This is a genomic window from Lactobacillus sp. PV012 (assembly GCF_014522325.1).
Lineage (GTDB): Bacteria > Bacillota > Bacilli > Lactobacillales > Lactobacillaceae > Lactobacillus.
Window position 1 is genome coordinate 115343 of sequence record NZ_CP041983.1, and the last position, 115343, is coordinate 230685.

102 protein-coding genes, 2 tRNA genes and 1 riboswitch (2 of these 105 running past the window's edge) are annotated in these 115343 nt (G+C 34.3%); of the genes, 65 read left to right on the forward strand and 39 right to left on the reverse strand.

What is annotated here, in order from left to right; all coding sequences use genetic code 11:
• On the forward strand, positions 1-170 hold the 3' portion of the coding sequence (locus tag FP433_RS00560) for an NADP-dependent oxidoreductase (protein ID WP_265483719.1). The gene continues 844 nt to the left of window position 1, outside the view; only the last 170 of its 1014 coding nucleotides appear in the window; its start codon lies off the left edge, out of view; it ends in the stop codon at positions 168-170.
• Positions 171-211: 41 nt separating this feature from the next.
• Here FP433_RS00560 and FP433_RS00565 read toward each other — a convergent pair whose 3' ends face one another.
• Positions 212-568: a helix-turn-helix domain-containing protein gene (locus FP433_RS00565; RefSeq protein ID WP_265483718.1), complete on the reverse strand. Its 357-nt coding sequence runs from the start codon at positions 566-568 to the stop codon at positions 212-214.
• 156 nt (positions 569-724) lie between these two features.
• Between FP433_RS00565 and FP433_RS00570 the strand changes: the two genes are divergently transcribed.
• From FP433_RS00570 to FP433_RS00580, 3 genes are all read left to right on the forward strand, one after another.
• Positions 725-886, forward strand: coding sequence for a hypothetical protein (locus FP433_RS00570; protein WP_265483717.1), 162 nt, complete (start codon positions 725-727; stop codon positions 884-886).
• A 175-nt stretch (positions 887-1061) separates the two neighbouring features.
• A complete protein-coding gene (locus FP433_RS00575) occupies positions 1062-2087 on the forward strand; it encodes a helveticin J family class III bacteriocin (protein WP_265483716.1) in 1026 nt (341 codons plus the stop codon).
• Between the two features lie 83 nt (positions 2088-2170).
• Positions 2171-3121, forward strand: a complete 951-nt coding sequence (locus FP433_RS00580; RefSeq protein ID WP_265483715.1) for an SLAP domain-containing protein — start codon at positions 2171-2173, stop codon at positions 3119-3121.
• Between the two features lie 199 nt (positions 3122-3320).
• On the opposite strand, the gene FP433_RS00585 is transcribed toward FP433_RS00580, so the two are convergent.
• Positions 3321-3497 (reverse strand): hypothetical protein, encoded by a 177-nt coding sequence (locus tag FP433_RS00585; protein WP_265483714.1) that lies wholly within the window; start codon positions 3495-3497, stop codon positions 3321-3323.
• Positions 3498-4000: 503 nt separating this feature from the next.
• On the opposite strand from FP433_RS00585, the gene FP433_RS00590 reads away from it, so the two are divergent.
• The 3 genes from FP433_RS00590 (at position 4001) to FP433_RS00600 (ending at position 6299) form a co-directional block, all read left to right on the forward strand.
• On the forward strand, positions 4001-4195 hold the full coding sequence (locus tag FP433_RS00590) for a helveticin J family class III bacteriocin (protein WP_265483713.1): 195 nt from the start codon (positions 4001-4003) through the stop codon (positions 4193-4195).
• Between the two features lie 82 nt (positions 4196-4277).
• A complete protein-coding gene (locus FP433_RS00595) occupies positions 4278-5243 on the forward strand; it encodes an SLAP domain-containing protein (RefSeq protein WP_265483712.1) in 966 nt (321 codons plus the stop codon).
• Between the two features lie 90 nt (positions 5244-5333).
• Positions 5334-6299, forward strand: coding sequence for an SLAP domain-containing protein (locus FP433_RS00600; RefSeq protein ID WP_265483711.1), 966 nt, complete (start codon positions 5334-5336; stop codon positions 6297-6299).
• A 29-nt stretch (positions 6300-6328) separates the two neighbouring features.
• Here FP433_RS00600 and FP433_RS00605 read toward each other — a convergent pair whose 3' ends face one another.
• The gene (locus FP433_RS00605; protein ID WP_265483710.1) at positions 6329-6820 is read right to left on the reverse strand and encodes an ImmA/IrrE family metallo-endopeptidase; all 492 of its coding nucleotides are present in this window, start codon (positions 6818-6820) and stop codon (positions 6329-6331) included.
• A 429-nt stretch (positions 6821-7249) separates the two neighbouring features.
• Between FP433_RS00605 and FP433_RS00610 the strand changes: the two genes are divergently transcribed.
• The 4 genes from FP433_RS00610 to FP433_RS00625 all read left to right on the forward strand — a co-directional run bounded on the left by FP433_RS00610 (position 7250) and on the right by FP433_RS00625 (position 10852).
• A complete protein-coding gene (locus FP433_RS00610; protein ID WP_265483709.1) occupies positions 7250-7564 on the forward strand; it encodes a phage holin, LLH family in 315 nt (104 codons plus the stop codon).
• A 5-nt stretch (positions 7565-7569) separates the two neighbouring features.
• On the forward strand, positions 7570-8547 hold the full coding sequence (locus FP433_RS00615; protein WP_265483708.1) for a helveticin J family class III bacteriocin: 978 nt from the start codon (positions 7570-7572) through the stop codon (positions 8545-8547).
• 247 nt (positions 8548-8794) lie between these two features.
• Positions 8795-10459 (forward strand): SLAP domain-containing protein, encoded by a 1665-nt coding sequence (locus FP433_RS00620; RefSeq protein ID WP_265483707.1) that lies wholly within the window; start codon positions 8795-8797, stop codon positions 10457-10459.
• Positions 10460-10579: 120 nt separating this feature from the next.
• Positions 10580-10852 carry a hypothetical protein gene (locus FP433_RS00625; RefSeq protein ID WP_265483706.1) on the forward strand — a complete coding sequence of 91 codons (273 nt, stop codon included), beginning with the start codon at positions 10580-10582 and terminating at the stop codon, positions 10850-10852.
• Between the two features lie 201 nt (positions 10853-11053).
• Here FP433_RS00625 and FP433_RS00630 read toward each other — a convergent pair whose 3' ends face one another.
• On the reverse strand, positions 11054-12178 hold the full coding sequence (locus FP433_RS00630; protein ID WP_265483705.1) for a low temperature requirement protein A: 1125 nt from the start codon (positions 12176-12178) through the stop codon (positions 11054-11056).
• A 131-nt stretch (positions 12179-12309) separates the two neighbouring features.
• Here FP433_RS00630 and FP433_RS00635 point away from each other — a divergent pair, with 131 nt between their 5' ends.
• Both FP433_RS00635 and cysK read left to right on the forward strand, forming a co-directional pair.
• On the forward strand, positions 12310-13137 hold the full coding sequence (locus FP433_RS00635; RefSeq protein ID WP_265483704.1) for a homoserine O-acetyltransferase/O-succinyltransferase family protein: 828 nt from the start codon (positions 12310-12312) through the stop codon (positions 13135-13137).
• Positions 13109-14041 carry a cysteine synthase A gene (gene cysK, locus FP433_RS00640; protein WP_265483703.1) on the forward strand — a complete coding sequence of 311 codons (933 nt, stop codon included), beginning with the start codon at positions 13109-13111 and terminating at the stop codon, positions 14039-14041. The genes FP433_RS00635 and cysK overlap by 29 nt, the downstream gene beginning before the upstream one ends.
• Before the next feature lie 41 nt (positions 14042-14082).
• Here cysK and FP433_RS00645 read toward each other — a convergent pair whose 3' ends face one another.
• Complete coding sequence (locus tag FP433_RS00645) at positions 14083-14406, reverse strand: toxin-antitoxin system (RefSeq protein WP_265483702.1); 324 nt, start codon at positions 14404-14406, stop codon at positions 14083-14085.
• Positions 14407-14593: 187 nt separating this feature from the next.
• Between FP433_RS00645 and FP433_RS00650 the strand changes: the two genes are divergently transcribed.
• Entirely contained in the window at positions 14594-15469 is an 876-nt protein-coding gene (locus FP433_RS00650) for an alpha/beta hydrolase (RefSeq protein ID WP_265483701.1), read from the forward strand.
• Between the two features lie 93 nt (positions 15470-15562).
• Here the strand turns inward: FP433_RS00650 and FP433_RS00655 are convergent, their stop codons facing one another.
• From FP433_RS00655 to FP433_RS00665, 3 genes are all read right to left on the reverse strand, one after another.
• Positions 15563-16699, reverse strand: a complete 1137-nt coding sequence (locus FP433_RS00655) for a serine hydrolase domain-containing protein (RefSeq protein WP_265483700.1) — start codon at positions 16697-16699, stop codon at positions 15563-15565.
• 105 nt (positions 16700-16804) lie between these two features.
• Positions 16805-17938 carry a serine hydrolase domain-containing protein gene (locus FP433_RS00660; RefSeq protein WP_416202974.1) on the reverse strand — a complete coding sequence of 378 codons (1134 nt, stop codon included), beginning with the start codon at positions 17936-17938 and terminating at the stop codon, positions 16805-16807.
• A 104-nt stretch (positions 17939-18042) separates the two neighbouring features.
• Positions 18043-18618 (reverse strand): GDSL-type esterase/lipase family protein, encoded by a 576-nt coding sequence (locus FP433_RS00665; protein WP_265483699.1) that lies wholly within the window; start codon positions 18616-18618, stop codon positions 18043-18045.
• A 236-nt stretch (positions 18619-18854) separates the two neighbouring features.
• Here FP433_RS00665 and FP433_RS00670 point away from each other — a divergent pair, with 236 nt between their 5' ends.
• The 5 genes from FP433_RS00670 (at position 18855) to FP433_RS00690 (ending at position 30829) form a co-directional block, all read left to right on the forward strand.
• Entirely contained in the window at positions 18855-20288 is a 1434-nt protein-coding gene (locus FP433_RS00670; RefSeq protein WP_265486779.1) for an amino acid permease, read from the forward strand.
• Positions 20289-20932: 644 nt separating this feature from the next.
• Positions 20933-27322, forward strand: a complete 6390-nt coding sequence (locus tag FP433_RS00675) for a Rib/alpha-like domain-containing protein (protein ID WP_265486780.1) — start codon at positions 20933-20935, stop codon at positions 27320-27322.
• A 193-nt stretch (positions 27323-27515) separates the two neighbouring features.
• Entirely contained in the window at positions 27516-28874 is a 1359-nt protein-coding gene (gene brnQ / locus FP433_RS00680) for a branched-chain amino acid transport system II carrier protein (RefSeq protein WP_265483696.1), read from the forward strand.
• Positions 28875-28952: 78 nt separating this feature from the next.
• The gene (locus tag FP433_RS00685; RefSeq protein ID WP_265483695.1) at positions 28953-29600 is read left to right on the forward strand and encodes a nitroreductase; all 648 of its coding nucleotides are present in this window, start codon (positions 28953-28955) and stop codon (positions 29598-29600) included.
• Positions 29601-29914: 314 nt separating this feature from the next.
• Positions 29915-30829 carry a proline-specific peptidase family protein gene (locus tag FP433_RS00690; protein WP_265483694.1) on the forward strand — a complete coding sequence of 305 codons (915 nt, stop codon included), beginning with the start codon at positions 29915-29917 and terminating at the stop codon, positions 30827-30829.
• A 419-nt stretch (positions 30830-31248) separates the two neighbouring features.
• Here FP433_RS00690 and FP433_RS00695 read toward each other — a convergent pair whose 3' ends face one another.
• Positions 31249-31584 (reverse strand): hypothetical protein, encoded by a 336-nt coding sequence (locus FP433_RS00695; protein WP_265483693.1) that lies wholly within the window; start codon positions 31582-31584, stop codon positions 31249-31251.
• Between the two features lie 174 nt (positions 31585-31758).
• On the opposite strand from FP433_RS00695, the gene FP433_RS00700 reads away from it, so the two are divergent.
• A complete protein-coding gene (locus FP433_RS00700) occupies positions 31759-32370 on the forward strand; it encodes a PepSY domain-containing protein (RefSeq protein WP_265486781.1) in 612 nt (203 codons plus the stop codon).
• An 84-nt stretch (positions 32371-32454) separates the two neighbouring features.
• On the opposite strand, the gene FP433_RS00705 is transcribed toward FP433_RS00700, so the two are convergent.
• The 7 genes from FP433_RS00705 to FP433_RS00735 all read right to left on the reverse strand — a co-directional run bounded on the left by FP433_RS00705 (position 32455) and on the right by FP433_RS00735 (position 37768).
• Positions 32455-33312 (reverse strand): lysophospholipid acyltransferase family protein, encoded by an 858-nt coding sequence (locus FP433_RS00705; protein WP_265486782.1) that lies wholly within the window; start codon positions 33310-33312, stop codon positions 32455-32457.
• Positions 33309-34262 (reverse strand): glycosyltransferase family 8 protein, encoded by a 954-nt coding sequence (locus tag FP433_RS00710; protein ID WP_265486783.1) that lies wholly within the window; start codon positions 34260-34262, stop codon positions 33309-33311. The genes FP433_RS00705 and FP433_RS00710 overlap by 4 nt, the downstream gene beginning before the upstream one ends.
• A 90-nt stretch (positions 34263-34352) precedes the next feature.
• Positions 34353-35180, reverse strand: coding sequence for a glycosyltransferase (locus FP433_RS00715; protein WP_265486784.1), 828 nt, complete (start codon positions 35178-35180; stop codon positions 34353-34355).
• 13 nt (positions 35181-35193) lie between these two features.
• A complete protein-coding gene (locus tag FP433_RS00720) occupies positions 35194-35940 on the reverse strand; it encodes a 1-acyl-sn-glycerol-3-phosphate acyltransferase (protein WP_265486785.1) in 747 nt (248 codons plus the stop codon).
• 114 nt (positions 35941-36054) lie between these two features.
• A complete protein-coding gene (locus FP433_RS00725; protein WP_265486786.1) occupies positions 36055-37395 on the reverse strand; it encodes an FAD-dependent oxidoreductase in 1341 nt (446 codons plus the stop codon).
• A gap of 119 nt (positions 37396-37514) precedes the next feature.
• Positions 37515-37587, reverse strand: a tRNA-Lys gene (locus FP433_RS00730).
• A 108-nt stretch (positions 37588-37695) separates the two neighbouring features.
• Positions 37696-37768 (reverse strand) — tRNA-Lys (locus FP433_RS00735).
• 134 nt (positions 37769-37902) lie between these two features.
• Here FP433_RS00735 and yycF point away from each other — a divergent pair.
• The 7 genes from yycF (at position 37903) to rlmH (ending at position 45252) form a co-directional block, all read left to right on the forward strand.
• Positions 37903-38610 (forward strand): response regulator YycF, encoded by a 708-nt coding sequence (yycF, locus tag FP433_RS00740; protein ID WP_265486787.1) that lies wholly within the window; start codon positions 37903-37905, stop codon positions 38608-38610.
• A gap of 45 nt (positions 38611-38655) precedes the next feature.
• On the forward strand, positions 38656-40506 hold the full coding sequence (walK, locus tag FP433_RS00745; protein WP_265486788.1) for a cell wall metabolism sensor histidine kinase WalK: 1851 nt from the start codon (positions 38656-38658) through the stop codon (positions 40504-40506).
• Positions 40496-41791 carry a YycH family regulatory protein gene (locus FP433_RS00750; protein WP_265486789.1) on the forward strand — a complete coding sequence of 432 codons (1296 nt, stop codon included), beginning with the start codon at positions 40496-40498 and terminating at the stop codon, positions 41789-41791. The genes walK and FP433_RS00750 overlap by 11 nt, the downstream gene beginning before the upstream one ends.
• A 6-nt stretch (positions 41792-41797) precedes the next feature.
• On the forward strand, positions 41798-42622 hold the full coding sequence (locus tag FP433_RS00755; protein WP_265483683.1) for a two-component system regulatory protein YycI: 825 nt from the start codon (positions 41798-41800) through the stop codon (positions 42620-42622).
• 2 nt (positions 42623-42624) lie between these two features.
• Positions 42625-43422 carry an MBL fold metallo-hydrolase gene (locus FP433_RS00760; RefSeq protein ID WP_265483682.1) on the forward strand — a complete coding sequence of 266 codons (798 nt, stop codon included), beginning with the start codon at positions 42625-42627 and terminating at the stop codon, positions 43420-43422.
• An 82-nt stretch (positions 43423-43504) separates the two neighbouring features.
• Positions 43505-44701, forward strand: coding sequence for a S1C family serine protease (locus FP433_RS00765; protein WP_265486790.1), 1197 nt, complete (start codon positions 43505-43507; stop codon positions 44699-44701).
• A 71-nt stretch (positions 44702-44772) separates the two neighbouring features.
• Positions 44773-45252 (forward strand): 23S rRNA (pseudouridine(1915)-N(3))-methyltransferase RlmH, encoded by a 480-nt coding sequence (gene rlmH, locus FP433_RS00770; protein WP_265486791.1) that lies wholly within the window; start codon positions 44773-44775, stop codon positions 45250-45252.
• Here rlmH and FP433_RS00775 read toward each other — a convergent pair.
• The 3 genes from FP433_RS00775 to FP433_RS00785 are packed head-to-tail and all read right to left on the reverse strand — an operon-like array spanning position 45243 to position 47770.
• Positions 45243-45908, reverse strand: coding sequence for an energy-coupling factor transporter transmembrane component T family protein (locus FP433_RS00775; protein ID WP_265486792.1), 666 nt, complete (start codon positions 45906-45908; stop codon positions 45243-45245). The two genes, rlmH and FP433_RS00775, sit on opposite strands and share 10 nt — an antisense overlap.
• Entirely contained in the window at positions 45898-47217 is a 1320-nt protein-coding gene (locus FP433_RS00780) for an ABC transporter ATP-binding protein (RefSeq protein WP_265486793.1), read from the reverse strand. Before FP433_RS00780 ends, FP433_RS00775 begins: the two co-directional genes overlap by 11 nt.
• Entirely contained in the window at positions 47207-47770 is a 564-nt protein-coding gene (locus tag FP433_RS00785) for an ECF transporter S component (protein WP_265486794.1), read from the reverse strand. The genes FP433_RS00780 and FP433_RS00785 overlap by 11 nt, the downstream gene beginning before the upstream one ends.
• 387 nt (positions 47771-48157) lie before the next feature.
• Here FP433_RS00785 and FP433_RS00790 point away from each other — a divergent pair, with 387 nt between their 5' ends.
• The 4 genes from FP433_RS00790 (at position 48158) to FP433_RS00805 (ending at position 61873) form a co-directional block, all read left to right on the forward strand.
• Positions 48158-57955 carry a Rib/alpha-like domain-containing protein gene (locus tag FP433_RS00790; RefSeq protein WP_265486795.1) on the forward strand — a complete coding sequence of 3266 codons (9798 nt, stop codon included), beginning with the start codon at positions 48158-48160 and terminating at the stop codon, positions 57953-57955.
• 119 nt (positions 57956-58074) lie between these two features.
• The gene (locus FP433_RS00795; RefSeq protein WP_265486796.1) at positions 58075-58962 is read left to right on the forward strand and encodes a helix-turn-helix domain-containing protein; all 888 of its coding nucleotides are present in this window, start codon (positions 58075-58077) and stop codon (positions 58960-58962) included.
• Between the two features lie 237 nt (positions 58963-59199).
• A complete protein-coding gene (locus tag FP433_RS00800) occupies positions 59200-61347 on the forward strand; it encodes a pectate lyase-like adhesive domain-containing protein (RefSeq protein WP_265486797.1) in 2148 nt (715 codons plus the stop codon).
• A gap of 265 nt (positions 61348-61612) precedes the next feature.
• On the forward strand, positions 61613-61873 hold the full coding sequence (locus FP433_RS00805) for a hypothetical protein (protein WP_265486798.1): 261 nt from the start codon (positions 61613-61615) through the stop codon (positions 61871-61873).
• A gap of 108 nt (positions 61874-61981) precedes the next feature.
• Here FP433_RS00805 and htpX read toward each other — a convergent pair whose 3' ends face one another.
• The 3 genes from htpX to FP433_RS00820 all read right to left on the reverse strand — a co-directional run bounded on the left by htpX (position 61982) and on the right by FP433_RS00820 (position 64658).
• Positions 61982-62866, reverse strand: coding sequence for a zinc metalloprotease HtpX (htpX, locus tag FP433_RS00810; RefSeq protein WP_265486799.1), 885 nt, complete (start codon positions 62864-62866; stop codon positions 61982-61984).
• Positions 62866-63423, reverse strand: coding sequence for a LemA family protein (locus tag FP433_RS00815; RefSeq protein WP_265483670.1), 558 nt, complete (start codon positions 63421-63423; stop codon positions 62866-62868). Before FP433_RS00815 ends, htpX begins: the two co-directional genes overlap by 1 nt.
• 128 nt (positions 63424-63551) lie before the next feature.
• Positions 63552-64658, reverse strand: coding sequence for an SLC13 family permease (locus FP433_RS00820; protein ID WP_265483669.1), 1107 nt, complete (start codon positions 64656-64658; stop codon positions 63552-63554).
• A gap of 184 nt (positions 64659-64842) precedes the next feature.
• Here FP433_RS00820 and FP433_RS00825 point away from each other — a divergent pair, with 184 nt between their 5' ends.
• The 4 genes from FP433_RS00825 (at position 64843) to FP433_RS00840 (ending at position 67158) form a co-directional block, all read left to right on the forward strand.
• A complete protein-coding gene (locus tag FP433_RS00825) occupies positions 64843-65253 on the forward strand; it encodes an iron-sulfur cluster biosynthesis family protein (RefSeq protein WP_265483668.1) in 411 nt (136 codons plus the stop codon).
• Between the two features lie 86 nt (positions 65254-65339).
• The gene (locus FP433_RS00830; RefSeq protein ID WP_265486800.1) at positions 65340-65474 is read left to right on the forward strand and encodes a hypothetical protein; all 135 of its coding nucleotides are present in this window, start codon (positions 65340-65342) and stop codon (positions 65472-65474) included.
• 116 nt (positions 65475-65590) lie between these two features.
• Positions 65591-66241: a YfbR-like 5'-deoxynucleotidase gene (locus tag FP433_RS00835; RefSeq protein WP_265483666.1), complete on the forward strand. Its 651-nt coding sequence runs from the start codon at positions 65591-65593 to the stop codon at positions 66239-66241.
• A complete protein-coding gene (locus FP433_RS00840) occupies positions 66238-67158 on the forward strand; it encodes an HNH endonuclease (RefSeq protein WP_265486801.1) in 921 nt (306 codons plus the stop codon). The genes FP433_RS00835 and FP433_RS00840 overlap by 4 nt, the downstream gene beginning before the upstream one ends.
• A 77-nt stretch (positions 67159-67235) precedes the next feature.
• On the opposite strand, the gene FP433_RS00845 is transcribed toward FP433_RS00840, so the two are convergent.
• From FP433_RS00845 to FP433_RS00860, 4 genes are all read right to left on the reverse strand, one after another.
• Complete coding sequence (locus tag FP433_RS00845; RefSeq protein ID WP_265483664.1) at positions 67236-67493, reverse strand: hypothetical protein; 258 nt, start codon at positions 67491-67493, stop codon at positions 67236-67238.
• A gap of 135 nt (positions 67494-67628) precedes the next feature.
• On the reverse strand, positions 67629-68384 hold the full coding sequence (locus tag FP433_RS00850; RefSeq protein WP_265483663.1) for an amino acid ABC transporter ATP-binding protein: 756 nt from the start codon (positions 68382-68384) through the stop codon (positions 67629-67631).
• On the reverse strand, positions 68374-69978 hold the full coding sequence (locus FP433_RS00855; RefSeq protein ID WP_265483662.1) for an ABC transporter permease subunit: 1605 nt from the start codon (positions 69976-69978) through the stop codon (positions 68374-68376). The genes FP433_RS00850 and FP433_RS00855 overlap by 11 nt, the downstream gene beginning before the upstream one ends.
• A gap of 97 nt (positions 69979-70075) precedes the next feature.
• Positions 70076-70252, reverse strand: a riboswitch (Lysine riboswitch).
• A 36-nt stretch (positions 70253-70288) separates the two neighbouring features.
• The gene (locus tag FP433_RS00860) at positions 70289-70921 is read right to left on the reverse strand and encodes a DNA-3-methyladenine glycosylase (protein ID WP_265486802.1); all 633 of its coding nucleotides are present in this window, start codon (positions 70919-70921) and stop codon (positions 70289-70291) included.
• 53 nt (positions 70922-70974) lie between these two features.
• Here FP433_RS00860 and FP433_RS00865 point away from each other — a divergent pair, with 53 nt between their 5' ends.
• On the forward strand, positions 70975-71349 hold the full coding sequence (locus tag FP433_RS00865; RefSeq protein ID WP_265483660.1) for a DUF488 domain-containing protein: 375 nt from the start codon (positions 70975-70977) through the stop codon (positions 71347-71349).
• Here FP433_RS00865 and FP433_RS00870 read toward each other — a convergent pair.
• Positions 71333-72112, reverse strand: coding sequence for a TerC family protein (locus FP433_RS00870; protein ID WP_265483659.1), 780 nt, complete (start codon positions 72110-72112; stop codon positions 71333-71335). The genes FP433_RS00865 and FP433_RS00870 overlap by 17 nt on opposite strands.
• A 164-nt stretch (positions 72113-72276) precedes the next feature.
• Between FP433_RS00870 and FP433_RS00875 the strand changes: the two genes are divergently transcribed.
• Complete coding sequence (locus tag FP433_RS00875; protein WP_265483658.1) at positions 72277-72753, forward strand: hypothetical protein; 477 nt, start codon at positions 72277-72279, stop codon at positions 72751-72753.
• 30 nt (positions 72754-72783) lie between these two features.
• On the opposite strand, the gene cls is transcribed toward FP433_RS00875, so the two are convergent.
• Positions 72784-74241, reverse strand: a complete 1458-nt coding sequence (gene cls / locus FP433_RS00880) for a cardiolipin synthase (RefSeq protein ID WP_265486803.1) — start codon at positions 74239-74241, stop codon at positions 72784-72786.
• Between the two features lie 3 nt (positions 74242-74244).
• Positions 74245-75198: an alpha/beta hydrolase gene (locus FP433_RS00885; protein ID WP_265486804.1), complete on the reverse strand. Its 954-nt coding sequence runs from the start codon at positions 75196-75198 to the stop codon at positions 74245-74247.
• Positions 75199-75299: 101 nt separating this feature from the next.
• On the opposite strand from FP433_RS00885, the gene FP433_RS00890 reads away from it, so the two are divergent.
• A complete protein-coding gene (locus tag FP433_RS00890; RefSeq protein WP_265486805.1) occupies positions 75300-75959 on the forward strand; it encodes a ribonuclease H family protein in 660 nt (219 codons plus the stop codon).
• Positions 75960-75977: 18 nt separating this feature from the next.
• Here the strand turns inward: FP433_RS00890 and FP433_RS00895 are convergent, their stop codons facing one another.
• Positions 75978-76949, reverse strand: coding sequence for a DUF1002 domain-containing protein (locus tag FP433_RS00895; RefSeq protein WP_265483656.1), 972 nt, complete (start codon positions 76947-76949; stop codon positions 75978-75980).
• Between the two features lie 123 nt (positions 76950-77072).
• Here FP433_RS00895 and FP433_RS00900 point away from each other — a divergent pair, with 123 nt between their 5' ends.
• Positions 77073-77909 (forward strand): glycosyltransferase family 2 protein, encoded by an 837-nt coding sequence (locus tag FP433_RS00900; RefSeq protein WP_265486806.1) that lies wholly within the window; start codon positions 77073-77075, stop codon positions 77907-77909.
• Here the strand turns inward: FP433_RS00900 and FP433_RS00905 are convergent.
• A complete protein-coding gene (locus FP433_RS00905) occupies positions 77906-78124 on the reverse strand; it encodes a hypothetical protein (RefSeq protein WP_265483654.1) in 219 nt (72 codons plus the stop codon). The genes FP433_RS00900 and FP433_RS00905 overlap by 4 nt on opposite strands.
• Positions 78125-78221: 97 nt before the next feature.
• Here FP433_RS00905 and FP433_RS00910 point away from each other — a divergent pair, with 97 nt between their 5' ends.
• The 5 genes from FP433_RS00910 (at position 78222) to FP433_RS00930 (ending at position 83031) form a co-directional block, all read left to right on the forward strand.
• Positions 78222-78878, forward strand: coding sequence for an alpha/beta fold hydrolase (locus tag FP433_RS00910; protein WP_265486807.1), 657 nt, complete (start codon positions 78222-78224; stop codon positions 78876-78878).
• Between the two features lie 82 nt (positions 78879-78960).
• A complete protein-coding gene (locus FP433_RS00915) occupies positions 78961-79950 on the forward strand; it encodes a ribose-phosphate diphosphokinase (protein WP_265483652.1) in 990 nt (329 codons plus the stop codon).
• A 123-nt stretch (positions 79951-80073) separates the two neighbouring features.
• Positions 80074-81435, forward strand: coding sequence for an amino acid permease (locus tag FP433_RS00920; protein ID WP_265486808.1), 1362 nt, complete (start codon positions 80074-80076; stop codon positions 81433-81435).
• An 80-nt stretch (positions 81436-81515) separates the two neighbouring features.
• Positions 81516-82178: a TetR/AcrR family transcriptional regulator gene (locus tag FP433_RS00925; protein WP_265483650.1), complete on the forward strand. Its 663-nt coding sequence runs from the start codon at positions 81516-81518 to the stop codon at positions 82176-82178.
• 19 nt (positions 82179-82197) lie between these two features.
• Positions 82198-83031 (forward strand): hypothetical protein, encoded by an 834-nt coding sequence (locus FP433_RS00930; protein WP_265483649.1) that lies wholly within the window; start codon positions 82198-82200, stop codon positions 83029-83031.
• 38 nt (positions 83032-83069) lie between these two features.
• Here the strand turns inward: FP433_RS00930 and FP433_RS00935 are convergent, their stop codons facing one another.
• Positions 83070-84725: a CAP domain-containing protein gene (locus tag FP433_RS00935; protein ID WP_265486809.1), complete on the reverse strand. Its 1656-nt coding sequence runs from the start codon at positions 84723-84725 to the stop codon at positions 83070-83072.
• 154 nt (positions 84726-84879) lie between these two features.
• Here FP433_RS00935 and FP433_RS00940 point away from each other — a divergent pair, with 154 nt between their 5' ends.
• Positions 84880-85965: a D-alanine--D-alanine ligase family protein gene (locus tag FP433_RS00940; RefSeq protein ID WP_265483647.1), complete on the forward strand. Its 1086-nt coding sequence runs from the start codon at positions 84880-84882 to the stop codon at positions 85963-85965.
• A gap of 17 nt (positions 85966-85982) precedes the next feature.
• A complete protein-coding gene (locus FP433_RS00945) occupies positions 85983-86666 on the forward strand; it encodes a MerR family transcriptional regulator (RefSeq protein ID WP_265483646.1) in 684 nt (227 codons plus the stop codon).
• A gap of 31 nt (positions 86667-86697) precedes the next feature.
• Here the strand turns inward: FP433_RS00945 and FP433_RS00950 are convergent, their stop codons facing one another.
• Positions 86698-88272 (reverse strand): cation:proton antiporter, encoded by a 1575-nt coding sequence (locus FP433_RS00950; protein WP_265486810.1) that lies wholly within the window; start codon positions 88270-88272, stop codon positions 86698-86700.
• Between the two features lie 84 nt (positions 88273-88356).
• On the opposite strand from FP433_RS00950, the gene FP433_RS00955 reads away from it, so the two are divergent.
• Genes FP433_RS00955 through FP433_RS00965 form a run of 3 tightly spaced genes read left to right on the forward strand, consistent with a single transcriptional unit; the run spans position 88357 to position 91029 of the window.
• Positions 88357-89439 (forward strand): YibE/F family protein, encoded by a 1083-nt coding sequence (locus tag FP433_RS00955; RefSeq protein ID WP_265486811.1) that lies wholly within the window; start codon positions 88357-88359, stop codon positions 89437-89439.
• Positions 89440-89441: 2 nt separating this feature from the next.
• Complete coding sequence (locus FP433_RS00960; RefSeq protein ID WP_265483643.1) at positions 89442-90200, forward strand: YibE/F family protein; 759 nt, start codon at positions 89442-89444, stop codon at positions 90198-90200.
• A gap of 7 nt (positions 90201-90207) precedes the next feature.
• Positions 90208-91029, forward strand: coding sequence for an alpha/beta hydrolase (locus FP433_RS00965; protein WP_265486812.1), 822 nt, complete (start codon positions 90208-90210; stop codon positions 91027-91029).
• 43 nt (positions 91030-91072) lie between these two features.
• On the opposite strand, the gene FP433_RS00970 is transcribed toward FP433_RS00965, so the two are convergent.
• The gene (locus tag FP433_RS00970; RefSeq protein WP_265486813.1) at positions 91073-94132 is read right to left on the reverse strand and encodes a TIM-barrel domain-containing protein; all 3060 of its coding nucleotides are present in this window, start codon (positions 94130-94132) and stop codon (positions 91073-91075) included.
• 163 nt (positions 94133-94295) lie between these two features.
• Between FP433_RS00970 and nagA the strand changes: the two genes are divergently transcribed.
• Entirely contained in the window at positions 94296-95453 is a 1158-nt protein-coding gene (gene nagA, locus FP433_RS00975; protein ID WP_265486814.1) for an N-acetylglucosamine-6-phosphate deacetylase, read from the forward strand.
• 46 nt (positions 95454-95499) lie between these two features.
• Here nagA and FP433_RS00980 read toward each other — a convergent pair whose 3' ends face one another.
• A complete protein-coding gene (locus tag FP433_RS00980) occupies positions 95500-95976 on the reverse strand; it encodes a nucleoside 2-deoxyribosyltransferase (protein WP_265483639.1) in 477 nt (158 codons plus the stop codon).
• Between the two features lie 187 nt (positions 95977-96163).
• Between FP433_RS00980 and FP433_RS00985 the strand changes: the two genes are divergently transcribed.
• Both FP433_RS00985 and FP433_RS00990 read left to right on the forward strand, forming a co-directional pair.
• The gene (locus tag FP433_RS00985; protein WP_265486815.1) at positions 96164-96670 is read left to right on the forward strand and encodes a PTS sugar transporter subunit IIA; all 507 of its coding nucleotides are present in this window, start codon (positions 96164-96166) and stop codon (positions 96668-96670) included.
• Positions 96663-96977: a hypothetical protein gene (locus FP433_RS00990; RefSeq protein WP_265483637.1), complete on the forward strand. Its 315-nt coding sequence runs from the start codon at positions 96663-96665 to the stop codon at positions 96975-96977. Before FP433_RS00985 ends, FP433_RS00990 begins: the two co-directional genes overlap by 8 nt.
• A 13-nt stretch (positions 96978-96990) precedes the next feature.
• Here FP433_RS00990 and FP433_RS00995 read toward each other — a convergent pair whose 3' ends face one another.
• The gene (locus FP433_RS00995) at positions 96991-97725 is read right to left on the reverse strand and encodes a GntR family transcriptional regulator (RefSeq protein WP_265486816.1); all 735 of its coding nucleotides are present in this window, start codon (positions 97723-97725) and stop codon (positions 96991-96993) included.
• Positions 97726-97734: 9 nt separating this feature from the next.
• The gene (locus tag FP433_RS01000; protein ID WP_265486817.1) at positions 97735-98541 is read right to left on the reverse strand and encodes a tyrosine-protein phosphatase; all 807 of its coding nucleotides are present in this window, start codon (positions 98539-98541) and stop codon (positions 97735-97737) included.
• Between the two features lie 164 nt (positions 98542-98705).
• Between FP433_RS01000 and FP433_RS01005 the strand changes: the two genes are divergently transcribed.
• Together FP433_RS01005 and FP433_RS01010 are read left to right on the forward strand one after the other, a co-directional pair.
• Positions 98706-99200, forward strand: coding sequence for a universal stress protein (locus FP433_RS01005; RefSeq protein WP_265486818.1), 495 nt, complete (start codon positions 98706-98708; stop codon positions 99198-99200).
• A gap of 71 nt (positions 99201-99271) precedes the next feature.
• Positions 99272-100255: a class III bacteriocin gene (locus tag FP433_RS01010; protein WP_265486819.1), complete on the forward strand. Its 984-nt coding sequence runs from the start codon at positions 99272-99274 to the stop codon at positions 100253-100255.
• A 202-nt stretch (positions 100256-100457) separates the two neighbouring features.
• Here the strand turns inward: FP433_RS01010 and FP433_RS01015 are convergent, their stop codons facing one another.
• The gene (locus FP433_RS01015; RefSeq protein ID WP_265486820.1) at positions 100458-100646 is read right to left on the reverse strand and encodes a hypothetical protein; all 189 of its coding nucleotides are present in this window, start codon (positions 100644-100646) and stop codon (positions 100458-100460) included.
• A 594-nt stretch (positions 100647-101240) separates the two neighbouring features.
• On the opposite strand from FP433_RS01015, the gene FP433_RS01020 reads away from it, so the two are divergent.
• The 9 genes from FP433_RS01020 to FP433_RS01060 all read left to right on the forward strand — a co-directional run bounded on the left by FP433_RS01020 (position 101241) and on the right by FP433_RS01060 (position 111886).
• Positions 101241-101780, forward strand: a complete 540-nt coding sequence (locus tag FP433_RS01020; RefSeq protein ID WP_265487231.1) for a phenolic acid decarboxylase — start codon at positions 101241-101243, stop codon at positions 101778-101780.
• A 43-nt stretch (positions 101781-101823) separates the two neighbouring features.
• On the forward strand, positions 101824-102351 hold the full coding sequence (locus FP433_RS01025; protein WP_265486821.1) for a helix-turn-helix transcriptional regulator: 528 nt from the start codon (positions 101824-101826) through the stop codon (positions 102349-102351).
• Between the two features lie 134 nt (positions 102352-102485).
• Positions 102486-102968, forward strand: a complete 483-nt coding sequence (locus FP433_RS01030; RefSeq protein WP_265486822.1) for a hypothetical protein — start codon at positions 102486-102488, stop codon at positions 102966-102968.
• Between the two features lie 42 nt (positions 102969-103010).
• Positions 103011-104405, forward strand: a complete 1395-nt coding sequence (locus FP433_RS01035) for a metallophosphoesterase family protein (protein ID WP_265486823.1) — start codon at positions 103011-103013, stop codon at positions 104403-104405.
• A gap of 34 nt (positions 104406-104439) precedes the next feature.
• Positions 104440-106389: an asparagine synthase (glutamine-hydrolyzing) gene (gene asnB / locus FP433_RS01040; RefSeq protein ID WP_265486824.1), complete on the forward strand. Its 1950-nt coding sequence runs from the start codon at positions 104440-104442 to the stop codon at positions 106387-106389.
• A gap of 25 nt (positions 106390-106414) precedes the next feature.
• A complete protein-coding gene (locus FP433_RS01045; RefSeq protein WP_322555908.1) occupies positions 106415-107704 on the forward strand; it encodes a carboxylate--amine ligase in 1290 nt (429 codons plus the stop codon).
• 96 nt (positions 107705-107800) lie between these two features.
• Positions 107801-109018 (forward strand): MDR family MFS transporter, encoded by a 1218-nt coding sequence (locus FP433_RS01050; protein ID WP_265483626.1) that lies wholly within the window; start codon positions 107801-107803, stop codon positions 109016-109018.
• Between the two features lie 78 nt (positions 109019-109096).
• Positions 109097-111028: a M13 family metallopeptidase gene (locus FP433_RS01055; RefSeq protein ID WP_265486825.1), complete on the forward strand. Its 1932-nt coding sequence runs from the start codon at positions 109097-109099 to the stop codon at positions 111026-111028.
• Between the two features lie 45 nt (positions 111029-111073).
• Positions 111074-111886, forward strand: coding sequence for an aldo/keto reductase (locus FP433_RS01060; protein WP_265486826.1), 813 nt, complete (start codon positions 111074-111076; stop codon positions 111884-111886).
• A 39-nt stretch (positions 111887-111925) separates the two neighbouring features.
• Here the strand turns inward: FP433_RS01060 and FP433_RS01065 are convergent, their stop codons facing one another.
• The gene (locus FP433_RS01065) at positions 111926-113968 is read right to left on the reverse strand and encodes a KUP/HAK/KT family potassium transporter (RefSeq protein WP_265486827.1); all 2043 of its coding nucleotides are present in this window, start codon (positions 113966-113968) and stop codon (positions 111926-111928) included.
• A gap of 553 nt (positions 113969-114521) precedes the next feature.
• On the opposite strand from FP433_RS01065, the gene FP433_RS01070 reads away from it, so the two are divergent.
• The gene (locus FP433_RS01070; RefSeq protein ID WP_265483622.1) at positions 114522-114998 is read left to right on the forward strand and encodes an S-ribosylhomocysteine lyase; all 477 of its coding nucleotides are present in this window, start codon (positions 114522-114524) and stop codon (positions 114996-114998) included.
• Between the two features lie 128 nt (positions 114999-115126).
• Positions 115127-115343: the beginning of a MetQ/NlpA family ABC transporter substrate-binding protein gene (locus FP433_RS01075; protein WP_265483621.1), read on the forward strand. The gene runs 638 nt beyond the window's last position; the window shows 217 of its 855 coding nt (coding positions 1-217); the start codon lies at positions 115127-115129; the stop codon falls past the right edge of the window.

A 115343-nucleotide genomic window follows, 5' to 3' on the forward strand; every position in this document is an offset into this window, starting at 1 on the left:
TAGTGCGTGCCAATGGTAAGCAACTACAAGAAGCAGCAGAAATTCTTGCGCAAAAGCAGATTCGTCCGGCTTTGGGTGATCATTATCCTTTAGATCAAGCTCAACAAGCTATGCAAAGAGTAGCGCAGGGCCACAATAAGGGAAAAGTAATTTTAGATATTAATGAGTAAATTTAGTAAATAGAAAAAAGTCTGGAAAATTCCAGACTTTTTTAGTTTAATTTTTTCTTTTTCAATTCGGGATGCTCTTCTAAGTAGACTTTAGCGAAGGTTTGCATAGTATTTTTGAAATCATCGGGAATTATTCCACCATATGGCATACCAAAATCTGCCCAAGTTAGGTCTTTGTTAGAGTTCATTCCACTAGGACGTGGATCATCAGTAGCACCTGTTAAGTAATCAAGGGAAGTATTTAATATTTTGGCAACTGCCGCTAAGGCATGAGAACCAGGCTTTTTGGTTTTCCAGTTGTAGATAGAGTTGGTTCCAAATCCTGCGCGAGTGTTTAATTCTCTAAGAGTAATATTTCTTAATTTTGCTAATTCTTTTGTGCGTTCAAATTCAATCATATCAATCTTTCTAAAAAATAACTAAAAAAACTAAAATAATTGTTGACAATTTAGTCTAAAGATATAATAATAGATGATGTCAACGGGATAAATAAAAGTTCTCTTTAATAAAGTACGCAATAAATGTCTAAAAATTACAGTGAGCTTAGATAATTTATGCTTATTTATTATACTTTTATTGTAGTTTTTTTACTTAATAAAGTCAATGCTTTAGTTTATTGCGTTGAAGAAATGATGCATCAAAATTTAGAAAAAGAAGGTAATAAAACTGTAATGAAAATTAAGGATTACATTGAGTTGGTTTCAGCAATTCTATGAATTTAAGTTTAGTAGAGTGGGAACTTTAAGTGGGTGACACTTTAAACATAAGAAGTTGTAGATAAGATTTCTCTTCAATTGCAAAGGATAGGAATGAGATTACAAGTGAAGAGATTAAAGAAATTTTCTTAAAGTAGAAAAAGTAGTTAATTTAAAGAAAGAATGAGGTAATTAAATGAGAACAATTACTAATGCAACAGCAACAAAATTATATGATTTGAATGGGGTTAATCAAGTTGTAGTGCAAAAAGGTAATGTCGGCAGTAAGTACATTTATGCTTTGCAACTTTTGCATAATCAAATTGATACTGTAGTATATCGAGCAAGACCTGGTCAGAATTTCGTAAAATTGTCAGGTAGTAATCCAAGTGCAACAGATGTAGCAAGAGTTGGTTGTCTATACTTAAAAGGAATAACAAATTCTAATGGAAAACAAGCCGCAGGAGGTCATACCCAAACTTGGGAATATGCGGGAACTTCAAACGAAAATAATAACGGTGGCTGGTTTATTGGAACAAAGCCTAAAGTAACTGATGGTATTAAATGGGATACGCAGATTGCACGTGTGCCTTTTCATGCAGCGTATTATACACGTAATACTGAGTTGCCAAGAATTTCAAATTTGAACGCTGCAGGTAGAAATTGGGATATTAATTATTCTGGTGATAACTTAGTACGTGCAGAAGCAGCAGTAGCTCCAGGAATGTCAGGCAAGGAATACCAATGGCTATTAATAGCAACAGTAGATAAAGCTGGTACAGGATACTTTTCATTATATGATTTAGCTGAAATGAATGCGGCTATAAATACAGCGGGAACGTCAGATGTAAATCTTGCTAAAGATGCAATTGGTGGAAGAGCAAAAAAAGCCTTTAAAATTCCAGGATTTGTAGACAAGGTAGGATCAATTCAGGGGTATGATATTGATAAGAATCTAAATATTTATGTGTCAAGTCAGTATGCTCCTAAGGGTAGTGCGACTGCTAGAAGTATTGTTAAAATTCCATGGGGGTCAATCGATAGTGATTCTTGGACTAAGATAGATCTTCGGGATAATAATAGCCTTGATATTAACGGCTTTTACACTGAGTTTGAAGGAATTCAAGTAATTAGTGAAAATAGCCTATATTTAACTGTTGCGTATCATGATGCCAATAGTGGTACTACTAAAAAGAATAGAATCTATCGAGTAAATTGGTAGAACTAAAAGGGATTAAGTGATTAAAAATATCACCTAACCCTTTTTTTGCTATAATGCTAGTAGTAGAAAAAGGAGATAGAAAAATGAAAAGTAAAAAAATAACTTTGGTATTTTTAATAGGCTTATTTTTCTTATTAGTAAGTCCTAAAAAAGTTAATGCTGCCAGCAATACTCTAAAGCTAAATCATAATTCTTATATATACAATAGTAAGGGGAAGCGAGTAGGAAAAACGGTAATAAAGAAAAATAAAAAGATTAATCCAGTAAAAAAAGTTGAAAAAGTAAATAAAGAAAAAAGATACTTTATTTTTATAAATAAAATAGGTGTTGGAGTCTTTGATAAACAATCTTTATATTGGTTACCATATAAAAAAATCAAAAATAATTATTACTACCAAATTGGTGAAAATAAGTATATTAAGTGTGCTAATGTTGAAACGATTGGTAAGTCCTATGTTTATACTAGCGAAGCAAGGATAAAAATAAAATTGTCTAATTATGCCTATAATGATAAAGATAAAAAGACTAATTATAAGGTAAAAGAAAATAAAACGTATATAGTTGATAGAAAAAGGATATTCTCTCATGATATTCTAAGTTCATATCGTATTAAAGGAACAAATTATTGGATTAATCAAGGATTTGTTGAAGATAATCCACGTCAGTTATTACTAAGCGCTGATATATCAAAGACTCCTTACGCAAAATTTTCTGTTTCTAAAACAACTCCAATATATGATATACAAGGAAAACCTGAACAAGGATTAATGGTATCCCCCGGTCCTAGTCCGGTGTATACAACAAAAAAACAACTATATATTTGGAATCCAATTGATAATCAGGGAGAACTATATTATCAAGTTTTGAATGAAGAAATTTATGTTAAGAAGAGTAATGGAGACACTGATTACCTCTTAATTAAAGAAGGATATATTAAAGCATCAAGTGGAAAAATAGTAGCTGGTAGTGAATTATCACCGTCCAACACACCGGAACAAGCTAAAGCAGCTTATGAAGCATCCCTAGCAAAATAGAAAGAGTCTGGGAAAAACTCTTAAATAAAGAAAGTGCTGATAATCTTCGTTTTTTAAACGTTGATATATCAGCACTTTTGTTTTATCTATTTATATAATTTAGGCTAAAAGATTAGTTTTTTACCAGACACTTTTTGTTCAAAATTAACATAAGGTAGAATCGAGATTATACCTTGAAAAAAGTTTTCAAGTCAATGATTTAGCTCTGTTTTCTTTGTCTAATATAATTTTCGATTTTTGCAATATCTTCTGCTGTTGCATCTTTTAGAATGAAATTTTTGGTAACTGATCTTCTATTTAGATATTGCTTTCTACTTTTATTATTATTATCCCACTTTTTATTTGCTTTAATTCTAGCTTCACTTAAACTATTCAATTTATTTTATCCACCTCACTACAAACAATATTAGTGCAATTAACGCTATAACTAATGCTACTGTATTAATATTATTAGTAACTCTATTATATTTTTTTTCTTCATCCATTTTTATAGACCTTCTTAGATAATTTATAGTATAATAAAACACACAAGGAAGTTAAGCCTTGTGTGTTGGATTTAGTGGATTAATCCAACTAGTGAAGCAATAAACATAATTACCGCTGTTATCAAATTGATAATGGCGGTTTTTCTGTTATAACGAGCTTCTCTTGAAACTCGTTTGTACTGCTTTTTCACTTGGCATCACCACCTTGTAAGAATTATGAGTAAAATCTCATTACTTCTTACAATGCATATAATACACTAATATGAGTACAAATACAACAAAAATTATTTGAAATCTATTTTTACTTAGTAGATTTTGTGATTTTAAACATTTATGTGTCAAGTCAGTATGCTCCTAAAGGTAGTGCGACTGCTAGAAGTATTGTTAAAATTCCATGGGGTCAATCGATAGTAATTCTTGGACTAAGATAAATCTTCATGATACTAATAGCCTTGATATTAATGGCTTTTATACTGAACTTGAAGGAATTCAAGTAATTAGTGAAAATAGCCTATATTTAACTATTGCATATCATGATGTAAAGAGTGGCACCACTAAAAAGAATAGAATCTATCGAGTAAATTGGTAGAACTAAAAAGGATTAAGTGATTAAAAATATCACCTAACCCTTTTTTTGCTACAATACTAGTGGTATAAAAAGGAGATACAAAATGAAAAGTAAAAAAATAACTTTGATATTTTTAATAGGCTTATTTTTCTTATTAGTAAGTCCTAAAAAAGTTAATGCTGCCAGCAATACTCTAAAGTTAAATCATAATAGTTATGTATATAATAACAAGGGCAAGCGAGTTGGAAAGACAGTAATAAAAAGAAATAAAAAGGTTAATCCAGTAAAAAAAGTTGAAAAAGTAAATAAAGAAAAAAGATACTTTATTTTTAGAAGTGAAGTAGGAAAAGAGCCTGTGAGAAATATTCCCTCATTGTATTGGCTACCATATAAAAAAATAAAAAATAATTATTATTATGAGATTGGAAAAAATAAATATATCAAATGTGCTAATGTGGAGCGTATTGGGTCGTCATACTTATTTGTAAGCGAAGTAAAGATAAAAATAGATTTAAGTTATGCTGCTGGATCTCCCTATGCTATTACTTCTAATGGAGCAACAACAAATTATAAGTTAATAAATGGAAAAGACTATATTGTTGATTATTTTAGACATTTACCTTACGGAAATTTAGTCTCATACCATATTAAGGGAACAAAATATTGGATTTATAGTACATCTACTGCAGCTAATCCAGGACAATTTCGCCAATCTTTATTAAATGAAAAGTTAGTAAGATATCCTTTTTGCTTTATTAAAACTATAATAGATGAAGTTCCTGTATATAATCGAAGCGGTCAAATAACAAATAATAAACCGCTTGATAAAAACTGGTCCTATAAATCTAAAAAAATATTATATATTTGGAATAACAAAGAAAATAAAGCAGAATTATACTATCAATTGTTAAATCAGAATGTTTATTCTAATTTTACTGATACTGGGAGCTATATTTTAAAGGAGGGGTATGTGAAAGCAAGTGATGTACTAGTTAATGGTAATAAATTAATCCCTTCCAACACACCGGAACAAGCTAAAGCAGCTTATGAAGCATCCCTAGCAAAGTAGAAAAGATGTAGTCGTTCGACTACATCTTTTTAAGTATACTAATAGTAAGGAATTCAGAAATCATAGTATGGGAGAAAAAGGAGATACAAAATGAAAAGTAAAAAAATAACTTTGGTATTTTTAATAGGCTTATTTTTCTTATTAGTAAGTCCTAAAAAAGTTAATGCTGCCAGCAATACTCTAAAGTTAAATCATAATAGTTATGTATATAATAACAAGGGCAAGCGAATTGGAAAGACAGTAATAAAAAGAAATAAAAAGGTTAAATCGGTTAAAAAATTAGAAAAGATAAGTAAGGAAAAAAGATATTTTATTTTTTTAAATAAAATAGGTAGTGGAGTCTTTGATAAACAATCTTTATATTGGTTACCATATAAAAAAATCAAAAATAATTATTACTACCAAATTGGTGAAAATAAGTATATTAAGTGTGCTAATGTTAAAACTATTGGTGAGTCTTATGTTTACACTAGTGAAACAAGAATAAAAATAAAAAAAGGGTGGTCTATTTATACCGATGATAGCAAAGGCAAAGAAATTAACTATAAAGTAAAAGAGAACGAAGAATATACAGTCGATAGAGAAAAGGTTTTGCCTCATCAAATTTTAAGTTCATATCGTATTAAAGGAACAAATTACTGGATAAATGTAGCTTATATTGAAAGTAAGCCACGACAATGGTTATTACCTTTTAGCATAAGCAAATCTCCCTATGCCTTCATTACAATTTCAAAAGATAATACTTTGATATATGATGCATCTAGAAATCCACAACTAAATATTATTTTACCAAGTGATCCGCTGGTAGATTATAGGACACAAAAGAAGGTATATATTTGGAATTCAGTAAGTAATAAGGCAGAATTATATTATCAATTATTGAATACAAAAGTTGAAGGAAGAGATAATATAAATAAGGATAACAGTAAAAATGTTTTTGTTAAAGAAGGATATATTAAGGTCTCGAATGTAAAAATAGAAGCTGGTAGTGAATTATCACCGTCCAACACACCAGAACAAGCCAAAGCAGCTTATGAAGCATCCCTAGCAAAATAGAAAAGATGTAGTCGTTCGACTACATCTTTTTAGTATATTGAGTTAAAATGCTTAACTTCTGTTAATAAATAATAGTATTTATTTGGAATATTAAAGCATTGAGCAAATTGATAGATAGAAGAATAATGGTAATTTCTTTCAGAAGCATAAGAATCAATAAGATTGATTGCAAAAAGATTTGCTTGGCGTTCTTCTTGTGAAATTCCATTGTGTAAATAGATGAAATTATCAGGATTGCCCTCTAAAATATGCCCAATTTCATGTGCAACCATAAACGGAATCTCTAATGGTTTGTAATATTCCAAATTGATAAAAATACAAGGAAACCCATATATTGTATTTGGAAAAGAAAATGAAGGTACCTGAGAAGTATCGGATACGGAATTAGAAATATGTCCAAGTGTATTTTTAATTTCTTGATTAGTGAAGTTAACTACCCTAATGTGATGTTTTGTACAAAAATTATATAAATACTCTAACATTTCATCATAATTTTGTTTATTTGTCCAACTTAAATTCAACTTAATCACTCTTTTCATAGAAATAATCTTGCGTTAAGATCGTATGTTCTATTGTATTGAGTATAGTATATCAGTCTTTAGAATTACTTTCAAATTATTATTTAGTTTTAAGAGAAATAATTATTTGAAAATTTAGGTACTCAAATTCAATTAAGTTGAGTGTTCTAAAAAAATAACTAAAAAAACTAAAATAATTATTGACAATTTAGTCTAAAGGTATAATAATAGATAATGTCAATGGGATAAATGAAATCTCTCTTTAATAAACTACGCAATAAATATCTAAGAATTAGAGTGAACTTAGACAATTTATGCTTATTTTCTATACTTTTGCTGTAGTTTTTTTACTTAATAAAGTAAATGATTTAGTTTATTACATTGAATAAATGATGCATCAAAATTTAAAAAAAGAAGGTGATAAAAACTGTAATGAGAATTAATGATTACATTGACTTAGTTTCAGTAATTCTATGGATTTTAAGTTTATTTGGAGTTGCAATCTTAAGTCGGTTGCACTTTAAACATAAAAAGTTAGAGAAAATTCGTTTGGTAACTACTAACCTCTTAACTAGCTATTTATATCTATATGATACAAACGTGCTAAATAATCAGCAACAGTTAAATGAAGCTGCTAAAGAAGTAGCTGATTACCTGCAAAATAAAGGGATTAAGATCACAGACGAAGAGGTAAAGAAGATTTTTCTGGAAATAGAAGAATCAGTAACAGATTTAAAGAAAGATTGAGGTAAATGACAAAAATGAGAGAAGCTACTAACGTTTCAATTAGTCATACTGCTGATTTAAATACAAATTATATGGCGGTAGCACAAAAAGGAAATGTAGGTTCAAAGTATATTTATGCAGAACAATTAAGAAATAACCAAACAGAAAACCATATCTTGCGTGGTTACGCTGGTAATGTTACTACTCCGGTATTAACTTTATATGGAAGTGCTGGTGGACATAGCCAAACTTGGGAATATTCTGGCAGAAGTGGTAAGTGGTTTGTGGGTACTAAACCTAGAACAGATACTAAAACTCTTTGGGATAAGCAAATTGCTCGTGTAGATATTAGATATAATGGGGGTTCGCATTATTCAAACACTGACTTTCCACGTTTAGCATATTTAGATCGTGCAGGAGCAGATAGAGATCATTGTGGAAGTCCAGAGGATATGGAACGTTCAGAAGCCGCTGTTTCACCATCATATACTAAATTCTTAATTGCTACTGTTGAAACAGATGGAACAGGTCACTTTATTATTTATGATATGGATACCATTAACAATTTGTTAGATGATGCGGAATCAAGTAATGATTATGTGGATTTACGTAATGTTTCATATTTAGAAAGTTTTACTGTCAGGAATTTCACAGGTGATGGGGCAATTATTAACTCTGTTCAAGGATATGATTTAGATGATGCAGGAAATATTTATGTTTCAAGTCAGTTGGCACCAGATTTTGATAAAAATACGGGTAAATATACAGCACACCATAAGCAAATTGTTAAAATTCCTGTAAATAATCGACAAGATGTTTCTCAATGGGAAACAGTTAACTTAAGCTCAGATGGACGTTTAGATATTACGGGACAACATACTGAATTGGAAGGTATTCAAATCCTCAATGAAAACCACTGCTACTTAACAGTTGCTTATCATGCAAATGTTAGTGGCAAAAACAAAACTGTTTCTAATAAGATTTTTGAAATCTCTTGGAATTAAGTGAAAAGTGTCTGGAAAACATTAATTTTGTATAATTTTTGAATAGACGAGTAAATAAAAATGCTGGCATATCAACGTTTGATAATATGAACGAAGATTGTCAGCATTTTTTAGTTTTAAAATTTTCTTTAGACGTTTTCTATGTTAAGCCTCTAGTTTTATTCCAGCCACTTTTGTATTGACAAAAGTTTTTTAAGGCTGATAATTAAGTTAAAACTTAGTGGATTTAGGAATGGAGAAATCAATTATGAAAATAAATAAATTAGTGCTTTTTTCGGGAGTAGCCCTTTTAAGTGCAGGAATATTAAGTGCAAAAAGTGTACAAGCAGATACTACTAATAACCTAGTTACAAAGACAGTAATGCATACCTCTCTTATTTATGATAAAAATGGAAAGAGTACAGGTAAACTTTACAAGGCATATCAACATGTTAAAGTAACCAGTCCAGTTGAGATTAATGGTGCAAAGTACTATAAAATTGGTGACAATCAATATATCAAAGTTTCTAATGTTGATGGAGTTAGTCGAAAAATAACTCATAATGCTTATATTTATGCTACAAGTACTAAACGTGCTAATAAAGTATTACTAAAAAAAGGACAAATAATTAGCACTTATGGTGGATCTTTTAAATTTAAGAATGGTAAGAGCTACTACAGAATTGGTGGACCAACTAAGTTATATGTAAAGGCTTATAACTTGAGTGGAATTGTTGCTCAAAAAGACTCTACTTCTTCAAATGAAGAAAAAAGTAATGCTAATAAAAATACCATTACTACAAATTCTCAAACTTCAACAGGAACTATAATTACTAAAAGCGCCTTAATTTATAACGAGAATGGCAAACCTTTTATGGGAGAAATTAGTGATAGTTCTTCAATAAGTGGAGCCGAAGGGAATAAATTCTTTCGATCTGGAACAAAACTGAGTTTCGAGGGTACAAAAAATATTTCTGGTCAAATTTACTATAATGTTGGTAATGGAATGTACATTAAAAAATCTGAAATTCGAGAAATTGTTGGTCAGGTTTTATTGAAACTAAAAAAAGGTAGTAAAATCTATGATAAAGCTGGAAGTGTAGTTTCAACAAAATTACCAGAAGGAAATGTAATCAATTACACAGGTAAAGTAAATAATATTGATAAAGCTACAAAATATTACTTTATTAATAACGAAGGACAACCACAAGAAATTCCATATGTTTCTATTAAAGGAATTGATTATTATAATCTTGGAAAGTCTCAATATGTCAAAGTATCAGATGTTAATACAGTTAATGGTAATCAGATTTTGACGGATTATCTTACTGTAACTACTACTAAACAAGCTCCTTTGTATAATATGAAGGGTGAAAAAACTAAAGACACTATAGCAAAGAATAAGAAGATTCAAGTAGAAGACGAAGTAACCAATCCACAAAATTTGGAAGACATTGATGATACAGGTTGGACTTATTACTTCTATAAATTAAAAGGAGAAGATAAATTAATTAATGTTGGGGATGTGGATAGGGATAAGCAAAATCCACCATTTCCAGTAATGTATTTTGATGAAAATTCACCAATAGATTTATCAGTAAGTTTTCCAAAAGATACAATTGTTTATAATGAACAAGGAGAAGTGAAGTATAAAGGTTGGGTTCTTCCTCATACTAATGGTGGATCATATCATGTTGTTAAATTAATGTACATTTATATTCCAAGTGAACAAAAAGCAGAACTTTTCTATGAAATGGCATCACATCACTTACGATTAGAAAATCCTGCTGACCATACCGTTATGGCAGGTGAAGATACAGGTACTGTCTATGTAAAAGCAAGTGATACAAACTACTCTGCTGGAATTGCTATCAAGCCATCCAACACACCAGAACAAGCCAAAGCAGCTTATGGAGTAAGTTTAAATAAATAGAATGTAATATGTATGATTTGAATGTTAGCAGAAGTGCGCCCTTATAAGGCTGGTAGAGTTTATAAAATTCGTAGTTGGCGTTATGCTGGCTGGCGTTATCAATAAAAGGAAGGTTTTGACATGCGTCATGCAATACTCGATGATAATGCATATAAAGTAGTAAAGTATGGTTTGATTATTGCTACACTGATTATTTTAGTTTTGCCGTGGATTAATAAAAAGCAGCTAAACTACTGGTTAATTGGGACTTATTTACTTATATTTGGAGATTGGCTAGCTACTTTCTTTCAACATCACTCTGTTAATGTAGTACTAGCATTAGTTCTAGGCTATCTTATTGATATAATTGTATGTGTTGGGCTGCTTTTTTATACTATGATTATTAATGTTTAAGTTGGTTCTAATCACACCAGAACAAGCCAAAGCAGCTTGTGAAGCATCCCTAGCAAAGTAGAAAAGTATCTGGGAAAAATATAAAATAAAAATGCTGAATTATCTTCGTTTATAAAACGTCGATACGTCAGCATTTTTATTTCCACCTTTATTCGGAAATTAGACAAAAGTTGTTTTCCCTAGTACTTTTAAGTATCCAGGTTAAACTGAAATTTTTTCCCGTGGACTAAGAGAAACATGGATTAATTGCAAAGCATTGATTAAAACTACAACAAAACCTGTAATGGCAATCACAGTAAAATGAGGTACGATAAGGCAGAGAGCAAACCCAAGTAAGGTAGAAACAGAAAAAACTCCAATAGTAAATTTTGAAAGTTTAAATTCTTTCTTATTATATGTAGTTGAAAGAGCCAAACCAAAGTAAAAGAGTAAAATTCCACCAAATAAGCAACTTACTGCAAACCAAGATAAAGCTTCTTCTTCGTGAATAAACTTCAAGCTGACTGTAATCAGACTAATTCCAAAAATAATAAAGTAATGTAAATAAATTAGCAAGGTACTGGTGGCATCTGGTTGGTCTTCTTGAATAATCCAATCAAATTGCAGTACATAAGTTAAAAAGAGCAATGCTACCATAATAAAAAGCAAAACAGAGAAGACAGATAAAGTTTGTGGACGGAAATAATCTGCAATGCCAATTATTGTTTCACCAAAAATTACAATTACTAAAAGATTTAACCGCTCTAAAAAATGAGGGAAAATAATTGGATGTTTAATGGTAGTTTTATTCATTAAAAGAGGCATCAGCCAGCTTAGACCTAGACCAACAATTGCGATAATAAATCCCCAAATATTGTCTAAAATACCCCCAATAATTAAACAGATTGCTCTAAAAATAAGAAATCCAAAGTAGGTTTTAGTGATTTTTTTATCAATTTCACTTTTGACTTGAAAAAATGTGATGAGATAATGCAAAGCTAAGGTACTAGATAAACAACCAGCTGAAATAAATAAAACTCGCATTTCAGTTAAATTGTTAGTGTCAAAAGAATTAGACATAAATAAAACAATCATCATATCGACAAAATAAAAGGCAATGTCTAGCCACGAAGAATGCCCGTAGCGATTGGTAAAGGTTGTTTGTACCATCCAAGAACTAATGAAAATAAGCATAATAATTACAAATAATCCAAATGAAATTGGATTCACTAAGCCATGATCTAAATGGTGCATAATTTCTGTTGTTTTGGAAATCATGTAAACAAAAACTAAATCATAAAAAAGAGCTATTTTTGATACTTTTTTCTCTGGTAAATGATTTAACATAGTAAATAAACCAACTTTCTATAAGGTTACTTCTCAATTCTAACATTATTCATACTTTAAAAGTTTTCAAATACAAGCACTAATTATTTGTAAGTGGTATAATTGAATAAATTGGAAAGGAGGGCAAGTAAATGAAACCAATTAAAATAGGAATCTTGAATTTAATGCATGATAAAGAAGATACGCAGAAACGTTTTGAAAAAATATTCAAAAATTCAAAAAATGATATAAAAGTAGAATTCTTTTATCCCAAGACAAAATATCAAGATAAAGAAGTTCCAGAAAATGTTAAAGCCATTTCACAACCACTAGACTTAACAAAAGTTGCTGATTTTGATGGATTTATTATTACAGGGGCTCCAATTGAGCATTTTGATTTTAAAGATGTGACCTACATTGAAGAAATTCGATGTTTACTTTCTGAATTGGATCGAAACCACGTGCAACAATTATATTTATGTTGGGGTGCGATGGCAGCTTTAAATTATTTTTATGGAATTAAAAAAGTACCCCTATCTCAGAAAATTTTTGGTATTTATCCTAATGAAATTTTGAAAGCCCATCCTTTACTAGCTGGGTTAAGTAAAGACTTTTTAGCGCCTCATGCACGATATGCAGATATGGATATTGAACAAATCGCCCAAGATCCACGATTGGAAATTAACAGTCTATCTAAGAATAGAAACTTACTTTTAGTGACTTCGCCTCCATATCCAGAAAGAACATTTTTGTTTGCTCACTTAGAGTATGGAAGAAATGCTCTTAGAAAAGAGTATCAACGAGAAATAAATGCTCATCCAGAAAGAAATTATCAAAAGCCTGAAAATTATTTTTCACGTGAAACACCAAATTTACCAGAATTTAAATGGAAAAATACCCAGGAGCATTTTTTTAAAAATTGGATTAATGAATTAATTAAGGAGAAAAATTATGGCAGAAATTTACAACTCAGTTACTGAATTAGTAGGAAACACTCCCTTATTGAAATTGAATAATATTACTGATGACAACATGGCTGACATTTATGTGAAGCTAGAGTCAAAAAATCCTGCAGGATCAGTGAAAGATAGAATTGCCTTGGCAATGATTGAAAAGGCTGAACGTGAAGGCAAAATCAAGCCAGGTGACACTATTGTAGAACCAACCTCTGGTAATACTGGAATTGGATTAGCCAGCATGGGAGCTGCTAAGGGCTACAAGGTAATTATTGTAATGCCTGAAAGTATGAGTGTTGAAAGAAGAAAATTGATGAAGGGTTATGGAGCAGAATTAATTTTAACTCCTGCTGCTGAAGGGATGAAAGGTTCAATTGCTAAGGCAGAAGAATTAGTTAAAAATCATGGTTACTTTATGCCAATGCAATTTGATAATCCAGAAAATCCTAATATTCATGAATTGACCACTGGTCCGGAAATTATTGGCGCATTTCAAGGATTGGGAAAAAAGATTGATGCCTTTGTAGCAGGTGTTGGTACTGGAGGAACTTTATCAGGAATTGGACGTGCCTTAAAGCAAGCTGATCCTGAAACTAAAGTCTATGCTTTAGAGCCAGCTGAATCACCACTTTTAAAGGATGGTAAGACTGGAAAACATGGTATTCAAGGAATTTCTGCTGGTTTTATTCCAAAGAATTTAGATCAGGAAGTTTATGATGATGTGGTAGAAATTTCCACTGATCAAGCAATGAAAACAGCTCGTCAAGTTGGTCGCAAAGAGGGATTTTTGCCAGGAATTTCAGCCGGTGCTAATATTGCGGGTGCAATTGAGCTAGCTAAAAAATTAGGCGCAGGTCATACTGTAGTCACTGTTGCTCCAGATGGTGGAGATCGTTATTTATCAACAGCCTTATTTAACGAAGAATAAATGAAGATAGAAAAAATCATAATTTCTCATTGAAAGAGGAATTATGATTTTTTTGTTGCTTTAACGCCTAAGTTTACTTGGAGACCAAATTCTTTCATGGCCTGCTCTTTAGAAAGGGGGGAAGTTTTTCTTGCTTCACTTTCTAATTCTTCTAAACCAAGAGGTATATTATTTTTCATTAAGCGAAATTGTTTAATGAGTTCATTCCCCTCGTAGCCTTGACTAATTAAGTCTTTTAATATTTCTTCATCAAAATCAAAAAAGTCATCAGCTTCTACAAATTCATAAAAAATACCCTTTTTAGTTAGTTTAGGTCTAAGTTTTGTCCCAGATGATATATTGAATGCTTTGGGAATAGCAACCATTAATGAATTCCCTTGTTTGCGTACTTGTAAAATTTCCCTTAGTATTCACCTCATAATTATTATAATTTTTGCTTTTTATAATTATAAGTAATTACTTTTTAATAAAATAATTTTATTGCTTTTTTAACCTCTACTTAAAAAAATAGTGGTATTATCTGAAAAAAGGCTAACATTGAGGAAGAGAATAGTGAAAAAAATATCTTTAATCTTAGTATTGTTTCTGGTTTTAGGATTAGCAGCTTGCAGTAAAGCTAAACCACAAGCTGCTAAAAATCCTGAAACTCAAGTAGCAAAAGTACATTTTTCTAAAAAATATCAAGTAAAATCAACGCCCACACTTATTTTTCATGGTGCAATGAGCAATTATCATGCAGAAGAAAGTTTAGTAAAAAAAGCTCAACGCTTAGGTTTTACGAATAATGTAATTCGGGCCAATGTTGATCCAGATGGTAAGGTGACTTTTGTTGGCACCTTGAAGCAAAATGCAATTAATCCAATTGTGGAGGTTAATTATGAAAATAATATTCAATTCAATCTCCCTAAGGCAGGGATGTATGCGGTAAATGTTGTAAAGGCACTTAAACAACAATATAGTATTAAAAAAGTAAATATGGTCGCTCACTCTTTAGGAAATATGTCAGTCATGTATTATTTACTTGCCAGTCAACGAGAAAAATTACCTACTTTGAACAAACAAGTAGCAATTGCAGGACTATTTGATGGTGTTAACCTTCCGGGAGCAACAGAAGATATGGCTGAACCCAAGAATTTAAGGTTGAATGAAGCCGGTAAGCCAAACAAAATGAATTCAACTTACAAACAACTTTTGCAGTTACGTAAATTATATAGCCAAACCCAACTTCCTGTATTAAATATTGTTGGCAATAAAGCAGATAATTCAGATGGGTTAGTTTCAAATGTATCTTCTGAATCATTAAAATATTTAGTTGGTAGTGATCCAAATTATCAATTACAAAAATATTATGGCCCTAACGCAGATCATGGACGTCTAACTTATAATTCGCAAGTAACAACAAGGATTACCAATTTTTTGTGGGATTAAATTAAATAAGTAAAAAGAAATAGCCAATATATCAAGGTTTTAGAAAACCAAGAATATTGGCTATTTGTGATTTAAGAATTTTAGATTCTGTTATTACTTGTTAACGAAAGTATTAGCTTTAATGTGATTCAAAATTTCATAACCAGCAGCTTTACTATTATCTTTACCATTGTAAGTTTGGTTTAAGAACATAATAATTCCGTTTTGGTTATCATAAGTTAATTGAACCCAACTATTAAAGTGAACCCCGTAGATACTACCAAAGGCAGTCTTTAAATTACCATTGTTGTAGAGATAGAGACCACCAGAATAATCGCGATCTTTACTCATTGATGCAAGGTGAGTTAAGTAATGGAAATCACTACTACTTAAAATTTGTCCATTCATCATCCCTTGTAAGATGCGGTAGTATTCGAGAGGTGTCGTAAATAAATTCCCAGCTCCTACAATTTGAGAGGCAACGGTACTCTTAATGTAGTCGGCATCTTGATAGTTTTTATTTTGCCAGATGTAAGAAATAGCATCTGTCTTCCAACTAGGAATATCTTCATAAAGGTAGGTATTAGTTAAGCCTAAACGATTTATAATTCTGGAATTGAAATTACTTTGATATGATTGGTTAGTTTCTTTACGAATAATTCCTGCCAAAAGCATGTAGTTGGCATTGTTATAGTAGTAACCACCTGGTTCATTTTCAGGAGTAGTATTAATCTTGTCGATTATCCAATCAATAGCACCTTGTTCTGAATAATTAATGCCACGATTATATTCAGTTCCTGTGGCCACAATTCCAGAAGTGTGGGTTAAAAGCTGTCCTACACTAATCTTGTCAGCATTCTTTAAGTTAGGGTACCAACGAGAAATCTTAGTGTATTGAGAAAAACTTTGACTAGTATTATTTTTTTCGTTGATTAACTGAACGATCATTGCCCCAGTGATGACCTTTTGTAAGGAAGCGGTAGGGTAAACAATATTTGAGCGTCCATTACCATAACGCTTGCCGTACCAAGCATAACCATAATTAATAGGTTGGGCAATTCCATCTTTAACTACTAAGACACTACCACGAACCTTATACTTAGCCATAGTGGATCTTACAAAAGTTCTCATTTCTGATTGATCATAGCTTGCTGCTTGAACTGGTTGGCTTGTTTTGCTGTTAAATAAAGTAGCTGCAGGACTAAGACCGAGGGCAAGGGCTGCAGATAAAGCCATAAACTTCTTTTTCACTGTTAATATCCCTTCAATATTTACTTATTTACTTCTAAATTAAACTCAATTAACATTGTATGCTTAATTTTAGCGAAATAGTTAATCGTAACAGAAATTTAAAGATTATTTTTTACTAAAGTAATTTTTCTTAATATGATTCAAGACCTGATAACCAACAGCTTTTTCGGTATTTTTATTATTATTAGTCTGATTTAAAAACATGACAATTCCATTTTTATTGTCATTGCTTAGTTGGACCCAAGTTCCAAAGTGAGTATTTTTAATATCACCATAGGCTAATTTAAGCTTGTCGTTTTGCTTAATGTAGAGTCCGCCGGAGTAGGAACCTTTGCGACTACTTAAGTGAGTCATATTATAGAATTGGGTCTGGGTAAGAATCTGCCCATTGGTTAAACCAACTTGAATCTTGTAATATTCGCTTGGAGTTGTATAGAGGTTACCAGCTCCTACAATTTGGGAAGCAACAGTGTTTTTCATTGTAATACCATTTTGGTAATTATGTTTATTCCAATTATAAGAGACTGCTTTAATTTTGCTGGTAGGTACTTGTGAAGCAACAAAAGTTCTACTTAAGCCAAGCTTATTACTGATTCGTTCATTGAGGTTAGTTGCATAAGACTTGCCTGTTATTTTAGAAATAAGGCCAGCTAGAAGAATGTAGTTAGCATTATTATAGAGAAATTCTTTGTTAGGTTCTTTTAAAGAAGCTGCATTAGCTTGGTTAATTACCCAGTTAACTGCATCTTCTTCAGAATAATTGACTCCACGGTTAGTTTCAGTGTTAGCTACATCAATTCCGGAAGTATGAGTTAGGAGGTTGCCAACAGTGATTTTAGTGGAATTTTTAAGTTGAGGATACCAACGTGAAACAGGTGTGTTTTGGTCAAATTGTTGGCTGGTATTCTTTTTTTCTTCCATTAATTGCATAACCATGGCAGCAGTAATGACTTTTTGAAGGGAGGCAGAAGGATAAACAAGTTGAGCGTTATTATTGTTTATCCGATGGCCCCAGTAACCATAACCATAGGTAATATTTTGTGTTTTACCATTTTTAACAACCAAAATATCTCCACGAACGTGATATTTTTGCATCACATTTCTAACATAGGTACGCATTGAGGTTTTGCTAGCAGCGTGAACAGTTTGAGCATTAGTAAAACTGGCAGCTAGTGGAGTAGTAGCTAATCCAATTGAAGCAGCCAGAGTAATTATCTTTTTATATAAAATTTTGAACATATCCTTCCACTTATAAGATATAAGTTTTCACTATACAAAACCTATTATACTAGTCCCTGTGCTGAAAAGGATATGTTTTCCTTTACAAAAAAATAGTTTTTCTGTTACAAAGTTTTTTCAATCGCAGTAGCTAAAAGGTCGCTGAGTAATAAATAGCCAGCTTCTCCAAAGTGCAAACCATCATTTTTTAAGCCGTGGCATAACTCTGGTAAGTTGCCATGTTCAAGCATTGCTTTAAATAAATCAATATGAGTTAACTGATATTGGTCACACACTTCTATTATTACTTGACTATATTTTTCAACTAATGTATTTGAACGAACTTCTTGCTTGGTTTCATCAACAGCAGGTGGTGAGACAAAAATGACTCGCTTAGGAGAGTAACGCCAGATAATACTGGAGACTAAAAACTGGAGATTAGCCTTAAATTGCTCAAGGGGAACTTGTTTATGAGTTGCTAAATCATTGGTGCCAATTAAAATGACTAAATAATCGCATTTTTCTGGTTGTAGAATTCGTTTATTAGCACTCACGCAAAGTCCCCCACTATTTAGACCAGGGTAAGCGGTATTAATTAGCTTAGCCTGGGGAAACTTTTGAGATAAAAAATGGTTGATTGCAGGTTCGTCAAATTCTTCATGGCGCGCCAAGATACTGTCGCCAGTTAAAAGTATTTTCAAGATGTTATTCCTTTCAGATTTTGCTAGGTCTTAATTTTTGGTCACTATCATCATAGAAGCTAACAAGTAATAAAGCAAATTGGAAAAGACCAATTTTAACTAATAATCAAAAATATCTTCTTAATTATTGCTATAAAGGCAATTATTTTTTTAAAAAAATTAGACCAATTTGTAAAATAGCTCTTAAAGTAGTGTATAATTAGACAACGTTAAGATAATTTTAGGAGGAAATCATCGTGAACGACAGTAGCGAGACACAGATTAAGTTAGAAGAAGATCAGAAATATAATCGGCTGACAGGACTGAAACTCTTTGCCATGACATCTTCCATGGTTATTTCAGTTAATGAACTAGCACCCTTTGGTAAAACAGGTCCAACAGCTTTGTTCTATATTCTGTTAGCAGGAATTTTATGGTTTATCCCCATTACTCAGATGGCAGGAGAAATGGCCTCTGTTAAAGGTTGGGAAAAGGGAGGAATTTTTACCTGGGTAAAGGGAACCTTAGGAGAAAAAACCGGTTGGGTTACCCTCTTTTACCAATGGATTCACATTACAATTGGAATGAATATGATGATGTATGTCATTATTGGGGCAATGTCAATTACTTTAAATGTTCCAGCCTTTAATACTACCCCATGGATTCGTTTTGTATTAATGATGATTATCTTATGGAGTATTACTTTAGTAGAATATGTAGGTGTTAAAAAAATTGGCCGGATTGCAGAATGGTTATTTGGAGTAGGAATTGCCCTGCCAGTTGTTTTATTAATCATTGCTTTCATTATTTACTTAATTCAAGGAAGACCAATTTATTTCCACCTTTCTTTAAGTAATATGATCCCTCATGATCTTTCAGGAGCAACTTTAGTAGCATTTGTTCCATTTATATTAGCTTTTTGTGGGGGCGAAGCGAGTGCACCACACGTGCAACATTTACGTCATCCAAAAGTTTACTCAAAGGTAATGTGGGGCTTAGCTTTAACAGCAATGTGTTTTGACTTACTAGGTAGTTTAGCAATTGGAATGGCTGTACCTAAAGATCAAATTACAAATAGTACAGGCTTTGTTTATGCATTTGGTAAGATTATTGATTCAATTGGCTTACCAGGGGACTTAATTCAAAAGATTATTGGTGTGCTTCTAGCATTAGGAATTGTTGGAGAACTTGGTAATTGGTTGTCTGGACCTAGTCAAGGGATGTTTGTGGCAGCTAATGAAGGTTATATGCCTAAGTATTTTGCGCAATCTACTAAGAGGGATGTACCAATGCGCTTAATTATCCTACAATCATTAATCGTCACAGTTTCAGCAGTAATTTTAACTTTTTCAAGTGGAAGTAATAGTGATTTTGCCTTTAATGTTTCAATGGCATCAACTACAGCACAATATTTGATTGTTTATATTTTAATGTTGATTGCTTACATGAACTTAAAGATCAAGCATGATGATTTACCTCGTAGCTACTATATGAGTAAGAATCGTATTTGGAGTATTATTGTTTCAATTGTAGCTTTAATTATTACCATTATTGCTTTCTTTGTTAGTTTTATTCCAGCAGATGGTACACCAGCTAACTTAAGAATGCTATATATTGGAATAATGGTTGGAATTTGTATTGTGGTAACAATTTTACCGTTAGTAATTTATCATTATCGAGATAAGTATTAGTTAGAAAAGATAACAGAAGAAAGCAAAGAGTGATTAGAAAGCAATTCTAATCACTCTTTTTATGTATAAGTAGCGGTAATACATAGAAAATAAGCAAAAAACAACAAAAAAATAATGCCTAAACAAAAAAATCTCAAATTCGTATAGAAAATAAGTGTTTTTTAATATAGAGTGTTATTTTAAAAATAAAATGAGAATAAAGGATCTATATTGAAAAGAAAATAGCAGTTAAAATAAGTAATTAGCGGTCTTATTATACTAAGACATATATATTTATATAGTGGAAATTAAATTACTTAAAAATTAAAATTAAAATGTCATTTAATAAAATAGTGTTTTTTATTATATATTTTTATTTTATATAGGTATAAAATAACAACAAATCGGTAAAATCAGAATAAAAATACAAAAAATCAAAAAATAAAATAATTTATATAAAACGCTGTAAATCGTTGATACCAAAGAATAATAAGGGTAAAAATAACTTAAAAAATAAAAAACATTTTGAACAAAATATTTTAAATAACAATCGAAATACTTGAAAAAAATAAAAAAAGGTTTAAAGTAAGAACCGTAATGAAATTGATATAACTTTTAAGTCTCTTGGATGTAAGAGAAAGATGAAGAAAGGAAGTTTATTTTAGATGTTATCTAAAAAGAATTATAAAGAACGCTTACGCAAGATGGAAGCAAAGAAAGAACGTTTCTCTATTCGTAAGTTTTCTGTAGGTGCTGCTTCAGTATTAATCGGTTTCTTCTTAACAGGAATCGGTAGTCAACAAGCTCACGCAGCAACTACTGATAATGCTCCAGCAACTGAAAAAGTTGCAGCTAATGCTAATAAGGATGAAAATGTTGCTAGTTCAGCAGCAGTTAAGTCAGAAGCTCCAGCTTCAAGCGCAGCAAGTTCAGCAACAACTGAAAAAGCAAGTTCAGCTGCTTCAAGCGCAAGCTCATCAGTAGCAAGTGCAGCTGTTAAGAGTGAAGCAACTTCATCATCAGCAGTTAAGTCAGAAGCTCCAGCCTCAAGTGCTGCAGTAAAATCTGATGCTAAAGTAGCAACTTCAAACGCAAGTTCATCAGCAGCTGAAAGTGAAGAACTTAAGTCATTAGCTGCTAAGGGTGCTGTAATTGGTAAGAACGCCCAAGGTACTTACGCAATGTTAGATACTACTCAACCTGCTGATCCAGATGCTCCAGTTTACAAGAACTCACAAGATGTTCAAGACTGGGCTGGCTTCATCAGCGCATTGAGCGACGCAAATGTTGATCACATCAACATTACTAAAGATATTACTGTTACTGGTCAGGTAAACGGTACTGCTATTCACAGAAGTGCGTTAGGTTTAGAACAAAAAGTATTATATGCTGGTTCTCAAGATCTCGATGGTAAAGATATTGCTCGTAAAGTTACTATTAGTGGTAATAACAACACCATTGACTTTACTAATCAAAACTTAAACCTTGTTGATAAAAACCAAGGTGATAACCACGCAGCTTGGGATATGACTTTTGAAGATGTAACTATTAAGGCTGATGAATTAAAGGCAGCTAAGTCTCAAACTGATTACTCTTCATATTCACCAATTTCACTTACCCGTGTTAGTGCAGACAAACAAGCTCTTGATACCATTACTTTCAAGAACGTAACTGCAGAAGTTAACGGTCGTCCAGTAATTACTGGTATGACTACTAACTCAGCAGCTGCTGCAAACACTGGTTACGAAAAATACACTTTAGTATTAAAGGGTAACAACAACTTAACTAGTAAAGCCTACACTGGTGGTGCAACCCCAGGTGATGATGGTGATGCTATTTCAGCAGGTTACATTGGAGTTGAAGATGGTACTACTACTGTTAATATGCCACAAACTAGCAGCTACAACTTACAATACGGTGGTGCTGCAGTTCGTGCTAACGGTGACTATGTAAAAGACAAAGCTACTGGTCAATTTACTAAGTCTCCATTAGACGTTAAAGAAGGCGCAACTTTAAACATCAAAGGTGGTAAGGATGTTAAGGGTATCGTTGCTTTAGGTACTGGTGCTCAATTAGTTGGTGGTAGTGTTAACATCGACGGTAACGTTAACATGGACTTAGCTGACGGTCACTCAATCGCTGTTTACTCAGGTAACTTAATTACTGGTAAGACTGGTAACTTAGACATCACTACTAAGATGAGTGCTTACGAAGGCGGTCTTGGACATTTAGCAATGGCTAACTTTAATGGTACCCAATTTGGTGTTCTTTCAATCGGTACTGGTATTCCAGGTGCTGCAGCCATAATTACTAGTGATAACCGTATTGAAGACAACGGTTCAATTAAGATTGTACGTAACACCACTGATAAGGGTGCTAACCCAATGATTACTATGGGTACTGGTGCTTCATCTGGTAACACTACTTTAAGAATTGATGTTAACGAAGGTGCTACCTTAGACTTACAAGATCACGAACAACAAACTGCTCTTGGTATGATCTTTATGCCAGGTTGGATCGGTGGACCAGCTGGTGAAAACTTAGCAGGTTACGTAAACTTCAACAACCCTGAATACGTAAACTTACAACGTTTGAACCCAACTCTTCCAGAAATTGGTGGTTCATTCATCTTCAACCAACGTCAAAAACAACAAGATACTATTACTAACACTCCAGTTGCTCAATGGAACAGAGCTAACTTAAGTGACAACCCTGACTACACTTGGATGATTACCAACTCACAATCACGTGGTCGTGTATCAATGAGTGCTGACGGATTTGCTCCAATCGGCTTTAACCCACAAGCACTTGCTCCAATTCAAAAGGCTGCTTCATCATACTTAACTTCAAACGGTTCAGTTGTGATGGGTGCAACTCAAGGTGCTGGTCAATACAACGGTTCACAAAAGGCTAACGAAAACACTAACCAAGGTACTATTACTGCTGGTGCTAACAGCCAATACTTAAACAGCTTCTTAAACAACTTTAGCTGGTGGACTCCACAACGTATCGCAATGGGTAGCAAGCTTCTTGAAAAGGATTCTCCAGTTAAGTCATCAGACAAAGACTTATACGATCCAGAAGTTCAAACTATCGATGGTACTACCCAACAAAGCTTGAAGAACTTAGATCCTAATAAGGGTATCAAAGATCTTTTAGAAGCTAAGGTAACTACTGACGAAAACGGTAAGCAAGTAATGGGTTCAACTCCAGTGGCTAACTGGCAAGACCTTGTTTCAAGCGTAACTTGGTACGACTCAGCTAAAGATGCTGCAGAATGGGACAAGGAAATGGTTGATGCTGAAGGTAAGCCAGAAGCACAACCTCAAAACCCAACTGGTCAATTAAAGACAACTGATAAATCAGCTTGGGCAAAAGTTACCTACAAAGATGGTTCTGTTGACTTTGTTAATATTCCATTAAATATTACTGCTCCTTACGGAAATGTTTACCAACCAAGTTACAAGGATACTACTGTAACTATTGGTAAGAGTGTTCAAGTTCCTGTAACTATTACTAAGGATGGCAAGACTGTAGATGCTGCTCCAGAAGGAACTAAGTATGCTATTGATCAAACTTACTTAAACGATATTCCAGCTGGAATTAAGGTTGAAGTAAACAATACTACTGGTAAACTTTCTGTTGAAACTACTCCTGATGCAAAACCTATTAACTTAGAAATTCCAGTTGTTGTAAGTTATCCAGATGGTTCTGCAGATACTACTACTGCTAAGGTAAACGTTGTTCCATCTGATGCTAACGAATACCAACCATCATACAAGCCTGTAAATGTAAAACAAGGTGAAAGCGTTGAAACTGGTGTCCCAACTTACACTGACGCAGATGGTAAGACTGCTAAGGCTCCAAAAGGAACTACTTACAAGATTCCAGAAGGAACTAAATTACCAGAAGGCGTAACTGCTAAGGTAGATCCAAACACTGGTAACGTAACTGTAACTACTAGTTCAAACACTCCAGCAGGTCCTGTATTTGTACCAGTAACAGTAACTTACCCAGATGGTTCAAGCGAAACTGTTGATGCACCAATCGCTGTAGGTCCTAACACCTTCATCGGTACTGATTACACTGTAACTGTTACCCAATCATTAAAGAACCTTCACGAAACTACTGCTAACAGCATGTATCCAGATCCAATGTCAACTGTTGATAGCATTATTTGGTGGAACAACAACGATGTACGTAATGGTAAAGATGTAGCTGGTCACAAGATTACTAACTACAGCGATGTTAAAGCTGAATGGATTATTCCAATCAATACTAACGTAGACAAGGCTTCTATGGAAGCTCCACTTCCAGGTGTTACTGAATTAAGTGCTGATGCATCTAAGAATCCATCAATTAAACTTACATTTGGTCAAAACAGTGAATTAATCAAAGAAACTGGTACTAACTTATTTGCAACTCCTGAACACTCATTAACTTTATCAGGTGGTTGGTATGGTCCAGCTATCGAAATGCAAGGTGCTGCTCCAGTTGCTGATGCCGCTTCTAAGAAGGCTGAATTAGCTCCAGCTAAAGCAGGTGACAAGTTAACTGATGCTGAATTAGCATTAATTAATACTACTAACTTAGACAAGTTAACTGCTAACAAGCCTGTATCATACACTTGGGCAAACGACCTTAAGGCTGGCGATACTAAGGGTACTGTACGTATCACTTTCCAAGACAAGGATAAGAATGGTCAACCAACTTACTTAGACGTTGAATTACCAGCAGGTTCACTTAACGTTGTAAATCCTAAGACTGATGCTGACAAGTACACTCCACAAGGCCAAGATGTTCATACTAAGGTTGGTGGACACCCAGAAGCATCACAAGGTATTGCAAACATTCCATCACTTCCAACAGGTACTAAGTACACTTGGAAAGATGGCGAACCAGATACCAAGACTCCAGGAACTAAGCCAGCAACTGTTGTTGTAACTTACCCAGATGGTTCTAAGGATGAAGTTCCAGTTAAGGTTATCGTTGATCAACCAGGTAAGACTTACTCAGAAAACGCAACTGGTACTCCAATTGTTACTCCTAAGGGTGTAATGCCAAACCCATCACAAGGTATTGGTAACAAGGGTGATTTAGATCCTGATACTAAGTACACGTGGACTAACGGTGAACCAGATGTTAACAAGATTGGTAAGACTACTGTTTCAATCACTGTAACTTACCCAGATGGCAAGACTCAAGTTGTTGATACTCCATTAATCGTTACTGGTACTGAAAAACCAGGTGACCCAGGTATCACTAACCCAGATGATCCTGCTTACTCAGACTTGTTCAAGACTGTAACTAGAACTATCGTAACTGAAACCACAAATTCAGATGGTTCTAAGACTGAAGCTACAAGTGTACAAAAGGTAGTATTCGGTAGATCTAAGACTGTTGATAACCAAGGTAACACTACTTACAGTGGTTACACTATTTACGACACTACTACTAACAAGTTAACTAATGATAAGACTGGTACCTTTACTAAGGTTGTTGTACCTCAACACGATGGTTACGTATCACAAGTTAACGGTGTTGAATCTAAAGAAGTTCCAGAAGTAACTGGTGTTACTGCTGAAACTCCAAACTCAACTGTAACTATTACTTACGTTAAGGCTGGTTCAGATGCTGCTAAGTACACTCCAGAAGGACAACCTGTAAACACTAAACAAGGTGTAGTTCCTCCTGCAGAAGATGGTATTAAGAACAAGACTGATTTACCAACAGGTACTAAGTACAGCTGGAAGAAGACTCCAGATGTAACTACTTCAGGTAGCCACCCAGCAGTAGTTGTTGTAACTTACCCAGATGGTTCACAAGATGAAGTTCCTGTAACTGTTAACGTTCCAGCTCCAGAAGGTCAAAACATCAACACTCCACAAGGTGTAGTTCCAAACCCAGAACAAGGTATTAAGAACCCACAAGATATGCCAGAAGGTACTAAGTACACTTGGAAGGATACTCCAGATGTAAATACTATTGGTGAACATCCAGCAGTAGTTGTAGTAACTTACCCAGATGGTAAGACTGAAGAAGTACCAGTAACTGTAACTGTAACTACTCCATCAACTCCAGTTGTAACTCCAACTGATGCTGATCAATACACTCCACAAGGACAAGATGTACCTACTGTAATTGGTACTGTTCCAAATGCAGCAGATGGTATCAAGAACAAGACTGAATTACCAGGTGGTACTACTTACACTTGGAAGGACACTCCAGATGTAAACACTCCAGGTTCACACGATGCAACTATCATCGTAACTTACCCAGATGGTTCACAAGATGAAGTTCCAGTTAAGGTTGTTGTAACTGCTCCAGAAGGACAAGATATTCACACTCCACAAGGTGTGGTACCAAATCCAGAAGACGGTATTAAGAATAGAACTGATTTACCATCAGGTACTAAGTACACTTGGAAAGATACTCCAGATGTATCAACTCCAGGTAACCACCCAGCAGTAGTTATCGTAACTCTTCCAAATGGTAAGACTGTTGAAGTACCAGTAACTGTAACTGTAGATAACCCAACTCCAGAAGGACAAGACATCCACACTCCACAAGGTGTACTTCCAAACCCTTCAGAAGGTATCAAGAACAAGGATGATATGCCATCAGGTACTAAGTACGAATGGGAAAAGAAACCAGATGTTAAGACACCTGGTAAGCACGAAGGTACTATCCGTGTAATCTTCCCTAACGGTGAAACTGTTGATGTTCCTGTAACTGTTGTAGTTGCTCCTAAGTCTGACCGCGATGACATTGCTGGTGTTCACGGCCAAGGTAACGAAAACGGCGATAACAACGGCAACAGCAATGGTAGTGAAGTTGTAGCAGGTGTTAAGGGTACTCACGAAGGTATCTCAACTGGTAACAACGGTAACGGTAACACTAATGGTAACAACTCAGGTAAGTCATACATGGACTCACGTTCTAAGACTTTACCACAAACCGGTGCTAATGACGGTGCAGCAGCAATGCTTGGACTTATGATTGCTAGTGTAGGTGCAATTCTTGGCTTAGCTGTTGAAAAGAAACGTAGAAATTAATATTCCTTTCTTAAAAATTTCATCTAACAAACTTACTCTTTCTAATTAATTTCTATGGAAGATATTAGCGTAGATAACATAAAAAAACGGTTCGCTTAGGCGAACCGTTTTTTTGTATTATTTTTAACTGAAGGCTACCCGATAAGGGATTTTTTTGTTAAAATTAAAAAAATAATAAAATTAGGAGGAAATTATGAAAGATAAAGAAAAATTGTCTACTAAACAATATTTAGTAGTAGCATCAATGATTTTTGCACTATTTTTTGGTGCAGGAAATTTAATTTTCCCCCTTCATTTAGGACAACTTGCGGGTGCTGCTTGGTTACAAGCTGCAGTAGGTTTTCTTCTAACTGGGGTTGCGTTGCCACTACTTTCGTTGTTAGCAATTGCAATTACTCGTAGTAATGGGGTTTATGATTTAAGTAAACCAGTGGGAGGATTTTTTGCTTTAGCATTTATGACCCTTATTCAATTGACAATTGGACCTCTGTATGCCACACCACGTTTAGCAACTGTGTCTTACACTGTCGGTGTTAAAGCACTCTTACCTAAGCAATTTCAAGGAATTGGATTAATTATCTTTGTAGTATTATTTTTTGCGGTTGTTTATGGTATTGCTTTTAAGCAAAGTGACATCTTGTCTAGTTTAGGTAAGGTATTAAATCCTATCTTTTTAGTGGCTCTCTTTTTAGTATTTGTAGTAGCATTTGCTAAGCCACTTGGTAACCCAGCTGCAGCACCTGTAACACCTGAATACGCTCATGGTGCGTTTATTAATGGATTTTTGCAGGGGTATAATACTTTAGATGCATTAGCTGGTTTAGTGTTTGGGGTTGCAATTGTAACAGCTATTAAAACGATGGGTGTGAAAAAGGAAGCCAAGATTGCAGCAATTACGGTGAAGTCAGGGACAATTGGAATGCTAGCAATTGGAGTTATCTATGTTGCTTTAGTCTTAATGGGCGCAATGTCTTTAGGACATTTTAAAGTATCTGCTGACGGTGGTCAGGCGTTCTCACAAATTGTTACCTATTATGCTGGGGTCTTTGGTCAAGCCTTCTTAGCCTTTTTGATAGTTTTAACTTGTTTAACAACCGCAGTTGGGTTAGTAGCTTCATTTGCAGAAGATTTCCAATCTCACTTTGGTGGATTATCTTACCGTGGTTGGTTAACTGTTACTTGCGGATTTTCAGCCTTATTTGCTTGTTTTGGATTAGATGAATTAATCAAGTGGTCAGTACCTGTTTTAATGTTTCTTTATCCCTTAGCAATCGTAGTTATTGTTTTATCAATGATTTCACCATTAATTAAGAAAGATCATGTGGTTTACAAGATTACCATTATTTTAACTTTAATTCCAAGTGTACTAGATTTCATTTATTCTCTTCCAGAACCGCTTAAGAGTAGTAACTTCGTTAAAAGTGTAGATGCCTTCCGCTTGCACTATTTCCCATTAGCTAATTTGGGAATTACTTGGATGGTACCAGCAATAATTGGAATTATTTTAGGAATTTTGGTTCACATTTATCGACGCAAAACTTCCCAAATTTAGTGATTGTCTTTCTTTGAATTTTTTTAGTTTCAGGGCTTATAATGAAACTGAGAAGATAAAAGAAAGAAGGGATAATCGATGTCATTTAAAGAATTGATGGAGAAGCGTCATGCAGTACGTGAATTTTCTGATAAGAAGGTTCGCAAAGAAGACATTGAAGATATCTTAACAGAAGCTAGTTTTGCTCCTTCCTGGGAGAATGCTCAACCTTGGCATGTACATGTTGCGATAGGTGAAGCTTTAGAAGCAATTAAGAAGGAACACTTGGAATTAGCAGATAAAGGAACGATTAGTTGGACAGATATTAAGCCAATTACGCCAGATGATATGGATCGCTATTCAAGTGATAATGTTGGTAAATTTACTGAGGAATTGAGTGATTTTACCAAGGCAGACTATAGCTTTTTTGAAGACCGTCAAAGACATTTATATAATGCGCAAGCTTTAATTTACATCACAGTAGATGAAAAGGCTGTTCCTTATATGTTTTATGACTTAGGAGCATTTGGTCAAAGCATTTTGCTAGCAGCTGCTGAAAAGGGAATTGATTCAATTCCAGCTTATGAAATTGTCCGTTTCCCTGATTCAATTAGAAAGCATATTGATATTCCAGAGCATGAGAAGATTTTCATGGGAATTGCATTAGGATATGCTGATGACGAACGTATAAATGAATTTAAGCCAAGTCGACGTAAGTTAGAAGACTTTGCTAAATTTAGTGAATAAGAGAAAGCATTACCTCAATCATATGTCCTAATTTTAGGGTTCATATCAGGAAGGGTAATGCTTTTTTATTGGCTGTTAGTGTTTATCGTGGCGATCCATCTAGCGCTCAACTAGTCCCACAATAAATGGTGCGATAACCCATGATAATAATTGAATAAAAGAGTATAATAAAATTACAATGATATTATATTCGTCTATCATCAGACGTGAAGGCATTACCTCAATTTAGTGGAAGGGTAATGCTTTTTGCTTTTAGAAAATGAAGTGCCAATACGTTACAATAGAAGTAAGAAGAATAAGTAAAGGAGAGTTTTATGCAAACAGGTTCAAAAATTATTACCTTAGACAATGGTTATCATTTATGGACAAATACTCAAGGTCAAGGGGATATTCATCTTTTGGCACTTCATGGTGGTCCTGGTGGTAATCATGAATATTGGGAAGATGCAGCTGCTCAATTAAAGAAACAAGGTCTTGATGTGCAAGTAACGATGTATGACCAATTAGGTTCCTTGTATTCTGATCAACCAGATTATTCTGATCCCGAAATTGCCAAAAAGTATTTAACTTACGAATACTTTTTAGATGAAGTAGATGAAGTTCGAGAAAAGCTTGGCCTTGATAACTTTTATTTAATTGGTCAAAGTTGGGGTGGACTTTTAGTCCAAGAATATGCTGTTAAGTATGGCCAACACTTAAAAGGAGCAATTGTTTCCTCAATGGTTGATGAAATTGATGAATATGTTGAAGCAGTTAACCGCCGACGTCAAGAAGTCCTTCCTCAAACTGAAATTGATTTCATGCATGAATGTGAAGAAAAAGGTGACTACGATAATCAACGTTACCAAGATGATGTCCAAATCTTGAATATTAACTTTGTTGATCGTAAGCAACCTTCTAAGCTCTATCACTTAAAAGATCTTGGTGGAACTGCTGTTTATAATGCCTTTCAAGGTGATAACGAATTTGTTATTACTGGTAAGTTGAAGGACTGGCACTTTAGAGACCAGTTGAAGAATATTAAGGTACCAACTTTGCTTACTTTTGGTGAAAATGAAACAATGCCAATTTCAACTGCTAAGACTATGCAAAAAGAAATTCCAAATTCACGTTTAGTCACTACACCAGATGGAGGTCACCACCACATGGTGGATAACCCAGATGTTTATTACAAGCACCTAGCTGACTTTATCCGCAGTGTGGAAGATGGAAGTTTTAAAGGCGAATAAGTCAAAAGCAACTTGAAGCTAACCCCTAAAATTGGACGTTAGTTTTAAATATATTTCTAAGGCAAGATTCCAATATTCCATTGGGGTCTTGTCTTTTAATGTATGGCGAATTCCCTCAAAGTTGTAATATCTTAAATATTTTTCATAGTTTCTTATAAATTCAGGAGTAAAGTTAATTTCGGCCATTTTTAATTATCTAATTTTTTAAACAATTCATCAGTAGAGTGGACTGTTTGATAATCTCCTCTTGCATACTCTGCTAATGATTTTTCAATACTATTTTCTAACTCAGGACTCATTTTTACCATCTCCTTATATATAAAAGCATAAAATGTTTTAATTTGTGACCTTTTTGTGATAAAAAATACCTCACAATTGTTAGATTTATGTCTAACAATTATGAGGCACTTCATTTTTGTTTATTCTTCGTTTTCATGTTTTCTAATTTCAAAGATAACCGCAATAATCGTTAAAATGATACCGATGATTGCAAAACAAATTGAGATGGGATGATCAGTACCAGCACCAAAAGGTGATTTAAAGTAACTATCGAACCAGATAGCTGAAATTACACCTTCAAAGATTGCCCAGGCATATTGTCCAGTCCGCATGAAGTAGTAGTAAACTGCATAAATGGCAATTAGTAAAATAAGGTTAACTGGGAAGTACCAAACAGATAGTGGAGAAATAAAAATACTAATAATTAATAAGATGGTAAATACTATCCAAAAAGTGTTCATTGTTTGTCTATTCATATGTGAAGTCCTCCATTAAAATTCTCTACCTTTATCATTGTAACTTTATTTATTAATTTTTGAAAAAATAAGGGCTTAGATTGGTTAAAATGAATCGTTTATTATATAATAATTATATAGATAAATGTAAGCGGTATATTTAATGGATGATGTTATATAATCAAGGAGAAACCTATGGCAAAAAAATGGACAAAATTAGTTGGTAGCATTACTTTAGCTGGTGCACTTTTGTTAACAGCAACAGCTTGTTCCGATAATTCAAGCTCAGAAACTAAGAGCTCGCAATCGTCTACTAGCTCAAGTACAAGTAATAAGAGTAGTGCTAAAAAGACAGCTAGCACTGCTGTAAAAACTGCCCAAATTAAGCTTAGTCAAACTGATGCAATCAATAAGTTCCATGAAAAATATAAGGGAAAAGAAGTTAAAGAAATTTCTCTAGAAAAAGAAAATGGAAGCTATGTTTATAATATTGATGGTTTTGATAAAACCCATGAATATGAAGTAAAAGTTAATGCAATTAGTGGAAAAATCCTTTCAAACAAGACAGAAAAAGCTGATTTGGATGAAATGAATGAAAAAGCTTTAGATGTTGACAACTTAATTAGTCGCAATGAAGCAACTAAGATTGCAGAAAAGAAAGTAAGTGGCACAGCAGATAAGTGGGACTTGAAGCAAAGTGGTAAAAATACCATTTGGGAAATTGAAGTAGTAGATGGTACTACTAAACATGAAGTTCAAATTAATGCTAAAACTAAAGAAGTACTAAAAGTAGAGAAGGAAAATTAATTCTTCCTAGCTAAAATTATTGGTTAACCAAAAAGAGCGTTTTGAGGAACGCTCTTTTTTTGTAGGCAAAAATTTGATTGAAATTTATTTTTTGCGATAACCTGCAATATCAGTATAAGAAAAGTTATAGTCTAATTTTTTTCCATAAGCTTTTTCATAGGCAGCTATTTTTTGCTCATAATCTTTTTGACACATTAATTTAGCGTTTTGCTCAACACTGAGCTTAGGATTAGGATAAATCGTTGGTAAAACATGTAGAATAGTTTGAGTTTTGAAAAAGTTGGGATCACTTTTTTCAATGCTTTTGGTATCTCTAATTTCAGTAAAACAAGAAATAATTGGTACGTTAAGTTTAGCGGCGTAATAGTAGGTACCTTTTTGCATTGGACGAGGTTTGCGATAATTGAACCACATTTCTTGCTCAGGATAAATTAAAATCCAATTATTTTTACGTAATACCTCATTTAAATGCTTAGGAAAGTCTCGCCCTAAATAACGAATGCTGCGACTTAGTGGGATTGTAGGTAAGTGTTTCATGAGAAACCCAATCCAGCTAGGTAAAAGCAAATTGGTGTCTTCAATAACAAAGTACAAATTTTTATGATTTTTGCTGGCAAGGCGGGCAATTGGCAAGCTATCTAGTTGGTTAAAGTGATTTGAAGTGACAAAAGCCCGAGGAATTTTGCGTAAATCTTGAGGATTATCAATTTTATCATTTTTGCCTAGCAATTGAGCTACTTGTTTAAAAAATTGCTTGGTAAAAAAGCTGGTCACTTTATCAGTGTTTTTTTGCTTCGCTTTCCAAAAATCATTCACTAACTTTAAGCTGTCAGCGTTACTAATTTTTGGATCACCAATTTCTGCTTTTGCGTGAAAATCGTTGTTTAAGACATTTTTTTTGATATTTTCAATAACTTTTTCGCGGTTATCGCCAATAATCATAGTTTAATTTTTTCTCCTTGTTGTTTCACTTTTGCCCAAGTATTGGTCTGCTCAATTTCTTTGACACGTTGGGCCATTTTTTCTAAGTCATCACGTTGTTTTTGACGGTCAGCATCAGTAAAATTGGCTAATTCTTGCTTTAATGTTTCATAAAAAGGAGTTTCTTTTGCGACATCCCAGAAGTAGTTACCATATTGTACATCTTCAAAATGCCATGGCTTAAAGAAAAGATTATAGTGGACAATTTTGGGATCCTTGATAGGAGGGATACTTTCGTTAGGCATAGTATCCCATTTACCATCTAAGTGATAAATATAATCTTCACAAATTTCATTCATATAAGCTTGATCAGGATCAAGATTATCAAATTGATATTTGCCTAAGAGATACAAGAATCTGTCGATAAATTTTTTCTCTCTAAAAGCTTTTAAGTTGAACAAAATCACACCGTTATTGATATATTTTTCAGGTGGGAAGATTCCTTGACATTGTTTAATATATTCTTGGAGTAGTGGCATGTAACGGATTGAGAGATCAGGAGCAGAGCCAAACATGTTATTGCCAAGGTCAGTATCATATAATTCAGCAATATCTGTATTGACAATTGTGTCTGCATCTAAATAGATACTTTTATCATATTGTGGGAATAATTCAGGAATAAATAAACGATAAAAAATCGCCATTGTGAAAAATTGTCCCCTTAAGTAGTTTTCTTTGGTATTAGTGATTGGCTTTAACAATTCATCGTCAATATGAAAGATATTGATATGAACATTATCTGTGGCAAGATTCTTGAGTGCTTGCTTGTGCTCCTCACTAATTTCTTGGACTAAAACATAGATAGTGTAATCACGGTTAGGGTTTGCATGGTTAATAAGTGATTGAATTGAGACTCCAGCGTAAGGAGTATAGTTATCAGTAATAGTATAAAAAACTGGAATAGTAGTCATTAACATTCATCCTTTAATATTAATTATAGTTGGGTCAAGAGTACCAGACTAAGGAAGATTAAGCAAGTAGGCTTAGGATTCTTACTTAGTCTATCCTTTAAGTTTGGGTTTTAAAGCTAGATACTTATTCAAAATATCATCATATTCATAAATATTTAAATCTTTGTGGACTTTTTCAACTTGCCAAGGCTTGATAGTAACGGTGTGAAAGTAGGGGAAAAAACGAAAACTAGTAGTAAAGTGTTGAATTACAGTATCATTTTGCAGTCGATGTTGTTCATTATATTTTCGAGGTGCAATTCTTTTTTCAGTAGCAAGTTTATTAATAGCTGCTTGATCAGGTAGTAACATTTCCCGCTTTTTAATTAAGTGACGTACTTTTTCAAAGAGATGAGTTTTCTTAATTTCAGCCATATTTAAAAGTAAAACGCCAGAGTTAACATAGTCAAAGGCTTTGAATTCATCATGGTAAAACCAGCGACCGTAGTAATCAAGTACGCCAACGAATTCTACATTAGTTAAGTCTTGGTTATAGAATTCTGTAATGTCTTTTCGGACAATAATGTCATCATCTAAGTAAAGGATGCGATCAGGTAAATTAGGAATTTCATCTGCATAGAGACGGATTAAGGCATAAGGAGTAAAGCGAGTATTTTGGTTAGCAAGTGGAGGATTTTTTTGGTAAAGATCTGTAATATCAATTAATTCAATGCTACTTTTATCATTTACTTCTTTAAGTTGTTGGTTAATTACCTTAATTGCTTGCATACTAAAAGGACTAAAAGTTTTAGTATCATTTTTAGCTGTCATTGTTAAAACATATAAATGGAGTGGTTTTTGGTAATTTTTTAAAAGAGACAAAGTGGCAATTAAAACTCCGTCTTCGGCATGAGAATCACCGCAAAATAAAATATTCACTTGAAATCACTTTCTAATTTACTTTTTGATAATGATAGTATTGATAGTTACTTGATTTGGCACGCTTTTGCATGACTTGATAAATTTCATCATGTAATTTAGCTTGTTGAACCTTTTTAGGTAATGAGGTATCTGGGAGAAAAGGCCCATCGATATAGACAATAATTTGAGGCTTTTTGCCATGTTTAGGCGCTTGATAAGTTGTTGTCATGACAAAACTTGGTGCCTTAAAAGAAACAGGAAAATTCATACTTGTTTCAGGAAAAGGACGAATCTGGGTATAGTACGGCCAAACATGAGCTTCTGGATAAATGACAATATGATTGCCAGTTTTGATGAGCTTTTTGATAGCATTGATTAATTTAATTGATTGCTTTAGATCATTGCCAACAGGCAAAGCCCCATAAGGAAGGATATGTTTGCCTAAGATGGGAATTCCCCAGTTTGCTTGGTCAGCAATGGCATAGTATTGCTTTTTGCCAAAAAGCAAAATTGGCATAAAGGCATCATTCATTGGTTGAGTATGATTTGCAAAAACAAAATACCCTTGATTTTGATAAGGAACTAGTTTTTGACGGCCAACAATTTTAACTCTTAAATATCCATAGGTTAAAAGAGCTGCAAAATCTTTGGCGAGAGCCCTGACTAATCCATTAGGAAATTTTTGATTAATGATTTGATAATTATCGCTTAGTTTAAAATTTTGTTTTTTACTTTTAACTAGATCATCAGCTAGAGTATGATAATAAAATTTTTTCATATCCTTAATTATAAAGGATTTCTAAAGATAAACATAGTATTGTTGCCGAAATGCTCAAAGATAACAAAAAAGAAGCAAAGACATTCTTTGCTTCTAAAAATAAACTAGGCTTGATTATTTTTTAGCTTTGGCAACTGCTTGTTGACCTGAAAGATTAATAAAGTTAAATGGACGGTCAAAGTTGGGTTGGAATAACATGTCAACCATTGCCATAAAGTTAATTGTATTATGGTTTTGAATCATTACAGAAACGGCATTGGCATACATCGAAATATCATAAGTACTCATGAATTGAGCCCCTAAAATTTGGTTGTTACTCTTATCCCATACTACGGTACCTAACACCTTTTTGTTATTAGGCATAAATTCTGGACGATAGTTATCTTCAAAGGTAACGCTATCAGCATCAAAGCCAGCCTTAAGTGCGGCTTGGAGAGTCATTCCTGTTGAAGACATTGAATTATCAAAAAGTTGTAAGCCAGAGGTTGATTGAGTTCCCATGTAAACTTCTTGATTGCCAAAAATATTAGTTCCTACTAAAATACCTTGACGAACGGCATTGGTTGCCAAAGGAACGTAAGCTTCGTGGTTAGTAGGGTTAAAGTGAACCGCTACCGCATCACCGGCGCCATAAACATCAGGATTAGAAGTTTGCATATAGCCATTAGTTTTAATTGAACCATCTGGATTAAATTCAAGTTGGTCTTTGAATAAAGCGGTGTTAGGACGGAAGCCAATGCAAAGAATAGCCATATCAGCGTGATAAGAATTGTTATTAGTTTTTACCGTAATACCTGTTGCGTCATCTTCAAAGCCAGCAACCATTTCGTTAAATGCTAGTTTAACATTATGTTCTTCAAAATCACGACTTACGATATCGGTGTAACGCTTATCATAGTATTTGCTTAACATGCGATCTTGGCCATCAATCAAGGTAACATTCTTGCTTTGAGTGCTGTAAGCTTCTACTAATTCGACACCAATGTAACCACCACCAATTACAATAATGTTTTTAGCATTTTGAGCTTGTTTAAAGAGCTTTTTAGCATGATTATAATTTTTGCATAGGTAAACATTTTTGCTATTGATTCCAGGTAAATTAGGAATAATTGGCCAAGAACCAGTAGTAACTACTAATTTATCATATGAATCAGTATGTGTTTGGTTAGTGGTTAAATCAGTGACAGTTAAAGTTTTATTCTTTAAATTAACACTGGTTACTTCGTGTTTTAATTTAACACTTGCACCAAGCTTAGTTAATACTTCAGGACTGGAATAAAACATGTCATCAATGTTTTTGGTAATACCACCTAAATAAGTAGCAATTCCACAAGATAGGAAAGAAACATTATCATTTTTTTCGTAAATAGTTACTTCAGTGTCAGGATGATTGGTTAGAATTTGGGTTGCACTGATGGTTCCAGCATGAGTACAACCAATAATAGCAACTTTCATAAAAAGCCTCCTTAAGGAAAATCTGATTTACTTTTATTCTAACAACAAAGACTGAAGAAAAAAATTAAAAAAGTGTAAAATAAAAGCACTACATTCTGTAGTGCTAAAATATGAAGTAGTGGGTGGTCAGGGGATCGAACCCTGGACCCACGGATTAAGAGTCCGTTGCTCTGCCAGCTGAGCTAACCACCCAATTGGATAACCAACAAATATTATTATGCCATAAGAAAATAAAAAAGCAAGAAATTTTTGAGTAAAAATAAAATAAAAGCGTTACCTCAGGTAACGCTTTATCAAAGATGGGTGGTCAGGGGATCGAACCCTGGACCCACGGATTAAGAGTCCGTTGCTCTGCCAGCTGAGCTAACCACCCAATTGGATAACCAACAAATATTATTATGCCATAAGAAAATAAAAAAGCAAGAAGTTTTTAAAATTTTTTTACAAATTTCAAAAAAAGTCGATAAACCAGTATAATAAAAGTAGAAGAAATAGGAGGAAAATCTAATGCCGAAAAAAATTTTAGTGGTAGATGATGAAAAACCAATTTCGGATATCATCAAATTTAACCTTACTAAAGAAGGCTTTGAAGTAGAAACCGCTTATGATGGTGAAGAAGCATTAGAGCGTGTTGAAGAGTATAATCCTGATTTAATGATTTTAGACTTGATGCTTCCTAAAAAAGATGGACTAGAAGTAGCAAGAGAAGTTAGAAAAACACATGATATGCCAATTATCATGGTAACTGCAAAAGATACAGAAATTGATAAAGTCCTTGGATTAGAAATGGGTGCAGATGATTATGTAACTAAGCCTTTTTCTAATCGTGAATTAGTAGCACGTGTAAAGGCCAATTTACGGCGACGTGATCTTAGTCAAAAAGCAACTGAAGATGACGATAATAAAAATATCACAATTGGTAATTTAGTAATTATGCCTGAAGCCTATATTGCTGAAAAAAATGGAGAAAAGATTGAATTGACTCATCGAGAATTTGAATTACTTCATTATTTAGCTCAACATATGGATCAAGTAATGACACGTGAACACTTACTACAAACAGTTTGGGGCTATGATTATTTTGGAGATGTAAGAACAGTTGATGTAACTGTAAGACGTCTAAGAGAAAAGATAGAAGACAATCCTTCTTCACCAACCATTTTGGTAACTAGGCGTGGAGTAGGATATTATGTAAAAAATCCAGCTGATGATTAAGGAAGGTAAGGTCACTAAATTTAGTGGCCTTCTTTTGTGGGGAAAATGAAAAAATTAAAACAAATTGCTAATTCAATAAATTTTAAAATTGCAATGATTTTTATGTTACTGCTGTTAGCCACAATTGAAATAATTGGTGCTTATTTTACTAGGCAGCTAGAGCAAAGTTCTATTCAAAACTTTGAAACTTCTATTCAAGTACCAAGTATCATTAGTAATCAAATTGCAAACCAGTTGAGTCGAGCAAATACTCAAAGTGCTAACAAGCAACTGAGTAAAATTGTTACAAATTACAATAATGATGCAATTAATCAAATGATAATTGTGGATAATAAACAAGTAATTAGAGCAGTTTCTAATGTTAATGATCAAGCACGTGTTGGTCAAAGAGATACTAGTAACGAGATTAAAGATGCGATTACCAATGGAAAACAAATTTCACAAGTTGAAAATGAAAATGGTAATAATATGATTCAAATTACGCCTCTAACTGCAACTAATGGTACTAATACTAATGTGGGGGCAATTTATGTTCGGGCTAGTATGCAAAGCGTGTTCAATAATATCCGCAATGTATCTTTGACTTTTTTAACTGCTTCTTTGGTGGCGGCGTTATTAGGAGCAATCGTTTCATTAGTAATTTCACGAGCCATTACACGGCCAATTGAAGAAATTCGCCAGCGGGCGATGCGAATTGCAGATGGTGATTATTCAGGGAAAGTAAAAGTTTATGCAAATGATGAGCTAGGACAACTTGCTAAAGCATTTAATACATTGTCAGTTAGAATTGAGAAAACGCAAGAAGCAACTGATAGCGAACGTCGGCGCTTAGACAGCGTCTTGTCTCATATGACTGATGGCGTAATTGCAACTGATCGTCATGGAAATATTACTATTATTAACGAAACGGCTTTGAATTTTTTGGAAAAGCCTGAATCTGAGGTTATTGGAAAATCAATTATTAAGGTCTTAGGTTTAAAAGATATCACGATGCAGGATTTAATGAGTAACCAGCAAGAGCTAATGGTAACAATTAATCCTAATAGTCCTGATGAATTAATCTTGCATGCCAACTTTTCTTTAATTAAAAGAGTAACTGGCTTTGTTTCAGGGATGGTGTGTGTTTTACATGATGTAACAGAACAACAAAAAAATGAACGTGAGCAGCAACAATTTGTTTCAAATGTCTCACACGAATTAAGAACGCCCCTAACTAGTCTCCAAGCCTATGTAGAAGCTTTGAATGATGGAGCTTGGAAAGATCCAAAGATTGCCCCACATTTCTTAAAGGTTATTCAAGATGAAACCCAGCGAATGATTAGAATGATTAATGATTTGCTCAGTTTATCACGTATGGATCGTGGAGTAGCTAAGATGGATCTTGAATGGGTCAATATTAATGACTTTGTAAGCCATATTTTGAATCGGTTTGATATGATGATCAAAACTGATGAAAAAAATGATCATCATAAAAAATACACAATTAAGCGCGAGTTGAATAATCAAGATCTGTGGGTTGAAATTGATACAGATAAATTAATGCAAGTAATTGATAATATTATGAATAATGCAATTAAATATTCACCTGATGGTGGAGTAATTACAGTGCGCTTACTAAAAGCTAAAGATCATATTATTTTAAGTATCTCTGATCAAGGATTAGGAATTCCACGCAAAGCCTTAAATAAAATTTTTGATCGTTTCTACCGGGTTGATAAGGCTCGTTCAAGAAAGCAAGGAGGAACGGGCTTAGGATTGGCAATTTCTAAAGAAATTGTTGAAGCTCACAATGGTAGAATCTGGGCTGATAGTGCTGAAGGTCACGGCTCAACTTTCTACATTTCACTACCATTTGAATCAATGGCAGAGGAAGGAGACAATTGGGATGAAATCTAAAAATAAAATTAGTGATCATGCGTTAACAATTGCATTAGTTGTTATGATTCTAACTTCACTTGGCTTATCTGGCTATATTTGGAGTTCAGATTCTAGATTTACAAAAATTGAGCAAACTTCTAATCAATCTCCTAATAAACAGGTGGGACAAAAATCTCTGCGAGAAATTTATATGCCAACAAAGATTATGTACTATAAAGGTAGTCAACTTTATCAAGTATATGCAGGGCGGGGAAATTTACCTTTGCAATTTTCTAATATGACTCAAAGTCTAAAAAGTGTAATCCCAGAAAAAATTGGAAAATCAAAATCTGAATATGATGACTTACTAAAAAATCAAAATTATGTTCAATTAACTTACCCAGATCAAATTACAATTTCTTTATTTTTAACAGGATTAAAGAAGATAAACAATGGCCAATTTAATCGTTTTTTTGTTCCAGTTAATGGTCAGAAATATATTTATTTAGGTAATGACGCAGATTATTGCTTATATAAAATTCCAGTTAATAAAGTAAAATTTGATAATTTTTATCAAAAGATTCGTGAAACGAAAACTCAGTTGCCAGTTAGTCTCTACCGTCTGGATAACATGTATTTAACCTTTTTTGAAAAGTCAACTTCTTTACCAATTTATAGTTATTTGACTGATCACCAGGCTGACTCTTATTTTGTCTATCGCTTATTAGGAACAGGCTCAATTAATCAAAGAAATTCTACTAATTCAATTACTTATTCAAATGGAGTTTATGAACGTTTAATTGCTTCTAAGAAAAATAATGACTACGAATATGTAAACTATGGTGAAACAAAGAGCCCGAAATCGGTGACAGATAAATTGACTTCTAGTTTATATTACGTAAGAAAAATTGGCTTGAGTGAACCAGATTTACACTTTTTTGATGCTGATAATAATGTTTTGATTTATCAAAATTATGTTGAAGAATACCCAGTCTTTTTAACTGGTAAATATAATTCTCGCGCTAAAATTAATTTTGCGACGAATGGTTTAAAAATAAACTTTAATAGTTTAGACTTACAAATTCCAATTCCAAATGATGGCAGTAAGAAAAAATTACAGCCAACAGCAGAAGCATTAAATCAATTAGAAGCAGCTGGCTATGATAAAAGTAAAATTTCTCGTATTATAGTCGGTTATACCAGTAAAGTAGATAATGATAAATCTGCCCGGTTGGTAACTTTGACACCAGCATACTACGTTAAGATCAACGGTAAATGGCAGTCAATAAATGAATGGATCACTCAAGCTCAAGGAAAGGAGTAAGAAAGAATGGATTTTAAGCGAATAAAATGGATTTTCTTGATTGTTTTTATTGGAATAAATATCTTTCTTGGAGTCGAAATTATTCAAGCACCGAAATTACTTTCTAATACTCCTAAGTATAATTTAAAAAATTCAACTACTTTGGCTAAAGAACTGCAAAATAATAATATTAAAGTTCCAGCTACTAATAATCAACAGTCAGGTGGCTATTATTTGGCAGCTTCTAGTGATAGTAAATGGATAACTCAAGCTAAAAAGCAACTAGATGGTGAAGCTTTGATACTTGCCCCAAATACTAACGAAAAAAGTTTGACAGCAAAGTTGGCTGAACCAATTGAGGTCAGTAAAAATAAAAAAGAAGCTTTAAAAGAAATAGAAAAATTTAAAGACAATTCTCAGTATGTTTATAATGGGAAAGATTATGTGTATGTAGCTGATTTATCCAGTAAACAAGATTATGTTTTTTTACAAAAAACGCCTTATGGAGTTCTTTATGCAAACCGAGCAAGACTTCATATTAACTTAAAAGATAATCAAATTGTTTCCTATTATCAACGCTACACTAATAAAGTATTTCCAGTTAGAGAAAGACAAACAACGATTAGTTCTCAAGCAGCGATTCGTTCTTTGTATACATACAGTGAGTTGCCAAATAATTCCAAAGTATTGTGGATTAAATTTGCTTATACGAAGTTAGTCCAAGTACGTGGAAGTGTGATTTTTTTACCAAGTTGGGTAGCGGCGATTGAAAATAACGATAATAAATCAGTTACTTACAAAAAAGTAAACGCCTTTACAGGGGCAATGATTAATGATCAAAAGGGAATGTAGAATTGAAAGTTTCTGTTTTAGCTAGTGGATCAACTGGCAATGTAAGTTTAATTCAAACTAAGCAGCATAATATTTTGATGGATGCAGGTCTTTCTGGAAAAAAGACAAAACTACTTTTAGAAAAAGTAGGAGTGGACATTAAAACAATTGACATGGTATTTCTGAGCCACGATCATCATGATCATTCGGGAGGACTAGGAGTGTTAATGCGCCGTTATCCTCAAATCAATGCTTATGCTAATTCTGGGACATGGCAGTACTTAAATGAAACTGGTAAGATTGGGAAATTGCCCGTAAATCAAATTAATGCTTTTGAACCAGGAAAGACCAAAACTTTTGGGGATCTAGAAGTCACTAGCTTTGCTACAAGTCATGATGCAGCTCAACCTCAATATTATGTTTTTAAAAGTGATGGTAAAAGATTTGCCTGCTTGACTGATACTGGTTATGTTTCTAGTAAAGTAAAGAGTGAGATTGCTGCAGCAGATGGTTACCTGATTGAATTTAATTATGATGATGAATTATTACGTAATGGTCCATATTCATGGGATTTAAAGCATCGAATTTTGTCAGATGTAGGTCATTTATCTAACCAGCAAGCTGGTGAGGCACTTTTAGATGTGGTGAAGCCTAATACAGAACACATTTTTTTAGCACACCGCAGTCAGGAGAATAATACAAAGTTTAAGGCTCATGATGCAGCTGAAAAGATCTTAGTTCAGGGGGATGCAAATTTACCTGCTGATGTCGAGATTATTGATACAGCTGTAGAAACTCCAACTAACTTAATTGAAATTTAAAAAAATCGGAGAAGAAATTCACTATTTTTTCAAATTTAGTTCTTAAGCTATATAATTAAGAAAAACGAGGAAGAAGATATTTATGACTGAAAAGAAGACAAATAATTTAGTAAAAACAGGAATTATCGGTGTAGTAGCAGGACTTTTAGGTGGTGGAGTTGCTTATGCTGGGTTATCACAAGTTAATAATGATAGTGCTAGTCAATCTGGTACTCCAATTGTAAAAACTGTTAAAAATACTAGTAAAAATTCAGGTGAAATGACAGCGGCTTACAATACAGTTAAAAATACTGTTGTTTCAGTGGTGAATTTAAAGCGTCAAAGTTCTACTAGTAGTTCAGATCCTTTTGGAATTTTTGGTGATTCTTCAAGTTCTTCTAAATCAAGTTCTAAATCAGATCTTGAAACTTACAGTGAAGGCTCAGGAGTTATCTACATGAAATCTAATGGTAAAGGTTATATTGTAACTAATAATCATGTGGTTTCAGGTAGTGATGCTTTACAAGTAATTTTAAGCAATGGTAAAAAAGTAACTGCCAAAAAAGTTGGAGCTGATGCTGAAACTGACTTAGCTGTTTTAACAATTGATGGCAAATATGTAACTCAAACTGCTCAGTTTGGTAATTCAAAAAATCTTGAACCTGGTCAACCTGTAATAGCAGTTGGTTCTCCTTTAGGTAGTCAATATGCAAGTAGTGTAACTCAAGGAATTATTTCTGCAAAAAGTAGAACAATTGATGTAACTAATTCAAATGGTCAAGTTACTAACCAGGCGACAGTAATTCAAACAGATGCTGCGATTAATCCTGGTAACTCAGGTGGTCCTCTTGTTAATGAATCAGGCCAAGTAATTGGGATTAACTCAATGAAGCTTTCTTCATCAGGCGATGGTACTTCGGTTGAAGGAATGGGTTTTGCAATTCCTAGTGATGAAGTAGTAACGATTATTAATGAATTAGTTAAAAATGGTAAGATTACCCGTCCGCAATTAGGAATTAGAGTTGCCTCAATCAGTGAGTTAACTGATTATGCTAAGAAACAACTGGGTGTATCTTCCAATGTAAAAAGTGGTGTTTTAGTAGCTTCAGTGACCAAGAATGGCACTGCTGCTAAAGCAGGGATTAAAGCTGGAGATGTAATTACTAAGGTTGATAATAAAAATATTAGTGATGTAGCAAGTCTTCACACTGTGCTTTATGCCCATAAAGTTGGCGATCATGTTACAGTACAAGTTATTCGTGATGGTAAAAATAAAGATATTAATGTAACCTTAAATTAGACAGTTAAAAAGCTACAAAGTTTTGCTTTGTAGCTTTTTGTATAAATTTTTAAAGAAGGAAAGAAGAAAAATTGAATATTAAAATTGTTTGCGTTGGTAAGCTCAAGGAAAAGTACTTTAAAGATGGAATTGCTGAATACTTGAAGCGGATGGATCGTTATGCCAAGATGCAAATTGTACAAGTGCCGGATGAAAAAGCTCCCGAAAAGTTAAGCCCCGCTGAAATGGAAAAAGTAAAAGAAATTGAAGGAAAGCGAATTTTAAGTAAGATTAAGGATAAAGAATATGTTTTTGTAACAGCGATTAAAGGTAAAGAAAGAACTAGTGAAGAATTTGCTAAAGAAATTTCTGATTTAACTACCTATGGTCATTCTGATATTACTTTTGTCATTGGAGGAAGTTTAGGCACTAGTAAGGCTGTTAATAAACGAGCAGATCAATTAATTAGCTTTGGTAAGTTCACGATGCCTCATCAATTGATGCGGTTAGTACTTAGTGAACAAATTTATCGGGCCTTTATGATAAATAACGGTAGTCCGTATCATAAGTAAAATTTTGTACAAAAAATAAAAAATATTTGGATAAAAAATAAAAAGAAAATAAAAATAAGCCAGTCTTTCCAAGTGAGAGGGATGGTTTTTATTTTGCTACGTTTTGAATAACGACCAAAGCTGTGAGCTAACATTCCTTCACTTAATTCTTCACTATGAGCTAAGGCAGGTAGGATAGCTTTAAAATATAAACTTGGTGACCACCAAGAAAGATTTTGCCCCCGCATTAAAGCTGCAACTTTAATTTTTTTGAGTTCTACTTGCATTTGGGGAATAAAGTTGAAAGCAGCTAGCCAGCCATAAACAAGTTTAGTAGGGAGATGAAAGTTTTGCTCTAATGAACGAGCGAGCGTAAGAGGAGGAGTGGTGTTAATTAGGATAACTCCTAAAAGGATTAAGACATACATTCTTGTAAAGAGTGTCCAAGCTGCTATTAAGTTTGGCTCATCACTAAACCAATAAAGGGAGCTAAAGATTGCAAAGGCAGCTGGAAAGGCAAAGACAATAATGAGAGCAAGTTTTTTGAGAGAATATTTGCTTATAAAAAGATAAAGTAAAGAACCTACCAAAAAAGTTAGGTTAATAACCAAATTGGGGATAAAAGATATTTCAAGAGAAATTATTAAAAATAAGAAGAATTTTAAACTAGGATTCAAGGTTAAGACTACTTTCAAAAACTAAATTTTGATCTTTTAAGTGTAAGTGATAGTTGATAATTTCACTTAAAGGACCAACTTGATGACTAATAATTACAATATTTTTAGAGCGAGCACTTTTTTTGAGCCACTTACAGACAAGTTGTTGACTATCGCAATCAAGTCCAGTCAAAGGCTCATCTAGCAAAAGAACACGATGATTTTCTAACAACATTAAAAGAATTTGGAGCTTCTTTTTTTGACCGCCTGATAAAGTATAAATGGATTGATCTAAATCAGGAAGGTTGAGTTCTTTAATCATTTGGTCAATTTCTTTTTGTGAAAAAAACTTTGTTTTTCGTCTAGCTGTAGCAATTTCTGCGGCAGCAGTAAGCTTTAAAAATTGAGGAGTGCTATCAGTAAATACTTCACCAACTGTGGTGAGGTATTTTTTTTGCCGTAATTTACGGACTTCTTTTTCTTGGTAAAGTAAGTGGCCTTGGTAAGGCATCATTTTAATGAGTGAATTAAAAAATGCTGATTTACCACTACCATTTTCACCTGTGAGAAGGGTGATTCCCTGCGGGATGTAGTTAGTAACGTTGTTTAAGAGAGTTTTTTGAGATAGGGATAAAGAAAAATTACTTAAGGTAAAAATTTTATTTTTAGGGGTGGGGAGGGAGAGCGCTTTTTTAGAGAGTTTAGCCACAGGGAGAGCGAAAGGAGTAAAGTGAATGCCTTTGTTTTTGATAGTTAATTGGTGAGTAACGAGATTTTCATAACCTTGAGTTTGGTGATCAATGGCGACAATTGTCGTTCCTCTTTTTTTGAATTCGAGTAATTGCTTTAAAAGTAGCTTGCGGCTTGAAGGATCACAATTACTAAATGCTTCATCAAGTAAGAGTAAGTCAGGTTCCATAATGGCTGCAATCGCAAAACTGACACGTTGCTTTTCCCCAGAAGATAAAGTCTGTAAAGGTTGGTTAAGTAGGGAAGTAAGATGTAAGGCTGTAGCTACTTGGGTGATCTTTTTTTTAGCATGGGTAGGACTGATATTGAGATTTTCTAAGCTAAAAATTAATTCTTCTAAAGCAGTTGGCATGACGAAATGACTAGTTGGATCTTGAAAAACCATAGTCCAATTTTTGGGTCGTACAATTGCCTTTCCAGCCGGTAATAAATGAGCAATTAACTTTAAGAGAGTGGATTTACCACTGCCATTACTACCAGTAAGTAAGGTAAAAGAACCAGTAGGTAAGGAAAAATTAACGTCTTTGAAGATGTCTTTTTGATGATAAGCAAAATTGAGATTTTTAACTTTAATAGTCATGAATAATATCAGCTTTCTGAACTAATTTGAGGATTTGGCTAACTAAGACAGCACTAAATAAAAATAGTGAAAACCAGCGCACAATAAAGTAGATTATTAGCCTGGAAAAAGGGAAGAGGTTATAACCATTTTTGAAATAGTCATAGACAAAACTAAAAATGGTAGTTGTGGTAGCTGATAGAGTAAGCGTAAAAAAATTGTAGTATTTATAGCCAGTTAAGAAAAATCCTGCTTCACTACCAGTTGCTTGAACAAAACCAGAAATAATATTTGCCATTCCCCATTGTGCCATAAAAAAAGTTTCCATTAAGCTACTTAAAAATTCTCCTAAAAAGCTACTACCAGGTTTTCTAATTAAAAATCCGGTTAAAGGCCCTGCCATACACCAAAGACCGAGCACAATATCGTTAGCTAAAGGCCCAAAACCGACAGGAGTTAGGGCTAAAGTAAGGAGATTATAAAGGAGATCACTTGAGGTGTAAATAAAACCCCAGATAATTCCTAAAAGACAAATGAAAATGATGTTATTAATAGTATAAAATTTAAATTTCATAGTTATAACTCACAAAATAAGGGTAAATTCTAAAAAAATTATGTTGTTAATTATTTATATAATAAAAATAAAACAAAAAATATTAAATAACATTAAATTAATGGTATATCAACAAAAATCGAGGTTTTTTAAATTGATAAAAAAGGGATCAAAAATAGTTGATAGTTTAATAAAAAGTGTTATTATATTTACGAAGATGAAATTTTGTAATTTAATATATTGACTTTTAATCAACAAAAATTATTTTTTTCCTTAATTTACATTTTTATTAATCACAACTTTAAAATAACAAAATATTTCGAATTATAAGTTAATTATTAAAGCCAATTATTTAATTACAATTTGATCTAAATTTGTTGGATTTGTTATAAGAAAGGACGAGAGTGAATGTTGTCGAAGAATAATTTTCAAGAACGACTTCGCAAAATGGAGAGAAAAGAAGAAAGATTCTCCATTAGAAAATTAACTATTGGTGCTGTATCTGTACTTATTGGAGTAAGCTTTTTCGCAATGCATCCCCAAGATGTAGCAAAAGCTGATACAGTAACTCCAAATTCTTCTTTAGTTGAAGATGCAAAGATTTCAGTAACGCAACCAACGCAAAAGACTGAAGAAACAGTTAAAGTAGCTGAAAGTCAAAGCGAAGCACCCGAAACTACAAAGACTACTGACCAAAAAGCTACTAGCCTTTCTGATGCAACTGCTACTCAAAGTAGCGCAGCAGAGGTCAAAAATGATAGCAAAGCAAGTTCAGCTAGTGAAAATAGTGTAGCTTCTTCTGCTGTAGTTGAAAAGCAAACTAAAAGTAAAAATAGCACTGCCCCTACAGTAACTAGTGCAGCTACTAAAGAAAATATTACCACTAATGAAGTGCAACAGTCTTCTGAAAATGTAGCTCCAGCTTCAGCATCAGTTGCGAATACACAAAGTGTTGCAGCTACTAGTGCACCAACACAAAGTGATACAAATGGAGTAAATTCTAAGAATTCTAATACTGAAGTAGCAACAACTTCTGCTCTTGAAAATGGTATCAAAAATAGTGATAATTTCACTACCTTAAATCTTGAAAAGGGAGAAAATCTTTTAACTTCTGTTAATACTTTAAAGAACACTCCTGTCGTAACTAATGATGAATCTAAAAAGAAGGCTCTTTTAGCATCTGCCTTAAACACTTCTTTGGTACAAGATACTGCTCATACTGCTAATGTAGGAAATTTTGCGGATCTTTCAAAGGCTATCGTAAATAAAGATATTACTACTATTAATCTTACTAATGATATTGACTTAACCAATATGACTGAAGCAGAAAGTCAAGTTGATGGTGGATTAGTATCTGGTGGTACTGGTCGGAATGGTGATAACTGGTTACAACCTTATGAATTAGCTGCTAATAAGACATCAGACAGTCCATACCAAGGAATTGCTCGTGATGTAACTATTAATGGTAATGATCATACCGTTAATATGGGCAAGTGGTTTATTTCACTATGGAATCAAAATCAAGATAATAATAATGGTTGGCACTTAACTTTCAATGATATGAAAGTTGAAAATAATTCAACTAGTACCCGTTATACACCAATTTATTTCGGTAACATGAACGGAACTAATCTTAATAAAGTTAGCCTTACCTTCAATAATTTCCAAGCGGATTTAAATACACCATTGACTAATGATGAAGAACCTGTAGATGTTATTTTTAAAGGTAAAGATGTAATTAACGTTTCACCTTTAAAAGATAATCTAACTGGGTCAATTCAATCAGGTGCAGATCGAAATATCATTTTTGCCAAAAATGTTTTAATCGATGATAACGCAGATGTAAGTATTACCGCTTCAATGCTTTCTAGTGGTAGTATTATAAGCTTTGATGGTGTTCAAGATGAAGAACACAATGTAATTAAGCTGGATAATACCAATGATGCTAATGCCGGAAGTGTAGCAGTTGGTAAAAATGCAAAATTAACTATTGATACTAACGGTATTGATGGTAAAGGGAGCACTACTAGCTTACGTGGTATCGCATCACGTAATACAAACGGTACAATGACCTTAAATGAAGGTGCTACTGTTAATATGACCTTAGGTACAGGTCACTCATCAGCAGTTCTATTAAGTAATTTAATTTTAGATAAAAATTCAACACTTAATATTGATACTATGCAAGACAACAGTGGCTATAGCCAACGTAGTTCGGGTGACTTAGGTGCTAATGGCTGGTTATATGCTCCAATTGGATTAGGGGTTATCAGTTTTGCTCAAACTGATAAGGCTTCATTAAAGGTTGCTAAAGGTGCTACCTTAAAGATGACTCGTGGCAACGTTAAAACTTCTACACCAATGATTGCCTTAGGTGGATCAAAAGTAGGAAATGGTAACTACGACGTTGACTTTGAAGACGGGTCAACAGTTGACATTCAAGATGCTTCTCAAAATAGAGCTTTAACTGGTCTTATTCCAACTTCTGCGAGTCAAGCTTATAACCCATTAATTTTAGTTTATAAGTCAAATGATGTAATGAAGATTGGACAAATGAAATACCTTAATCTTCAAAGAACTAATCCTAATGGCAATTCAGCTGGAAACATGATTAATGCCAGTGCTGGTGTAACATTAAATGCTGGTAATTACGGTGGTGTTGATGTCAAACAATGGGATAAGGGTAATACTGGTGATAATCCAAACTCAACTTGGCAAGTAGAAAACTTTGGTTCTGGTTCGAACGGTAAAATGAATACTGTTGGTATGGCACCAGTTGAAGATGACAAACAAAGTGACTTTAAGAGTAATTTTAATCTACAAGGCACTGAACAACGCGTTGTAATGACTTCAATGGATCTTGAAGCTTACAACTACGATGCACGTTACCAAGATTCAACTGCTAAAGTTGGTGAAACTATCAATATTGATACACCTACTTTCTACCAAGTTGGTGAAGATGGCACTCTTAGTCCAGCTAATCCAAATCCTGCTCTAATTGATAACACTACTTCAAGTCATCCATATCAATTAGGTTGGGCAAAAACTGGTAACGTAAATATTCCTCAAGGTGCAACTATTGATAGTGCAACTGGTAAGATTACTTTTGCTGCTAACCAAGGACAAGTTGGTACTGTAGTGAACATTCCTGTAACTGTAACTTATAAGGATGATTCTATTGATGAAGTTATTGCTCCAGTTTATGTAGAAGGTGATAACTACACTCCACTTTGGCAAAAAGATGCTAATGGTAATACAACTGGTGTAGTAAGTCTTCACTATAATGGAGATAATTTACCAGAAACTACTGATCAATCAGCTCAAGTAGCAAACATCGCTAATAATTACTCTTTAACTTATTACAATATTCCAACTGAAGATGATATAGAAGTTGCTCCAGTAGATCTTACCAACTACGGTACAGTGACTTGGGCAAAGACTCCTTCTACAGTAGTAGATACTCCAAGTGATGAAACAACTGTTTCAGTTCCTGTAGCTATTAACTTTGATTCAAACTCAACAGCAGTTAAGAATGGATATGTAGCAGCTGGTACTCAAAACACTGATTTAAACTTAGATTTAACTGGTGCAGAATCTAAGAAGAATGATCCTGGCTTTTCAAAGAAGAGTATTGAAGATGGTTTAACTCAAACTCAATTTAAGCGTTTAGTTGATACCAGTGCTTTAGACAATGCAGGTATTAATTACACTTTAAGCTGGGCAGATACACCAACTACTAATGCTCAAAATAATGGTACAGTTCGTGTAACTTATCCATCTGTAATGCAAGGTGATGGTACTACTCCAGCTTACTTAGATGTTCCAGTTCAATACAAGGTAAATGACCCATCTCAAACTGCAGATGATATTGATGTAACTTATCCAACTACTACAGTTGAAAGCGATAAGCCAGCAACTATTTCCCCAGTTATTACTGATAATGATGGTAAAACAACTGAAGTACCAGCAGGTACAAAGTTTGAAATTGACGGAACTAATCCAGCTGGTGCAACTATTGATCCAACTACTGGTGTTGTAACTATTCCAGCTACTAATACTACTGAAGTAACTACTGTTCCTATTAAAGTAACTTACCCAGATGGTTCCACAACTGATACCACTGTTAAGAGTGTATCTGTTGCAACTAATGATGATGTGAAGAATCCAACTTCTCCATATGACATTATTAAAGACCCAAGCAATTTACCAGCAGGTACAAAGGTAACTTGGGCAGATGATAATACTCCTACTGCAGGTGACAATGTTCCAGCTAAAGTTATTGTAAGCGTCCCAGGGTCTACTCCAATTGAAGTAACTGGTACTGCACATTACGATGATAGTGTGATTTACACTCCTCAAGTTAAGAACCCAGTTCAAGCTACTCCAGAATCATTGCCAGATGCAAGTGATCAAATTTTGAATATGAAAGATTTACCATCCGGTACTACTGCAGCATGGCAAGATGGACAACAAGTTCCAGTTACTCCTAACCAAACTATCCCAGGTACAATTGTAGTAACTTACCCAGATGGTTCTACTGATACTGTTAAAACAACTATTACCACTTCTGGTATAACTGATGCAGATGAATATACTCCCGAACCTGTTGCTGATTTAACTACTGAAATTGGTAAGCTTCCAGAGCCAGCAAAGGCAATTAGCAATGCTAGCGAAATGCCAACAGGAACTACTTACACTTGGAGTAAAGAACCAGATGTAAATAAGGTAGGCGATACTACTGGTGAAGTAACAGTAACTTATCCAGATGGGACGACTGATACTGTAACAGTACCTGTAGCTGTAAAGGGTGCTGACAAGACAGATTTACAAAAAGCTGTTGATGAAGCTCCAACTGTAGAAAAGACTCCAGCCTATGAAAATGGTAGTGATGAGGCTAAGAAAGCTTACGATGATGCAGTTTCTGCAGGGAAAGAAGTCTTAAATAACCCAGATGCAACACAAGCACAAGTAGATGATGCAACGAAGGCAATTAATGATGCTAAAGCTGGTTTAGATGGTAAAGTTACTGTAAAACCTTACTACCCAGCAACTTCAAGTTCCGCTTCAGTAGCATCAAGCGCAGCAGATGTAGCTAAGGATAATGCAGACAAAGCTAGTTCAGCAGCAAGCAGTGCCGCAAGTGCAGCTAGTGATGCATCAAGTGCTGCAGAAAAGAACTCAGCAGCTAAGAGTGCTGCAGAAAAGGCAAGCTCAGAAGCAAGCGTAGCAAGTTCTGCAGCTTCAAAAGCATCAAGTGCGGCTTCAGTAGCAAGCAGTGCTGCAAGTGATGCAGAAGTACAAAAGAGTATTGCAAGTGAACAAGATTCAATTGCAAGTTCAGCAGCCTCAGCAGGAGATAGCTCAGTAGCAAGTGATGCAGAATCAAAGGCATCAAGCGCAGCTAAGAAAGCTAGTGAAGATGCAGATATTGCTAAGAATGCCGCAAGTGATTCTTCAACTGCAGCATCAACAGCAAGCTCAGCAGCTAGTGAAGCTTCAAGCGCAGCTAGCGATGCTAAATCAAAGGCAAGCGAAACACCAAGCTCAGCAACTACCACTCCTTACTACCCAGCTGCATCAAGTTCAGCTTCAGTAGCAAGTAGTGCAGCAAGTGAAGCAAAGAGCAATTCAGATAAAGCCAGTGAAGCAAACAGCAAGGCACAAAGTGCAGCCAGCGATGCATCAAGTGCTGCAGAAAAGAACTCAGCAGCTAAGAGTGATGCAGAAAAGGCAAGTTCAGCAGCAAGCGTAGCAAGTTCTGCAGCTTCAAAAGCATCAAGTGCGGCTTCAGTAGCAAGCAGTGCTGCAAGTGATGCAGAAGTACAAAAGAGTATTGCAAGTGAACAAGATTCAATTGCAAGTTCAGCAGCCTCAGCAGGAAATAGCTCAGTAGCAAGTGATGCAGAATCAAAGGCATCAAGCGCAGCTAATAAAGCTAGTGAAGATGCAGATATTGCTAAGAGTGCCGCAAGTGAGTCTTCAACTGCAGCATCAACAGCAAGCTCAGCAGCTAGCGATGCATCAAGTGCAGCCAGCGATGCTAAATCAAAGGCAAGCGAAACACCAAGCTCAGCAACTACCACTCCTTACTACCCAGCAACTTCAAGTTCCGCTTCAGTAGCATCAAGCGCAGCAGATGTAGCTAAGGATAATGCAGACAAAGCCAGTTCAGCAGCAAGCAGTGCCGCAAGTGCTGCCAGCGAAGCATCAAGTGCAGCAGAAAAGAACTCAGCAGCTAAGAGTGATGCAGAAAAGGCAAGTTCAGCAGCAAGCGTAGCAAGTTCTGCAGCTTCAAAAGCATCAAGTGCCGCTTCAGTAGCAAGCAGTGCTGCAAGTGATGCAGAAGTACAAAAGAGTATTGCAAGTGAACAAGATTCAATTGCAAGTTCAGCAGCCTCAGCAGGAGATAGCTCAGTAGCAAGTGATGCAGAATCAAAGGCATCAAGCGCAGCTAATAAAGCTAGTGAAGATGCAGATATTGCTAAGAGTGCCGCAAGTGAGTCTTCAACTGCAGCATCAACAGCAAGCTCAGCAGCTAGCGATGCATCAAGTGCAGCCAGCGATGCTAAATCAAAGGCAAGCGAAACACCAAGCTCAGCAACTACCACTCCTTACTACCCAGCAACTTCAAGTTCCGCTTCAGTAGCATCAAGCGCAGCAGATGTAGCTAAGGATAATGCAGACAAAGCCAGTTCAGCAGCAAGCAGTGCCGCAAGTGCTGCCAGCGAAGCATCAAGTGCAGCAGAAAAGAACTCAGCAGCTAAGAGTGATGCAGAAAAGGCAAGTTCAGCAGCAAGCGTAGCAAGTTCTGCAGCTTCAAAAGCATCAAGTGCCGCTTCAGTAGCAAGCAGTGCTGCAAGTGATGCAGAAGTACAAAAGAGTATTGCAAGTGAACAAGATTCAATTGCAAGTTCAGCAGCCTCAGCAGGAGATAGCTCAGTAGCAAGTGATGCAGAATCAAAGGCATCAAGTGCAGCTAAGAAAGCTAGTGAAGATGCAGATATTGCTAAGAGTGCCGCAAGTGATTCTTCAACTGCAGCATCAACAGCAAGCTCAGCAGCTAGTGAAGCTTCAAGCGCAGCCAGCGATGCTAAATCAAAGGCAAGCGAAACACCAAGCTCAGCTTCAAGTGATTACGCAAGCCAAGCATCAAGTGCTGCAAGTGAAGCAGGAAGTCATGCAAGTGATGCTTCAAACTCATCAAGTGCTGCCTCAAGTTCCGCTAGCGAAGCAAAGAGCAATGCAGATAAGGATCCAAACAATTCAACTGCTAGCTCAGCTGCTTCAACTGCATCAAGTGCAGCAAGTGTTGCAAGTTCAGCTGCATCAACAGCAAGTTCAGCAGCTAGCGATGCATCAAGTGCAGCTTCAGTAGCCTCAAGTGCACAAAGTGCAGCCTCAAGTTATGCAAGTGAAGGTAACTCAAGTGCAGCAAGTGATGCCGAATCAATAGCTTCAAGTGCTGCAAGCACAGCTAAGAGTGACGATTCAGTAGCCAGCTCAGCTGCATCAATAGCAAGTTCAGCAGCAAGTGTGGCATCAAGCGCAGCCTCAGTAGCCTCAAGTTCAGCTAGTGAAGGTTCATCTTCAGCTACTCCAAGCTCAGCTTCAAGTGACTACGCAAGCCAAGCATCAAGTGCCGCAAGTGAAGCAGGAAGCCACGCAAGTGATGCTTCAAACTCATCAAGTGCTGCCTCAAGTTCCGCTAGCGAAGCAAAGAGCAATGCAGATAAGGATCCAAACAATTCAACTGCTAGCTCAGCTGCTTCAACTGCATCAAGTGCAGCAAGTGTTGCAAGTTCAGCTGCATCAACAGCAAGTTCAGCAGCTAGCGATGCATCAAGTGCAGCTTCAGTAGCCTCAAGTGCACAAAGTGCAGCCTCAAGTTATGCAAGTGAAGGTAACTCAAGTGCAGCAAGTGATGCCGAATCAATAGCTTCAAGTGCTGCAAGCACAGCTAAGAGTGACGATTCAGTAGCCAGCTCAGCTGCATCAATAGCAAGTTCAGCAGCAAGTGTGGCATCAAGCGCAGCCTCAGTAGCCTCAAGTTCAGCTAGTGAAGGTTCATCTTCAGCTACTCCAAGCTCAGCTTCAAGTGACTACGCAAGCCAAGCATCAAGTGCCGCAAGTGAAGCAGGAAGTCACGCAAGTGATGCTTCAAACTCATCAAGTGCTGCCTCAAGTTCCGCTAGCGAAGCAAAGAGCAATGCAGATAAGGATCCAAACAATTCAACTGCTAGCTCAGCTGCTTCAACTGCATCAAGCGCAGCAAGTGTTGCAAGTTCAGCTGCATCAACAGCAAGTTCAGCAGCTAGCGATGCATCAAGTGCAGCTTCAGTAGCCTCAAGTGCACAAAGTGCAGCATCAAGTTATGCCAGTGAAGGTAATTCAAGTGCTGCAAGTGATGCCGAATCAATGGCTTCAAGTGCTGCAAGCACAGCTAAGAGTGACGATTCAGTAGCAAGCTCAGCCGCATCAACAGCAAGTTCAGCAGCTAGTGAAGCTTCAAGCGCAGCTAGTGAAGGTTCATCTTCAGCTACTCCAAGCTCAGCTTCAAGTGATTACGCAAGCCAAGCATCAAGTGCTGCAAGTGAAGCAGGAAGTCACGCAAGTGATGCTTCAAACTCATCAAGTGCTGCCTCAAGTTCCGCTAGCGAAGCAAAGAGCAATGCAGATAAGGATCCAAACAATTTAACTGCCAGCTCAGCTGCTTCAACTGCATCAAGCGCAGCAAGTGTTGCAAGTTCAGCTGCATCAACAGCAAGTTCAGCAGCTAGCGATGCATCAAGCGCAGCTTCAGTAGCCTCAAGTGCACAAAGTGCTGCCTCAAGTTATGCAAGTGAAGGTAACTCAAGTGCAGCAAGTGATGCAGAATCAATGGCATCAAGCGCAGCAAGCACAGCTAAGAGTGACGATTCAGTGGCAAGCTCAGCTGCATCAACAGCAAGTTCAGCAGCAAGTGTGGCATCAAGCGCAGCCTCAGTAGCCTCAAGTTCAGCTAGTGAAGGTTCATCTTCAGCTACTCCAAGCTCAGCTTCAAGTGACTACGCAAGCCAAGCATCAAGTGCCGCAAGTGAAGCAGGAAGTCACGCAAGTGATGCTTCAAACTCATCAAGTGCTGCCTCAAGTTCCGCTAGCGAAGCAAAGAGCAATGCAGATAAGGATCCAAACAATTCAACTGCCAGCTCAGCTGCTTCAACTGCATCAAGCGCATCAAGTGTTGCAAGTTCAGCCGCATCAACAGCAAGTTCAGCAGCTAGCGATGCATCAAGTGCAGCTTCAGTAGCCTCAAGTGCACAAAGTGCAGCATCAAGTTATGCCAGTGAAGGTAATTCAAGTGCCGCAAGTGATGCCGAATCAGTAGCTTCAAGTGCTGCAAGCACAGCTAAGAGTGACGATTCAGTAGCCAGCTCAGCTGCATCAACAGCAAGTTCTGCAGCAAGTGTGGCATCAAGCGCAGCTTCAGTAGCCTCAAGTTCAGCTAGTGAAGGTTCATCTTCAGCTACTCCAAGCTCAGCTTCAAGTGATTACGCAAGCCAAGCATCAAGTGCTGCAAGTGAAGCAGGAAGTCACGCAAGTGATGCTTCAAACTCATCAAGTGCTGCCTCAAGTTCAGCAGGCTCAGCCGCAAAATCACAAGCTTCAACTGCTGACACGACTCCATCTACTAAGACAGTTCATACAGAAACTGGATCTCTTCCAAAGGCAAGTGACACTGTAAGTAATTTACCAGAAGGAAGCTCAGTTAAGTGGGTTAAGAAGCCGGATGTATCAACTCCTGGCACCCATACTGGTGTGGTTGAAATTACTTACCCAGATGGTCATACTGAAAAGAAGACTGTTGAAGTAATTGTACGTCCACATGCCACTAATTCAACTAATAGTAAGAGAAACAGTCGTGCAGCATCTCGGAATAGATATGGTAACAGCAACGCACAACGTATCCAATGGCTTAGAAACCATGGCTATGAAGTAGTTGTAGGACCACATGGAGAAATTATTTCCTATGCTAAGACAACTAATAATGAAGAAAATGCTACTAAGGATACTAATGGTAAGGATTCTGTAGCTCCTGTTAAGGGTCAACGTTTACCACAAACCGGAGCAAGTCAATTAGATAACTTAGCTGCAATCTTAGGATTAAGTTTAGCAAGTCTAGGATTTATTTTCGGACTAGCAGCCGATAAAAAGCGCAAAAAGAACTAAGCAACTTAGTTAAAAAGTGATACCGAAAGGTATCACTTTTTTGTTAATCATAAAATTAGATATTGTGAGTTAACAATTTGTAAAATAATAATAAATAAAACAAATTAAAGGAATTAGACATGAAATCAAAATCGACAATAAATATGTTGAAAAAAATCTGGGATACGAGTCCTAAGGATATTAATGGAGAGGTTCCAATTCCATCAGCTTCTCAAGATACCTCATTTTATAATATATTTTTAGAAAAAAATTCTTCTTTCCCAGCCAATTATTCTACTCAGCAAGCTACTCTATTAATGGTTGTGGGAGGAGAAGCGAAAATAGAGGTAGATGGGAAAATACTAAAGATGAAGGCCGGCACGTTGCTGACTTTAAAGCGAAAAATTAAATATCGGATTTTAAAGTTAGAAACTACCTGCTATTTAGTAAAAATTAAATTTCATATTAGTTTTAAGTGGATAAAATTCATTCATGATTTACATTTAAGGAGTACAAGAGAACAAAAGTTGGCTGAGATATATTCAAAGCGGATGTTAGATAAGGGCTATTTTTATTTTTTAAATTCGGCTAAGTCTCTTCCAAGTAAACTCTGTGTACAGTTGCTGCATGAATACTGGGAGTCTAATTTATTTACTTGGAATGTAGGTGTATATTTTACTCAACTAATTTTAGTAAGTTCTTTAGAGCGATTAAGAGCAGATAATACTGAATTGCCAGTTTTGAACAAAGAAAATCTAATCGATTACATCGATGAAAATTACGCCAATATCAATCTTACAGTTGCTGCTAGACATTTTGGCTTTAGTAGTAGTTATTTCTCTAGACAAGTAAAGAAGATAATGGGAACAACCTTTATTCGCTTAGTAGAGAAGCGACGGATTGAAGAAGCAAAAAGACTAAGAATAACAAAAAAGTATACAATTAATGAAATAATGCAAGAAGTAGGCTATGCTAGTAAGTCATTTTTTTACAAAAAGCTAAAGGAAGAAATAGATAACATAAATTAAAGTTTAATTTTTAAGAGTACTCTTTTTATCCTTCTTACGGTAAAAATAGTACTCTTTTTTGCTTTCATAAAAATAAGTAAGCTTGTTATATCAACTGATAACAACAATATTTTAAGTAGGAGTACTTATTTTTAAGAAGGTCAAATAATTGGTTAAATTCTTTAAATTACCGTACAATTACCAATGATAAGGCTTTCAAAGTATTTAAATATAGTAATTGTAGAAATTAGGAAAAATATGCTATCAAATAAAATTGTAAATTTTAATCAATATAAAAATCAACATAGCACTAATCACATACTTAAAGTAGCTGACTTTGATCAATTTACTCAAGCTTTGGTAAATCCTAATATAAGCAAAATCATTTTTGTAGATAATGTAAGTTCAGCAACAGGTCAAACTGCTTTAAATGAAAATTTATTTACTGGTGAATTAAGTGCTAATACATTAAATATTTTTAGTAACCAATATCATAATATTGCCAGAACTCTTGTCATTGATTTAAACAATTATGAGTTAAATTTAGACCATAATTATATTAGTTTTGCAGATCGTAATTATGGTGATAAGGCTTGGAATATTACTTTGAAAAATGGTGAATTAACTGCAAACAGTGAAATGAATAGCTCACCATTTTATTTCAATAATGTGAGTGAAAGTAATCAAGCTAAGACAAAATTTATTTTTGAAGATACAGTAATAAACCTGGATGGTCCTGAAATTTTTCACGGCGAGTTTGTAGATGTATATTTTGCAGGTGAATCATCATTTGATGTTTCCTTAGCAAAAAGTGGCACTAAAGGTTTTCAATCTAAGTATTCAAATGGGTTAGCTGTAGGAAACTTTTTTGTTAAACCAAATGCAGAAATTATGATGAGGGTAAACACTCCAAATTATATTGGTGAAAACTTTTCCGATACTCATCTTGAAAAGAATAATAATATGATCTGGCTTCAAGGAAGTAATAAAAAATATGGAAAAACAATTATTGGAGCTGGAGCAAAAGTTAGCTTAGAATCTACCACAGCTGATATGCGAGGAATAGTAAGTTCTAATTCACATGCTCTTGTTACGCTGCAAAAGGGAGCAAAACTTTCTTTAAAGCTTGCTACAGGACATTCTATGGCAATTGCAACTGGAGATTTATTACTTGAAGAAGAAGCTAGTTTAAAAGTTATCACTAGCCAAGATAATAATGAACAGAATTTGGTTAATAACATTTTAAATATTGATGATTATCACTATGCACCAATTTCACTGGGATTACATGCAGAAATGACTAATCGTATCCATTCACTAAAATTAGCAGAAAAAGCTAGTTTAAAAGTTATTCGTCGTCAAGTTAACTCAATTACGCCACTAATTTCATTTGGTTTAGGAAAAAGCAATGAGCAGCAAGATTATGTACTTGAGCTAGGTAAAGATAGTAGCTTAGAACTAAGAGATGAAGCAGCTGTTAAAAATTACTTAGTAATGGACCAACAAAAGAGTTGCAGTGGCTTAATTACAATGTATGGTACAGAATCTAGAAACAGAGTCATTTTTAATGAACCTCGATACGTAAGTTTACAAAGAGAAGGTACTTTTGGTGGAAATTTATTAAAGCTAGAAGGAAGTAAAAATAGTATCAAATTAAATGGAAATAGGATTGATGGGATGCCAGCTTCTCATTATCAAATTACCCAGACAATGAGTAATGGGGTTCAAGATAACTGGGAAGTTGCAGATTTAATTACTGTAGACAAGTTAAGTAGTAAAGTTTTAGTAAGTCCTACTAAGGCAGGAAAGGGTAGTTTTAGTTATAATGACAAAAAAATCAATACCCAGGCACCTTATAAGACTGGTGGGAACTATTTAGCTGAAACAAAGACCTTAAATGATATATTAGAACACTTTAATTGGCAAACACCAAATCGTTTAACTTTTGCTAATTACGCTTTAGAAAATAGTAAGTATATACCTCAGTTTGAAACAATGGTAGCTGTTTATAACGCTGCTGTACCTAATATTTCACAAACAATGGCAGCAATTACTTTTGTAGATAAGAAAAAACAAAATGTTACTGCACCAATCTTGAATGAAAAACTTGGAGATGGATTTGTATTAGGACAAGGCGCTCCTAAAAATGCTATTATCAATGCCCAAACAGGGGCTATCACTATTACTCCGACAGCAGCTGAGGTAGGGAAGACAGTTTTAGTACCAGTGATTGTAAGATTTAGAGATTACTCTCAATTAAGAATAATGGTGCCAATTACTGTAATAGGTGTAGGAGAAGATAGGAAAAAGCAATTAGGAAAAGTAAGTGAACAAAGTGAAAAAATTATAACTTTTCCAACTTATATTATTAGGATAGAAGAAAAAGACGACGAAAAAGTTGCTTAAATAAGAGAAAGTATTTAATTAAAACAAAGTACAAAAAGAACTTAACGATAAAGTTAAGTTCTTTTTTGTTATAAAAAGGTTATTAATATAACAATGCTATCGTTATATTAATTCGGATAAATGTTGATATAACAATGCTTTTAGCAAAATAAAGAAAATTATAAATTTTTATATAACAGGTGTTGTAATATGTAATTTAAAGTGCTATTATAATAAGTGAAGTGAGAGAGATAAGTAAATTTAAAAGATTGGAAAGAAGATTATTATGAAATTACGTAAAACAGTTATTAGCTTAGTAAGTTTATTATCAGTTGGAACTATGTTTGCATCAAACGTAGCAAGTGTCCAAGCTGCAACAGTAGAAGAAAGCTACCCAGCATTAGCAAAAGCAGAAGATGCTCCAACTAACCCAGCAGCAAGCCAAGCTCCCAAGGGTAAACATGTAACAAAGAAGAGTAAAAAGACTACTAAGAAGCACGCTAAAAAGCATGCTAAGAAGACTGTAAAGCGTAATGTACGTAAGTAAGAAATTAACTAAAAAGTAGTAAACCAAGATGGAGAGCTGCAGAACTTAATTTCCAATTTTAGAGAATATGAAAAAGCCACTACGAAAGTAGCGGCTTTTTTGTTGAATTTACATATTCTCTAACCGTTTAATGCGGTCTTCAGTAGGAGGGTGAGTATCAAATAAATGCCCATGTTTATGAAAAGGATTTTCGATATACATCCCTGCGCTCGAAGAGTCAGCTTTAGTCATCGGCTGGGAATTAGATATTTTTTTTAAAGCTGAAATTAAGCCATGAGGATTTCTAGTCAATTTGACTGAACTAGCATCAGCAAGGTATTCCCGATTACGTGAAAGAGCCATTTGAGCTAGTGTAGCAGCTAGTGGTCCTAAAATTAGAGTAAAGACAATTGCAATAATCTTAAAAGCAATTTCAAAAGGACTAGTATCTTTATCGTCACTTTTTGAAGAGCCACCCCACCAGATAAAACGACTGGCAAAACTTGAGATAAAAGAAATGACAGCAGCTAAAGCGACCCCGATTGTCGATACTAAAATATCGTAATTTTTTACATGTGATAATTCATGACCAAGTACGCCCTCTAATTCTTCCCGGTTAAGTTGCTGACGGATACCTGTTGTCACCGCAACAGCGCTATGTTTAGGATCACGTCCAGTTGCAAAAGCATTGGGAGAAGGATCATCAATAATGTAAACTCTAGGCATTGGTACCTGGGCAGCTAAGGCCATATCTTCAACAATATGCCATAATTCTGGATCATCCTGCTCATGAATTTCGGTTGCATGATTCAATGACATAACTAGATTAGCAGGGTTACTTAAAGTAATCAAAAGATAGATTGCACTTCCGATTAAGGCCCAAATGATGCCAACATATGGCTTTCCACTAATTAAGTATCCTAATCCTGCACCAACTAAAACTAGGATTAGGACAAAGATAATTAATAAAAAAGCTGTTTTGCGTCGATTACGCGCAATTTGTTGGTAGAGCATTAAAATTTAACCTTTGGCACAGCCTTTTCTTCAGTTGGTGTTTGAAGGTATTCAATCTTTTTGAAGCCGTGCATTTTAGCAACAATATTTGAAGGAAAAGTAAGTAGCTTCTCATCATATAGTGCAGCTGTAGAGTTAAAGAGTTGACGTGAATAAGCGATTTTGTTTTCTGTATTAGTCAATTCTTCTTGTAAAGCAAGGAAGTTTTGGTTAGCTTTTAAATCTGGATAGTTTTCAGCTAAGGCAAATATACTTTTAAGTCCAGTAGTTAATTCATTAGAAACTTCCATTTTTTCAGTATGATTACTATTTGGAATTTGGGTTAATTGATTACGTAATTGGACAACTTTTTCAAAAGTTTCACTTTCGTGTTTTGCATATCCTTTAACAGTTTCAATTAAATTAGGAATCAAGTCGTTACGGCGTTTTAATTGCACATCAATTTGACTCCAAGCTTCTTGTGCATGAACGCGAGCTTTTTGTAAACCATTGTAAATTCCAATGTAAATGGCAACAAGTAAAATAAGAATTATGATAATAATCCAAAGTAATGACATGAATAAATTCCTTTCTCGATATAAAATTGTATAATAATTTTATCAGATTTTTTTGTTTTCGTATAGAAAAAAGCTAACTTTTAATACATTCTTGATAAAGAAAAAGAATTAGCTTGTTAAGCTAATTCTTATAGGACATAGTCTAAAATCAACCATCCCAAAATTGTTAAAATTATTAACCCAATAAATTCTAAAAAGGTAAATACCCAAAAGAATTTACGTTTGGAGACAGATGCATTTTCAATAAATGTTTTGAAAACTAACATATTTGCCATTGATCCAACAATAGACCCAAAACCACCAATATTTGAACCTAAAAATAGGGCTTCGGCATAATTGGTAAATTTACCAACTAAGATAGTTGATGGAACATTTGAGATAAATTGACTTGAAATTATTGAAGTCAAAAATACTGAATGTTCTGAGAACATGGTTTTAGAAATTAAAGCTACAACTAATGGAATTTGTTGGATATCACTAATAAAAAGAAAGAAACATGTGAATGTTAAAAGCAAAGCGTAGTCAATATGGAGCATAATTTTAGGATTAATAATCAAGGCCAGCATGATTGCGACTAAGGCAGGTGCGTATGGTGGCACTAAATTAAAGACCCCAAAGAAAAAGAAGAATGTAACTACAATTGTTAAAACTGTTGGTCGAATACTAATTTTAATATCTTTTAATTCAACTTCAGGAATAGGATCAGGTTTAATAAAAAACAAAAAAACCACTAATAATAACAAGCTAGCAATTAATAAAGGAATCGACCAAGAGAAAAACTTAACTGGTGAAACGTTATAACGGCTGACCACAAAAATATTATGAGGATTCCCCCAGGGAGTAAATGCTGCTCCAATATTAGCTCCCATTCCAATCAAGGTGACTGGTAATATTTCAGCGAGGTGATATTTTTTAGCAATTGTTAAGTATAAAGGAATTAATGTCAAAACAGTAATATCATTTGTTAAAAACATCCCTGAAACAACAGATAAAAACGTAAAAATCGAAGCAAGCCAACGGGTATTTTTAGCGTAACTAGTAAGTTTGTATGCCAAAACATCTAACACATGCAAATAAGCAAAAATTTGAATGATAGTTAGCATTGCTAGGATGGAAAAAAGTGTGTGGAAATTAATATCTTCCACGCGAGGTCTCCCAAAAAAGAGACTGATGATCGTTATGACGACTGTAATTTGTAAAATCCGGTCTTTAGCGATATTTTTGAAGACGGTCATTGAAAGTCCCCTCTTAAATTTAATCAACAATTACTATTTTGAACTGTTTTTGAGCAATTGGCAACGCTTTTTTTAAGATTAGGACAAATTGAAATAATTTTGGGCAATAAAATAGCTTTAAACTGTGCAATAGGATATACTAAAAATAGTAAAGGCACTTATTTTTTGTTAGGAGGTTATTCCAATGTTAGATCCAAAAAATGTAACTTTAAAAATTAAACCAGAAGCTGAAAAAATTATTGCTAACAAAGTTAAACCTGGACAAGTTGTGATTTTAGCGTTAAATGATGGTTCAAATGGTTATTCAAAATTAGGTGGAACTTGTACAATTGGAGCAAACTTCCAATTGGTGATCTTAGATAAAAAAGATCCAGAATTTTCAATTCCAGTAAAGAATAATCTTGATTTAGAGATGTATACTTCTCCTGCAGAACTTAGCTTTTTAGATGCTGGTTTGATTTTAAATGCACGCAATAGTGTATTAGCCTTATCTGATAATGAGGGAATTGTAGATGGTGCGGTAACGATTGAAGAATTTACTGGGAAAAAGCTATCTAAAGAAGAAATGGAAAAATTAGGTGGTAAAATTTGCTAATTTACGATTAGCCTTGAAATTACTTGCTTTTTCGTGATATGATAATAAAAGATTTTCGAAAATTAATTTGAGAGGAAGATAAAGACATGTCACACAACATTCATACTGGTATTAATCCACACCGTAGACCAAAGAACAAGTCTAATTCAAAGGCTCGTGTTGATCACGCTGCAGAAGTTGTAGCTTTCTTAAACAAAGCTAAAGAAGACGAAAACAAGTAATTAAATATTACACTGGAAGAAATGCATTTGCATTTCTTCTTTTTTTCAAAAGGCTTGCGAAAACTTTGAAGATTTGCTAATCTAATAAAAATTTAGATTTTGAGAGGAGATATATTATGGGATTACATGCTTATATTCAAGGTTTTGATAGTTTAGAATCAATTGATCGTGCGCCAGGATACTTTAAGTACCAACATCATTCAGTGGCTGATCACAGCTTTAGGACAGCCCAACTTGCTCAGATGATGGGTGATATTGAAGAAGTCGTTGGGAAAAAGAAAGTTAACTGGAAGGCTCTTTATGAAAAGAGTTTAAATCACGACTATACTGAACGCTTCATTGGTGATATTAAAACACCAGTTAAATATGCAACCCCTCAATTACGTAAAATGATTGGGGATGTTGAAGAAAAAATGACGGCTGAGTTTATTAAAGATGAAATTCCCGTAGAATTTCAGGAAATTTACAAAAAACGTCTTAGTGAAGCAAAAGATGATACTTTAGAAGGTAAAATTTTATCAATTTGTGATAAATTAGACCTACTTTATGAAGCTTACGGTGAGATTGAATTGGGGAATCCTAACCCAGTTTATATGCAGATGTTCAAAGAAAGCTTGGAAACAATTAAGAAATTTGATGATTTAGCTTGTGTACAATACTTTATTAAAAAGATCTTGCCAGATTTATTTAAGGGTGATTTTGCTGGTAAAGACAAGATGCAAAGAATTGCCTTTGATATTTTGCTGACGGAAGAAGGATCAAATTGAAATTTGAATGTAGTGCTTGCGGCTTGCGCCTCAATAGTTTTCACTTCAAAAAAGAGGGACTACTTAATCCACAATTAACAAGTATTTGTGATATTTGTCTAATGCGCAATTTAGACCCAGAAGATTATGAAAATCCTGTGATACAAGAAATTGCCCAAAATATGCTCTATGGTTTTTTAGGAAAAAAGAGCGAAAAAGTTAATTTAGCAAAAAAGCACTATTTGGTAAAAAGTAAATTACGAAAAAACTTTGAAAGTTTAATTCAAGATTTTGATGCTAATGAAGTTGCCCAAAAGCAGATTAGTCGTCAAGATTTCAATTTAAAAATAATTGCTAGCGAAGATGGAGAAGTTGAGAGACCAATTTTAAATGGAGATTTGGGGGCAAATTTACAAAAGATTGGTCTAGAAGCAGATTTTTCTCTAAATGAAATAGATTATATAGATCGCGAACGAATTCGTCATAAGTATAAGTATCGCTGTCAATATTGTGGACGTCGTGGTACAAGTGTAGATCATAAAGATCCAGTTTCACTCTCAGGGAATAATAATTTAGATAACTTAATTTTGGCATGTGAAGAATGTAATAAAATTAAATCTAATATGTCTTATAAACTATTCGAAGAATTAAACCAGGAAGTAACTGTCTTAAATAAAAAATTAGTTGCTTATGAAAATCTTTTAGCAAATCTAAAAGAAAAGTTTGAAAGCAATAAACGCTATATTGCTGGGCAAGTCCATCTAAAAGGTATCATTAACGATCCAGAATTAAATGCCTTACGTAAACAAAATAAAAAGCTCCAGGATGCAATTGATGGGCTAAGTAGTGATTATGCTAGCTTGCGAAAAGTACGCAAATTACACTTTGAAAATGGCTGGAAGTTGCAACAATTACAAGAAGAGCAAGAAATTATCTAATGATAATGAAAAAAAAGAGGACCAACTCGGTCCTCTTTTTTAGTAGAAGAGTTAATTAACTCAATAATAAATATGAATTAGTCGTTCTTGCGGTATCCAAAGTAAAATTGAATAATTGCAACTACAATGTTAATCCAGTTCATCCAAATGAATACTGTAGCAAGTGCGCCTGGTTGGTGACTTACACCATAGAATACCCAAAATCCAATAATGATGGCAGCGACGTTGATCCATGCAAAAGTCTTTTGAATGGTTTGGTTATTAAGTACAAACCACATCCAAATTACATTAACAACAAACCAAATTGCTAAAATCCAAAATACGAATGAAAACATAATAACACATTCTTTCCAAATTTAAAATCTTTAAAAAAACTTAAATCTTCTACACACTCTTATTGTGAAACTTTGGCATAAAAAATGCAATTATTTGAACTTAAGAAAAATAAAAAATGATGCCGAAGCATCATTTTAAAATTCATTTTTTCTAAAGTTACGTAAGAATTTTTGAGTTTTTTCTTCTTGAGGATTTTGAAAGATTTCTTCTGGAGTTCCTTGTTCAGTGATATAACCATCGCTCATAAAAATTACGTGGTCAGAAACATCTCTTGCAAATCCCATTTCATGAGTAACGATAACCATTGTTAACCCAGATTCAGCCAATTTAGTCATCGTATTTAAAACCTCTCCTACCATTTCAGGATCAAGGGCACTGGTAGGTTCATCAAATAGTAACACTTCTGGATCCATAGAAATTGCTCTAGCAATAGCTACACGTTGTTGTTGACCACCTGATAATTGTTGCGGTTTGGCAGTTAAGAAAGGATCCATTCCAACTTTTTTCAAATTTTTGATGGCAACTTCTTTAGCTTCTTCTTTTGAACGACCTAAAATTAATTGTTGACCAATCATGCAGTTTTGTAAGACATTTTTATTATTGAAGAGATTAAACTGTTGAAAAACCATCCCCACTTTAGAGCGGTATTTATTACGGTCATAAGAGTGTTCTAAAATGTTATCACCATGGAAAAGGATTTCTCCACCAGTTGGTTCTTCAAGCAAATTGATACATCTAAGTAAAGTTGATTTACCACCACCAGATGGACCAATGATTGTAATTGCTTCTCCTTGATTGATATCAAAAGAAATATCACGTAAAACTGTGTGATCACCGTAGCTTTTTTGTAAATTTTTTACACGTAAAATATGTTCTTCTTTATTGCTCATGTTCTAAACCAGCCTCCTTTGGATCTTTAAGTTGTAATTGGTTAGCCATCAAATTGTAATTCTTTGGACCTTCTAATTTTCTTTCAATAAAGTTAAAGATACGAGTAATTGAGAAAGTTAAGATTAAGTAAATTACTGAAATAATGAAGTAAGTTTGGAAGAACTCGAAGGTTTGACTTGCGACTGTAGTTCCGACAAAGAATAATTCAGAAACAGAAATAATACTTAAAACAGAAGTATCTTTAATATTTACAATAAATTCGTTAGTAATTGATGGTAAACAATTTTTAATAGCTTGAGGTAAAATAATATGCCACATTTGTTGATTATGGCTCATTCCCAAAGCACTAGCTGCTTCAAATTGACCTTTAGGAGTAGCATTAATCCCACCACGGATAACTTCAGCTAAGTAAGCTCCGGTATTAATAGAAACAATAATTAAGGCAGCTAAGGTACGGTTAATATTTAAATGCCAGAGTTGGGCAATTCCATAGTAAATTACAGCTGCTTGAACCATCATTGGAGTTCCTCTGAAGATTTCAATATAAGCAGCTAAAATCCAATCGATAATCTGTAAACCAAACTTCTTGCCTTTTGAACGAGGAGTAGGAATAGTACGAACAACACCAACTAATAAACCAATGAAGAAACCGACAATGGTACCAACTAAGGCTAAAAGTAAGGTCATACCAACCCCACTCAAAATCATGGAGCCGTAGCGACGCATAATTGAAACAAACCAGTTTTCCTTCTTGGAGTTTGCTTGAGGTTGTTCTTTGACAGCAGTAGCCATTAATTGGTCACGCTTTTTTTGAGAAATGCCTGCTAATACTTGATTTACTTCATTTAAAAGCTTGGTGTTACCTTTTTTAACACCAATACTTGTAATTGAGTCATTCTTATCAATGTTAAAGCCAGACATTTTATTTAAATTAACCGCAACAATATTTGGATTAACTGTTTTGTAAGATTGATATTCAATATCTTCAGCTACATATCCATCAATAGTACCAGATTGGAGACTTTGACGCATAGCAGAGAAACTACGCATAGCAGGTTCACGTTTTGCACCTTTTAATTGCTTAATTAAGTCATAGTGCAAGGTACCCTGTTGGGCAGTAATCTTTGCATTTTTAAAATCTTTTAAACTAGTGGCTTTGGCATATTTACTGTCTTTGTTAGTAATAACCACAAAAGTACTTTTACGGTAAGGCTCAGAGAAGTTAATCGCTTTTCTTCTAGCAGCTGTAGGGGTCATTCCAGCAATAATTAAGTCAATCTTGCCAGATGTTAAAGCAGGTAACAATCCATCCCATTCAGTTTTTTCAACAACTACTTTACGATGGAGTTTTTTACCAATAATTTTAGCAATTTGAACATCGTAACCATTAGCGTATTGCTTAGAGCCGTCAATTGGAACAGCTCCATTTTCATCGGTAGTTTGTGTCCAGTTGTATGGTGGGTAATTTGCTTCCATTCCGATTTTTAGAACCGGATTAGCAGCTTGTACTTTTTGATGACTAGTATTTAAACCAATCACCAAAGTTAAAACTAAAGCTAGAAAGGCTGATAGCCATTTTAATTTTGACTTCACTTTGAAAATCCTCCAAAAATTAAGCCAACACAATAAAAGCATAATAAAACCTCGCTGTTACAAAACAACGAGGTGAAAAATCATCAGTATTTAAACCAAATCAGATAGCGCTCCCTGAAGCTAAGCCAGGACAGTCTACAAGATATTCTCTTGTAGCCCAACTAATTATTAACACGACTCAATAACTAATTTCGGCAAATATCCTAAAAGAAATCTTCTTTGCTAGTCGTGAGCTCTTAAATCTTTCGTGATATTTGCAACCTCTATTGTATTGGAGATTATTTAACTGTGCCAAATAATAACGGATTTTTTAACTTTTGTCAAATCCATGGGAAGTTTTGATTTCTTTTTTCTTAATATCTGAGATAAAAGGATTACCTGCAACGATATAACGTAACTTTTTATTAGCCCATTCAGGATCAGATTGATTAATACCAACTCGGGGTAAAGCGAGGATTTTTTCAATGGGACGCTTAGAGGTTAGATCAATAGTAAAAGGAGATTCTTCTAAGGAAGCAAGATCCCACTTACGGCTATGGATGCCAAAAGCCTGCATTAATTTTCCTGGGCCATTAGTGACTAAGGCACCATTTTTGCCATTACGATTTTTAATCATTGTTGTAAGTCCAGCAGTTGGTTCAATTGCTCGTACTAAAACTCCTTGGGGATTATCCTTTTCTTGGGTAGCTACATCAAAGAAAAAATATTGGCGTTGGGAATAAATATATAGATGTCCTCCTGGACAATATAAGCCTTCATTTGCTTGACTGCGTCTGCCATTATATGAATGGGCAGCGCGATCTTTGGGCCCTAGGTAGGCTTCAGTTTCAACTATTGTGCCAGCTAAAGTTTCTTGGCCATTATCAAAAGAAAGAGTACGACCTAGTAGGTCTTGAGCAATTTCTTCGGTTGGACGATTGGTAAAAAACTCACTATAATTCAAAGTAAACAGTCCTTTCAATACTGAGATGATTAGATTAATTAATGGAAAGAAAAATGAGTGAAATTAAAGTAGTTAGAATTTATGATAAAAATCAGCCAAGCGGTTATCGAATTTTGGTAGATCGACTTTGGCCTCGAGGAATGAGCAAAGTGCGGGCAAAATTAGATTTATGGGATAAGGAAATTGCCCCTAGCAGTGAATTGCGTAAGTGGTTCAATCATCAAGATGAACGTTGGGAAGAGTTTTATAAAAAGTATAAATTAGAGTTAAAGAAAAATCCCCACTTTCAGGAATTTACTGAACTTGTAACTGAAAAATTAGCAGCTGGGGATGTTCTTTTCTTATATGGTGCAAAAAATCTTAAGCATAATCAAGCAATTGCTTTGAAAAAAATAATACTAGAAAATAAGGTTAATGATGACGATTAGCTGGACGCAAGTAGTGAAAAATAATTGTTCCACCCACTGTTGAAAAAACGATTAGCGCAAAGATGCTATCTGGGACTTTAAAATTAAGTGGGGGAAGGGAAACCAAAAGCTTAAGGGCAATAATTGTAATTAAAAGATAGGCCATGGTTTGGAGTTCAGGAATAATTTTCATTAATTTAATAATGATTTCTGCGACACCACGCATGCATAAGATTCCAATCATTCCTCCAATTAAAACAACCACAGGATTATTAGACATTGCTAAAGCCGCTAAAACAGAATCAATTGAAAAAACAATATCCATTGATTCAATTGAAATCACAGTTCGCCAGAAAAGTGATAAGTGATGTTTATGTTTGCCACTTGCAAGTAATTTCTCTTTTTCCTTTTTTTCAAGAGCTGCTTCTTTTTGGGCGGTTTCTTTAGGATGTTTAAGTTCATAAAAATATTTATAAACTAAATATAGAAGGTAAAGGCCTCCAAGTAATTTAATTTCCCAAAAGTGGATTAAATATGTTCCCACACCAATAACGATAAAGCGGAAAAGATAAGCACCCCAAAGGCCATAAATAAGGGACTTTCTTTGCTGCTCTTCATTAGGAAGTGCTTGAGTTTGAGCAGCAAGGACAACCGCATTATCTACTGAAAGAAGACATTCCATTAAAATTAAAGTTAAAATCATTAGCCAGTCGCGTCCACTGGTTAGGACATGAGCCCAGTTATTTCCATCAAAAAAAGGCTGATAGAGATGTAAAATTTGCATTTTGGTGTCCTTTCTTTAATTAGTACAGAAATAATTTTAGAGCAAGTTGTTCCTTGACTCAATCTGAAATTAAAGAATTTTCTTAAAAGTAGAAGATCTTTCTAAAGAAAAAAGCTGTAAATTGTTGTAAGATTATTGATAAAGAAAATGTCTAAGGAGTTTCTATGAACGAATTTTATATACTTTGTGATCTTGCTGTAATTGTTTATACGATCTATAGCTGGTACTGGCAAGCGATGATTGAAACCAGGGCAAAATATCGTTATTCAGGTATTGTCTGGGTAATAATTATTTTAATTATCGGTTATAGCTTTAATTATTTTGCTCAACCAACTTTGATTACTAATGTATTTATAGCAGCGATTATTACGATGAGTGTAATTGATGGCTTTTCGGGTTTTGCAAAAAAAAGATTAGTAACAGCTGGCTATTTTAAACGTACTTTAAAGTATAGTGAGATTGCTCAAATTACTTTAATTAGTGTACCAACAATTGGGAAACCAAGTGTAATGGCAATTTTTCAAACTAAAACGCGCCAAGCATATTCCCTTCGCTTTAATAAGGGAGTTGAAGAAATTATTGGTATTTTGCGTCATTATGTAGAACCAGGAACTAGAATTGAAGTAAGGCAAATAATGTAAAAACATCCCTCTTGAAAAAGGGATGTTTTTTCATAGGATTGGACTTAATAAACGAGAAAATGCTTGTTTAAAGCGTAACCAACGAGACCAGCTTGCAGTAATGGCAGGAGTAAGCTGAGTGCAAATTTGACTGTCTTTAATAAAGATTTCTTTTAATTTACGAGTAACGCTGCGATTGTAAAAAAATGCATCACATTCAAAGTTGAGAGTGTATGAACGAAAATCTTGGTTCATTGAACCGACTGCACAAAATTTATTATCAACCATAACGGTCTTAGCATGGATAAAACCATTATTGTAAATGTAAATTTTAACTCCCTCATTCATTAAAAATCTTGCATACCACTGAGTAGCGCGGTAAATAAAGGGATGGTCTGGCATGCTGGGAATCATAATCCGAACGTCTACTCCAGAGTGAGCGGCAGTAACCCAGGTCGCAATCATGGGATCGTCTGGAATTAGGTAAGGTGTCTGAATCCAAAGTGTTTTTTTAGCCATTAACATCATTTTCATCATGCCGTTACGCAAGTAAGGAAGCGAGCGATCGGGCCCATCGCTAATGATTTGAGTAGCTACATCTTTTTCAGAAAATTTATTCTCTTTAATTGGAGGAAAAAGCTTAGGAGAAAATTTGATAAGATTTTTATCATCTTTGACTGATGCATTCCAATCCATTACAAAACGTTCTTGAAGCATCCAAGCAGCAGAACCAACTAAACGCACGTGAGTATCACGCCAAAAGCCAAATTTTTTTGAACGATTAAGATACTGATCTCCTACGTTAAATCCACCTGTCCAGGAAATTTTACCGTCGATAACTACTATTTTGCGGTGGAGGTGGTAGTTCATACGATATTTGGTAACCATATTTTGAGCAGTAATAAAAGCAACTACTTCACTACCTAAATCAGTTAACGGCTTAAACCAAGTTTTACTAGCGCCTGGTGACCCCCAAGGATCATAAATTACCCGGACTTTAATTCCTTGCCGAGCTTTGTTGATTAAATGATCTAAAAATTCGTTTCCAATATCATCATTCATAAATGAGTAGTATTCTACATTAATAGTTTCTTGAGCATTTTCTATGTCTTTAAAAAGATTTTCAAATTTTTCATGCCCTTCTGTATAAAATTTAACACGATTATTTTTTGAAAGAGGAGCTTCTTTTTGAAAATTGAAATATTGAATTAAATTTTTTGCTTCGTTAGAAGTATCACTTTTACCTGCTTGAGGAGGATTTTGTGGAAGTAAACGATTGAGCTTTTTAAGTCCAATGTGGTTTTGTTTATTAATGGCAAAAAGATTTTCATCGGATAGTTCTCGTCCCATAAAGCCATATAAAATAAACCCAATGATTGGCATACTTAATAAGACGATTAGCCAGGCCCAAGAGGTGGCTACAGAACGCTTGCGGTGAAAAACAACATAAAAAGCTAATACAGTGTTAACAGCCCAAATTAGGCGAATTAGGTCATGGGGTGAAAGCATAGCTTATTCCTTCCTAATGTGAGATTTATCTTTGATTTTAAAAAAATGAGCAATTGTTTCCATCACTAAAGGATCATCATGCATCATGCTATGTTCTCCCATTGGACCACGAATTTCTAATTCTTGATAACTTTTAACACGTGGAGCAAGAATATAGCGAATAGACTTGGCTGAGGTTACGGAAATGAAGCGATCGGTGTTAGTTTTGTCTAACACATTACCGTAAATATTTAAAATAGAAGCGTGAGGATTAAATTGCTTTTTTTGACGCAATAAAGCAAAGTAAGCAGAAGTTTTGAAAGTAGGGCTACTTTTTTCCGTTAGTTGATTAACGTTGGGGATATCTCCAAGATACATTACACCATCAAAGGGACCTGCTATTAAAGCAGCCTTGTCTAAGCGTGGAAAATGTTTACGGTGTGCAGTTTGTATTTCAACTTTAATGATGGAAGGTGCTCCTAAAGAATGAGCAACGGTATCGTATTTATCAAAATTAAATTCTTTTGCTAAAAAAGCCAAGCTAAAGCGTAAGTAGTAGCAAATAGCATATAGCCCAACTACTTTTTGTTTAAATACGAGTTGAATAATTGGGTGTTCATCATTTGTCCACGTTCCTTCTAAAGTAAGGTTACCAAATAAATCAGCTGTAACTTTAAGATAGCCAGGATTATTTTTACGTTCAGTCATATCATCAACTAATTTTTGGGTCGTATACTCTCCACCACGAAAGCCATGAATATAAATAATTGGAATTTGTTTTTTAGGAGATTTAGGCTTTTCATAGTTGAAGTTACGAATAATTTTCCGCTTATGCAGGCGCATTAACCAACGAGTTGGAGTAAAAGTGGCCAAAAGTCCTAACGATACTAAAGTAGCAAAACTTGGATCTTTTTGCTTTTCGGATTTTTTACGACCACGTTCAGCCGTTTGAGTATATTTTCTATGATTAAAAAACAAAATAACCTCCTTTCTACACTTAAGGATAAGGAACCGCTATAATTAATGATACACAATTAATATGTTAACATGATGAAACTAAGAAAGAAAAAGTGTGAAAAATGAAATTTTATGCAGTAAGAAAAGGAAAAAGACCAGGAATTTATACAAGTTGGAATGAAGCAAAGGAGCAAGTTTCCGGATTTTCAGGAGCAGTTTATAAATCATTTACGACTTTGAATGAAGCAGAGGAGTTTATAGATAAGAAAGAAAATCAAAAAGAAACTAATCCTGGTGAGTATTTTGCTACGATTTTTACTGATGGTGGCACACGTAATACAGGTAATGTTCGCGGAGGACATGTTAAAAAGACAGATAAAGCGGCTTGGGCCTATTTAATTGAAGAAAAAGGTGGCAATAGATATGATGGTGCAGGTGGAGTTTATGGGGCCACAAACAATCAAATGGAGCTAACCGCCTTTATAAATTCCTTAGCTGCTCTAGTTGAACTCGGATTTAATAAAGAAAATTTATTATTTTGTCTTGATTCAAAGTATGTTTTGGATAATATTAGTCGAATTCCTGGCTGGAAAAAAAGAGGTTGGAGAACAACAACTGGTCCAGTAAAGAACCAAGAATATTGGCAGCGAGTAGAAAATTTACTGGCATTATTTCCCAATCCTCACTATAAGTGGGTAAAAGGTCACGACAAGTCAGCAGGTAATATTTATGTAGATCATAAATTAAATAAAGTGATGGATGAAATGCCTAAGAAAGAGTGAGGAATATTCCTCACTCTTTTAGAGTTTAAAAATTGCTGTACTACCAAATACACCCTTGAACCAAGAAGTAATTGAATCAATTAATTGTTGGAACCAGTTGCGAGTATCAGGAGTGTTTAATTTAGAAAAAATATTTTTAGCTCCTGCTTGAATTTGGTTGCTAACTTTATTGGCCTGTTGGCCAAAACTTTTATCTTTTAAAGCGCCGCTGTCTTTAATTTGAATTAAAATATTAATAATCTGTTGTTTTTGATTATTAGTAATTGTATCGCCAAGATGATTAATTTTTATTTGATTATTTACAATATCTCGAATTTGACTGTTAGAAATATTTTGACCTTGTTTAGCCATTTCAGATTTTGCACCAGCAACTGCATTATTTAATTGAGCATCACTGTAACCGGATTTTTCATCATTGGCTTGAGTAATTTTACTTAAAGTTTCCATTTCGTTTTGAGCGGCATTGATTTGGTCTTGATCAAGTTTATCGCCATTTTTAGCATAGGCAGCATAAACTCCTGCTAATGCACCTGAGCCGTCAATTGGAACTGGTGAAGTAACATAAATATCAGCATCGGTAATTCCAGCTGTTAAAGCTGCATTTTTGTATTGGTTAGCAGTGATAGTTGTGATATTATTGTGCCCATTATAAGAAAGAATGTGGACGTTAATTCCACTTCCACTAGCAGTTTTTTGAATTAGAGCACTAGACCAGACGCCGGAGTGGGAAGTAAAACTAGCGCCAGAAGGATTGAGATATTTGACTAAATCATTTCCAGTGACTGTGATTGTTTTATAAGATGCGCCATTTAATGGTGCAATCAAAGTATCAAGAGTACTCTGACGCTGGGAAGATGTTAAAGAACCTCCTAAAGTAACTACAGGAGTGTCACTGTCGTCGGCTTTAACTAAATGGGGCTTAAGCGTAAAAGTTAAACCAAGTAAGGTAACAAAGAAGATGATTGGAAAAATGCTTAATAATTTTTTCATAGTTTATAAGTTCCTTTTATTACTTTAAAAATATTATTAGACTATATTATAGCGCAAAAAGATAAGGAAATTAGTTAAATATTTGTGAAGATGATATAATTATGTCGAAAAGGAGAGGATATTTTGTTGCGACAGCCGCTTTTAACCGTAATTATGCCGGTTTATAATATGGAAAAATATCTTGGCCGAGCTTTAGATGCATTGGCAAATCAAGACGATTTAAATTTTAAATTATTAATTGTTAATGATGGTTCAAAAGATAACACTGCTGCAGTAGCAGAATCTTATCGAGACAAATTTCCATTTTTTGAAATTATTAATAAAAAAAATGGTGGACTATCTGATGCAAGAAATGTAGGGATGGATCATGTTGATACTCCTTATTTTACCTTCCATGATGGGGATGATTGGGTTGATTCAGGTTATACAAGCTTTTTTATAGATGCTTTTCAAAAAAATCCCCAAGTAGGGATGGTGTCTTGTGGTTTTTGGATCGATTCACCGCGAAAAACTATTAGCAAGGCAATCGGAATCAAAAAAGGTGCAGGATTATTAACCAAAAAACAAGCCTATATGTTAATTACAAATGTTTTTAACTCTCCAGTCAAAGGTTACACTTGGAATAAGGGCTATCGTACAGATATTGTACGAAAGTACAAGATGCGTTTTGTAGAAGATCTAGCTTTTATGGAGGACCAAATTTTTAATGTGAAATATGTTTCTCTTACAAATGGATTTTATTTTATTTCACATCCTTATTATCATTATTGGCAAAGATCTGATAGCATGGTTCACGACTTAAATCCTAAAAAAATTCCTGATAATTTTAGAGCAAACTATCGTGTCTGGCACGTAATAATTAAGAGTTTAATGCATGAAAAGAAGGTTCAAGCACAAGAATTAAAGAAAAAAGAAGCTAAAAAAGCTTCTTCCTTTCAAAAAGTAAATATTAAGGATTAGATTTTTTCTTTGATGTGATAAGCAGTGCCAGTTGATTTAGCGGCATCTGCGTAATAAACAGCGTAAGATCCACTTTGGTCATTTTGAGCAATTACAAGTTGTCGACTAGTTGGTTTTTCTGCTTTAAAGATTTGTGCACTACGTCTTAATTGAGTAAAGTCATGAGAAGCAGAAATTGCATCTCCAGGGTTAAAAAATACGGATTCGTTTGTCATTATTCACATCTCCTTTGTTATTTTGATAACTATATTTTACCAAAAATAGTTAGTTAAAGGCTAGTAATTTGCACTTATAGGGGAGAAATTTATAGTAATGAGAGTCAGCATCAATAATGTTGAATTATATTATCAAACTTTAGGTGATGGTCATCCTTTAATTTTATTGCATGGACATCATCAAGATGGAAGTGTATTTGATAAGTTGCTTTCGCCATTATCACTTTATTACACACTTTATGTGCCGGATATGAGAGGTCATGGTTTATCCACTGGTAAGCCTAGTGAACATTATCAAAACGAGGTAAAGGATATTGTTGCCTTCATTAAAAAATTAAATCTTAGCAAGCCTTACATTTTGGGATATGGGGCAGGTGGAGTTGATGCCCTTTGGATTGCCAGAAAATATCCTGATCTGGTTGAAAAGGTAATTGTCGTCGGCAGTTACGTTAATGGTAATGGGGTAAGTGCAGGACATATTTTATCTAATGGGTTTAAACGCTTCTTTCAAGGTGATCAGGATAGTAAAGTAGCTTTGAAAGAAACAAAAATTCCAGTAGACCAGTTGAAAAAAATAAATATTCCTGTGTTAAGTATTGTAGGAGAAAAAGATTGGGTAAAAGTTGAGCACGTTCGTTGGTATAGTGGCCTTATTCCAAATTGTCGCTTGATTGTTATGCCAAGACAAACTCATGAAAGTTACGTGGTCCATAGTTTAAAATTATTAGATGTAATCAAAGACTTTTTTAGCTAAATTAATTAAAGTTACCTTTTTAGGGAACATTTTGGTTATAATTATTAGAGAATAGGTATTTTCTTAAAGAAGGGCTTAAAAAATGAATAAAGAAGAACTGCATCAAATGTTACACCCAATGAAATTAATTGGACTTGGTGGAAATCAAGTTTTAGCTGAAAGAATTGCTGGGGCTTTGGATACTCCTTTACTTGAAACCGCTGTGCATCACTTTAGTGATGGTGAAATTCAAGTAAATATTACAGAAAGTGTCCGTGGTTGTGATGTTTACGTCATTCAATCAATTCAAGATCCTGTAAACGAAAACTTTATGGAATTAATGATCGTCTTAGATGCTTTGCAACGCGCTTCAGCACACTCAATCAATGTAGTTATTCCTTATATGGCTTATTCACGTTCTGATACTAAGAATCGTTCACGTGAGCCAATTACTGCAAAGTTACTTGCTAACTTATTACAATTACATAAGATTGATGATTTAATTGTAGTAGATTTACATGCTTCACAAATTCAAGGATTCTACAATATTCCGGTTGACCATTTACACGCAATGCCAATTTTAGCACAATACTTTTTAGATAATGGAATTGCAAGTAAAGATGAAGAAGATGTTGTAGTTGTCTCACCTGATCACTCAGGCGCAAAACTAGCAAGAACTTTCGGATCATACTTTAATGCACCAATTGCTATTGTAGATCAACGTGGTGCACGTTATGATACTGAAGTTCATGATATGATTGGTGATGTTAAGGATAAAACGGTAATTATCGTTGATGATTTAATTGATACAGGTGCGAGAGTATCTTCATCAACTAAGTCAGTTTTAGCTGCAGGTGCAAAGAAAGTTTATGTAGCTGCAACTCATGCTTTATTATCTAAGGATGCTATTGAGCGATTAAATAAATTACCAATTGAGCAAATCGTGGTAACTGATACTATTAAGCATAGTAAATATCCAGATCGAATGGTACGATTATCTGTTGATCGTTTACTTGCAAAGGGAATTGATTATATTTATAACGATAAATCAATTCACCAAATTTTTGATGAACAAAATAGAATTAATGATTAAGCAAAAAGCTTGGGATGAAAATCTCAAGCTTTTTCTTTTAGAAAAATTTGTTTCTTGCCTTATTAATCTCTATAATTAAACTATTACACTAACAAAAATATAGTAGGAAGGTGAGAAATACATATGGCTAAAAAGGAAACTCAAAAATTAAATCGTTCCCTGAAAAGCCGTCACGTAATGATGATTGCAATTGGAGGGGCTATTGGAACTGGGCTGTTTTTAGGCTCGGGTTCAGCCATTAAAAGTAGTGGACCTTCAATTATTTTATCTTATTTGGTAGTAGGAATTATAACTTTCTTTATGATGCGTGCCTTGGGAGAATTAATTCTTTCTTCTCCTAATCAATCGTCATTTATTAGTTCAATTAAGACCTATTTGGGGGACAGAGTAGAATTTGTAGCTGGTTGGACCTACTGGGCATGTTGGCTCAGTTTAGCGATGGCAGATTTAACAGCAACAGGAATATATTTAAAATATTGGTTTCCTGATTTACCTCAATGGGTGGGACCGTTAGTAATTATTTTAATTTTATTATTAATAAATCGTCTAAATGTTGGACTCTTTGGTGAGCTAGAAAGCTGGTTCTCCATGATTAAGGTATTAGCAATTGTAGCCTTAATTGGTGCCGGACTAATTATGATTTTGCTTCATATGCATGTTGGTGGAAATACAGTATCTTTAACTAATATTGTTTCTCATGGGGGATTTTTCCCCAAGGGATTCAGTGGCTTTTTAACTTCATTTCAAATGGTGATTTTTGCCTTTGTAGGAATTGAAATTGTAGGTTTAACAGCAGGTGAAACTGCTGAGCCGGAAAAGGATATTCCTAAGGCTATTAACAGTTTGCCACTTAGAATTGGGCTCTTTTATATTGGTTCAATGATTGCAATTATGGCTGTGCAACCTTGGAATACAATTAAGACAACTTCAAGTCCGTTTGTTCAAGTATTTAGTGCGATTGGAATCCCAGCTGCTGCAGGAATTTTAAACTTTGTGGTTTTAACTGCAGCTATGAGTGCTACTAACAGTGCTATTTTTAGTACAAGTCGTTCTCTGTATGCACTTGCTTATAGCGGTCATGCACCTAAAAGATTAGGAAAAATAAGTCGTCATGGCGTTCCTGACCGTGCGCTTACCTTTTCTTCATTAATTTTATTTGTAATTGTCATTTTGAACTACGTTATGCCAGGAAAAATATTTGATGTTGTTTCTACAGTGTCAACAATTAATTTCATCATGGTCTGGTTAATTATAATGTGGTGTCACTTAAAGTATCGAAAAGCAAAAAGAAATGAATTAGGCCAATTTCAGATGCCAGGAGCACCGTTTACTGATTGGCTAACAATTATTTTTTATGTGGCAATTTTAGTGATTTTATTTGTGATTCCAACTACAAGAATTCCTTTAATCTTATCTTTAGCTTTCATTATCTGTTTAGCAATAATTTTCAATTTTGTTAAAAAATCAGGAAATGTAAAAAAATAAGGCGTATATATAGCTATTAAAAAAACATTGCTGATATAATGTTACTGATTAGAAATTAAGAGAAATGAAGGGGATAAAGTATGGCTAGACAAAAAAATATGCAAAGACGGAGAACTATTCTAAGAAATACCTTCTCACTTTTACGTCAAGATGGTTTAAAAAATGTTTCTTTGCAAATGATCGCAGATGAATCTGAGATTTCTAAATCATTACTTCAATCTTACTATCCACATAAAAGTAAATTAATGAATGAAATTGTGACTAGTTTTATGTCAACAATTTTAAAAGTGGTTAATAGTGAAAAATTTGCAAATGTAAGTGTTTATGCAAAAATGAAATTGTTTATCTATATTTTGCTTGAATTAGGTGAACGAGATGAAGGAATTTCACGCCTACTAAATAATGTCCTTAAAAGTGATGATTCCCTTGAAAAATGGGGTCAACTACTTGATAGCTGGCTAATTGAAGAAGGTGTGAAAGACGAGTTAGGTACTGATCACCAAATTAAAATTGGACTCAATTTTATTGTTAGTGGTGGTGGAAGTATTTTTCTCAAGCAAAAGGAATTACAGGTAACTCCAGAAGAAATTTCAGACATCATGGTAAAAACTTTCATGTCAACTTTCTTGGATTACCCAGATGTTAAGACAAAAGAAGCTTTGGAACAAGGTAATAAAATTATTGAAAACTTTGATATGGATAAAGTTTTTGAAGCTATCAATACAATGTTTACCGAAAAGTAATTAATAAAGGGGTCAGCAGATGCAAGTAGGTTCGCGTAGTGAATTACGACGGATCAATCACGCTCAAAATCTTCATAATAAAAAATCGCTTATTTTATCATTTTTTATTTTATTGACATTAATTTTTAGCTTGGTAACTTTTATGAATCCAAGCTTTATGAAAAAACAACTCGCTAAAGAAAATAATAGTGTAGTGGTTGAACGTTATATCAATGATAAGTTTGATAATTTTGCCAATTCAATTAATGCCAATCGTAATGGAGATACAAGCAACATTCTAACTACTAAACAAACCAAGCCAATTGCAGATGCAATGATCGATTATACCTTGGGCTTTCATTTGTTTAGGACAGAAACGGCAAGTGTTGCAGAAGAAATTAAGACAGTAATTTTTACTAAAATTAATGATAATTCTTCAACAGAAGCGCAATCCGTTAAAAAGATTTTAAAGAAGAATAATACGCAGGGGATATATGCAATTATTACAGGATTTAATCTATCCAACCTTACTTTAGCTGCAAATATTGAAACTTTATTTGTTTTAGTAAATGTTTTAATAAGTGTATTATGTATTATTTCTTTAATTGCTATTCTAAAAGATATGATGCTTCACCTTTCAGGCAAAGGATTTTTCCATACTTTAAGTAGTGCAGGAATGTGGACAGGAGCACTGAGCATTATTATTTACGGTATTTTGGCTTTAACTCCAATGCTGTTTAGTGTGGAAAGTTTACCTTTAGCAATTGGATATTGGTTAGAGATTGCTAGTGGTATTTTCTTAGAATTGGTAATTATAGGTGTGGGATTATTTATTATTAGTACAATTTGCTGGCAACTAACAAGCTCAAATTAAAAGCATAGATTCAGTTAAAACTGAAGCTATGCTTTTTTCTATATTAAATTATTCGTTAAAGAGACAGGTTGTTTTATCCATTGGTTAGGTCCTAAGTAATACCAAGCTGTATTCCCAATAATAATACTTTGGCCATAAGGATAACTCCTTCCAGGAGTTAAATGAGTAAAAGTAGGATGTTGCAACATTAAATAAGGACTTGAATAAACTGTTGTATCAATATTGTTTGTTCCAATTGAAATTACTCCAGCTTTAAGCTGAGGATTCGATGTAATATAAAAGTTTCTATACCATTGGTTAGTTCCTAAATTATAGTATTTTGTTCCGTTTTGGTAAGAACGACCAAAGACCACGGGATTAAGTTGTCGCTTATTATTTAAAGTATCTCTTAATTTATCTGCTTCTAAAATTAAGTTTGGATCAGTTGTAATAACTTCTTCATTCAAAGAGGTAGAAGTTTGATCATCATTAGATGAGTTGATATTAAAAGTTGGTAAAGCAAAGTTCATGTCAGTTGATGAATTTGTATCATTACGTGGCAAAATACCGTTATTACCAGTAGAAGAAGAATCAGAAGTATCAGTATCACTTTGATTTTGGTTTAAATCTACTTTAGGAATAGGAGAGATATTGTAATTAGGTGCTACATTATTAGTAGCAGAACTTGGTGTTGAAGTAGGAGATTCAGAAGAGGCAGCTCCTAATTTAAAAAGCTTAAAGGTATAATTTTCAATTCCGTTTATCTTTACGCTGTAAGCATGTCCATTGACCAATTTAATATTACCAGGGAAATAAGTTAAGATAGTAGCAAAATTACCATATCCCTGACTAGAATAATTATGGACTTTAGTAGCAGCTGAGCTAGAACCAGTGTCTAGATCAGTAATAGTGATTTTAGGAGTTTTACTAATTGTTTGATCAGATAAATATAAAGACCAAGCAACATTTTCTCCTTTAAGAAGTTCGATTGGGAAGACACCAGCACTTGGATAGGTTACAGAAGGTGCACTAGGTGAGTTAAAACTGTCAGTTGCATAAGCTACTTGTTGAACAGAATAGCGATAACCATTGGTTCCATAAGCGGCTCCTAATCCAGTTGTAGTTAAACGTGTAGAAAGTAGCCAAGCGCGGTGACCAGTGTCGCTGCCATCTAAGTTATAACTATCGGTGATTAAATCACGAATAACTTCTCCAGGAGATTGATTAGCGACATTAAAATTTAAATTTGAACTAGCTGAAATATTTTTGGCGATTGACCAATACATCTTACTAATAAAATTGGGGCGTTTATCACTTGGTAAACCATGTTGGTTTACGAAAGGATCTGCATTAATTGCGGCCATTACACTAGCCGTAATTTGGGCATTTTCATTGTCAGTAGGATTACTAGTAATAGAAGTTAAGCCAAATAAGCTACGATAAAAATTAATATAATCTAATTGGGTTGAAAGATAAGAAGAATTTAAACTACCGGGTGAAAAGGGCTTAGTTAAATTAGGAGCACTTGCATAAAGATTACTCTTTGAATAAGCTTGCTTAGGAAGATTGGCATAGCTTTGTTGAAAAGATTTAATTTTATTATTTTCTGCTTGGGTAAAAGTAGCCGCATTTACTTGAATAGTAGGGGGTTTTACTGCTGGAATAAGGAATGCAGCACTAATTAAAGTAATAGAAATTGCTCGCTTAAATTGCATCTTAAATCAACATCCTTTCATGTCTTAATTATAGTTAATTTTTAAATTTTTTAGCAAGAAATTGAAATATTTTTTGACTTTTTTAGAAAAAATTATCACTCTGGTAACTTGGTTATGTATAATAAGGATTTAGGGGCTAATAAGGAGAAAAATTATGTCTAATAAAATTAAAGTAGGGTTGATTTTTGGAGGGAATTCTTCAGAATATGAAGTTTCCATTATGTCAGCTCATAATATTTATAACGCAATTGATACTAATAAATTTGATGTTTATCCAATGTGGATTACTAATGATGGCTATTTAGCGGGAGACGAAGATTCACGCAAGGTACTTGATGATCCAAAGATGACCGTTACAAATCCACATCAAGTAAAAAATATTTCTAATTTAATTCAGTTAGAAGATCGTCCTGAAATTGATGTCTTTTTCCCAATTGTGCATGGAAACTTGGGTGAAGATGGTTCATTGCAAGGTCTGTTTAGAGTAATTGATAAGCCATTTGTTGGAGATGATGTCTTAGGTGCTGCAATAACCATGGACAAAGAAATGACCAAGATCTTAGCACAACGTGTTGGCGTAAAAGTAGCAGACTGGATTAGTATTAGCCGTTATGAATATGACGACAAAGAAAATAAAAAGCTTGATTATAACTATGTCTCACAAAAATTAGGAAAAGATTTGTTTGTTAAACCTTCTAACCAAGGCTCATCAGTAGGTGTGCACCATGTTTTAAATGCGCAAGAATATCAAGCAGCATTAAAAGATGCTTTTAAATACGATGATAAAGTCTTAGTAGAAGAAACTGTTCATGGAAGCGAAGTAGAAACTGCAGTTTTAGGAAATGATAAACCGATTGTTGCTGGAGTGGGACAAATTACTAATGCTAAAGATTCATTCTACACTTATGAAAATAAGTATGATGATAATTCTACTTCACAATTACAGATTCCAGCCGATTTGCCTGAAGGAATTGTCGAAAAAGTTCGTTCGAATGCCTTAAAAGTGTTCCAAGTTACAGAGTGTAGCGGTATGGCGCGGATTGATTCAATGCTACGTGATGGTGATAATGAAATTATTTTGACCGAAGTAAATGCTTTGCCTGGTTTTACAAATATTTCAATGTACCCTAAGTTATTTGAAGAAGTAGGAATTCCTTACACTGAACTAATTACAAAATTGATTAATCTAGGAATTGAACGTTATAATCATAAGAAGACATTACTGCATAAACATGAGTAAGAAAAACGGGGGAGAAGATGGCAGAAAAAGATAATAATTTGGAAGGCTTTGAATCACCTGCTCAAGCTGCTAAAAGCTTGGGTATTAGTGTAGCGACGCTGCGTAAATATTCATTACTTATTGAAAAAGTTACAGACAATAGAGATTACTATCAACGTACAAAACAAAAAGCACGTTTATATAGTAAAAAGAATCTAGAAGAATTACATAAGTTACAAGAATTATCTAAGAATGATGATTTAACGCTACAAGAAGCTGCTGAGCAAATTTTTGAAGTTAATGGGAAAACTACCAAGTCTGAAAAGAGCAAGAATTTACCCGATAACAAAGTAAACACTAAAACAATGGTAGATGCTCAAGAAGTTATTAAACTTTTAATGATGGTAAAAGAGACTATTACTGGTCAAAATGAAGCAATTCAAACTTTGCAAAAGCAAGTAACTCGTATTGAAGATCAAAATCAAAAGTTGATTGCGGCTACAAAGCAGTTGCCACAACCTGAAGAAAAGAAATCTAATAAGGTTGCTTCATCTCAGACAGTTTCTAGTTCACAGACAGCTAATACCACTTCAGCAGAAAAGGTTAGTCCTAAAGCTGCTGAAGAAGATGCCTTAAAGAGCTTGGCCCATGTGAATCGAAGTTTAGCGCAAATGCAAATGAAGGTTAAAAAGAAACATTGGTGGGAAAAATTATTTAAGTAAAAAGCATCACGCATTATATTGCGTGATGCTTTTATTCTTCTATGTAATCTTCTAGAGTAAGGGATTCAGCAATTAAAATTTCATTGTAAAGTGTTAAAAGACATTTTTGATATTTACTTTCCTTTTGAGCAATTTCTTCTAAATAATTACGTTCAATAGCAAAGACGCGGTAATAAGCTAGACGCTCTAAATAGCGCTCTTCTGAAGATAAACTGGGTTGATCAATTGTACGAAAGATTTGACGAAGAGAATCAGGGGTATTGATAGCTTGTTTTTGTAAAAGTAGGCTAAAAAGGATATGACGCTTTACTTTTTTAGGTAGGTACATATGGTGAACAGCAATGATTGCCTGTTTAACCATTTCATTTCTAAACTTGATAGTCATTCTTTGAGATTCATAGTCACTAAGTTGGTGAGGCAGAATGAAAGGAAAAATAATAGTTGGAATAATCATACTAAGCAAAATCAAAGTAGCTTCAGACATCATTAATAAATTGTAGTTTGATTGCCCGAGAAATTTTTGAGAAATGGTGAGTGCCAAGGCTAAAGTTACCGCTCCATGAACACCACCTAAGGCAAAAATTGCAGCATTTTTACTATCAAATTTCATGATAAGAAGGCTGTATAAAAATCTAACAATTAAATTAGCCAAGTAAATTATTGTTCCTACAGCTAACCAAAGCCAAATCTGAGAATTTAAAATCCGGTTGTATCCAATGCGAATAATCATTAAACCTAAGATTACAAAAACAATACTGTTAAAAATTTCTGAAATTAGACTCTGAAGATTGCTACCAATTTGAACTTGTCGTGGATTAAGTAAGACAGAATACTGTCTTTCAGCATTATGAAATAAACCAGCAACTACAACAGCAATAATTCCTGAGACGCTAAGTTCTTCTGCAATTGCATAAATTAAAAAAGGACTTAGTAAGTAAATAATATTTTGAGCATTGAGAGCATTAAATCGAGATCTAGTTAAAAATTGCCGAAACATAATAAATATCCAGCCGATTACAAAACCAATTGCGGCTCCCCCAAGAGAGGAAAAAAGAAAATTTTGGAGAGTTTGGCCGTAGTTGATAGTGCCATTTTCAAACCATAGTAAGGCCATGTCCAATAAAATAATTCCAGAGGCATCATTAAAAAGTGACTCAGTTTTAAGTGAACCTTCTACCTTGTGGGGTAAAATCAAATTATTAGTAACCGATTCAGTCGCAGTTGCATCAGTTGGAGCACTGATACTGGCAATAATAAAGGAAAGAGCAATGCCAAGATTGCTTAAATAATGGATACTAAATCCCGCAGCAATTACCGCAAACAACACCATAACAACGGTAATTCCTAAAATACTCTTAAATCGATTGCGAATATTGTAAAGTTGCGTTTTTTGCCCCTCAAAAAATAGTAAAGGTGCAATAATTAGTTCCATAAATGTTTCAGAATTAAATGGCGCAACATGATGATTTAAAAATGGGACTAATGCAAAAATAACTCCAATTAGCATACTAATGTAATTGACGGAAATTTTTTCTAGTGCCTGTGCAATGATAATACTAATCGCAGCTGCAAAAGTCAGGTAAAAAGTAGAGATCATTAATTCCATTTTTATTTAAACCTTTCTTTAATTGTTCATCAAAAATAATAGTAGCATAATGGAATTGAGAAAAAAATAAAGGTGTAATTTAAGATGCAAAAAAAATATCGTTGGAGTTTAGTCATTTTTCTAGTGGGAATTATAATTACAGGAATTGTTTATTTTACCACTGCTTTTTCTAGTCAACCAATTGGAGAAATAATTACTAAGCCTAAAGATAGCTTAATTAATAAAACGGAAGATAGTTATCAAAATAAGGATGAGCTGCGCCAACAAACATTTAAAATTCGCATCCTGAACGGAAAAAATAAGGGAAAAGTATATTTAGTGGAAAATGAGTATGCAAAATCACAAGTTATTACCCAAAAATACTATTCTCATCAGCGAGTAATTGTTGCTTTTTTAAAGGGAAAAGCAAAGGTGTTATCTCCTAAACGAGACTGGGTTTTCTGTTTAGCATTAACGGTTGTAGTAAGTTTAATGTTTGCAATCATGGGCAAATCTGCAAAAATGTTGCTCTTATCACTTTTGCTAAATGCAATCATTTTTTACTATGTAGTAAAGTTAGATATTGCTACAAATGGGGTAAAAGTTTTGTGGATTTATAGTCTAGCTAGTATAATTTTTACCTTTTTATCACTAGTGTTAGCTCAAGGCTTTAGTAAAAAAATGGTGGTAACCTTTGTAGCAACACTTTTAGGGGTCTTTGTGGCTTTTGGCTTAAGTTATGTGATTATGAAATTAACTAATGAAAGTGGGATGAAATATGAAGCAGTAGAATATGCTACGCAGGATCCCAGAACAATATTTTTAGCTCAAAGTTTATTAGGAGTCCTTGGAGCAGTGATGGATGAAGCAACCGATATTGTATCAAGTCTGTATAATTTAAGCTGCCACAAGCTAAATTTAACCTTAAAAGAGCTTGTCTTAAGTGGCCGAACACTTGGACAAGAAATTATGGGCCCCTTAATTAATGTCTTAGTGTTAATCTTTATGGCTGAAGCTCTCCCAATGGCAATTTTATATTTGCGAGACAATAACACTCTCAAGTACACTTTTGAATTTGCCCTCTCTTTAGGGATTATTCAGAGTCTAATCTCTGCGATTGGAATTGTACTAACTGTAGTTTTTGCGACATTATGTAGTACAGTCTTTTTAAGAGAAAAGAGGGCATAAAGGTGAGTACTTTAGTAGCTTTGTTAATTTTTTTACTAGTATTAATTGTGTTGGTAGGAGGAAAGACAGGCCTAAAAAGTTATTTAAGCATTGTAATTAATACTTGTTTAATAATTTTAGTGGGTCTCTTGATTTCCTGGGGCATAAATATTTTTTGGATTGGGGTAATTTTTATTCCTTTAAAATTATTGACAATCATCTATTTGGGTACTCATGATTATTCTTTAGCGAAGAATTCGTTTTTAACGGCGTTATTTGTAAGCTTAATTGTAATTGCAATAATTTTAATATTCCAGTCCTTGGCCCAAAGCGCTGGTTTTGGAGACCAAGCAAGTGAAGAATTAGTGGGATTATCTGTTAATGTAGGAATAAGTTTCCCACAAATTGCGATTATTGTAGCTATTTTTTCAACTTTGGGAGCAATTGCAGAAGCAAGTGTAGCAATCAGTGCAGGGTTGCTTGAATTAAAGCACCATGATCCAAGCATAAATCGGGATGAAATTTTAAAAAATGGTAACTTACTTGGAAAAGATGTTTTAGCTACTGCCCTCAATACAATTTTATTTGGGATGTTTGGAAGTTTTTTACCACTATTTATTTGGTATATGCGGCTTAATTATTCCCTTTTTGAAATTTTAAATGATAAACTTTTTATAAGTGAAAGTTTAATTATTATGTATTCATTTATTGGCGTTTTGTTAACAGTTCCGCTGACAACCCATTTGCTGGCTCACACTTTAACACAAACTAACAAAAAGTGAGGTAAATATGGAAGTTCAAGAATTAAAGCTAACTAATTTTAATAACCGTGAATTTAGCGTTACCTACTATCAATTACAAAAAAATCCTAGTTTGGTAATGAAAAAAAGACCATTAATGCTTATTTTCCCTGGTGGATATTTTACCCATCTTTCTTTAAGAGAAGGAGAACCTGTGGCAATGGCCTACGCTAGTTATGGGTTTGATTGTGCGATAGTTTCGTATAATTTATTAACAGATCCAGGAAAAATTTATCCTGATGCTGCTTTAAGTGGCTTAACTGCTTTGAAATATTTCCGAGAGCATAGTGAAGAATTAGGTATTAATCCTAATCAAATTATAACGATTGGTTTTTCAGCTGGTGGTAGTGTAGTAAGTGCAATGAATGTAATGGCGGAAAATCCTAAATGGGGCAAAAAGTATGGCTTCACACATGAACAAGTAGCACCTAACGCTACCATTTTGGGTTACCCTCTGATTAATATCAAAGAAGTTAGTGTGCCAATTACCCCGGAAGCAGAAACTAAGCTGCCTACAGATCCAGAATTACTTAATACAGCTTTAGGTGTTACTAAGCAAACCCCACCAACTTTTATTTTTCAAGCAGATAATGATCCTGTAGTTTATATCAATAATTCAATTGAATACATTACAGCTTTGCGTAATCATAATGTGCCTTTTGAAGCCCATTTATTTGATCATGGCCGTCATGGCTTTTCTTTGGCTCGACCAGACTTAGAAACACAAGGGAAAAGTTGGCAGGTAAATTCTCATGTAGCCCATTGGTTCAATTTAAGTATTGAGTGGCTAGAAGATCTAAAAATCAAGTAAACAAAAAACATGAATCTTTGGAAAAGGATTCATGTTTTTTGCTTTAATCTTTAGCAGTGAAGAAGAAGATTTCTTTAGCAGATGCATAACCATCTGTAGTAAGTAAAACACGCAGTTTAATTGCTTTAGCACTTAGATCGCGCATTCCAATTACTTTGTTTTTAGCGTCATTAGGCCAATTAAATTCTTTACTAAAGTCTTCAAAGTGTTCGCCGTCTTTAGAAATGGCATATTGAACACGTAATAAATGTCCTTTATGATCTCGTGAACGCGGAATGTAAACCATTCGGCTAAGTTTGTAGAGATTATCAAAGGTAAAAGTTAATTCTAAGGGATGGTCAGGAGAAACTTTTTCACTAGTTAACCATTCACTACCTAAGCGAAGATCAGTTAAGTTAGCTAATGGAAATTCATCTTCAGAAGCTAAATTACTCTTTACCTGTAGGTTTTTGATAGCATAATCAAGTTGATCGGGCTTAGTCATCGTTCCAAAATACTCAGTCCAGTCAGACACTTTGTTGCCAATCTTGTTTCTAATGCGGAAACGATAACGTGTATTTGGCGTTAATTCATGGAAAGTGAAAGTATTACCAGTAATATTAGTGTGAATAATACCATTAACTTCAATATCAGCCATTAACTTATGATTACTATTAAATTGCTGATTAATCCAAGAGACAGTAATACTCCGCGAAGATAGACGATCGGTTAAAATTGATGCACTGCGTGGCGCAACCATCGCAGAATCAATAATGGCATGGTTTTCTAATTGATTACCATAGTTAAAATTATCTACTTTAATGGTGATTTCATCTTCGGAAATATCATGACTTTTGACTTTGATTAAAAGTGCAGGTTGAAGTTGACCAGTAAAGTTGCCAAATTGTTTAAATGGCATGTAATCTTGCTTAAAGAAATAGCCTGTTGAAGCTTCATGGAAGTCGGCTTCATTTTTGTATTCAGGAAGGTCGATCAAAGTATCGTTAATGTAAGCTTCTACATGTCCTGGGTAATGATCGGCCATAATAGTTAAGGCAGTTGTTTGACTAAGAGCAAGTTTAGAATAAGAACCAGTAGTTGGTTTAACTACAACTTTTAATTTAACGCCATCAAGTTCACTAGTAACTTGAGTTTGAGCAGCTTCGCCTTGTTGGTATTTAGTACTAATGCCGTCATCATCGTAAAGGATATTAGAACTCTTGCCTTGAGGAAAGATCATCATTTTGCGCAAACTTTGTTGAATAATTGCCCCTCCACGAACAAAAACAGGTAAGTGCCATAAAGGATAAACAAGTTGTGAGTAATAACGTCCACCAAGAAATTTTTGACCAGTTAAGGCATCTACCCACATTGTACGGTGATTAGGAAGGTAAAGGTCATCTTTAATTGAATTACCATTTCCATCTTCACGACCATTGGTAATAGGCGCAATTAAGAAATTATCCCCGAGCATAAATTCATGTTTTATTTGACTGGTATAATTAATTTTTTCATGTGGAAATGATAAAAAGAGAGCTCTAACTACTGGCATCCCATTTTGGGCCTGCCGAGTTAGTGAGTATAAATAAGGAGCAAGTTGTATGCGTAGCTTAAGATAAGCTTGATTGATCTTAGAAATTTTAGAATTGTAGGCAAATGGTGTTTTTGCGGTTGTTCCATCCCCATCGATACTAAATAAAAGAGGAGTAAATACTTTCCATTGTAAATCACGTACACTAACTTGAGCGTTCCCACCGCTGAAGCGTCCATCAATTGCACTTCCGATATTAGGTTGTCCAGAAAGGGATAAGCCAATAAAACTACTTATCTGGGTAGCGATTTGTTCCCATTCACCACCTACTCCTCCCAGGTAAGTGGTGGCTAAAGTTTGAATTGCACTCCAGCCATTAGTGGCCATTACCCAAGGACGACCATCATCATTTTTTTGGACTAAGTTGTTGCTGATTTTAGCGATATTTTGGAGTAATTTGCTGTTGCCAATTTTGGGAGAATCAGTTTTTGCAATTACTAAATCAGGATTAGCCCCCTTTGGTAAGTGATTATAATATCCTACAGTAATCCCCTTTTCTTGGGCAAAGTCGCTAAAGCTTTTAACTTGTTCTTCATCAAGGGGACTGTCGCTTTGATAGTCAGGAACAATCCATTTTAACGGAAGATTTTTGGCAAGATAGCGTTCAATCATTGCTCGAGCAGAAAATTGATAGTATTGGTTACCATTAAGGTCGGCAGGATAAACTTTTTCACTATCATCTTTACTTGCTCTTTGGTAATTAATCCCATCTTCAAATTTAATAGCACTCCGTTCTTTAGGATCAGCGCTTTTCCAAAAAGTATCAGAGAAATTACCAATATAGCCCAAGCCAAGGGCGTATTTAGGTAAAAAGAGTGGGGTACCAGTTAAGACGTAATATTGTTTGATTAGATCAGCAGGTGTATCCCCAATTAAGTAAAAGGTATCATAAATTGGCGTGTTATGGGTGATAACGGCTTCCGTGTCATCATCAGCTCCAAAGTTGTAAACACCATTTTTCCAAGTGTTGCGCAATTCCGCAAAACCAGCATTGGACCAAAAGAAACTTTCAGGTAAGGCTACTCCATCTGGACCTGTTAAGTTGGTATTAGCTATTTCAATTTTGTGGCCTTTATGACTAAAGTGACCGTTTTGCATTCCACCTCCGTAATAGAATTCATTTTTATTTTGAATTAAAATTTCGGTACTTGAATGAGGTCCGATTTGCAAAGGCATTTTTTGTCTTAAACGGTAACGGTGAAGATTATCATCAAAAATGCTGAAAAGAGCAGGATTTTTTTGAAGACGAAGTGAATAGTGGGCGCTTTTTATGGTAAAAGTTTCATCAGTGGTTAATAACTGTGATTCTTCAAAGGGTGTCAGGCTAAAATCCTTGATTGGGATAGTTAATTCAGGATCTAAGGGAGCAAATTTTTCACTTGGATCTAAAATTAGACGAAATATTCCATTGCTTACAATATAGAGACGCGCCTTTTCTCCAGAGGCAAATTGTAATTCATAAAAACGTGTCCCTTTGGCGACACTAACTAACCGACTAACAGAATGTTCTTGTAGATTATTTAATTCAGACATAATTTTATTCCTATAAAACTAATTTTTTCTATAATTTCAAGTATTTATAGTTCCATTATAGCGGAAATCAAAAAGTATTTCTTTTTCGTTTGACATTCTTGGAAAAAATAGCCTATTATTTAGTTAAAAGGTCTATACCAAAGATATAAGTGAGGGAAAATAAATGTCATATTATATTCATGCAGATAAATTCTTTTTGGAAAATCGGACTGAAAGTGGAGGGTACCTAGAAGTTCAAGATAATGGCAAGTTTGGTTTTTACTTGCGTGAGGATCAAAAGCCACTGACAGCAGAAATCAAAGAATTTCCAGGGAAATGGGTCGCACCAGGGTTAGTTGATACTCATATTCATGGCTCACTTCATGAAGATGTTATGAAAAGCAATTGGGAAGGGATTAACAAAATTTCAGAAGGATTGCTGAGCGCAGGGGTAACAAGCTGGCTACCAACTACGGTAACGGCAGCAGATAGTGAATTAACTCGCGTATGCAAGATGTTTGCAGACCATCAAGGTCAAGAAACAGGGGCTAAAATTCAGGGGATTCACTTTGAGGGTCCATTTTTTACAACGGAACATGCTGGAGCAGAAAATCCTAAATATATGTTAGACCCCGATATTGATTTACTAAGAAAATGGCGTCAGGCATCTAATAAGATGTTGATTAAGATTTCACTAGCTCCTGAACGCAAGGGTGCACCTGAGTTTGTTAGAGCTGCTGTTAAAGAAGGCATGGTAGTTGCTCTAGGGCACTCAAGTGCTAGTTTTGAAAAAGCAATTGCCTGCGTAGAGGCAGGAGCTAGCGTTTTTACACATGCTTATAATGGAATGGATACGATGAGCCAACATGCTCCTAGTTTAGTGGGAGCAGCCTTTAGTTCACGTTTGACTACTGCGGAATTGATTTGTGATGGGCATCATGTTCAAGAACCAGCTGTTAGAGCTTTGATTAATGCTAAGGGATGCGAACATATTGCATTGATTACTGATTGTATGGAGGCTGGGATGATGCCAGATGGTGATTACATGTTGGGAGAATTACCAGTTTATGTAAAAGATGGCATGGCTCGTTTAAAAAATGGTGATAATTTAGCTGGTAGTATTCTTCAATTAAAAGATGGTGTAAAAAATGTAGTTGATTGGAATATTGCAACTGCTGAAGATGCAATTATGATGGCAACTTATGTGCCTGCCAAAAGTAGTAAGATTTTAGAAAAATGTGGCTCAATCATGCCTGATAAACCTGCTGACTTTTTAATTCTTAATCCTGATTTAACTTTAAAGCAAACTTATCTAAATGGAGAATTAAGATACCAAGCATAAAGAAAAGGAATAGCTTTGAGAAAGCTATTCCTTTTAATCTTCTCTTTTAATAAACTGCACCATCGTAAAAGCCAAAGCGAGGTTGATTAAAATTGAAATCTTTTAAATCACTCATTTTAATAATGTTGTCTGCTACTCCCCAGCTCATTAGGTTAATTGACTCGCCAAATAAGTCGTCTGGAATTACTAAAAGAATGTATTTACCTTGTCCATGTGCATAGCCAAGTTCCATTCCTAAACCAACATCTTCTTCTTTAGGTACATAAACTCCAAGCATCACATCACTAGTTTTAATTCCGATTAAATCACCATTGTAGGTTGCTTGAGCCCATTCTTTATCATGAAGGTATTCTGGGTGTTCATCAACGCGAATACCTTTGTATTGGTTTTGAAGAGGTACATAACTATTTTCTAAATCAATAGTAGGATTTTCCTTCAAAGCTTTCATTGCATCGTTGTATGCCTTGTTTTGAGTGTCAGTAAACCAACCAGCACCAAAATAAACAGTTTTTTGGTTAGACATGAGTTTAAACAACCTTTCTTTTAATAAAACTAACTTTAGTATCAGCATAACAAAAAAATTTTAGAGATAATAGACTTGACATTTTTTAGGTGATTTTTCGATTTTTTAATTAACTTAGATTATAATGGATAAGAAAAGAGAAGTTTTTAATAATTTGAATAAAAATCTAATATAAGGAACCAATTTTATGACAAAAGAACTTTTTAGTAAAGACGCTGTATTTGTGAGTGAAAAAGAAAACCAGAGTGAAGTTTTTAAAGAAGTCGTACCAAAATTACAAAAACTTGGTCTGGTAAAAGAAGATTTTTTAGAAAATCTATTAACTAGAGAAGATAAATACCCAACTGGAATTTCTTTGCGACCACTTTCACGCCAATTACCGAATATTGCAATTCCTCATACTGAGGGGAAATATGTTAATACTTCAATGATTATTCCAATTGCCTTGAAGAAAAATATTGAATTTAAAAATATGGTTAATCCCCCTGAAGACTTGCCTGTTAAATTTATGTTTATGATTTTAAGTGAAGATTCAGATATTCATGCAAAAATTTTGGGTGATATTATGGATTTTTTATCAGAACAATCAGCTGAAGATTTAATAGAGTTGTTTAATAGCAAAACTCCAGCAGAGGTTTATAACTATCTGAAGAGCAACTTCAACTTTAGAAAGAGTGTGGAAGCGATTGGATAAGTTAAAAATCTTAGTAGCAACTGGAGCAGGTCAAAAAGCTAATGAGTGGATTAAAGAAGTTGTAGAAGGAACTTTTAAGCAAGAAGTTTTAGTGGATACAGCAGATTTTTCAACAGTAACTGAAACTGTACTCAACCATTACGATGCGTTTTTAACTGCTCCTAAACATGTCTTTAAACTTAAAACTCAGACTCCAATTGTTGAAGCTAGCGGAATTTTATATCGAGTGCCATCACTAGGTCGAGCTTGTTTAGAGGATATAGCTGAATTGCTCAAAAAGACAGAAAAAAAGCGTTCGTCAAACTAAAGACGAATGCTTTTTAGTTATTTTGGGGATAATTAGGACTAGAAAAAACTAGAGAAAAGGCATCCCAGCGAATGTAAGCCACATGATAATAGAGCGGGGTAGAAGTTGTTTGAGAAACAATTGTTTTTTCTTGATTAACTACTAAAGAAGAAGGTTCAATTTTTAAATTTGCACTTACTTCTTCAGTAGGATGAACGATAGTTAATTTATCGGAAAATGGTTCATCTTCTAAATGGATGTTTAACTTATTCTTAAGTAAGTAAAAGATGCTCTCAAAATTATTTTTATCTTTTAAAAGATCGTCTTCTACTTCATCAGCAGGAAGATAAGTAAAGTAAACAGCAAATGGTTGTCCCTCTTTGTAACGAATACGCTTAACAAGATAGTAGTGATCGTTAGGAGTTAATTTTAACTTGTTAAGGATAGTGGGATTGTTGCCTTCAACTACATCTAAAACTGTCATTTTGTCATAAGGTTCTTTTTCTGAGTTGATGCTATTTCCACGAACACTTAAATGCACCAAACTACCACCTAAAGAATAAGAGACAAAGGTCCCTTTACCTTGGTAGCGAACTAAGAATCCTTCTACAACTAATTCTCGTAATGCGCGAATTACTGTGATTGAAGAGACATTAAATTTGTCTTTTAGATCGGCTTCACTATAAAAACGATCACCATATTTAAACTTACCACTTTTAATTTCTTGTTTTAATTTATTTTGAATTTCAACATACTTCGGCATAGCCATCGTATTAAATTACACTTCCTTAAGATAAATTCTTCTAAGATCCATTAGATCTGTTGTACTTAATTTCATAACGTTACGTAGATAATCATGGATACTACCATAGTTAGTGTTAATTACACTAACCGCATGGTCTAAGTATTCAGGATGTACTGATTGAATATCATGAATTGACTGTAAGACTCCTGCTGCTTGACCTTCTTTTTTAGCTTCTTGGACCATATTATTAATGAAGTCTTTTGTAGTAATATTAGTTAAAAGGTAGTCTTGTTTAATAGTTGATAAAGGAACCCCTAAAGCTGATAAAACTAGGAAGGCACCAAAGCCAGTTCTATCTTTTCCAGCAGTACAGTGGAAGAGGAGAACTTCATTTTCTTTATCATTGGCTAGTAAATAATCAAAGAATTTTCGATAAGCCTTTTGGGCATTGTCACTATTGATCATATCTTCATATGCTTTAAACATGTGCTTAAAGCCAAATTCAGGATCTTTTTGGGCACTTTCTTTTAAAGTGAAAATTCCTTTTGAAGCATTAGTTAAATCTTCACTAAAAACTGGATTGAATTCGTAGTGAACATTATTAGGTAAGCGATCAGGAGAGTCATTTTTCTCTTTTGAGCTTCTAAAGTCAATATCATATTTAAGACCGTAATCGGCTAAAAGATTGATATCTTCTTCACTTAAAGTAGCCAAGTTACCTGTTCTGAGGAGTTTGTTGTATTTGATTTGTTGGCCAGTATTTGTTCTGTAACCACCTAATTCACGGAAATTGCGGCCAGAAGAAATTCCAATCAACTTTGTATCGTAATTTTCGCTCATATTTTTGACCTCTTTTGTATAATATATGATGTTACTAAGGTTAATTGTAGCATGGATTTATTAAAATATATAGACATATTATTGTTGAGGTTGTGTAACCGTTTTTTTGGAAATTATGTTAAAATAAACCTAAATATATCGAAGTAATATAGGGGATGACAGGTATGGAAGATTACAATAACATTTTAGTACCAGTTGATGGTTCAGAAACTTCAGAACGTGCTTTTGATAAGGCAGTTAAGATTGCAATTGATAACAATGCTCATCTTGATCTTTTGAACGTAATTGATACGCGTCAATTTATGGGAGAAATGCAAGATACTTTAGTTTCGGGTGATACTATTTATCAAATGACTCAAGATTCAGAAAAGTATCTAGAAAGTTTAAAGCAATGGGCTAAGGAAAACTTTGATTTTACTGATATTGCCATTCACATTCGTTATGGTTCACCTAAGAGAATTATTGCTATTGATTTTATTCAAGATCATGGTAATGATTTAACTATTATGGGAGCTACTGGTATGAATGCTTTAGAAAGAATGTTAATGGGAAGCGTAACAGCTTATGTTAACCAACATTCTTTATCTGATGTGTTAATTGCTAAGACTGACATGGACAATCAAAAAGTTGCCAAGAAAAAAAGAAAATTATTTAAATAAGCAAAAACTACCAAGATTTAATCTTTGGTAGTTTTTTAGATTTAGCCTATTATTTTAGTGAGGTGATAAAATTGATTGAAAAAAATGTAGAATTACAATTAGCTTATGAACTTGAAAATTTACACCATGTAGTTGTTCAGGCTGCTGATGTAGGAGCAAAATATGTTTATGCGCTCCAGTTATTACATGGTCAAACAGATATTATTGTTTATCGTACTGAGCCTGATGGCAAACATGTCATCTATAATGAAGACGCACCAATTTTATATTTGACTGGTAAAGCAGGGGGACATACTCAAACTTGGAAATATAGTGGAGAAAGTGGCTGCTGGCTAGTAGGAACTAAGCCCAAGCCTCATGGCAGTATCGCATGGACAAGTCAAATTGCGCGTGTACGTTTAGATGGAAGTGGACAACAATATACTTCTAATACCCAATTACCTCGTTTATCCTACTTAAACCGAGCAGGATCTGGTTTTGGCGATAACAGCACTGTTTATCCGGGCGCGGAACTTGAAAGAGTAGAAGCAGCTGTGTCACCAGATTATAGTAAATTATTAATTGCAAGTATTGATGTTCATCATACGGGATATTTTGCTTTGTATAATATGAATGAGGTTAATCAGGCTTTAGATGAAGCAGAGCAGACAAGTAGTGATGTCAACATCCAGAATTTTAATTGTTTAGGTGCATTTAAGATTCCTAATTTTAATAGTGAATATATTCCTTCAATTCAAGGATATGATCTTGATGAAAATGACAATATTTATATTTCTTGTCAACCAGGACCAACTAAAAGCTTTTTAGGTTTTGCTAAGCAAGGTAAACCACGCGAAATTGTTAAAATTCCTTGGGGTGAAACTGATCCAAATAATTGGGAAGTTGCCAATCTAGACCATAATTTAACGGTAGATGCTTTGGGATACTGTACAGAATTTGAAAGTATTCATGTGCATGATAGTCAAAATATCTTTTTAACAGTGGCTTATCATGAACGTGATGGCTTAACGACCTTGATGAATCGAATTTATAAAGTCACCGGCTTTAGCAATTAAGCTAAGAAGTGTCTGGGAAAAAAATAATCTTTTAGTCTAAATTGTATAAATAGATAAAACAAAAGTGCTGATATATCAACGTTAAAAAAACGAAGATTATCAGCACTTTCTTTAATTTAAGAGTTTTTTCCCAGACTCTTCCGGGCAATTTTCATTAAAAATTATTTTTCGAGCGTTTGCACATTCTATCAGATTTATCTCCTCATTTAACTTCTTCTTTTAAAAGCTCTTTTCTTTGCTTTATAAAGTCTTCTAAGTCTTCTAAATCTTTTGGTTGAGCATAATTAATAATAAAATTTTTGGCCATTGATTTATAACTATACTTTTTAGCCTTTTCTTTATTTTTGGCGTTCCATTTGTTGCGTGCCCGTTTCTGTGCCTCAGTTGCCATAATATCCTCGCTTTTTCTTATATAAGAAAGGGCAAGCCGTTTTGATCCGCCCCGATCCTCATCGCTTACGCTTGAGAATTGTAGCAATTAAAGCTATAATCATAAGTAAAGTTTGAGGGTCAAGAACAATTTTAATCGTCATAGTCTTGCCCTTTCTTAATTAGCCGAGGGTTCCACAAAGCCCTCGGCTTTGTTGTTCCTCGGTAGGGTTTCAGTTTTACCATTGCTTCTACCCTACATATATTATTATATACCTTTTAACGTATAAACCTCAACACTTAATTAATATTTTTTGGAAACAGATAGGGCGCAAACCCTATCTGTTTTATTTCTTTCTTACACTTGATATCAATAGTTTCTAACATCAATCTGTCAATTAGGGAGTTGTCTCCGTCCCTTAAGAATTTTATCTATTGCTTCCAAGGTGGATCTGGAATCTTTGGTTTTTAAAATACGCTTCCATTTCGGTAAGTATCTTTCTAATAAGCCATCTTGTTTATTTTTACTTGATTTTTTGTAAATAACGACATATAATATTTTGTGTCGAAAATGACAAAAATGAAAGGCGGAAATAAAATGGCAAACTTAAATCATATGGATAAGAAATTTAAAACTTTAGATGACTTTATTGGAACTCACTTTATTTATACTTATGATAACGGTTGGGAATATGAATGGTATGCAAAAAATGACCATACTGTAGATTACCGTATTCATGGTGGGATGGTTGCTGGTCGCTGGGTAAAAGACCAACCAGCTCATATTAATATGTTGACTGAAGGAATTTATAAGGTGGTTTGGACTGAACCAACTGGTACTGATGTAGCACTTGACTTTGTGCCAAATGAACACAAGTTAAATGGGACTATTTTCTTCCCTAAGTGGGTACAAGATCATCCTGAAATCACTGTCACTTTCCAAAATGAACATATTGATTTAATGCACGAATCACGAGAAAAATATGATACTTATCCTAAAATGGTTGTTCCAGAATTTGCGACAATCACTTACATTGGGGATGCAGGGGTAGATAATGACGATGCAATTAGTCAAGAACCTTATGAAGGGATGACTGATGATATTCGTGATGGTAAGTTTTACGATGAAAACTATAAGCCATTGAAAAAGAATTAATGGTAGAATAAACCTATCTTATAAACTTAAAGAAGGATAGTTAATGCCAAAGAAAAGAATACTTCCATTTATTATTTTGGGAATTTTAAAACAAAATCCTGGTTTTACTGGAAAAGAAATCACCTATCAATTTAAAAATGAAATTGGTGAATTTTGGAAAGCATCCCACAGCCAGGTGTATCCAGAATTAAAAAAGATGGAGCAAGATAACTGGATTACTAGTAACCAAAGTGAGAAAAATGAGAAGGAAATCTATTACTCAATTACTGAGAATGGTGAAAAAATTTTAAATAGTTGGATTAACGAGCCAATTACTCAAATTCCAGTTAGTCGAGATTTGTTTTCTTTAAAAATGTTTTTTATTAGTGATCCTACAGACCCAAGAATTAAAGAATTGGTTGAGGAAGAATTAGAGCTTTTAAAAAAACAACTTGATCATTTAAAGAAAAGAGAGAAAGCGGTCTTTAAGAATAAAGAAGATAAAAATTTGCATTATGGGCACTACGTAATTTTAAAGAGGGCAATGGCTCGACTACAGGGACAAATTGAATGGTTAAAAACTATTAGATAAAAAATGCGTTAAGATAATTTTCTTAAGGCATTTTTTTCTTGCACTAATTCAAAAGATATGCTTAAAGTAGGTAGAAAAAAGAAAAAAACTTGCTTTTTTTGTTATAATAGGCATTGTATTTCAAGGAGGACATTATGGATAATTTGACAACCATGACTTTAACTGATGAATTAGCTACTAAGCAAGATGAAATTATCAGTGGTCAAGAAAGTCTTAATCTTTCAAAAATTTATGATGAAATTAATAGTTTAGGAATTTTAGCCAAGCCAATTCAAGATTATTTTGAAATGACACAAGATGAGTACTATAATAGTGAGTCTGATGGTAAATTAAATTTACTTCAGTTAAATGAAAAGTTGGGCTCATTAAGTGACCGTATCTTGACCAATCACGTGGATGGGTATGTAGATAAGGATGAAATTAACTTCACCTATAACCATGAAAATCCAACTACAGATGGAATATATGACCGAAAAACTGACTTTAATGTTTTACTTTACAGTTTGAAAGTAATTGGCGCAGTTAGAGCAATTGCACCTAATGAATTAAAAAAGGCTCTTTCAAAAGATGCTGTTTTATCATTAGGTCTTGCAGCACATGCTCTAGCAAATAATTAGTTGCTTGAGACTGAGAAGACCTTTTAGATAAGAAGTGTGCTTATGAGTATAATTAAAAAAACTAATGGAATAATTGACAAAATTTCTGGCGCTACAAAGAAGTTTATGCGTCCAAAGTCAGAAATCTTGTTTGATCCATTGCAACGCTACATGACAGTGGGCCAATATAACGTTGGGAAACAAGAACAAACTCCTAATGGCCGTGATTATATTTTAATAGTATATAAAGATGATGAAGGAACACTTCATCAAGCTTTACGAGATCCTAATGCGTCTGATTTGGTTCCGGAATATATTCGAAGTTATGATAAGCGACTTGATCGTTTTCGAGCTTTTGTTAATAAGAAAACAGGCCGAAGATATATTGTAGAACAATATTTAGAGGAATTTTCTGATCGCGTAAAAAAGCATACTCGACAGGGAGAAAATTCAATTAATATTGGAGTAATCACTGATACTCATTATAAAGATACAGATTCGGTTACTTTTTATGGCGATAACGGTTTGCAGCATGTGAAAGAATTCAACTATCTTGAAGATTTAGGGTTACTTGATCTAAAGGCTCATTTAGGAGATTGGATTGATGGTTCAGATGCTGGATTAGTTAGTGAACAAGAATTGTACTCTTTAAGTCACGCTTTTAAGTCTAAAAAGACTAATTTTGCCATTATTAAAGGTAATCATGATGAAAATGATAAATTTGACGAACATCATAATCTAAAAGCAAGTTTCCCTGAAAATGAGTTTGAAGATATCATGTGGCCGGCAATGTATGCACAAAAGGGAATCAACTATATTTCGCGTAATCATGGAGTAGTGTATTTTGATAAAGGAGATTTACGAGTTATCACTGTAAATACTTCAGATACACCTTATCTTTTGAACGAAAAAGGTCAAAAAAAATATGATAGCAAAATTTCTTTAGCACTTCGCGAAGATCAGATGCAAGAAATTATTGAAATTCTAGAAAGTTCTAGCAATAAAAAAATTATATTTATGAGTCATGGTAGTCCTATTACTCATAAGGGAAGTAATGCCTTAAAGTATAATGGACGTTCTCTTCATGAGTTACTGGTTGCCTTTAATCAAAAAGAGAAGGGTTATCTTAACTCTAACGATGTACCGGCACAGTTTACTTTAGATAATGATTTTGATTTTACCCAAGTTAAAAATTCAAAGATTATTGCTTATTTCTGTGGGCACCGTCACATTGAAGACCAATTTAGAATAAATGGAATACAGTATATTTTATTTAATTGTTCAGCATTGATGGGTTCTAAACATGCTTTAACAACTCATTATAATAAACGCTGGAATCGAAAAATTGACTTACCCAGTGAATATGCTGGATATGTTGTAAATGTTGATTTGAAGCGTAATTTGATGCAGATTTTTGGCTATGGAGCCGCTTCAAAGAGAAGAATTTATCGAATATAACACTAGATTTTGCATATTTGAGAGGGAAAATTATATGTGTGGAATTTGTGCAATTTTTGATCCTAGTTTAAAGGATAAAAAACATGCAGTTAACGAAATGATGGATACTATCAAACACCGTGGACCGAGTTCAGATGGAATGTATACTAATGATGAAGTTGCACTTGGTTTTAGAAGATTATCAATCATCGATCTTCGCGGTGGTAGTCAACCAATTTTTAATGAAGATAAAAGTCGGGCAATTATCTTTAATGGTGAAATTTACAACTACAAACCATTAAGAGAAGAATTGATTGCAGCAGGACATACTTTTACTACAAAAGCTGACACTGAAGTTTTACTTCACGGTTATGAAGAGTGGGGTATGGATGGCTTATTAAAGCGTGTTCGTGGTATGTTTGCCTTCATTATTTGGGATGATAATACTAAAACTATGTATGGAGCACGTGACTTCTTTGGAATTAAACCAATGTACTACTGGGACCATGACGGCAAGTTATTAGTAGGTTCTGAATTGAAGAGTTTTTTAGCTTACCCAGGCTTTGAAAAGAAGTTAAACAAAGAAGCTGTTAAGCCATACTTAATGAACCAATACAACGATTTAAAAGAAACTTTCTTTAAGGGCGTTTATCGTTTCCCAGCAGGTCATTGGTTTGAATATAAAGATGGGAAGATGAAGACCCATAAATACTGGGATGCAGAATATGTAGAAAACTCATTGAGTTTTGAAGAAACCTTAGAAAAAATCAACGAAGATTTAAAAGAAACAGTTGATCTTTATCATAATGCCGATGTACCAGTAGGTGCCTTCTTATCTGAAGGGGTAGATTCAAGCTTTGTAACAAGTTTACTTGACCCAGAAGATGTTTTCTCAATTTCATTTGATGATGCAACTTATGATGAAGCATCAAAAGCTAAAGCTTTAGCTGACATTAAGGGATGGAACTTCCATGCTGATAAGGTAAAAGCTGATGAAGCAATGAAAGATTTCCCAGAAATGCAATATCATATGGATGAACCAGATGCTAACCCATCAATTATTCCTCTATGGTATTTATGTAAGCTAGCTAGAAAGCATGTTACAGTAGCTTTATCTGGAGAAGGTGCTGATGAGTTATTTGCGGGTTATGTTAACTACGGGATGCATACTCATAACAATGTCATCAAAGTCTTTACTTCTGGTTTAAAGAAGTTGCCAAAAGGTGCTCGTGTGAAATTAGCTCATGGCATTAAAAAGATGCCTAATTTCCCAGGAAAAGTTCATATGTACACTAATTTGGCAGAACCAAGTGAATTTTATGTTGGCCAATCAGTAATTTATGATATGAATTATCCAACTATCTTTTCTTCAAAAGATGCTAATGGCATTTTACAAAAAGATTATCAAAATGATTTGACAGTAAATGGAATTTATCAAGAAGACTTTAAGAAGGTCAAAGATATTGATGCAGTAAAGCAAATGCAATATATTGATTTGCACCATTTTATGTTAAATGACATTGAACAAAAAGCTGATAAGATTTCAATGGCTCACTCACTTGAATTACGTGTTCCATATCTTGATAAAAAGATTGCAGAACTTGCAAATTCAATCCCAACTAAATATTTAATGAATCGTCATGATACTAAGTATGCTTTAAGAAAGGCATCTGAAAAAGTTTTACCTGAAGAATGGGCAAAACGACCAAAATTGGGATTCCCTACTCCAATTAAACAATGGTTAAAAGAACCAAAATTTTATAAGCAAGTCAGAGAACTATTTACAGCAGATTTTGTAAATGACATCTTTGATCAAGAAAAGATCGTGAAGTTATTGGATGATAACTATAAAGGTGACGGTTCAGCACGTAGACAAATCTGGGCTATCTACACTTTCTTAGTATGGTACAAGTTATTCTTCGTAGATTACGAAAACACAGTTAAGAAATACCAACATGTTCAACCAGAAGTAGCAAACTTAATTGCTAATGGTAAGTTAGTGTAAGAAATAAAAAAAGGAAGTACTAATTTTGCAATCTAAATTTACACCAATTCTTTTAGGTAGTGACATCAATGTTTATGGGATGGCACGCTCATTTAATGAAGCATATGGAATTAAAGTTCAAGCTTGGGCAGCAACTCAACTAGCAGCAACTCGCTATTCAAAAATAGTAGATGTTGAAGTTCATGAAGGCTTTTCAAGTGATCCAGGTTTTATGAAGGTCATGAAGCAAAAAATTGCTGAGTACAAGGATCATCAAGAACCTGTAATTTTAATTGCTTGTGGTGATGGTTATGCGGAGCTTTTAGCAAAGCATAAAGAAGAATTGGAAGAAGCTTTTATTGTTCCTTATATTGATTATGACCTCTTAGAAAAATTGATTTCTAAAGAAGGATTTTATGAAATTGCTGAACAATATGGCTTACCATATCCTAAGACAAAAATAATTACAATGGATGCTTATAAGAATAACACTTATCTAGATGTACCTTTTGATTTCCCAGTAGAATTGAAGCCTGAAGATCCAGTTTCTTGGCTTAAGTGTCAATTTGAAGGACGAAAAAAGGCATTTACTATTCATGATGAAGCTGAATTGAAAGACATTGTAAATAAAATTTATACTCATGGATACACTGAAGATTTAATTTTGCAAGATTTCATCCCTGGTGACGACTCAAACATGCGTGTATTGAATGTTTATGTCGACAAGAATCATAAAGTTAAGATGATGTGCTTGGGCCATCCTTTATTAGAAGACCCAACACCACAATCAATCGGAAATTACATGGCGATTTTACCTGCTTATAATCAAAAACTTTATGATACAGTGCAAGCTTTCTTAGAAAAGCTTGGTTACACTGGGATGGCAAACTTTGATATGAAATATGATGAACGTGATGGTGAATTTAAATTCTTTGAAATTAATTTACGTCAAGGACGTTCAAGTTTCTACGTTACCTTGAACGGCTATAACTTAGCTAAGTGGTATGTAGAAGATTATGTTAACGATAGCTTAGCAGCTGCTCCAACTGTTTATGGTAATAAAGATGAAAGTAAGTATGTTCTTTGGTTAGGAGTGCCAGTTAAGATATTTGAAGAATATGCTTATGATAATCCGGCTAAAAAGTTAGCAGAAAAATTAATCAAAGAAGGCCGTTATGGCACTACCGTCTTTTATAAGAAAGATAGTAGTTTAAAACGTTGGCTTTTAATGAAATATATGTTCCATAACTATAAGAAGCGTTACAAGACCTACTATCAGGTAAACAAGGGACAATATTTTGAAGCTAAAAAGTCACAAACTTCTGAAAAAAATTAGTCTAATGAAAAGTGTCTAGAATTTCTAGACGCTTTTTGTATATTTGAAAAAATGTTAAACTAAAGACTAGTCTAAATTGTAATAACTGGAGGAATTATGCACTTTAAAAAGCAGCCGCAACCGGCTGATGAAATTAAACTTTATTGGTTGTTATTAGGAGAATTATTAACTTGGATTGGTGCCAGCTTCATTTGGCCCTTAACGTCTGTTTATTTAAATAAGAGACTTCATGTTTCCTTAGCGATGATTGGAGTAGTTTTACTTTGTAATTGTTTAGGAAATGTAGCCGGCTCTTATATTGCAGGTAAAGCCTATGACAAATTAAATCCTTACTATTTAATTATTGTAGGAGCTGGATTAGATGCCCTAGTCTTATTTGGGATGGGACTTAATCATACTTGGCCTCTATATTGGTTTTGGATGATTTGTACTGGTATTTTAGGAGGCTGGAATGGTGCCTTAATTAATTCAATTGCTACTAGCTTAAAATCAAAACCGGGACGTTATGTCTTTAATATGATTTATTTCGCCCAAAACTTAGGAGTGGTGCTAGGGACTTTAATTGTGGGTTACTTATATGATTATTCAGTTACCCTCTTATTTATGATTGCAGGAGGACTATTTGCATTTGTATGTGTAAATGCAATTATTAATTATCGACCAATTATTAAATACCACCATGAGCGAATGGCAAATAAAGAAGAAGGACAGAAACAGACCATTCAGCCAATGCCTAAGGCTAATTTAAAGTTAAGTATAGGATTTTTTATTACCTTGGCAATAATTTGGCTGATGTATATGAACTGGGAATCAAACCTTTCAGTTTATATGGTGTCGTTAGGGATTCCTTTTCATCTTTATAGTTTGCTATGGACTATTAATGCGGGAATTATTGTTTTAGTACAACTATTTTTGAGTCGGTTCCCTAATACCTTTAAAAATCTATTTCATCAAGTTATTTTTGGAGTTAGCATGTTTGCAATTTCTTTTGTGACACTGGTGTTTGCAAAAGATTACGCCCATTTTGTTTTTTCAATGGTCACTTTAACTTTAGGAGAAGCAACTTCAATGCCAGCGATTCCTGCTTATGTGAATGACTTGTCTCCAGTTTCAAGTAAAGGAAAATACCAGGGTCTTACTTTATCAACAGCTTCAATTGGAAGAGCTTTTGGTCCTTTATTTGGGGGATTAGTAATTGATAAATTTGGCTATATTGATTTCTTTATTGTAGCAGCGATTGGAATTTTCTTAATGATCGTAATGTTAGTGCCACTTCATGCTCATTTAAAAGCACGCCTAAAAGTTTTCCATTAAGCGCAAAATTTGGCAAAAAGATATTTTTAGGTAAAATAATATAGTGAAATTAGAAAATTATTAGAGAGGAAGATAACCATGACCAACTTAGATATTCGTGGCGGTGCTGGTGATATTACTAAGCCAGATGTAAAGGTACGCCCACAGGATAACTTATACTTAGCAGTAAATTCGGAATGGCTTGAAAATAATGACATTCCTTCTGATCGTTCACGGATTGCTCGCTTTGATAAAATTGATATCGAAATTGAAAAGAAACTTATGCAAGACTTTGCCGACTTTGCTAGCGGTAAAAAAGAAATTCCAGCTGTACCTAATTTAGAAAAAGCGGTTGAATTTTATAAATTAGCAGCAGATTTTGATAAAAGAAATAGTGATGGGGCAGAACCAATTCAAGAAGATTTAAAGAGATTAACTTCTTTAAATAGTTTAGCTGAAATTGGCACAAAAGAATTTTATACTAATATGTTTGCTCTACCATTTAGTTTTAGTGTTAATCCAAATATGAAAAATACTAAAGAAAATATGGTAGATTTCAATGCACCAGGATTAATTTTGCCCGATACAACTAGTTATCAAGATCCAAGTTCTGAAAAATTATTGGCTGTGTACAAGCAACAAGCACTTAATTTGCTTAAGATGGCAGGAGTAGCTAGCGAGCAAGCGCAAGAATATGTTGAAAATGCGCTAAAGTTTGATGCTCGCTTGGCTAAGGTGGTTAAATCTAGTGAAGAAGCTGCCGACTATACTGCTAGTTATAATCCAACTAAGTTAGCAGATTTTACCGCCAAAATTAATAATCTAGATATCAAACAACTACTGACAGATCTTTTTGGAAAGATGCCAGAAGTGGTTAATGTTATTGAACCACGTTACTTAGAGCACTTTGATGAACTAGTTAATGAGGAAAATTTTGCGGAAATTAAAGGCTGGATTATTACTCACTTCATTAATAGTGTCGCTAGTTATTTATCCCAAGACTTTCGTGAAGCAGCTTTTCCATTTAGACAAGCCTTAAGTGGACAACCAGAACTTGCTAGTCAAATTAAACAAGCTTATAGAATGGCTGATAGTAGTTTCAGTGATGTAGTTGGCGTTTACTATGGTCAAACTTACTTTGGTGAAGCAGCTAAGAAAGATGTAGAAGACATGATTCATAAGATGATTGATGCTTATGAATCACGCATTAAAAATAACGACTGGCTTTCTGAAGAAACTAAGCAAAAGGCAATTGTAAAATTGCGGGCACTAATTTTAAAGATTGGTTATCCAGATAAAATTGAAAAAATTTATGATAAGTTACAAGTAAATCCAGCAAGTTTATATGAAACTGTTAAAGCAAATAATACTAAGGCAGTAGAAGAGAATTTAGCTAAACTTTACAAGCCAGTAGATCGTACGACTTGGCTAATGCCAGGGAATTTGGTTAATGCTTGCTATGATCCGCAAAGAAATGATATTACTTTTCCAGCTGCTATTTTGCAGGCGCCATTTTATGATGTAAATGCAGATCGTGCAACTAATTATGGTGGGATTGGAACAGTTATTGCCCATGAAATATCACATGCTTTTGATAATAATGGGGCAAAATTTGATGAATTTGGAAATCTAAATAATTGGTGGACCAAAGAGGATTACGCTGAATTTAAAAAGCGTACCCAAGCAGAAATTGATCTTTTTGATGGGATTAAATTTGGCAATACAGTCTTAAATGGGAAGCAAATTGTTTCTGAAAATATTGCTGACCAAGGTGGTCTTACTGCTGCAATTAGTGCAAATAAGAGTGAAGGTGGAGACGCTAAGAAGCTCTTTGAAAACTTTGCACGAATTTGGGGCGGTAAAGAATACCCAGAATATCGTAAAATGATTGTTTCAATCGATGTCCATGCTCCAGGTCCAGAACGTGCTAATGTTCAATCACAACAACAAGAAGAATTTTATAATGCATTTGATGTTAAAGAATCAGATGGCATGTGGATGGATCCAGAAAAGAGAGTAATAATCTGGTAAAAAGAATTCCCGTTTTGGGAATTCTTTTTTGAAAGGAAGTAAAAGATGGAGTATTTTGAAGTTAAAGGTGAAAAAATACCAAAGTTAGGTTTTGGTACTTACGATATTGCGCCTGCAGATACTAAGCAAGCAGTTAAACAGGCTTTAAAGCTTGGTTACCGACTAATCGATACAGCGCAATACTACCGCAATGAAGCTCAGGTAGGAGAAGCAGTGCGTGAAAGCGATGTAAAACGTGAAGATATTTTTATTACCACTAAGGCAATGACAGATGGTTATGAAGCAACTAAGTTAGGAATTGAAGAGTCCCTACAAAAAGCAGGATTAAGCTATTTTGACTTAATGATTATTCACTGGCCGATGGAAGATTCACTTGGCACTTATCGCGCAATGGCTGAAGCCTATCATGAAGGGAAATTGCATCATATTGGTTTGTCTAATTTTAATATCAATCAGACAAAAGAAATAATGGCCAATAGTGACGTAAAACCATTACTTGATCAGATAGAGACTCACCTGAACTTGCAGCAGGGAAAGATGCATGAATTCTTAACTAGAGAGGGAATTATCCACGAATCTTATAGTCCTTTAATGGAAGATGCGCCTGCTATCTTAAAGCACCCAGTTTTGCAAAAAATTGGTAGAAAATATGGTAAAACTGGCGTCCAAGTTATGTTGCGCTTTTTGACTCAGGAAGATATTATGGTTATTCCCCGTTCTGTTAACCCTAAGCATATGCAAGAAAACTTTGAAATTTTTGATTTTACTTTGACACCAGCGGAAGTAGCTGAAATTAAAGAATTAGATAAGCGTCAGCCAATTGATGGCTGGCCAGCAACCATGAGAGTGGACGAATAAAAAAAGAATTCTCAATTTTGAGAATTCTTTTTGTTTGTTTTAAAGCTTGTCTTCTGTGCGTAATTTACGTTTTAATTTTTCAAAAGTTTTAGGTGGAATTCGTTTAATTCCCACGGGATGTTGATTTCCTAAAATTAATGGTACGCGTTCGATTACAGTGTCTGCGAAGTCTAAACCAAACCAAGAAGCTGGATTAGAAGACATATTTTGTAAACCAACACGAGCTTCTACAAGCCATCTTTCATAGCCACGGAGTTGCGTTTGTGGGCTGATCACATCATTAACAATAACAAATGAAAAGTCACCAACGTCTCGCCCTGGAGTAGTAGTGTATTCTTGTGGTTGTGGTTCAATTGTTCCATCGGCAATTAAGTCATGGACAATTTGACGTAGGTAAACATTAACCCGTTGTTGTTGCTTGAACCCTAAGAATAGTTGTACATTAATTACATTTTTAGTCTCATAAGTATTAACTGCGTATTCAGCAGTAAATGGTTCGTTAGTGACATTTACTGTTACAAACCAATAAGCACTGGCACGTTTAGGACGTTTATCCAAAATTGAATATAAGATTTCACGTTTAATGAATTTATTATATTTAACTTTAGCCATGTAAACCAAGTTTGTAGCATAAGTTGGGTAGTCTTCATCGTGGCTTAATGCAGTTAACATATCGATATATTCATCTAGACGAACATAAGCGTTACGTCCTTCGCGTTTATCACGAATTTTATTACCGTAGAACCAGATGTACATTACGATTCCGATTACTCCGGCAATAATTAATGATACATAACCACCATGAGTAAATTTGCTTAAACTTGAAAGCATAAACATGATGTCTAAAAAGCCGAAGAAAATTAAGAAGATCCAATTCCAAATTGGATGTACTTTTTTAACAACGAGCCATTCGTAGAGAAGGATTGTTGTAGCGAGCATTGAAATCGTGATTGAAAGTCCATAAGCTGCTTCCATGTGAGCAGAAGTGCGGAAGAGTAACACAATTGCAATTGTAGCTACGCAGATCATTTTGTTAACAGCTGGAATATAAATTTGTCCTTTTTCTGTTGAAGGATAAATAATATTCATTCTTGGTAAAAATTTTAATCCAGTTGCTTCAGCAACTAAAGTAAATGATCCTGTAATTAAAGCTTGTGAAGCAATAACTGCTGCAATAGTAGCTAAAACGATCGCAGCTAAACGGAGGTTAGAAGGAATCATTTCATAAAATGGGTTAAAGTCACCAGTGGTGTGGTAATTTGGATTGTTTAAAATCCAAACCCCTTGACCAAAGTAGTTAAGGGCAAGACAAACAAATACGAAAGGCCAAGAGCCGATAATATTTGCTTTTCCTACGTGACCAACGTCAGAATAAAGAGCTTCTGCACCAGTAGTTGCTAGGAAAATTGATCCTAGAATAGCTAAACCTGCCTTATTATAAGGACTAAAGAGCACTTTAATTGCATAATAAGGGTTAATAGCTTGCAAAATTGACCAGTCAGCCGACATGTTGATAAAACCCATAATTCCAAGGAAAGCAAACCAAATGAACATAATAGGTCCAAAGGCTTTACCAATGATGCTAGTTCCCATCCGCTGAATCCCAAAAAGAATTAGTAAGATGATGACGGTAATTGTAATAACCATTCCTTGCGTGGAGACAGGGACATTGCCAGCTCCAAACTCAATTCCTTTAAGTCCTTCAACAGCTGTTGTTACAGTAACAGCAGGAGTTAAAGTCCCATCTGCTAAAATAGCGGCCCCACCAATTAATGCCGGCAGGACAAGCCACTTAGCACACTTTCTAACCAAAGTATATAACGCAAAAAGTCCACCTTCACCATGGTTAGTAGCTTTAAGCGCAATTACTACAGTTTGAAGAGTAGTTAGCAAAGTAACAGTCCAAAGTACTAATGAAATTGACCCAATGATGAAATCACGGCTTACATGGCCAATTCCACCATTTCCTTCAACGATTGATTTCATAACGTATAAAGGACTTGTACCAATATCCCCATACACAATACCAATAGCGATTAACAGCCCGGCCGCTGTTGCTCTATTGCGCGTTTTTTCTTTCATTATTTTTAGTACTCCTTGAATAAAAATAGGAAATTAAAATTAAAAGAAGAATGATAGCCCCTCTTCTTTAAACATAATTAATTTTCGACTATTTAAGCACCACTTGCAAGCATTTCAAAGAAATAAATGTAAAATATTTTGTGTATAGAGAAGAAAGTAATTGGTTTTAAAGAAAAAATGAAAAAATTAATTAAGTTTGTTGACATAGTTTATTAATCTTGTTAATATAATTACAACAAAATATTAAAAAGCAATGAGAAGATGAGTAGTCATTTAACCTTTTTACAGAAAATCGGAAGTTGATGAGAGCCGGGAGAAGAAGTGAGTGATGAAGATGGTCTTTTAGCTTGTATACAAGGTGAGCATTTTTGTTAGCTGAGTACGTTTAATGCACGATAAGGCATTTGAGTATTCCATTTTGGAGCACTTATTGAGGATCTTGCTATGAAGTAAGATTAAATTTGGGTGGTAACACGTTGTAGACGTCCCTGAAAGTCAGATGACTTTTAGGGGCGTTTTTTGTTTAAGTATTATATTAAAGGAGAAATTTATTATGGCAGAAGTTGAAAGTTTTACATTAGATCACACAAAAGTTAAGGCACCTTACGTTAGATTAATTACTGTTGAAAAGGGCAGCAAAGGGGATGAAATTAGTAATTTTGATTTGCGTTTAGTACAACCTAATGAAAATGCCATTCCAACAGCTGGTCTTCATACAATTGAACACTTACTTGCAGGTTTATTAAGAGATCGTTTAGATGGTGTAATTGACTGCTCACCATTTGGTTGCCGCACAGGATTCCATTTGATTACTTGGGGAACCCCATCAACAACAGAAGTAGCTAAAGCACTTAAGTCTTCTCTAGAAGAAATTGCTAATAAGATCCAATGGGAAGATGTTCAAGGAACAACAATTGAAAGTTGTGGTAATTATCGGGATCATTCACTCTTTTCTGCAAAAGAATGGTCAAAAAAGATCCTTAGTGAGGGAATTTCAGATAAACCATTTGAACGCCATGTGGTTGAATAAATAGGAGAATAAAAATGAAAAAATTATTTAAGAATTTAAAAGAAAAGTTGTTAACGCCAATTGTAAATCAGAGAAAAGCAGGAAATAGTTTTCACAAATTGTATGTTAGCCATAATTAGGTGATAAAGATGCAGTTTAGACAAAAAAGAATCCGAAGACGCATTGCCTGGATTAGTTGTGCGATATTAATTTTGATAGCTGGCTGGTTTAGTTTTGGCCCTAGTCCTCAAGCAAAACAAAATAAAGAAGTTGTAATTGCAACCGTTGGGGAATCAGATGCAGATGCTAAATTGTGGAAGAGCATTGCAGAAACAGCGAAAGAAGATTATGGGATTACAATTAAAG

Bases quoted from the DNA above. Each gene is read 5' to 3' on its own strand.
- FP433_RS00565 (WP_265483718.1), bottom strand. From the start codon at position 568: ATGATTGAATTTGAACGCACAAAAGAATTAGCAAAATTAAGAAATATT.
- FP433_RS00570 (WP_265483717.1), top strand. From the start codon at position 725: ATGCTTATTTATTATACTTTTATTGTAGTTTTTTTACTTAATAAAGTC.
- FP433_RS00575 (WP_265483716.1), top strand. From the start codon at position 1,062: ATGAGAACAATTACTAATGCAACAGCAACAAAATTATATGATTTGAAT.
- FP433_RS00580 (WP_265483715.1), top strand. From the start codon at position 2,171: ATGAAAAGTAAAAAAATAACTTTGGTATTTTTAATAGGCTTATTTTTC.
- FP433_RS00590 (WP_265483713.1), top strand. From the start codon at position 4,001: ATGGGGTCAATCGATAGTAATTCTTGGACTAAGATAAATCTTCATGAT.
- FP433_RS00595 (WP_265483712.1), top strand. From the start codon at position 4,278: ATGAAAAGTAAAAAAATAACTTTGATATTTTTAATAGGCTTATTTTTC.
- FP433_RS00600 (WP_265483711.1), top strand. From the start codon at position 5,334: ATGAAAAGTAAAAAAATAACTTTGGTATTTTTAATAGGCTTATTTTTC.
- FP433_RS00610 (WP_265483709.1), top strand. From the start codon at position 7,250: ATGAGAATTAATGATTACATTGACTTAGTTTCAGTAATTCTATGGATT.
- FP433_RS00615 (WP_265483708.1), top strand. From the start codon at position 7,570: ATGACAAAAATGAGAGAAGCTACTAACGTTTCAATTAGTCATACTGCT.
- FP433_RS00620 (WP_265483707.1), top strand. From the start codon at position 8,795: ATGAAAATAAATAAATTAGTGCTTTTTTCGGGAGTAGCCCTTTTAAGT.
- FP433_RS00625 (WP_265483706.1), top strand. From the start codon at position 10,580: ATGCGTCATGCAATACTCGATGATAATGCATATAAAGTAGTAAAGTAT.
- FP433_RS00630 (WP_265483705.1), bottom strand. From the start codon at position 12,178: ATGTTAAATCATTTACCAGAGAAAAAAGTATCAAAAATAGCTCTTTTT.
- FP433_RS00635 (WP_265483704.1), top strand. From the start codon at position 12,310: ATGAAACCAATTAAAATAGGAATCTTGAATTTAATGCATGATAAAGAA.
- cysK (WP_265483703.1), top strand. From the start codon at position 13,109: ATGGCAGAAATTTACAACTCAGTTACTGAATTAGTAGGAAACACTCCC.
- FP433_RS00645 (WP_265483702.1), bottom strand. From the start codon at position 14,406: ATGGTTGCTATTCCCAAAGCATTCAATATATCATCTGGGACAAAACTT.
- FP433_RS00660 (WP_416202974.1), bottom strand. From the start codon at position 17,938: ATGTTCAAAATTTTATATAAAAAGATAATTACTCTGGCTGCTTCAATT.
- FP433_RS00675 (WP_265486780.1), top strand. From the start codon at position 20,933: ATGTTATCTAAAAAGAATTATAAAGAACGCTTACGCAAGATGGAAGCA.
- brnQ (WP_265483696.1), top strand. From the start codon at position 27,516: ATGAAAGATAAAGAAAAATTGTCTACTAAACAATATTTAGTAGTAGCA.
- FP433_RS00685 (WP_265483695.1), top strand. From the start codon at position 28,953: ATGTCATTTAAAGAATTGATGGAGAAGCGTCATGCAGTACGTGAATTT.
- FP433_RS00690 (WP_265483694.1), top strand. From the start codon at position 29,915: ATGCAAACAGGTTCAAAAATTATTACCTTAGACAATGGTTATCATTTA.
- FP433_RS00695 (WP_265483693.1), bottom strand. From the start codon at position 31,584: ATGAATAGACAAACAATGAACACTTTTTGGATAGTATTTACCATCTTA.
- FP433_RS00700 (WP_265486781.1), top strand. From the start codon at position 31,759: ATGGCAAAAAAATGGACAAAATTAGTTGGTAGCATTACTTTAGCTGGT.
- FP433_RS00705 (WP_265486782.1), bottom strand. From the start codon at position 33,312: ATGATTATTGGCGATAACCGCGAAAAAGTTATTGAAAATATCAAAAAA.
- FP433_RS00710 (WP_265486783.1), bottom strand. From the start codon at position 34,262: ATGACTACTATTCCAGTTTTTTATACTATTACTGATAACTATACTCCT.
- FP433_RS00720 (WP_265486785.1), bottom strand. From the start codon at position 35,940: ATGAAAAAATTTTATTATCATACTCTAGCTGATGATCTAGTTAAAAGT.
- FP433_RS00725 (WP_265486786.1), bottom strand. From the start codon at position 37,395: ATGAAAGTTGCTATTATTGGTTGTACTCATGCTGGAACCATCAGTGCA.
- yycF (WP_265486787.1), top strand. From the start codon at position 37,903: ATGCCGAAAAAAATTTTAGTGGTAGATGATGAAAAACCAATTTCGGAT.
- walK (WP_265486788.1), top strand. From the start codon at position 38,656: ATGAAAAAATTAAAACAAATTGCTAATTCAATAAATTTTAAAATTGCA.
- FP433_RS00750 (WP_265486789.1), top strand. From the start codon at position 40,496: ATGAAATCTAAAAATAAAATTAGTGATCATGCGTTAACAATTGCATTA.
- FP433_RS00755 (WP_265483683.1), top strand. From the start codon at position 41,798: ATGGATTTTAAGCGAATAAAATGGATTTTCTTGATTGTTTTTATTGGA.
- FP433_RS00765 (WP_265486790.1), top strand. From the start codon at position 43,505: ATGACTGAAAAGAAGACAAATAATTTAGTAAAAACAGGAATTATCGGT.
- FP433_RS00780 (WP_265486793.1), bottom strand. From the start codon at position 47,217: ATGACTATTAAAGTTAAAAATCTCAATTTTGCTTATCATCAAAAAGAC.
- FP433_RS00785 (WP_265486794.1), bottom strand. From the start codon at position 47,770: ATGAAATTTAAATTTTATACTATTAATAACATCATTTTCATTTGTCTT.
- FP433_RS00790 (WP_265486795.1), top strand. From the start codon at position 48,158: ATGTTGTCGAAGAATAATTTTCAAGAACGACTTCGCAAAATGGAGAGA.
- FP433_RS00795 (WP_265486796.1), top strand. From the start codon at position 58,075: ATGAAATCAAAATCGACAATAAATATGTTGAAAAAAATCTGGGATACG.
- FP433_RS00800 (WP_265486797.1), top strand. From the start codon at position 59,200: ATGCTATCAAATAAAATTGTAAATTTTAATCAATATAAAAATCAACAT.
- FP433_RS00805 (WP_265486798.1), top strand. From the start codon at position 61,613: ATGAAATTACGTAAAACAGTTATTAGCTTAGTAAGTTTATTATCAGTT.
- htpX (WP_265486799.1), bottom strand. From the start codon at position 62,866: ATGCTCTACCAACAAATTGCGCGTAATCGACGCAAAACAGCTTTTTTA.
- FP433_RS00815 (WP_265483670.1), bottom strand. From the start codon at position 63,423: ATGTCATTACTTTGGATTATTATCATAATTCTTATTTTACTTGTTGCC.
- FP433_RS00820 (WP_265483669.1), bottom strand. From the start codon at position 64,658: ATGACCGTCTTCAAAAATATCGCTAAAGACCGGATTTTACAAATTACA.
- FP433_RS00825 (WP_265483668.1), top strand. From the start codon at position 64,843: ATGTTAGATCCAAAAAATGTAACTTTAAAAATTAAACCAGAAGCTGAA.
- FP433_RS00830 (WP_265486800.1), top strand. From the start codon at position 65,340: ATGTCACACAACATTCATACTGGTATTAATCCACACCGTAGACCAAAG.
- FP433_RS00835 (WP_265483666.1), top strand. From the start codon at position 65,591: ATGGGATTACATGCTTATATTCAAGGTTTTGATAGTTTAGAATCAATT.
- FP433_RS00845 (WP_265483664.1), bottom strand. From the start codon at position 67,493: ATGTTTTCATTCGTATTTTGGATTTTAGCAATTTGGTTTGTTGTTAAT.
- FP433_RS00850 (WP_265483663.1), bottom strand. From the start codon at position 68,384: ATGAGCAATAAAGAAGAACATATTTTACGTGTAAAAAATTTACAAAAA.
- FP433_RS00865 (WP_265483660.1), top strand. From the start codon at position 70,975: ATGAGTGAAATTAAAGTAGTTAGAATTTATGATAAAAATCAGCCAAGC.
- FP433_RS00870 (WP_265483659.1), bottom strand. From the start codon at position 72,112: ATGCAAATTTTACATCTCTATCAGCCTTTTTTTGATGGAAATAACTGG.
- FP433_RS00875 (WP_265483658.1), top strand. From the start codon at position 72,277: ATGAACGAATTTTATATACTTTGTGATCTTGCTGTAATTGTTTATACG.
- cls (WP_265486803.1), bottom strand. From the start codon at position 74,241: ATGCTTTCACCCCATGACCTAATTCGCCTAATTTGGGCTGTTAACACT.
- FP433_RS00890 (WP_265486805.1), top strand. From the start codon at position 75,300: ATGAAATTTTATGCAGTAAGAAAAGGAAAAAGACCAGGAATTTATACA.
- FP433_RS00895 (WP_265483656.1), bottom strand. From the start codon at position 76,949: ATGAAAAAATTATTAAGCATTTTTCCAATCATCTTCTTTGTTACCTTA.
- FP433_RS00905 (WP_265483654.1), bottom strand. From the start codon at position 78,124: ATGACAAACGAATCCGTATTTTTTAACCCTGGAGATGCAATTTCTGCT.
- FP433_RS00910 (WP_265486807.1), top strand. From the start codon at position 78,222: ATGAGAGTCAGCATCAATAATGTTGAATTATATTATCAAACTTTAGGT.
- FP433_RS00915 (WP_265483652.1), top strand. From the start codon at position 78,961: ATGAATAAAGAAGAACTGCATCAAATGTTACACCCAATGAAATTAATT.
- FP433_RS00920 (WP_265486808.1), top strand. From the start codon at position 80,074: ATGGCTAAAAAGGAAACTCAAAAATTAAATCGTTCCCTGAAAAGCCGT.
- FP433_RS00925 (WP_265483650.1), top strand. From the start codon at position 81,516: ATGGCTAGACAAAAAAATATGCAAAGACGGAGAACTATTCTAAGAAAT.
- FP433_RS00930 (WP_265483649.1), top strand. From the start codon at position 82,198: ATGCAAGTAGGTTCGCGTAGTGAATTACGACGGATCAATCACGCTCAA.
- FP433_RS00935 (WP_265486809.1), bottom strand. From the start codon at position 84,725: ATGCAATTTAAGCGAGCAATTTCTATTACTTTAATTAGTGCTGCATTC.
- FP433_RS00940 (WP_265483647.1), top strand. From the start codon at position 84,880: ATGTCTAATAAAATTAAAGTAGGGTTGATTTTTGGAGGGAATTCTTCA.
- FP433_RS00945 (WP_265483646.1), top strand. From the start codon at position 85,983: ATGGCAGAAAAAGATAATAATTTGGAAGGCTTTGAATCACCTGCTCAA.
- FP433_RS00950 (WP_265486810.1), bottom strand. From the start codon at position 88,272: ATGGAATTAATGATCTCTACTTTTTACCTGACTTTTGCAGCTGCGATT.
- FP433_RS00955 (WP_265486811.1), top strand. From the start codon at position 88,357: ATGCAAAAAAAATATCGTTGGAGTTTAGTCATTTTTCTAGTGGGAATT.
- FP433_RS00965 (WP_265486812.1), top strand. From the start codon at position 90,208: ATGGAAGTTCAAGAATTAAAGCTAACTAATTTTAATAACCGTGAATTT.
- FP433_RS00970 (WP_265486813.1), bottom strand. From the start codon at position 94,132: ATGTCTGAATTAAATAATCTACAAGAACATTCTGTTAGTCGGTTAGTT.
- nagA (WP_265486814.1), top strand. From the start codon at position 94,296: ATGTCATATTATATTCATGCAGATAAATTCTTTTTGGAAAATCGGACT.
- FP433_RS00980 (WP_265483639.1), bottom strand. From the start codon at position 95,976: ATGTCTAACCAAAAAACTGTTTATTTTGGTGCTGGTTGGTTTACTGAC.
- FP433_RS00985 (WP_265486815.1), top strand. From the start codon at position 96,164: ATGACAAAAGAACTTTTTAGTAAAGACGCTGTATTTGTGAGTGAAAAA.
- FP433_RS00995 (WP_265486816.1), bottom strand. From the start codon at position 97,725: ATGGCTATGCCGAAGTATGTTGAAATTCAAAATAAATTAAAACAAGAA.
- FP433_RS01000 (WP_265486817.1), bottom strand. From the start codon at position 98,541: ATGAGCGAAAATTACGATACAAAGTTGATTGGAATTTCTTCTGGCCGC.
- FP433_RS01005 (WP_265486818.1), top strand. From the start codon at position 98,706: ATGGAAGATTACAATAACATTTTAGTACCAGTTGATGGTTCAGAAACT.
- FP433_RS01015 (WP_265486820.1), bottom strand. From the start codon at position 100,646: ATGGCAACTGAGGCACAGAAACGGGCACGCAACAAATGGAACGCCAAA.
- FP433_RS01020 (WP_265487231.1), top strand. From the start codon at position 101,241: ATGGATAAGAAATTTAAAACTTTAGATGACTTTATTGGAACTCACTTT.
- FP433_RS01025 (WP_265486821.1), top strand. From the start codon at position 101,824: ATGCCAAAGAAAAGAATACTTCCATTTATTATTTTGGGAATTTTAAAA.
- FP433_RS01030 (WP_265486822.1), top strand. From the start codon at position 102,486: ATGGATAATTTGACAACCATGACTTTAACTGATGAATTAGCTACTAAG.
- FP433_RS01035 (WP_265486823.1), top strand. From the start codon at position 103,011: ATGAGTATAATTAAAAAAACTAATGGAATAATTGACAAAATTTCTGGC.
- asnB (WP_265486824.1), top strand. From the start codon at position 104,440: ATGTGTGGAATTTGTGCAATTTTTGATCCTAGTTTAAAGGATAAAAAA.
- FP433_RS01050 (WP_265483626.1), top strand. From the start codon at position 107,801: ATGCACTTTAAAAAGCAGCCGCAACCGGCTGATGAAATTAAACTTTAT.
- FP433_RS01055 (WP_265486825.1), top strand. From the start codon at position 109,097: ATGACCAACTTAGATATTCGTGGCGGTGCTGGTGATATTACTAAGCCA.
- FP433_RS01060 (WP_265486826.1), top strand. From the start codon at position 111,074: ATGGAGTATTTTGAAGTTAAAGGTGAAAAAATACCAAAGTTAGGTTTT.
- FP433_RS01065 (WP_265486827.1), bottom strand. From the start codon at position 113,968: ATGAAAGAAAAAACGCGCAATAGAGCAACAGCGGCCGGGCTGTTAATC.
- FP433_RS01070 (WP_265483622.1), top strand. From the start codon at position 114,522: ATGGCAGAAGTTGAAAGTTTTACATTAGATCACACAAAAGTTAAGGCA.